We start from the raw sequence: 91,043 nt of genomic DNA on the forward strand, positions 1-91,043 counted from the left end.
GGCGTTGACTTTTGGCACGCTGTTGAGTTCTCAAGGAACGGACGCTTCCTTCGTACTCACCCTCTCGGGCTTTCCTCCGGGCGCTTCCCTTCGGTGTTTCCGACTCTATCAGATCTTCCCGATCCGATTTCCTCGGCGCTTTCCAGGTTCCCGCATCCGCGTTTCCCTTTCCGGCGACTCCGACTCTACCAGACCCTTTTCGGCCTGATCCCCAGTCAGCGGGGGCTGTCCTCAGGGCCGTTGAGCCCTTCCGACGCCTCAAACCCTAGCGCGTTGTCCCGGCGATTCCCAATCGGGCCGTGAGGCGCCGATCAGGGATCAGAGGGACCCGTTCGAATCGAATTCGGGGATGCCGAATGCAACCCGGCCGGGTGATCGTGCTGTGGTGTGAGGATGCCGCTCGTGCGGCAGACGGTCGCTGCGGGAGCACTACGACTCCGTGGCAACTCGAAGAACCTTACGGACGCGGCACGGCACTGTCAAGCACCTCGCGTCAAGATTTTTTAGTCGAGGTCGACCAGGCGCCCGCCGGCGTCCGGCTGCGCGTGCTCCACCCTGCGCAGGAGCCTGGCCAGCACCTCGCCGAGGGCCGTGCGCTCGTCCGGGGACAGGTCCTGAAGAAGGTCCGCCTCGAAGACCGTGGCCAGGCGCATCGCCTCCAGCCACTTCTGCCGGCCGTCGGGTGTCAGTTCGACGATGACCCGGACGCGGTTGTTCTCGTCCCGCTCGCGGGTGACCAGACCTTCGGTGACCATCCGGTCGATGCGATGGGTCATGGCCGCGGGGGTGAGGCCGAGCCGCTTGGCGAGGTCACTGGGCCCCAGGCGGTACGGGGCGCCCGCCAGGACGAGGGCCTTGAGGACCTCCCAGTCGGTGTTGCTGATGCCGAGGGCGGCGGTCTGGCGGCCGTAGGCGACGTTCATCCGGCGGTTCAGCCGGGACAGCGCCGACACGATCTTCTCGACCTGGGGGTCCAGGTCCTGGAACTCGCGCTGGTAGGCCGCGATCTGCGCTTCGAGTGACGGCTCACTGAGGCTGCCGGGGGTGTCGCCCATGTCCGCAGTATGGCACGGGCCCGGTTGGTATCGAAGTCCTTCTCTGTGTACTCTTTAGCTTCGAAATTTATCTTCGAAGTCTTCAGTTACTCAGTACTGAGTCGCTGCTTCTTCTCCTTCTTCATCCGATCCACCCACTCGAGAGAGGTGAACGTGACCAGGGCGATGGGCGCAGAGATGCGCCGGATCCACGTGGGCAACGCGCTCAGCGCGTTCGGGCTCGGCTTCACCGTCCCCTACCTGTACGTCTATGTGGCGCAGGTGCGGGATCTGGGAGCCACGACGGCGGGGCTCGTCCTTGCCGTGTTCGCCGTGGCCGCGCTGATCGTGCTGCCGTTCGCCGGCCGGGCGATCGTGCGGCGCGGCCCGCTGCCGGTCCTGCTCGCCGCCCTGGTCACCGCCGCGCTGGGTGCGCTGAGCCTCGGACTGGCGGGCGGTGCGGCGAGCGTGCTGCTGTCGGCTGCGGCGCTGGGTGCCGGGCAGGCCGTCATGCAGCCGGCGCTGGCGACGATGATCGTGGACTGCTCGACGGCGGACACCCGGGCGCGGGCGTTCGCGATGCAGTTCTTCCTGCAGAACCTCGGCCTGGGGGTGGGCGGTCTCATCGGCGGTCACCTCGTCGACACGGCCCGGGTCTCCTCCTTCACTCTGCTGTTCGCGATCGAGGCGGCCGTGTTCCTGCTGCTCGTCGCGGTGATGGCGACGGTACGCATGCCGCACTCGCCGCGTATCGAGGACGCGCCGGCGCGGCCCGTGAAGGGCGGCTGGAAGCAGTTGCTGGGCGACCGGGCGATGGTGCGGCTGTGCGTGCTCGGTTTCGTGCTGTTCTTCGCCTGCTACGGGCAGTTCGAGTCGGGGCTGAGCGCGTACGGCGTAGAGGCCGCCGGGATTTCGACGTCCGCGCTGGGGACGGCTCTGGCCGCCAACACGCTGATGATCGTGGTCGCGCAGTTCGCCGTGCTGAAGTTCGTCGAGCGGCGCCGGCGCTCCCGGGTGATCGCGGCCGTGGGGCTGGTGTGGGCCGTCGCGTGGGCCGCGGCCGGTTACGCCGGGCTCGGCCACGGCAGCCAGGCGATGGCGACGGCCGCCTTCGTGTCGACGTACGCGCTGTTCGGCCTGGGTGAGGCGATGCTGTCGCCGACGCTGGCGCCCTTGGTCGCGGATCTCGCGCCGGCCGGTAGGGCGGGTCAGTACAACTCGGCGTTCGCGCTGGTGAAGCAGCTCGCGCTGGCCGTGGGGCCGGCGGTGGGCGGCCCGTTGGCGGCCGCGCTGCACGGTCCGTACATCGTGACGTTCCTGCTGTTCTCGCTGGGCATCTCGGTCCTGGCCCTGCGGCTCGGGCGGCGGCTCACCGCCGTGCAGGACCACCCGTGGGCCGCGCGGAGCCGGGTCGTCGCCCGTGGCGCGGCGACCACGGAGCCGGCGGCCGCGGAGGCGTGAGCGCCTTCCCCGGCCTCGGGCAGGTCCGGGCGGCCGTCACCCAGGGGTGGCGGCCGCTTCGCCGTGCCGGCCGTGCCGTCAGCGGACAGCCGTGACCAGGACCGCGGTGAAGGGGAGCGTCGCCGAACCGTCGGCGGCGACGTGGTCGGCGAGGCGGTCCGCGAGGGTGCGGCCCGCTGCGGCCAGGGCCTGGACGCCCCGGGCCTCGGTGATCTGCCGGGCCCAGGGAAGGGCCGAGAGGTGGTCGCGGGCGAACTCGGCCAGCGGGGACAGGGTGATCCCGAACGCGGTGTCGTGCGCCTCGGTGTCGCGCAGTCCGGCGATGTGCAGGGCGGTGGTCAGGCGGTCGGCGGTGCAGGAGTGGAGGGACTCGTGGTCCGCGGCGGCCTCGGGTCCCGCGTACTCCTCGATGACGTCGTGGAGGGCGTCGAAGTACGGGGAGCGGGAACGGTCCGCCCAGACGGTCAGGGCGCAGCGGCCGCCGGGTCGGAGGACGCGGGCGACTTCCGTCATCGCCGCGTCCAGGTCGGGGAAGAACTGGGCGCCCTGCGCGCAGACGACTGCGTCGAAGGCGGCGTCGGAGTAGGGCAGGGCGTCGGCGGAGGCCGCGGTGAACTCGATGTCCGGATACAGGCGCGGGTGCCGGGCCCGGGCGACTTCGAGCATGCCCTCGTCGACGTCGGTGCCGAAAACGCGGCCGGAGGGCCCGACCTGGGGGGCCGCCGCGCGGGCGGTGACACCGGTGCCGCAGGCCAGATCGAGGACGGTCGCGCCGGGGTAGAGGTCCACGGCGTCCACGGCCGCGGTGACGAAGGGGGCGGTGAGCGGTGCGGCGTACTGTTCGTAGCGCTCGGGGGCGCTGCCTCTGAGGTGGAAGCCGGGTGTGTCTGCCATGGGGACCATGTAGCACCGTCCGACGGTCTCGCCCAGGTGCCGCGCGACGCCCGCCCGTCACTCGACTCGGTCGGCTCCCTTTCGACGTGGGTGCCTCGCACCGCGCGGCCTCTCGTCATCCGGGACGCCGGTGGTGGGGGCGGGTCACCCCGCCGCCCGTGGCAGCAGGAACTCGCACCAGACCGCCTTCCCGCCGCCCGGGGTCCGTCGGGAGCCCCAGCTGGAGGCGATCGTGGCGACGATGGCGATGCCGCGGCCCGACTCGTCGCCGGGCTCCGCGCGGCGACGGCGCGGCAGGTGGTCGTCGCCGTCGGTCACCTCGATGATCAGGCGGCGGTCGGTGCGGCGCAGCCGCAGCCGCATCGGCGGGGTGCCGTGCTGGAGGGAGTTGGCGACCAGTTCGCTGGCCGCGAGGACGCCGAGGTCGTGCACCTCGGACGGGAACCGCCAGCTGGTCAGCACGCCGGAGGCGAAGGCACGGGCGCGGGGCGCCGCCTCGACGCCGCCCAGCAGTTCCAGCGCCGCGTTGCGGAACAGCTCGTTCTCCGGGCCGGTGCGGGCGGGGTGCTGGAGCACCAGGACCGCCACGTCGTCGTCGTGGTCGGCGAGGACGCCCGCCGAGCGGACCAGGCGGTCGCAGACGACCTGGGGACTGCCGGTGGCACCGGCCAGAGCGCGCTCCAGGGCGGCGATTCCCTCGTCCAGGTCCTGGTCCCTCCGTTCCACCAGGCCGTCCGTGTAGAGGACCGCCGTGGAGCCGGGGCCCAGCGGTACCGAGCCGGAGGTGTGCACCCAGCCGCCCGTACCGAGCGGCGGGCCGGTCGGTTCGTCGGTGCGCAGGACGGTACCGCTGTCGTCGCGGACCAGGATGGGCAGGTGACCGGCGGAGGCGTACACCAGCCGGCCCTCGTTCGGGTCGTGGACGGCGTACGCGCAGGTGGCGATCTGGTTGGCGTCGATCTCCGTGGCGAGGCCGTCGAGGAGCTGGAGGACCTCGTGCGGGGGGAGGTCGAGGCGGGCGTAGGCGCGGACGGCCGTGCGCAGCTGGCCCATGACGGCGGCCGCCCGGACTCCCCGGCCCATCACGTCGCCGATCACCAGTGCGGTGCGGCCGCCGCCGAGGGTGATGACGTCGTACCAGTCGCCGCCGACGGCGGCCTCCGTGCCGCCGGGCTGGTAGGTCGCGGCGATGCGCAGGTCGTCGGGCTGCTCCAGCACCTGCGGCAGCAGGGAGCGCTGGAGGGTGACCGCGGTCTCGCGCTGCCGGCGCTCGCTGGCGCGCAGCCGTTCGGCGGCCTCGGCGTGGTCGGTGACGTCGGTGGCGAAGACGAGGACGCCCGGGCCGCCGCGGCCGTCGGTCTCGGCGACCGGGGTGCAGGTAAAGGTGTACGAGCGGCCGTCCGGCGCCTTGCGGGACTTGAGCGTGCGGGGTCTGCCGCTGCGCAGGACCTGGTCCAGGAGCGGCAGCAGGCCGAGTTCGCGCAGTTCGGGCAGCCCCTCCCGGGCGGGTGCGTCGGCGGGCCGGTCGCCGAACGCGGACACGTAGGCGTCGTTGACGTAGGCGATGCGGTGGTCGGTGCCGTGGACGAGGGCGACGAGGGCGGGTACGCGGTCGAGGACCTCCCGGGCGGGCAGCTCGTCGACGGCCGGCACGCGCGCCGTCGCGTTCCCGGGTGCGGGTCCCGCCCCGTCCGCCGGCTGCTGCCCGCGTGCGCCGCGGGCCTGGGGCACGGCGCCCTCGCCCCGCCGTTCCGCGGTGGCGACGTGATCGGTCCGCGCGGCGGCGCGGCGCTGTGTTCCGGGGAGCCGGGCGCTCCAGCGCGTGAAGTTCACGAATCCTTGCCTCGTGTCGTGGTCTCGGGCCGGCTCCGGGCCCGGCCGGGGATCTGTGGGGCCGCGCCGCGGTGACCGCTCATTCTTACTGCCCCCGGGTGCGGCACAGGAGAAAAAGCGTCAGGGACGAACGGGGGCGAACGGCTGCCCGCCCGCGGACGGGGACCAGTCTGGCAGGGTGGCCGGCCGCACCGGCATATGTCGGACGCGGGAACGTCCGGCGGAGTTCCTGGGTCCGGTCAGGACGACCCCTTCGGGTTGTGCGGCGGCTTGCCCCCGGCCGCCAGTTCGAACTCCGCCCGGGGGTGTTCCAGCGAGCCGAGGGAGACGATCTCCCGTTTGAACAGGCCGGCCAGCGTCCATTCCGCCAGTACGCGGGCCTTGCGGTTGACGGTGGGCACCCTGCTGAGGTGGTAGGCGCGGTGCATGAACCACGCGGGATAGCCCTTCAGCGTGCGTCCGTAGACCTGCGCGACGCCCTTGTGCAGTCCGAGCGAGGCCACCGACCCGGCGTACCGGTGCCCGTACGTCTCCAGCGGCTCGCCCCTCAGGGAGTGCGCGATGTTGTCGCCGAGGACCCGCGCCTGGCGGACCGCGTGCTGGGCGTTCGGGGCGGTGAGGCCGCCGGGCTCCCGCGCCGTGACGTCGGGGACGGCGGCGGCGTCCCCCGCGGCCCAGGCGTGGTCGACGCCCTCGACGGTCAGCCGGGCGGTGCACCTGAGGCGGCCGCGCCCGTTGAGCGGCAGGTCGGTGGCGGCGAGGAGGGGATGCGGTTTGACGCCGGCGGTCCACACGAGCGTGCGGGTGGGGAAGCGCTGCCCGTCGCTGAGGACGGCGACGCGGTCGGCGCACGACTCCAGGCGGGTGCCCAGGAGCACCTGGATGTTGCGGCGGCGCAGTTCGGAGACCGTGTAGCGGCCCATCTCCTCCCCGACCTCGGGCAGGATCCGGTCCGAGGCCTCGACGAGGATCCACTTCATGTCGTCGGGCTCGACGTTGTGGTAGTAGCGGGTGGCGTAGCGGGCCATGTCCTCCAGCTCGCCGAGCGCCTCCACGCCGGCGTACCCGCCGCCGACGAAGACGAAGGTGAGGGCCGCGTCGCGGACCGCGGGGTCGCGGGTGGAGGAGGCGATGTCCATCTGCTCCAGGACGTGGTTGCGCAGGCCGATGGCCTCCTCGACGGTCTTGAACCCGATGCCGTGCTCGGCGAGGCCCGGGATGGGCAGGGTGCGGGAGACCGAGCCGGGCGCGAGCACGAGTTCGTCGTACGCCACCTTCCCGGGGGGCGCGCCCTCCTCGGCGGCGAGGGTGACGAGGGTCGCGGTGCGGTGGGCGTGGTCGATGGACGTCGCCTCGCCGACGATGATGCGGCACTGCCCCAGCACGCGGCGCAGCGGGACGACGACGTGCCGGGGCGAGATCGCGCCGGCGGCGGCCTCCGGCAGGAACGGCTGGTACGTCATGTACGGGTCGGGCGTGACGACCGTGATCTCGGCCTCGCCCCGCCTGAGCTCCTGTCTCATCCTCCGCTGCAGACGCAGTGCCGTGTACATCCCGACGTAGCCGCCGCCGACAACGAGAATGCGCGCACGTTCCTTCACCCTCCCATGACGCACCCGGCGCTCTCGTTTGTCCACAGTCCCGGCAATGTGTGTGACGGTCGGACCGGACAGCGTGTGGTTGGCCGAATCACCGGCACGGGGAAAGGGCACGCAGGTCAGGAGGTGCGCTGCGGGGTCGGGGAGGGGTCGCAATCCGGACGTATGCGGGCCGTGCTCCGATCGGGGGGCGCTCCGTGCGGAACCTGCCCCTTCTGAATTGACCCCCTCTCAACTATGTTCGTGTGACGACGGGGTGCAGGGGATGTGGTCGAAGGAGTCCGCGAGGTTCCACCGGATCTCGGGGCGGGCTCGCTGGCGCACGAGATCCGTTTCCGCTCATCCCGCATTCAGTGGCGGGGAGCGTCTCCGGGGGGAGACGTCATTACCGGGGGATCACTATGCACACTCACGAGTCTCGTTGGACGACCGCGTCCGCCCTCGCACCGGGTGGCGCGGCGATGAGCGCGGCAGCCGACAGGCGCGGGGACGAGGCCCGGGCGGTCCGGACGGCTCCGCTGCGCGTGGACGCACAGCGCAATCTGGAGCACGTGCTGCGGGCGGCGCGGGAGGTCTTCGGCGAGCTGGGGTACGGGGCGCCGATGGAGGACGTGGCGCGGCGCGCGCGGGTCGGCGTGGGCACGGTGTACCGGCGCTTCCCCAGCAAGGACGTGCTGGTGCGGCGGATCGCCGCGGAGGAGACGTCCCGGCTGACCGATCAGGCGCGGGCGGCGCTCGGGCAGGAGGACGAGCCCTGGTCGGCGCTGTCCCGTTTCCTGCGTACGTCGGTGGCCTCCGGTGCCGGGCGGCTGCTGCCGCCGCAGGTGATGCGGGTCGGGGTCGCGGACGAGGCGGCGGAACCGGCCGGCGCGCGGGTGCCGCAGCAGCGGGCGCAGTCCCTCTCGGAGGAGCCGCGGCCGGGCCCGGCGGCAGCCGTGGAGGACGCCCCGGGAGCGGCGGCGCTGCTGGACGTCGTGGGACAGCTCGTGGAACGCGCGCGCACGGCGGGCGAGTTGCGGACGGACGTGTCGGTGTCGGACGTGCTGCTGGTCATCGCGACGGCGGCCCCCTCGCTGCCCGACGCGGCGCAGCAGGCGGCCGCCTCGGCCCGGCTGCTGGACATCCTGCTGGAGGGCCTGCGGTCGCGGCCGGCGTGAGCGGGCGGATGCGGGCGGGGCGCCTCGTGGGCGCGGATCTTGATCAGCGGTCGTGAGCGGTCGCGGGCGCGGGCGCGGGGGCTCCGGTCACGGCCGAGCCCGGCACGAAGTCACTCGGAAGAGTGGTTGCGGTGTCGGGTGCCGTGACGGGCGCCCAGCTCCCGTCTGCCCGTGAGCACGCGGGCCGCCCCCTCGACTCCCCTGTGTGTCCATGCAGTTGAGCCGTCCCGGTCCGGAAGGGTGTGAGTCGGGCGGCACCTCGGGTGTCCACCGGGAAGCGGACGCTCCGTACAGCCGCGTCCCGGTCGGACGGCCCTGTGGCACGCTGACGCGGTGATCGGGACGGCTGGGCAGGCGGGGGCTTTCCGCGATGGGCTTTGACGGGCGCGACGAGTCACTCGGTGACGGGGAGACGGACGCCGACGGCGCGGGCCCCGGCCAGGTCCCGGGCCAGGGCGCACGGCCCGGCGTGACGCGCGGGAGCGGTGCCGCTCAGGACGGGTCCCCGGCCCAGGACGAGGGTCCGGCCCGAGGGGGCTTGCCCGCCCAGGGCGGTCCGCCTGCCCGGGACGGCCGACCGGAAGAGGGGGTCGGACCGGCCGAAGGCGGCTCCCCGGCCCGGGACGAGGGCTCGCCCCGCGAAGGCCTGCCTGCCCACGGGGTCGTACCGGCCCAGGACGGATGCCGGGGCCGTGACGATCCGGAGGCTCGTCACGGCGCGGCGGCCGAGGGGTGGGTGCCGGCTCAGGGCGGTGTGCCGGCCGACGACGCCGTGGGAGCGCAGGGCGGTGTGCCCGCCCAGGGAGGTGCACCGCTCGACGACCACCCTCAGGCGTGGGGCGGCGGACCGGACCACAAGCACGTCCCGCACCCGGACGGCGTCCCCGCCCAGCGTGAGGGGCCGGGAGGCGGTGACCTGCCGTCCCCGGCGCGGGGCGGCGTTCTGCCGTCCTCTTCGGCGCCGCTGCCGCCGTCCGACGCGGAGCTGATCGGACGGGCGAGGAAGGGCGACGACACGGCGTACGGGGAGCTGTACCGGCGCCATGCCGACGCCGTGCGCCGGTATGCCGCCACCTGCTGCCGTGACGCCCACACGGCCGACGACCTGACCGCCGAGGTGTTCGCCGCCGTGCTCCAGGCGGTGCGCGGCGGCTCCGGTCCCGAGCACGCCGTTCGCGCGTATCTGCTCACCACCGTCCGCCGCGTCGCGGCCCAGTGGACGAGGACGGCCAGGCGCGAGCACCTGGTGGAGGACTTCGCGGTGTTCGCGGCCCAGGCCGCGCGCGTCCCGGAGGCGCTCGGCGGTCCCGCATCCCCCGGCCTCCCCGGAGGGCTCGAACCGGGCGCCGACGTACGGGCGATGCACGAGGCGGAGCAGTCCCTCGCCGTGCGCGCCTTCCGCTCGCTGCCCGAGCGGTGGCAGGCCGTGCTCTGGCACACCGAGGTCGAGGACGAACCGCCGAGCAGCATCGCACCGCTGTTCGGGCTGGACGCCAACGGCACGCGCGTGCTGGCCGGCCGGGCCCGTGAGGGACTGAAACGGGCCTACCTCCAGGCGCACGTCAGCACCGCGCTCGCACAGGGCACGGACTGCGCCCGCCACGCCGGCCGGCTCGGCGCCTACGCGCGCGGCCGGCTGCGCTCGCGTGCCGAGCGGGGCCTGCGCAAGCACCTGGAGGAGTGCGCCGGGTGCCGGCTGGCGGCGGGTCAGGTGCAGGAGGTCGCCGGCGCGCTCCCCGCCGTCGTACCGATCGCGGTCATCGGGTGGTTCGGCGCGGCCGGGTACGCCAAGGCCCTCGGGATCCTCGCCGGCGGGACGGGCGCCACGGGTGCGGCCGCCGCACTCGGCGGTGCTCCGTCCGGCGGGACGGGCACCGCGGGCGCGCCGGGTGCCGGAGGTGCGGGGGGCTCGTCCGGCGCGACGGAGGGCCCGGCCGGGTCCGAGCGGCTGGGCGCGTCGGTGACGGCCGGCGTCGCGGCCGGCGTCGCCGCCGTCGCCGCGACGGCCATCGCGCTGGCCGTGACCGCCCAGAACGGGCCGGCCGGGAAGCCGTCGCCCGCGACCCCGCCGTCCGCGTCCTCGCCGGTGGTCCGGCCCGCGCCGCCGTCGTCGTCCGCGCCGGCACGGACGCGGGGGCGCACCCCAAAGCCTCCGCCACCGGCCGCGGCGGTGAGCCCGGCCCCGGCACCCGCCGCCGCGTCCGTCGCGTCCCCGGCGCCGCCCGCGCCGTCGCCGACCCCCACGCCGGAGTCGTCGGCCCCCGTCACTCCGCCGCCGTCCGGCCCGGCCCCCGGCGGTGCGACGCCCTCACCCGCGCCGGTGCCGCCTCCCCCGGACGCTCCCGCGGTCCACCGGTGGAGCGAGCTCGACTACGACCTCACCGGGGACGGTACGAAGCCCGAGATGCGGCTCGGTGCGAGCAGCTGGGTCTGGCAGCGGTACGGCATGTCGGTCGAGGGCAGCCGGTTCGGGCACGGCGTGACCGTCCACGGCCGGTCCTCCGTCACCGTCGCGCTGAATGGCGCGTGCTCCGCCTTCGACGCCCGGGCGGGCGTCGACGACCTCACCGCCGGGTTCGGCAGGGTCTCCTTCGCGGTGTACGCCGACGGCGTGCGGCTGTGGCGTTCCCGGGTGGTCGCGGGCGGTGATCCGGCCGTCCCCGTCCATGTGGACCTCACCGGCCGCGGGACCGTGCGTCTCGTGGTCGAGCCGCACGGTCCCCACGGCGCCGGGGCGCTCGCGGACTGGGCGGAGTCGACGTTCACCTGCGACGCAGGCGCGGCCGGTGACCGGGTGGACGCAGGCCCGGACCCCGCACCGCGCGGGTGAGGGCGGGGGTGCGGGTCGCCGAGCGGCCCGGACGGGCCCGCCGCCCGTGACGCTCGGCCGTCTTCGACGTACGTCCCGCCGGGCCGGCAGTCACGTGTCCGCCGCCTCCGGCAACGTACCCCCGGGTCACCCGGCGCCAGCCACCGGAACAGGGCGCTCGGCGCCCGCCACCCGCATCACCGCGGGCCCCGCGCCACACCCCGGACGCCGGCGCCCCCGCTGCGGGGCGATCCCCCGCAACACCTGCGGCCACCCCGCATCACCGCGGGCCCCCGCGCTACGCCCCGGACGCCAGTGCCCCCCGCTGCGGGGCGATCCCCGCCGGAACCGCGCGGGCCCGCGCCGGTGTCCCGGTCCAGCACGTACCGCGCCGGGCCAGCAGACGCCCCAGCCACAGTTCGAGGGAGACCAGGTCCGCCAGCCCGTCCAGCGGCAGCGGCTCGCCCTCCGCCGCCGCCCGCAGTGCCTTGCGCACCACACGGGCCTCCACCAGCCCCGCCTCCGCGAGCAGCGGTGTGGCGAAGAGGTCGACCAGGGAGTTCACGGCCACCCGCAGCCCCGTCCGGGCCGCCGCGGCCGATGTGTGGGACGGTGCGCCCCAGCCGGGCGGCAGTTCCCGCACGCCGGCCCCCTCCAGCACCGTCCGCAGGATCGCCGCCCGCGCCCCCGGCTGCACGCGCAGCGCCTCCGGCAGGGCCCGGCACGCGCGCACGACCTGGTTGTCGAGGAACGGCATGTGCAGCCGCTGGGAGCGGATCTCGGCGGCCTGCTCCAGGACCCGCAGGTCCGCCGCCTGCCGGGCGAGCACGGCACGCGCCCGGTAGTCGCCGGGCCGCTGCCCCGGCCCCACCCCGGAACGGCTCGTCGCCCGCTGCAGACGAACCGATACTTCAGCCAGCGCCTCGCCGGTCAGCCAGCGCGCCGCCGGCCCGGGTCTGGCCCAGGTGAGCGCGGCGAGGGACGCTCCCACGGCGCCTCCGGGCTCGTCGAAGCGGCGCTGCCGCAGCCGCTCGGCGAGCGTCTCCAGACCCGCGTGGTAGGACGTCCGCGCCAGCCGCCGGGCCGCGCCGTACACACGCGCGGGAACCATCACCGACCCGTCGGCCCGGGTGAGCGCGGCGACGGGACGGACGAGGTGGCGCCGCTTGCGGTCCATCAGCAGATCGGCCAGGCGCGCCGGGTGCGCGTCCAGGACCTGGCGGGCGCCGTACCCGGTGAAGTGGTCCGCGCTGCCGGAGACGAGCCGCGCCCGGTGCCGGGCCGCCGCGACGAGGGAGGGTCCCGGCTCGTCCGTCAGCGGACCGTCCAGGTCGGCGTAGGGCAGCACCTCCTCGCCGCCCGTCACCACGACGTGGTGCAGACGGGGGCCGGCCGCGATCGTCCCGGCCCGCTCCAGTTCCGTCTCGCGCCCGCCGACGGCGAGGTCGTTGAAGGTGACGGCGAGCAGGCGCTCGCCGGCTCCCGTGCCGTGGCCCAGGAGCGTGCCCGGTCTGCCCGGCAGGCCGGCGGCGAGCAGGGCCAGGGTGCCGGAGGCCGGGCCCCCGGACAGGTCCGCGCCGATGCCCGGCACCGGCATCCCGCGGGCCGCGCGGCGCTCGGCGGGGCCCATGCCGGGCACGGGTCCGGGGTCGATGTCGGGGACGTGGCGGGGCGCGGAGAGGCGCACGCGCACGGCCTCCACGAGCGCGTCCCGCACCGCGTCGACGGCGCTGTCCGGGTCGGCCGGGGGTGCCGCGACGGCGAGCGAGGCGACGGGGTCGTACCCCGCCACCTCCCGCGACCCGGTGCGCAGGATCAGGGCGTGGCCGGGCGGGACCCGCCGCACGCCCTCGTACGGGGTCGAGTCGTGCAGGGCGGCCGGGACGTCGGGGGCGGCGAGCAGCGCGGCCAGGTGCGCGAAGTCGAGGTTGGCCTCGACGAGGTCGGCCAGCGGCAGCGCGGCCGTCGCGTAGGCGGTGCCGCCGGACCAGGGGGTGTGGAAGACCGGGCGCGCGCCCGCGAGGTCGCCGCAGACGGTGATGCGCCGGCCCACCTGGACGACGGCCGTGTAGCTGCCCGCCCAGGCGGTCAGGTGCCGCAGCGCCCCGCCGCGCGCGGCGAGCAGGCCGACCCTCAGTTCCTCGTCGGAGGCGCCGCAGATGCCGAGGACGGCGATGCGGGTCTGGGCGTCGACCGTCACCAGCCGGATCTCGTCGGGCCGCCAGTCGCCGACGGCCCACAGCGGGTCCGGGTCGCCCCACAGCAGTTGGGAGCCCACCGGCTGCACGGTCTCACCGTCGTGTCCGGTGGCGCCCGCGGAACCGATGCGGGCGGCCCCCGCGGCGGTGCTGCTCCATCCCACCAACCACCGCATCGCCGCCTCCACAGACCGTGGACCACCAGTGCACCGCACGAACAGGGCACCATGCTGCCACGAAGGAGGCGCACCGGAGCGGAGGCGGCGCCGCCCGCGCCGGACGGTGCACGCCCTCGCGCGCCTGCTCGAACGCGGGCCAACTCCCGCACCCGGCACTGCCGGTGAGACCTGAATGCGCCCCCGGATGCGCTCGTGGCGACACCCGGTGCGCCCTCAACTCCCCTGGCGGGGACGGAAATACCCGGCGGAAAGCAGGGTCGATTTTCGGCCGAATCACCGACGACGGGACAGGCGTGCGCACGCTCCGTACATGGATCCGCGCACCGGCGGACAACGCACAGTCCGGGAGGCGGAGTTCGCCTCCCGGACCGTTCCGCCGCCCGCGGGGATGGTGGCGGCGGTGTCCCCCAGCCCACTGGATCCAGTACAGCGGGCCGACCCACGCGCAACCATGGAACCGCTCCCCCGGTGGCCGGAGAAGAGCGCACGGACGGGCGCACGGCCACACGCCGGGAGCGCGCCGCAACCCTGCGTGCAGGGCCCGTACTTCCGTACGGGCCACAATCCCGCCATCCGGAAGAATGCCCCTTAACGCTTGGGATGCGGCGAACTACGCTGGGTTTACGAATGCCGCGTGCTTATGCCATCGCGGCAGCCGTCTGTGTCGAGGGGTGGCGCATGTCCAGGGAGCAACGCGGGCCGAACGAGAAACTCGGCGCCGTTCTCGCCCTCGCGGGAATCAGCAACGCGGGCCTCGCGCGACGCGTCAACGACCTCGGCGCCCAGCGGGGGTTGACCCTTCGCTACGACAAGACCTCGGTGGCGCGCTGGGTTTCCAAGGGCATGGTGCCGCAGGGCGCGGCGCCGCACCTCATCGCGGCCGCCATCGGGCAGAAGCTGGGCCGGCCGGTGCCGCTGCACGAGATCGGGCTGGCCGACGCAGACCCCGCACCCGAGGTGGGCCTCGCCTTCCCCAGGAACGTCGACCAGGCGGTCAGGTCGGCGACGGAGCTGTACCGGCTGGATCTCGCGGGCCGCAGGGCCGGCTCCGGCGGCATCTGGCAGTCCCTGGCCGGTTCCTTCGCGGTGAGCGCCTACGCGACGCCCGCCTCGCGGTGGCTGATAACCCCGGCCGACAGCTCGGTGGCGCGCGAGGCCGGTCCGGCGGAGGGCTCGGGCGCACCGATCAAAGTCGGCCACAGCGACGTGCAGAAGCTGCGGGAGGCCGCCGAGGACGCCAGGCGCTGGGACTCCAAGTACGGAGGCGGCGACTGGCGTTCGTCGATGGTGCCCGAGTGCCTGCGGGTGGAGGCCGCTCCGCTGCTGCTCGGGTCGTACTCCGACGAGGTCGGCCGGGCGCTGTTCGGCGCGGCCGCCGAACTGACCCGGCTGGCGGGCTGGATGGCCTTCGACACCGGCCAGCAGGAGGCCGCCCAGCGCTACTACATCCAGGCGCTGCGCCTGGCCCGTGCCGCCGCCGACGTCCCCCTCGGCGGCTACGTGCTGGCGTCCATGTCCCTCCAGGCGACCTACCGCGGCTTCGGCGACGAGGGCGTCGACCTGGCGCAGGCCGCCCTGGAGCGCAACCGGGGCCTGGCCACGGCCCGCACCATGAGCTTCTTCCGCCTCGTCGAGGCCCGCGCGCACGCGCGCGCCGGGGACGCGCAGGCGGCCGGCGCCGCGCTGAAGGCGGCGGAGGGCTGGCTGGAGCGTTCCCGCGACGGCGACGCCGACCCCTCCTGGCTCGGCTTCTACGGCTACGACCGGTTCGCCGCGGACGCCGCCGAGTGCTACCGCGACCTGAAGGCGCCGCGCCAGGTCCGCCGCTTCACCGAGCAGGCGCTGTCGAAGCCGACGGAGGAATTCGTGCGCTCGCACGGTCTGCGGCTGGTCGTCTCGGCGGTCGCCGAACTGGAGTCGGGGAACCTGGACGCGGCGTGCGAGCAGGGCGTGCGCGCCGTGGAGGTCGCCGGGCGCATCTCCTCCGCCCGGACCACCGAGTACGTCAAGGACCTGCTGCACCGGCTGGAGCCGTACGGCGACGAGCCGCGCGTGGTCGAGCTGCGCGAGCGCGCGCGTCCGCTGCTGATGACGCCGGCCTGACCACCCCGCCGACACGGCGCCGACACGCCGCGCGCTCACGGACGCCTCCAGGGTTTGAGGGCATTGTCAGTGGCGCAGTGCACTATCGGATGCCGGGAGGTGGCGCGGGTGCGACGGGAGATCGCGTACGACTGTGACGTGCTCGTGATCGGCGGCGGCATCGTCGGACTGTCGACGGCGTTCGCGATCACGCGTGCCGCGCCGGGCACACGGGTCACGGTCCTGGAGAAGGAGGCGGGTCCGGCCCGGCACCAGACCGGACGCAACAGCGGGGTCATCCACAGCGGGATCTACTACCGCCCGGGCTCGCTGAAGGCGCGGTACGCGGTGCGGGGCGCGGCCGAGATGGTCAAGTTCTGCGCCGAGTACGGCATCGCGCACGCGGTCACCGGCAAGCTGATCGTGGCCACCGGCCGTGAGGAGCTGCCCCGGCTGCACGCGCTCGTGCAGCGCGGCCGGGAGAACGGCATCCCGGTGCGGGAGCTGGGTCCCGCCCAGATCACCGAGTACGAGCCCGAGGTGCGCGGGACGGCCGCCATCCACGTCGGCACGACAGGGATCTGCGACTTCGCCGGGGTCGCCCGGCAGCTCGCCCGCGCGTCGGGCGCGGAGATCCGCTACGGCGCCCGGGTCGTACGGGTGGACCGGCGCCCGGAGCGGGGCGTGGCCGTCCGCACGGCGCGCGGTGACGTGGTCCGCGGCCGGGTGCTGGTCAACTGCGCCGGGCTGTACTGCGACGAGGTGGCGCGGCTGACCGGGGACGAGCCGGGGGTGCGGATCGTGCCGTTCCGCGGGGAGTACTACGAGCTGGCGCGGCCGGAGCTGGTGCGGGGGCTGGTGTATCCGGTGCCGGACCCGGCCTTCCCCTTCCTCGGGGTGCATCTGACCCGGGGGATCGACGGGGGCGTGCACGTCGGGCCCAACGCGGTGCCGGCGCTGGCGCGCGAGGGATACGGGTGGGGTGTCGTCCGGCCGCGCGAGCTGGCGTCCACGCTGACCTGGCCCGGCACCTGGCGCATCGCCCGCCGGCACTGGCGGTACGGGGCCGGGGAGCTGCGGCGCTCGGCGTCGAGGGCGGCGTTCACACGGGCCGTGCGCAGGCTGCTGCCGGCGGTGCGGGAGGACGACCTGGTGCCGTCGCCCGCGGGCGTGCGGGCGCAGGCGGTGCTCCGGGACGGGACGCTGGTGGACGACTTCCTGATCCGGGAGGGTGCCCGCGCGGTGCACGTGCTGAACGCCCCGTCCCCGGCGGCCACGGCGTCCCTGCCGATCGGGCGCGAAGTGGCGAGACGGGCGCTGACGGTGCTGGGGTCGGCGTGAGGGTGACCGCATGCGCCTCGCCGGCGGGCGCCGTGCCGTGCCGACGACGACGGACGGGCAGCGAACACGCCGCTGACGGGCGACGGGCGGAGCACCGCTCCGGCGTGGCGGGCGCCGTGCGGCAGGCACAGGTCGCCGTGCCCGACCAGCGCTACGGCGCCTGGCGGCAACCTCGCCGGCGGTCACGCGGCGGCGCCTGGCGGCCCTCGGGCGGCGAAGCGGGGCTCGGGCGGCCCGGCCGTGCCGCGTGGTAGCCGGGGTGGGCGCGGCGTCGGCTCCGGCTCAGTCGCCGGGCCGTCCGCTTTCCGCGCCGTCCCCGTAAAATCGGCTGCACTGTGTCGAACTTCCTGAACACCCCCGACGCCTCCCGGACCGCCCCCCGCGAGCAGCCCGGCCGCACCCCCGCCGTGCCCGTGCGGCAGAGCCGGGCCAAGGGGGAGCCGCGCTTCCCCGACGGGCCCCGGCCGGATCCGGCCGGGTCGCACTTCGAGCGGCGCATCCGCAGCTTCCAGCCGCGGCGCAGCCGCGTGACCGCGGGGCAGGGCGACGCGTTGCAGCGGCTGTGGCCCGTCTGGGGGCTGGACATCGACGGGCAGCGGGTGATCGACCTGGCCGAGCTGTTCGGGAACCCGAACCCCGTCGTGCTGGAGATCGGCTTCGGCATGGGCGAGGCCACCGCGCAGATGGCGGCCGCGGACCCCGGCACCAACATCCTCGCCGTCGACGTGCACACCCCCGGCCAGGGCAATCTGCTGGGCCTCGCCGAGCGAGGGGGGTCCCCCGGCCCCGGCGGGGCGGAGAGCGGGCGCGGGCTGTCGAACATCCGGGTCGGCAACGGCGACGCCATCATCCTGCTCCGTGAGCAGCTCGCGCCGGACGCGCTCGCCGGGCTGCGCGTCTATTTCCCCGACCCCTGGCCCAAGAAGCGGCACCACAAGCGGCGGCTGATCCAGCCCGAGTTCCTGACGCTTGCCGCGTCCCGGCTGCGCCCTGGCGCCCTGGTCCACCTCGCCACCGACTGGGAGCCGTACGCCGAGCAGATGCTCGAGGTGCTGTCCGCGCACCCGGCCTTCGAGAACACGCAGGCCGACGGCGGTTTCGCGCCCCGGCCCGGTTTCCGGCCGCTGACCCGTTTCGAGGCCCAGGGGCTCGAGAAGGGTCACGTGGTGCACGATCTCCTCTTCCGACGCGTACCGCACGGGACCCGGCAGCCTCCGGAGCACCCGTAGGACCAGCCCTCCACCCAGCGCCCTGACCGCGGCTGACCGGTCCTCGCCGTACGAGGCCCGGTCGCCGGGCGGCGCCCCGCCTCGTTAGGGTCGATGCCGTGGTCACCTGTCCCCCGTACCCGACGTTCCCCGGCGGCCCCGTCGGCGGTGCGCCGCGGCCCGCTCACTGGTGGCAGCGCCGGTGGGTGCGGTACGGCGCCCCGACCACCCTGCTCGCGCTGTCCGGACTGGTCATCCTCGCCCTCGTCCGTGAGCAGACCGGCACCGAGGGGTTCCTCGTCGGTCTGGGGCTCGCCGTCCTGCCCGTGCCGCTGCTCGTGGCCGCCTTCCGCTGGCTGGACCGGGTGGAGCCCGGCCCCTGGCGGAACCTGCTGTTCGCCTTCGCCTGGGGCGCCTGCGCGGCGGCGCTGATCGCGATCGTCGCCAACAGCTTCGCGACGCACTGGATCGCCACGGCGACCGCCGACCCGTCGGGCGCGGACACCCTGGGGGCGACCGTGATAGCGCCGGTCGTGGAGGAGTCCGCGAAGGCCACCGCCCTCCTGCTGGTCTTCCTCTTCCGCAGACGCGACTTCACCGGCATCGTCGACGGGGTGGTGATAGCCGGGGTCACCGCCACCGGCTTCGCGTTCACCGAGAACATCCTCTACCTCGGCACCGCCTTCGGCACCGACCAGCTCTCCGGCGGGCGGGGCCTGCCCTCCGTCACCGCGGCGACCTTCTTCGTACGGATCGTCATGTCGCCGTTCGCGCACCCGCTGTTCACCGTGCTGACCGGCATCGGCTTCGGCATGGCCGCCCTCCTCGGCCCCCACCAGCGGGTACGCCGGGCACTGCTGCCGCCGGCCGGGCTGCTGCTCGCGATGGGCATGCACGCGATGTGGAACGGCTCCGCGTCCTTGGGCGACTACGGCTTCCTCGCCGTGTACGCCGCCTTCATGCTGCCCGCCTTCGGGCTGCTGACCTGGCTGGTCGTGTGGACGCGGCAGCGGGAGCTGCGGACCGTGCGCGAGGAGCTGCCGGCCTACGCCGCCGCCGGATGGCTGTCGCCGGCCGAGCCCTTCGCCCTGGGCTCCATGCGGGCGCGCCGGCTGGCCCGGGACCACGCGCGGCGGCACGCCGGAAAGGCGGCGGCGCGGGCGGTCGCGCAGTACGAGGCGTACGCGACGTCGCTGGCCTTCCTGCGGCGCCGCGGGAGCCGGGGCCGGGCCGGCGCCGACTTCGTCCCCCGGGAGCAGGAGCTGCTGTACGAGCTGTGGAGGCGCCGGGACGTGGCCGGGCCGGCCCTGGACCACGCGGCGCGCAGGACGGCGCCGCCGGTGCCGGTGCTCGCGCCGCCGTGGCCACTGCACGGGGCGTACGGGCCGCCCTACCCGGTGTACCGGCAGCCGTCGGCCCACCGGCCGTACGGGCCGGCGGCGCCGTACCCGGGGCACAACCCGTACCGGCCCTGAGAGCCTGTGCGCTCGACCCGGAGCCGGCCGTCAGGGCCCGCCCCCTGCCGCGTCGGGCGGGCGCCCACAGGCAGTTCGGGACCGGTAGGCGACCCCTCGCTGCGTCGGACGGCCCCTGACGGACGGGTCCCAGCACGCAGGTGGCCCCCGCCGCGCCGGGGGCCGGCCCTGACCGGCGAGTCCGGAGCGGGACGGCGACCCCCGGCCGCGTCGGCCTGTCCCGGCGAGCGGGTCGAGTCCGCCGTCGGACGGACCCGGGCGCGCGGGTCACCGCGTCCGGGGACCGGCGGCCGCGCTCGTCCGGGCGGGGGTTCCTAGGCCGAGGCCTCGTCCAGCTTCGCGATCTCCTGGCCGGACAGCGTCAGCTCCGCCACTCCCAGCAGCGCCGGCAGCTGCTCCACGGTCCGCGCCGAGGCGATCGGGGCCGCCACCGTCGGCTGCGCGGCGAGCCAGGCCAGGGCGACCGTGGCGACGGGGGCGCCGTGCGCCTCGGCGATCTCGTCGAGCGCGGTGAGGACCTTCCGGCCCCGCTCGGTCTCCAGGTACTTGGCGGCGCCCTGGGCCCGCGGGCTGTCCACCGTCGCGCCGGGCCGGTACTTGCCGGTCAGGAAGCCGGAGGCCAGCGCGTAGTACGGGACGGCGGCCAGACCGGAGCGCTCGGCGAGGTCGCGGAGCGGTCCCTCGTAGGTGTCGCGCGAGACCAGGTTGTAGTGGGGCTGCAGCGCCACGTACCGGGCCAGGCCCTCGCGCTCGGAGAAGTCGAGGGACGCGCGCAGGCGCTCGGCGGAGATGTTGGAGGCGGCGATGTGGCGGACCTTGCCCGCCTTCACCAGTTCGTCGAGGGCGCCGACGATCTCCTCGACCGGCACCTCCGGCTTGTCGAAGTGGGTGTAGTACAGGTCGATGTGGTCGGTGCCCAGGCGCCGCAGGGAGGCGTCGGCCGCGGCCTTGATGTTGGCGGCGGAGAGCCCCTGGAAGTCGGGGTGCTGGCTGACCTTGGTGGCGATGACGACGTCGGAGCGGTTGCCGCGTTCCTTGAGCCACTTGCCGATGACGGTCTCCGACTCGCCGCCGCGGTTGCCCTCCACCCAGGACGAGTAGGAGTCGGCGGTGTCGATGAAGTTGCCGCCGGCGGCCGTGTAGGCGTCGAGGACGGCGAAGGACTGTGCCTCGTCGGCGGTCCAGCCGAAGACGTTGCCGCCGAGGGCGAGCGGGAAGACCTCGAGGTCGGACGAGCCGAGCTTGCGTAGAGAACTCATGCTCGGTGTCAACGCACATTACGGAGTGCCCAATTCCGGATCCGCCGCAAAAGGTGGGCAAACAACTAGGGGGCGGCCCCGACGTCGCGGGGACGTGGTCAGGACCGCCGGGTCCGGGAGGCGGCTGTCAGGGCGCGGCCGTCCGGGGCGAGGCTGTCAGGGGGTGAGGCCCTTGTCGCGCAGCCACGCCATCGGGTCGATGCCGGTGGCCTGGCCGCCGGGGTGGACCTCGAGGTGCAGGTGCGGTCCGGTGACGTTGCCCGTGGCGCCCACGCGGCCGATCACGTCGCCGGTGGCGACCTTCTGCCCGACGCTCGCGCTGATCGACGACTGGTGGCAGAACCACAGCTCGGTGCCGTCGTCGAGGGTGAGGATGGTGCGGTAGCCGTACGCGCCGGCCCAGCCGGCCTCGGTGATGGTGCCGCCGTGCACGGCCTTGATGAGCGTGCCCGTGGGCGCGGCGAAGTCCAGCCCGGTGTGGTAGCCGGAGGACCACATGGAGCCGGCCTGGCCGAAGGTCGAGGTGAGGGTGTACGAGGAGGTGGGGAGCGTGTACTGCGTGGCCAGCCGGGCCAGGCGCTCGGCCTCGGCCTTCTTCGCGGCCTCCTGCTCCGCCTCCTTCTTCGCGGCGGCGGCCTTGGCCTCGGCCTCCTTCACGGCCTTGGCGGCGGCCTCCTCCGCCTGCCGGGTGGCGACGGCGGCCGCGGCCTCCTGCGCCTCCGTGTCGACCTGGACCTGCTGCTGCTCGGCCTGGGCCATGATGCGGTTGCGCAGGGCCTCGCCCGCGTCGGAGGACCCCTGCGCCGAGTCGGCCGCACCGGTGGCGAGGCTGCTGAGGGCGGTGGCGGAACCCTGGGCCGCCGGCGCGGAGTCCTCGGCGAAGAGGGTGCCCACGGAGGGCAGGTCGGGCATGGAGATCGACACCGGCGGCTTGCCGGTCTGGGCGCTGGCCATGCCGCCGGCGCCGACGGCGGCGATGACGCCGACTCCGAGGACGGTGGAGCTGCGGGCGAGCCCGCCGCCGCGCTGCTTGGTGACGCGGTGCCGGCCGCGGACCGGACGAACGGAGTCCTCGGTGGGGTTCCACCCCTCCCACGGCCCCTCGTCGGGGCGGCGGCCGCCGTACGCGAAGGTGTCGGTGCCGTTCTCACTGGTGCGGAACGGGGCCTCGGGGGCAGGCGGGTTGGACGCCACGCGGGCGCGCTCCTTTCCTTCCGTTCGCCTACCGGGTTAGCTGACGGGTTCGGAGCGGGAAGGTCTCCTACGCGCGTATACCGACCGTTCGACACGGCGGACTACGCCCGATTCACCCCACATTGGTGGTTCCCCGGTTCCCTGACGGGATTCGGCGCGTGCGCACGGAGCCGCCTCGGGTGACGGCTGGGACGACCGCGCTGCGTTATCGAACGTTAATAGACCCGAGCCATGGATTCCAAGCCGTTCGGCTTGATCGTTAAACCCTCTTGGCGTGGAGATTCTGGCCAACAAAGGCCAAATGCGGGCGAGTCGACCAACATTCACGCTGCCCGCGTCGACTGACGGTGCGTCAGGCGTTGTACGTGGAGGGACGACACGCTCACCCTCGGTGAGGCCGGTCAGGACCGGCGTACGGCCAGCAGGGCCATGTCGTCCGCCAGGCCGTCCCCCGTGTGCCGGCGCACCTCTGCCGCGAGGGTGGCCAGCAGGGCGTCCGGGTCTCGGAAGACCCGCCCGGCCAGGCGCTGTTCGGGGTCGTAGAAACGGCCCCGTTCGTCGCGGGCCTCGGACAGGCCGTCGGTGTGCAGGAGCAGGGTCGCCCCGGCGGGGAAGCGGGTCTCCTCGGCGCGACAGGGCCGGCTGCCCAGATCCTCCAGGCCGAGCGGCAGTGCGGGCTCGTCGGCGAGCAGCGGACGCACGGTGCCGTCCGCGTGCAGCAGGAGCGGCGGCGGATGGCCGCGGTTGACGATCCTCACCATCGCGCGGTCGTGCGGGATCTCGGCCAGGACGGCCGTGGTGAAGTCCTCGCCCGTGTCGAGCCCGCCGCCCCGCGCTCCCTCGCGGGCCAGCGCCCGCTCCAGGCGCCCCGCCACCCCCTCCAGCGTGGCCTCCTGTTCGGCGGCCTCCCGGAACGCCCCGAGGACCACGGCCACGGCCGCCACCGCCCCCATCCCCTTGCCGCGCACATCGCCGACGACCAGCCGCACGCCGAACGGGGTCTCCTGCACGGCGTACAGATCCCCGCCGATGAACGCGTCCGCCTGCGCCGCCTCGTAGCAGGCCGCGACGTCCAGCCCGCCGATCCGCCCGGCCGGCTCGGGCAGCACCGCGCGCTGGGCCGCCTCGGCGATCTCGCGGGCGGAGGCCAGCCGCTCGTGGCCGCGGCGCACGAGGAGGTTGATGAGCACGGCCAGCACCGCGACCGTCGCCACGGTGACCAGCTCGGTGAACGCCCCGACGCGCCACACAGCACTGGTGCCGAGGTGCGCCGTGAGCACGACGCCGACGGCAGCGGCCCCCGTGAGCGCGGTGGCCCGCCGCGACAGCAGCGGCGCGGCGACCAGGGGCGCGGCCGTGAGGAGCGGGGCCGCGGTGACGTCGGTGGGCGCGAGCCAGTCGAAGACGGCGCCGACGGCGAGCAGCAACGCCGGGAGCAGCGGGGCGAGGGCACGGGGGTAGGGGGTCCGCCGCCGCACGCCCGCACCGGGCGGGGCGGCAGCGGCAGCGACAGCGGCAGCGGCAGCGGCAGCGGTGTCCCCGGTACCCGGGCGGGGGGCGAGGTCGCCGGGCGATCGGCCGCCGACTTCGGCGCGCGGGGCGCCGGCCTGGGTGCGCCGGGCCCCGGGAGAAGAACCGCGCGGGGTGGCGTGGGCGCCGACGGCGGGGGCGGTGGGATCCGGGCCGACCGCGAGGGTGCCGCGCGGGGCGGACCCGGAGGTGCCGTGCGCGGCGGCCCTGGAGGTGCCGCCTGGGGCGGACGCGGAAGCCCCGTGGGCGACGGCGTGGCCGTCAACGGGGCGCCGACGGCCGTGCCCGTTCCCGGGCTCGCCCATGTCCCAGGGTTCGAGGGCGTACGGCCGCTCGTCCTCCACCTCACCTGGCCGCACTACTCGTCTCCTGCCCCACACGCCGAACGCCGGTCTCGCCCGGTCCAGGTTTCCCGGAGCCGGTGCGGGGAGCGAGCTGGTGGGGGCCGACCGGATGAACCGGCTGATCCGAAGGTGACCCGGGACACGTACAGCCGCGGGAAACGGAGAACAGCCGCGCGGCAGCCCGCGCCCCCGGAAAGCACTCAGGGCCGGAATCCTGGAACGGATTCCGGCCCTGAGCCTTCAGTAGCGGGGACAGGATTTGAACCTGCGACCTCTGGGTTATGAGCCCAGCGAGCTACCGAGCTGCTCCACCCCGCGTCGTTGTGCTTTGAGTGTACGGCATGCGCAGGACAGATGGCCAATCGCTTCCCGCGCCGCGTGTCCGCCGCCGGGACCGGCGCCGGGGAAGCCCTCACCACCGGGCGTCCTCGCCACCGGGCGGCGCGGACGCCCTGGCCGGCACCGCCGGCCGACGGGAGGGTCCCGCTCAGCCGAGAAGGTGCCGGTTCGGCGCCTTGGCCCGCTCCTCGTACTCCGGCAGCACGACGGTCTCCGCACCCCCGGCCGCCAGCACCCCGGCCCCGTCGGCCGCCTCGACGAACGTGTCCGGCTCCCGCCAGGCCGTCACCACCCGCCGCACCCCCGCGTCGAGGATCAGCCGGGCGCAGGGACGGGGCCGGGAGGTCCGCCGCGCGCAGGGTTCCAGGCTGCTGTACACGGTGGCGCCGGGCAGGCGCGGATCGGCACCGTCCACCTTCGCCAGCGCGGCCTCCTCCGCGTGCACGACCGGGTCACCGCCCTCGCGGGAGTACCCGCGGGCCAGCTCCGTCCCGTCGGCGGCCACCACCAGCGCGCCCACGCTGAACGCGGTCCGCGACGGCGGGCACCGCTCCGCCAGCTCGCAGGCCCTGCGCAGCCAGTGCCGGTCCGCGGGCGAGGCGAGACCTCCGGTGCCGGGAGCCGTCGGCTCGTACCGCATGAGGACGACGTCCTCGATGGCCCGCGTCTCCACCAGCCGCAGCCGGCCGCCCTGGTAGGCGCCCGGCCCGAAGAGCCGCGGCGCCCCGGGATCACCCACGAACAGCGGGGCGAGGACGAGCTGCAGTTCGTCCGCGAGCTGCTGCTGGATCAGCTGGGTGTGGACGATCCCGCCGCCCTCGACCATCAGCCGCCGCACCCCGCGCTCGTCGTGGAGGTGCTCCAGCAGCCGCCGCCAGTCCACCTCCGGGCCCAGCGGCACGACGTCGGCGGCGATACCGGCCTCGCGTGCCCGGTCCGCGCCCGGGTCGGTGGTGTAGAGGACCTTCTCCCCTCCCGTGTGCCAGAACGGGGCCCGCGGGTCCAGATCGCCCGAGGTGCTGACCGTGACCTTCAGCGGGTACTCCGGCCGGCCGGCGGCTACCCGGGCGGCCCGCCGCCCGGGCGAGTTGACCAGCAGCCGCGGGTTGTCGGTGCGCAGGGTGCCGGCGCCGATCAGGATGGCGTCGACGGACGCCCGTACCTCGTCGACCCGGTCGAAGTCGGCGGGGCCGGAGAGCAGCAGCCGCTCGGGGCCGGTGTCGTCCAGATAGCCGTCGAGGGAGACGGCGGCGGACAGCAGGACGTACGGACGGGGCATCGACGCACTCTCTCTCGGAGCCGGACCGGCTGCTTGCACCGCTCCATCCTGTCCGTCCCCGCCGGGACACGGGCACGCCGGGCCGCGCGCCGCCCGGAGACCGGGCACGCGCCGCCGGACGGGCCGGCAGCGGGCCGACGTGTCCACTTGCCGACCGCCGGACTCCGGCCTGCCGCGCCGGCCCCGGAAACGACGGGACCCCCGGCCGACACAGGTCAGTGGGGGTCCCGGCCCCGAGGGGTCCGGTAGGCCCTGTGGGACTCGAACCCACAACCAATGGATTAAAAGTCCACTGCTCTGCCAATTGAGCTAAGGGCCCAGGCGATGTTGCTCGTCCGAGCATAACCGCAGGAGCCCGTCTTACCGATCGGGTATCGGGCAGCGGGGCCGGAAGTGCACCGTGCGGGTGCCGGCCCGGCTACGGATCGACCGGTTCGGGGGCGCCGGCGCGGGCCGCTTCGCGGGCCAGGGTGCGTTGGTGACGGGGGTTGAGGAACCAGTGCCGGGCCGAGGCCAGCCACCAGGTCGCGGCGAAGCCGAGGACGACCAGGACGGCGACCGGGGCGTAGTTGAACGTCTCCCAGGTCACCGGGGAGACCTGCGGGAGCATGAAGAGGACCGTGATCACGCCGACCCACGCCACCGCCACCACCCCGATCACCTGCGACCAGCGGCCCAGGTGCCAGGGCCCGCGCTCGAACGCCTCGCCCCTGCGCACCCGCAGCAGGGTCGGGACGACGTAGGCGATGTAGAGGCCGATCACCGCGATGGAGGTCACCGCCGCGTAGGCCGTGACGTTGATCAGATAGGGCAGGCCGAGCGCCAGCGCTCCGAGGGCCGCGAGCCACACCGCGGCGACCGGTGTCCGCGTGCGCGGGCTGACCGTGTGCCAAACGTGCGAGAAGGGCAGCGCGCCGTCGCGTGAAAAGGCATAGATCATGCGGCTGTTGGCCGTCACCGACGCCATGCCGCAGAACAGCTGCGCCCCGATGACCACCAGCAGCAGCGCCTTGCCCGCGGACGCGCCGAGGGCGTCCAGCAGGATCTGGGCGGGCGGTGCGCCGGTCGGTGACGCGAGCGCCCCGTCGTACGACTGGATCGCGAAGGTGAAGCCCAGCAGCAGGACGAAGCCGGCCAGCCAGGAGGTCCAGATGGAGCGGACGATGCCCTTCGGGCCCGCCGTGGACGCGTCGTGGGTCTCCTCGGTCATGTGGGCGGAGGCGTCGTAGCCCGTGAAGGTGTACTGCGCCATCAGCAGACCCAGCAGCACCACGTAGGGACCGCTGCCCCAGCCGGTGTTGTTCACGAACTCCGTGAACACGAACGACGCCGGCTGGTGCCGGTCCGGCACGAAGGCCAGCGCGCCGACGATCACTGCGACGCCCAGCACGTGCCACCACACGCTGACGCTGTTGAGGAAGGCGACGATGCGGACACCGAAGGTGTTCAGCAGTCCGTGCAGGACGAGGATCGCGGCGAAGAGCAGGATCGTGCGGCCCGGCGTCACGTGGAAGTCGAACTGGAGGTTGAGGTAGGCCCCCAGGAAGGAGGCGGCGCCGAAGTCGATGCCCGCCGTCACGGCCACCTGGCCCAGCACGTTGAACCAGCCCGTGAACCACGCCCAGGCCGCCGCCGAACGGGGCGGCGCCAGCCGGTGCGCCCAGAAGTACAGGCCGGCGGAGGTCGGGTACGCCGAGCAGATCTCGGCCATCGACAGCCCGACGAACAGCGTCATCAGCCCCACGGCGACCCAGCCCCAGGTGATCACTGCGGGCCCGCCGGTGTTCATCCCGAAGAGGTAGAGCGTGAGGCAGCCGGAGAGGACCGAGATGATCGTGAAGGACACCGCGTAGTTGGAGAACGCCGACATGCGGCGGGCGAGAACCTGCGTGTAACCGAGCTGGGCCAGCCGCTCTTCGTCCGACAGCCCACTGGTTCTGGCGTCATCTGTCATGTCCCCAGCGATTCCCTCGCGGGTGACGTGACATGCGTCACGCGGTGACGGAGCACGGCGGTGCGGAGGGGAAGGGGCGAGGACGACGCCCGTCCGCCCCTCGGCGCCGGAACGCGGAAGGGCCCGCACGACCTGAGTCGTACGGGCCCTTCCCCTGCTGCTCGGCTGCCTGCCGCAGACCGGCGCGCTCAGCCGTTGCGCTTCCAGCGCGGCTTGTCGTCGCGGCGGCCGAAGGAGCCGCCCCGGTGGTCGTCACGACGGCCGTACGGGCGGTCGTGGCCGCCGGTGCGGAAGCCCGGGCGATCAGCCTGACGGTCCCGGTTGAACGGGCGGTCGCTGCCACGGTGCCCGCCGCGCTCGTCACGCCGGGCGGGACGGTCGTCACGGCGGAAGCCGCCACGGTCGTCACGGCGCTCGAAGGAACGGGGGGCGCGGTCGCGGTCCCGGTCGAACGAGCGGCCGTCGCGGTCGTCACGGCGGAAGCCGCCACGGTCACCGCGGTCGTTGCGGTCGTTGCGGTCGTTGCGGTCGTCACGGCGGAAGCCGCCGCGGTCACCCCGGTCCTCCCGGCGCTCGAAACCGCGGTCGCGGTCGAAGCCACGGTCGCGGTCGAACGAGCGGCCACCGCGGTCGTCACGGCGGAAGCCGCCACGGTCACCCCGGTCGTCACGGCGCTCGAAGCCCCGGTCGCGCTGGAAGCCGCCGCGGTCACCGCGGTCACCGCGGTCGTCACGGCGCTCGAAGGAGCGGCCGCCACGGTCGCGGTCGCGGTCGCGGTCGCGCTGGAAGCCGCCGCGGTCGTCACGGCGCTCACGGCGCTCGTACGACGACGGGGCCGCCGTGCGCTCCTCGCGCTCGGCGCGCTCGGCACGGTCGACGTCCTCGGCCGCCGGCTGCTCGGGCACCGAGACCTCGGCCGCCTGCACGGCCGCCGCCTGCGCCTCGGCCACCGCCGCCTCGGGGTCCTCGCCCCGCTCGCGGGCGACCCGGGCGACCAGCCGGTCGGCCTCCTCCCGCAGTTCGGCGGCGCGCCGCTGCGCCCGCTCCAGCTGCTTGGTGAGGTGAGCGACCTCGCGCTCCGCCTGCTGCGCGGCGTTGCCCGCGGACTCCGCCTGCACCTCGGTCATGGACCGGGCGCCGGTGATCTCCGCGACCTCCGGGTCGAAGGCGGCGCCGCCCTGGATGATGTGGCGCGCGGCGTCGACACCGGCGTCCTCCATCAGCCGGAAGATCTGGCGGCGCTGGTGCGGCAGGGACAGGGAGACCACGGTGCCCGTGCGGCCGGCGCGCGCGGTGCGGCCCGCGCGGTGCAGGTAGTCCTTGTGGTCGCCGGCCGGGTCGACGTTCAGCACCAGGTCGATGCCGTCGACGTGGATGCCGCGCGCGGCGACGTCGGTGGCGACGAGGACGTTGACGTAGCCGTCCTTGAAGTCGGCCAGCGTGCGGGTGCGGGCGCCCTGGGTCATGCCGCCGTGCAGCGCGTCGGCCTTCACACCGGCGTCGCGCAGCTGCTCGGCGACGCGGTCGGCGCCGAGCTGGGTGCGCACGAAGATGATGGTGCGGCCCTTGCGGGAGGCGATGGCCGCGGTGACCGGCGCCTTGTCCTTCGGCTTCACGATCAGGATGTGGTGCGACATGGTCGTCACCGCGCCCTGCGCCGCGTCGACCTCGTGGCTGACCGCGTCGGTCAGGTAGCGGTCGACGAGGGTCTGGATCTCGTTCTCCATCGTCGCGGAGAAGAGCATGCGCTGACCGCCCGCCGGGACCTGGTCCAGCAGCTCGGTGACCTCGGGCAGGAAGCCCAGGTCGGACATCTGGTCGGCCTCGTCCAGGACGGCGATCCGCACGTCCTCCAGGGAGCAGGCGCCGCGGTTGATGATGTCCCGCAGGCGGCCCGGGGTGGCGACCAGGACGTCGACGCCCTTCTCCAGGGCGTAGATCTGGTTGCCCATGGAGGTGCCGCCGCAGACGACCTTCATCTTCAGGCCCAGCACGTCGCCGTAGGGCTGGAGCGCGTCGGCGACCTGCATCGCCAGCTCGCGCGTCGGGGTGAGGATGACGGCACGCGGCCGCTTCCTCTCGGTGCGGCCGCCGGCCAGCGTGGCCAGGGTGGGCAGGCCGAAGGAGAGGGTCTTGCCGGAGCCGGTGCGGCCACGGCCGAGGACGTCCTTCCCGGCCAGGGCGTCCGGGATGGTCGCGGCCTGGATCGGGAACGGGACCGTCACGCCGTTCTGCGCGAGCTTGCGGACGACGCCCTCGGGCAGTCCGAGATCCGCGAACGTGGTCCCGGGAGCCTCGTCCTGGGACTCGGCAGCGTCAAGGTGCTCGGGGTTCTCGGCGCCCTCGGGCACGACGACGTGATCAGTACTGGCAATGGACATGCGAATGCGAAACCTTCCGGAGTCTCGTCGGCACGCGCCCGTCAACTCCGTGATTCGCACAACGACCGCCTCGATGCGGTCCGCCACGGCAAAGGAGAGTACGCGCCACACGGCGCGCTCTTCAGGGGCGCCGGGCAAATGGGGTCAAACGATCTGCCACCATACGCACTCCTCCCCCGGGAAGGCAAACTGATCGGCATACCAGCAGGTCAGCCCTCAGGTTCACGGCCCCGCCGCCCCGGTCCGCTCCCGTCGCGCGTTCGGCGCGGACGGGCTGGGAGCACGCCCGCGGCACCTCCGGTCCCGCCGTCCCGCGCGCGGCACGCCCGGTCCCACGACACGCCCCGCCCGGACGCGTGACACGCCCCGTCCCAGCCCCTGCCGCCACCGCCGCGCCCCCTGCGCACATCGCGGACCCCCGGCCCGTGGGCCTCACGCCGGGGCACCGGCCGCCGGTACCGGCTCGCGCAGCATCATCTGCGGCCGCGGCTCCTCGTGCGCCGACGACGACGGCTCGGCGGCGGTCGGCTCGGGCGAGGCGGGCGGTGGCTCCGGTGAGGCCGGCGGCTGGGGGGCGGTGGTGGTGCGGGTCGGGGCCGGATCCGCCGCGGTCGGCGTCGGCTGTCCCGGCTTGGGCGGCACACCGGGCTGCGCCGGCGCCCCGGCCGACGCGCTCCCCGCGGCGGACGGCGACGCCGATCCGGACGGCGGCCGGCCGGCCTTCCCCTTGCCTCCGCGCCCGTGTCCGCCGTCGCCCCCGGCCACGCCGAACTCCCCACCGCCGGCGCCCCCCTGCCCTCCGCCCGGCGCCCCGCCGGCCCCCTGTCCCGCCGAGTGCGACGGCCGCGGCAGGCCGCCCGATCCCTCCCCCACGCTCATGCAGCCGGATGCGGCGGCGACGGCGAGCACCGCGGCCACGAGACGGACGGGTACGGACAAGGGGCGCACGGGCAGCCACCTCCGGAGGGAGAAGAAGTCGACGTGCCCAACTCCCGTCGCCCGCGGGAGGACACGCCGGCCGTCCCGCGACCCGGAGCCGGGGCCGTACCGCCGCGGCGGGGCTCAGCCGTAGCCGAGGGCGTGCAGGCGCGCGTCGTCGATCCCGAAGTGGTGGGCGATCTCGTGGACCACGGTCACCTCCGTCTCCGCGACGACGTCCTCCCGCGTCTCGCACATCCGCAGGGTCGGTCCCCGGTAGATCGTGATGCGGTCCGGCAGCACGCCGGCGTACCACTCGCCGCGTTCCGTCAGCGGGGTCCCCTCGTACAGCCCGAGCAGCCCGGGATCGTCGGCGGGCGGCTCGTCCTCGACGAACACCGCGACGTTGTCCATCAGCCGCGTCAGCTCCGGCGGGATCCGGTCGAGGGCCTCGGCGACCAGTTCCTCGAACTCCTCGCGCGTCATCTCCAGCACAGGGCCATTCTCCGGTACGGCACCCCCGAGCGAGAGGCCCTCGACCGGCGCGGCACACCAGGGCGGGCTCCGGCCCGGACGGGTCCTCCGGCCCCGCGAGCCCCCGCCCGCCCCCGCGAGCGCGCATATCCGGCCACGGGCCTGGGCATACGGCAGCAATGGCCCGCGCCCCCCTCGCAGACCTGAACCGCACACCCGGCCTCCGGCGGGTGGCTCGCGCCCTCTTCCGGCGCCGCCGCACGCGTCACCCGCGCCCCGTCCTCGAGCTCACCCGGACGCCCCGTCCGTGGGTCCGCGCCGCCGGTCTCGTCGCCGTGGTGGTGCTGGGTGCGTGGCTGGGCCTGCTGATCGTCGGCAACGTACGGGTCCCGGTCGGTCCCATGGACACGACGATGACCCTGCGCCCGTCCCTGACCGGCGGCACGAAGATCAACGTCTCCCCGCTGGGCGCGCTGCGGCTGGACAGCCACGCGGCGCCGGTCCGCCTCGACGTCAACGTCGACCAGCTCGACCCGGTCCGCTCCCAGGCCCTGGTCGACCATCCGGAGCGGCTCTCCGGTCTTCAGGACGAGGTGGTGCACGACGTCGAGCGCGGCACGTTCGACCTGGCCGTGCGCTCCTGTGTGGCGGTCGTCTCCGGTGCCACGGCCCTCGGTCTGGCGGTCTACCGCCGTCCGCGCCGCGCCCTGGCCGCCGGCGGCCTGGCCCTGGCGCTCCTGGCGGCCGGCGGCGCCACGGCCTACGCGACCTGGAATCCGAAGTCCGTCCTGGAGCCGAAGTTCTCGGGTCTGCTGTCCTCCGCGCCCTCCCTGGTCGGCAACGCCCGCAGCATCGTCAGCGAGTTCGACGTCTACCAGAGGGAGCTGGCGCGTCTGGTGACGAACGTGACGAAGCTCTACGACGTCACCTCCACGCTCCCGGTCTACTCCCCGGACCCCACGACCATCCGCGTGCTGCACGTCTCGGACATCCACCTGAACCCGGCGAGCTGGAAGATCATCGCCTCGCTGGTCCAGCAGTACAAGGTCGACGTGATCGTCGACTCGGGCGACACCATGGACCACGGCACCGCCGCGGAGAACGGCTTCCTGGACCCGATCGAGGATCTCGGCGCCCCCTACGTCTGGGTCCGCGGCAACCACGACTCCGCCGTCACGCAGCGCTACCTGCAGGGCCTGAAGAACGTGCACGTCCTGGACGACGGCCGCGCGGTGTCGCTGGCGGGGCTCCGCTTCGCCGGCACAGGTGATCCCCAGTTCACGCCCGACCGCTCGCTCGCGCTGGGCGGCGAGGCGACTCAGGAGCTGGCGGGCGCCCGCCTGGCCTCGGCACTGCGCGACCAGCGGGCGGCGGGCACCCCGGTGGACATCGCCGTCGCCCACGAGCCGTCCGCCGCCCGCGAGACGGACGGCACGGTGCCCCTGGTCCTGGCCGGCCACGTCCACCACGAGGACACGGAGGTCATGCGGTACGGGACGCGTCTGCGCATCGAGGGGTCCACGGGCGGCAGCGGACTGCGCGCCGTCGAGGGGAAGCATCCCGACCCGATCCAGGCGTCGATCCTCTACTTCGACCGGGACAGCCGCCGCCTCCAGGCCTGGGACGAGATCCGGCTGGGCGGCCTGGGCCGGACGACGGCGGAGGTCAGCCGTCACCTGCCGGAGGACAACCGGCCCGGCGCCACTCCCACCCCCTCGGCCCCTTCCCGGTCCGCGCCGTAAACGGTTTTGGCGATACTCCCCGCCATCCCATATGCTTCTCACGTCCCCGACGCGCTGAGAAGCGCCCAGGCGGGCCGATAGCCCTCATCGTCTAGCGGCCTAGGACGCCGCCCTTTCAAGGCGGTAGCACGGGTTCGAATCCCGTTGGGGGCACGCAGTACCGTGTGCGACACTTGGCTCGTCGGTTGCACACAACAGCAAGGTCCTGTGGAGCAGTTTGGAGTGCTCGCCACCCTGTCAAGGTGGAGGCCGCGGGTTCAAATCCCGTCAGGACCGCTGAGGTTCCACGTGAAACCTCGTGGCTGGGTAGCTCAGTTGGTACGAGCGTCCGCCTGAAAAGCGGAAGGTCGCCGGTTCGACCCCGGCCCCAGCCACAATCGCTGAACAGCGAAAAGACCCCCGTCGACATCATCGACGGGGGTCTTTCGTTGGCGTACTGACGGCAGTATGACGGCAGTGTGGCTCACTGGAACAGCTTGCTGAGCTGCGTCAACGCCTTCCGCTTCTCTTCCGCCGACGCGTGGGCGTACACGCCGAGCGTGACCTGAAGATCGCTGTGACCGGCTATCTCCCGCACGATGTGCGGCGCGGCGCCGAGGTCCAGGAGCAGCGAAACGAACGAGTGACGCAGATCATGGAAGCGATAGCTGCCCAGGCCGGTCCGCCGGCGTGTCGCGTACCTGCGGAGGGTGATCGTTCCTTCGCCGTTCAGGCGGCTTCGGCGGCCCATGCCCAGTCGTCTCCTTCTTCGTCGAGGTCGGTCAGTGCTTCGCGTGCGGTCTCGCGGTTGAGCTGGATGTCTCGGGCGATCGTGGCGGCGAGCCAGGATTCGCCGGGGGTGTGGCCCTGTCCGGCGTAGGTCCAGTGGGCGAGCACGAGCGTGGAGCCCTCCGTGTCGTCGAGGTCTTCGGAGAGTTCGCGTTCGTGGCGTTCCTGCCGGGCGCGGTAGTCGGCGCGGATCTGGCGGAGGGCGCCGAGGGTGGTGGAGTAGCGGCGGGACTTGGTGGAGAAGTGGCCGCGGAAGCCGAGCATGTGAGCCCAGCGGGCCAGCAGTCGTTCCGGGTAGACGTCGTCCAGGTCCCAGCAGGCTTCGATCAGGCGCCGGGTGTGCGCGGGCAGCGGCAGCTTGTCGAGTTCGGCCAGCTCCCCGATCCGATGGCCTACCGTGCCGGTCGTCTCGGCCGCTTTGGTGGCGTACTTGGCCACGTAGGAAGCCACAGCCTGTTCGGTCAGCTCCTCCTGGCCCAGGGCGCCGATCGGCTGCACGTCGACTTGTGACCCCCACCGCAGGGTGCGGGCCGGTTGAACAGCACCGCGCCCGTGTAGTCGTAGCGCTCCGGGTCCAGGGCCGTGCCCAAGGCCGGGTCATCCTCGGCGTGGGAGGTCCCGCAGCGGCCCCGTATTGCCCAATGCGCTCCTTTTTTCTGGGGCTGCGACGTAGCGGTTGCGATGAACCATGCGGCGACTAGCGTGGGTGAGCGAGAGGTCTGGCACGGCGGCATACGCGATCCGTCAGATTCTCTTCACAGGAAAGCGGCCGCAGCGCAGTCGGCGAGGCCCACGCTGCGGGGCTGCGGCAGGGAGATGTGCCCCACACGTACGCGGCCGATAGAAGACTGCGTTGCACACCTTCAGGGCGGTCGCGAACAGCCGCATGCGTCTGACCGCGTGCGGTCCGACCAAGACATAGGAAGTGTATCGATCATGCGAGCACGACGTCTGAAGCACCTCTTCGCCGTTTCGGCGGCAGGCGTTCTCGTGGCCGGCGGTGCCGCGATCGGCACGGCCGGGACTGCGGTCGCATCCGCTCCGGCTCACGCTCCTCAGGTTTCCGTCGGCTACCACAGCGACGGTGGCGGCGGCGACCACGGCGGCGGCGACCACGGCGGCGGCGACCACGGCGGCGGCGACCACGGCGGCGGCGACCACGGCGGCGGCGACTACGGAGACTGATCCGACCCCGACATCGACAGAGCGCGGCTTGCGGTAGAAGGAGCCGCAGGTCGCGCTCTCCACCCAGGCCTACGACGCCCACAAGAGTCTCTTGTGCCGGTTTCTTGTCGCAAGTGACGGCCCGCCGCAAGACCGCGCGTCGTGTGCGACGGGCGGCGTCAGAGCTACGCGCAGGCTCTGAGCGCGGTCGGACGGCCCGCGGTGTCCCCCGGAAAAGCAAACACCCTCCGGAAAGGGGTGCACCACGCGCGCGCGAACCGGCCTGTATGACCTTCGATGACCGATCCCTATAGAGCTACGGATCAGAAGGTGGCCGTGCCCCAACCGTGCCCGATCGAGCGGGGAACCACGGGGAACATGAGGCAGTCACGGCACCCGGACACAAGAGCGGCCCCCGACCGAGAACCCAGGTCAGGGGCCGTTCTCACTGCTCATCATGCGCGGTGCTACGACGCTGCGGTTGTCCGTCATGCCGGACAACCGCAAGGCAACCGCGCTCTATGAGCGGCACGGTTTCACGGACACGGGTGAGCCCGGCGATCTACTGCCCGATGGCATTGGGGGTGTTCTCGTGTCGGCCACGCGGAGTGGTACGCGACCGGCTCCTCATGTCGCGGGAGCGGTGGCCCTCCCGTCCCGCGCCTGCGGGCGTTCCCACTCGCTCCGGCGTCACGGCGTTACGGCGCCGCGTGAGCCGGGCGGCCGGCGGGCTTGGCGCGGCCCCAGATCAGGAACACCGCGCACGAGACGACCGCCCAGGCGGCCAGCACCAGGAACGGGAAGGGGTGCTGGTTGTGGGGGAAGTACACGGCGGTGTGCTGGGCGTTCACCGAGGCCCCGGGCGGCAGCCAGCGGCCGACGAGACCGAGCGGGGACGGCAGCAGCGGCCAGGAGACGGCCCCGCCCGAGGACGGGTTGCCGACCAGCACCATCAGCCCCCACGTCGGGAGCATGGCCCAGCGTCCGAACATGGTGTCGAACATCGTGAAGACCATGCCGGAGGCGAACATGGTCAGCGCCAGGATCAGCCACGACTCCCCGAACGGCAGGTCCAGGGCGCCCAGCAGCCAGTCCACCACCGCGGCGATCGTGAACCCACCGAGCACGGAGTAGGCCGCGGTGAAGCCGATGCGTTCCCAAGGTCTGAGGGCTCCCGCGTGCACCTTCAGCTGGATGGCCCCCACGAAGCCGACGATCACGGCGGCGAGGGAGATGTAGAAGATCGCCAGACCTCTCGGGTCGCCCCTCTGCAGCGGTTTGAGATCACGCACCGTGACGGGGATGCCGGTGGCCCTGCTCACCTTCGCCGCCGACATCCCCAGCACCTCCGCGACCGTCGCGCCGGACGCCCCCGACACCTCCAGCTTGATCGGCTTGCCACCGGCGGGCACGTCGATCACCGCGAACTCCTTCTGGTCGTCCACGGCCTCGACGGCCGCCGCGTGCGACTCGTACGGGTGCAGCTTCATCGAGGCGCCCAGCGCCTTCTCCATGCCGGCGATGAACCGGCGGCCCTGCTCCCCTTCGTAGGAGCCGACCACCGCGACCGGGATGGAGTGCGGGGTCGGATTGGCCATGGCGTACGTGTACGAACCGGCGAACATGCCGGCCGAGGCGGCGAGGATGAACGTCAGCACGGTCGCGGGCAGGAAGGGGGACTTCCGGAAGGCGGCCCACCGCTCCGCGCGGGTGGGCGGACGGCCATGGACACCTTGCGACACATCTGGCATACCGCCCACGCTAGATCATCCCGGCACGAATCCTCTCGCCGGGACGGCCGCCCCACCGAACCCGGCCTCCCCACCGGCGGCCCCGGCCCGGGCCGCCGGCCCCCTGCCCGGCGACGCCCGCCCCACCGCACCCGAGGACGCCCGCGCCACCCGCTCGCCCCGCCGGGCCACGCCCGGCCGCCGAAGCGGCCCGCCGGCCGCGCGGGCCCCGTCCCGACCCCGCCCGCCTGCTCTTCCGCGCTCCCGTCCGCCCCGCCCGGACCGCCCTCCCGCGCCGCCGGGCAAATGCGTTCGCGCGCGATTTCGTCGAGGTGCGATCCTTGAGGACGTATGTCTACGCATCCAGCCCCCGCCCTCGGCACCCTCGCCTCCCGCCTGACCGAGCTGTCGCTGCGCGACGCGCAGCGGCTGGGCCGCAGGCTCGAAGGCGCGCGCAAGATCCGCAAGCCGGAGGCCCGTGCCGCCGTCCTCTCCGAGATCGAGGCCGAGGTCGCCCGGGCCGAGGTGAGGATGGGCGAGCGGCGCGCCCGCGTGCCCGCCGTCACCTACCCCGAGCAGCTGCCGGTCAGCCAGAAGAAGGACCTGATCGCCGAGGCCGTCCGCGACCACCAGGTCGTGATCGTCGCCGGTGAGACCGGATCCGGCAAGACCACCCAGATCCCCAAGATCTGCCTGGAACTCGGCCGCGGCGTCCGCGGCATGATCGGCCACACCCAGCCCCGCCGGATCGCGGCGCGCACCGTCGCCGAGCGCGTCGCCGAGGAGCTGGACACCCCCCTCGGCGAGGCCGTCGGCTGGAAGGTGCGGTTCACCGACCAGGTCGACCAGGACGCCACCTTCGTCAAGCTGATGACGGACGGCATCCTGCTCGCGGAGATCCAGACCGACCGCGAGCTGCGCGCCTACGACACGATCATCATCGACGAGGCCCATGAGCGGTCCCTCAACATCGACTTCCTGCTCGGCTACCTCGCCCAGCTGCTGCCCAGGCGCCCCGACCTCAAGGTCGTCATCACCTCCGCGACCATCGACCCCGAGCGCTTCTCCCGGCACTTCGCCGACGCGCCGATCGTCGAGGTCAGCGGCCGCACCTACCCCGTCGAGGTCCGCTACCGGCCCCTCCTCGAGGAGGACTCCGACGACGCCGACCGCGACCAGATCACCGCGATCACCGACGCCGTGGACGAACTCATGGCCGAGGGACCCGGTGACATCCTCGTCTTCCTCTCCGGCGAGCGCGAGATCCGCGACACCGCGGACGCGCTGAACAAGAAGAAGTACCCGGGCGCCGGCGGAGCCGGCTGGCAGCGGACCGAGATCCTGCCCCTCTACGCCCGGCTCTCGCACGCCGAGCAGCACCGCGTCTTCCAGCAGCACACGGGACGCAGGATCGTGCTGGCCACCAATGTCGCGGAGACCTCCCTCACGGTCCCCGGCATCAAGTACGTCATCGACCCCGGCTTCGCCCGTATCTCCCGGTACAGCCACCGCACGAAGGTCCAGCGGCTGCCCATCGAGCCGGTCTCCCAGGCCAGCGCCAACCAGCGCAAGGGGCGCTGCGGCCGTACCTCCGACGGCATCTGCATCCGCCTCTACAGCGAGGAGGACTTCGACGCCCGGCCGGAGTTCACGGACGCCGAGATCCTGCGCACCAACCTGGCCTCCGTCATCCTGCAGATGACCGCGGCCGGCCTCGGCGACATCGAGAAGTTCCCCTTCATCGACCCGCCGGACCACCGCAACATCCGCGACGGCGTGCAGCTGCTGCAGGAGCTCGGCGCCCTCGACCCGGCCCAGAAGGACCCGCGCAAGCGCCTCACCCAGACCGGCCGCAAGCTCGCCCAGCTGCCCGTCGACCCGCGCCTGGCCCGCATGGTCCTGGAGGCCGACAGGAACGGCTGCGTCCGCGAGGTCATGGTGATCGCCGCCGCGCTGTCCATCCAGGACCCGCGGGAGCGTCCCGCCGACAAGCAGACCCAGGCCGACCAGAGCCACGCCCGGTTCAAGGACGAGACCAGCGACTTCCTCGCCTACCTCAACCTGTGGCGGTACATCCGCGAGCAGCAGAAGGAGCGCGGCTCGTCGTCCTTCCGCCGCATGTGCAAGCAGGAGTACCTCAACTTCCTCCGCATCCGCGAGTGGCAGGACATCTACACGCAACTGCGCACGGTCGCCAAGCAGATGGGCATCCACCTCAACGACCAGGACGCGCCCGCGGACCGCATCCACGTGTCCCTCCTGGCCGGCCTGCTCTCGCACATCGGCATGAAGGACGTGAAGGAGTCCAAGGACTCCGGCCCCGGCGCGCGCCGGGACGGCGGCCGCAACGAGTACCTGGGCGCCCGAAACGCCAAGTTCGCGATCTTCCCCGGCTCGGCCCTGTTCAGGAAGCCGCCGAGGTTCGTCATGTCGGCGGAGCTCGTCGAGACCTCGCGCCTGTGGGCGCGCGTCAACGCGAAGATCGAGCCGGAGTGGGTGGAGCCGCTCGCCGGTCACCTGCTGAAGCGGACGTACAGCGAGCCGCACTGGGAGAAGGACCAGGCGGCGGTGATGGCGTACGAGAAGGTGACGCTGTACGGCGTGCCGATCGTCGCGCAGCGCAAGGTCAACTACGGCCGCATCGACCCGGAGGCCAGCCGCGAGCTGTTCATCCGCAACGCCCTCGTCGAGGGCGACTGGCGCACGCACCACAAGTTCTTCGCCGACAACCGCCGTCTGCTCAGCGAGGTGGAGGAGCTGGAGCACCGCGCGCGGCGCCGGGACATCGTCGTCGACGACGAGACGCTGTTCGACTTCTACGACCAGCGGGTGCCCGCACACGTCGTCTCCGGGGCGCACTTCGACTCCTGGTGGAAGCGCAAGCGGCAGGAGCAGCCCGACCATCTCGACTTCGAGCGGGAGATGCTCATCCGGGAGTCGGCGGAGGCGGTCACCAAGGCCGACTACCCGGACTCCTGGCGCCAGGGCGACCTGACCTTCCGGGTGACCTACCAGTTCGAACCCGGCGCCGACGCGGACGGTGTGACCGTGCACATCCCGCTGCAGGTCCTCAACCAGGTCACGGACGAGGGCTTCGACTGGCAGATCCCGGGCCTGCGGGAGGAGCTGGTGACCGAGCTGATCCGCTCCCTGCCCAAGCCGATCCGCCGCAACTACGTCCCGGCGCCGAACTACGCCAGGGCGTTCCTGGAGAAGGCCTCGCCCCCGCAGTGGCGCGAGGGGACGCAGGCCGGGTGGGAGCCGCTCACCACGGCCATGGCCCGCGAGCTGAAGCGCATGGTCGGCGTCCCCTTCGAGCCGGACGACTTCGACTGGGCCAAGGTCCCCGAGCATCTGCGCGTCACCTTCAGGATCGTCGACGAGCGGCGCCGCAAGCTGGCCGAGGACAAGGACCTGCAGGCGCTGAAGCTCAGGCTGAAGCCGAAGGCCCGCAAGGCCCTGTCGCAGGCCGCCGCGGCCACCGCACAGCGGGAGGGCGGCGAATCGCTGGAGCGCAAGGGTCTGACCGACTGGACGATCGGGACGCTGACCCGCGTCTTCGAGACCCGGCGCGCCGGCCAGCCGGTGAAGGCCTACCCGGCGCTGGTCGACGACGGCGACACGGTGTCCGTACGTCTCTTCGACACCGAGGCCGAGCAGGCGGAGGCGATGTGGAAGGGGACGCGCCGGCTGATCCTGCGCAACATCCCGGTCAGTCCGGCGAAGTTCGCATCCGAGAAGCTGACGAACCAGCAGAAGCTCGGTCTGTCGGCGAATCCGCACGGGTCGATCCAGGCCCTGTTCGACGACTGCGCGATGGCGGCGGCCGACCGGCTGATCGCCGACTTCGGCGGACCGGCGTGGGACGAGGAGTCGTACCGCAAGCTGTACGACAAGGTGCGCGCCGAGATCGTCGACCTGACCGTGCGGACCGTGGGGCAGGTGCAGCAGGTGCTGGCCGCCTGGCAGGCGTGCGAGCGCCGGCTGAAGGCCGTACGGAGCCCCGCGCTGCTGCCGAACCTGACGGACGTACGGACGCAGCTGGACGCGCTGGTGAAGCCGGGCTTCGTGACGGAGACGGGGCTGCGCCGGCTGCCGGACCTGATGCGCTACCTCGTCGCCGCGGACCGGCGGCTGCAGCAGATGCCGACGAACGTCCAGCGGGACACCACGCGCATGGAGAAGGTCCGGGAGATGCAGGACGAGTACGCCTGGCTCCTGGAGCAGATGCCGCAGGGGCGGCCGGTTCCCGCGCCGGTCCTGGAGATCCGCTGGATGATCGAGGAACTCCGCGTCAGCTACTTCGCCCACGCGCTCGGCACCGCCTACCCGGTCTCCGACAAGCGGATCGTGAAGGCGATCGACGCCGCGGTGCCGTGACGACCCGCGTACAGGGGGTGAGTTCGACCAGTCGGCTCGCCTCCTGTACAGTCTCTTCTCGCAGCGCAACGCGAGAAGAAGCGCCGCGAAACCTGGTCCTGTGGAGCAGTTTGGAGTGCTCGCCACCCTGTCAAGGTGGAGGCCGCGGGTTCAAATCCCGTCAGGACCGCATCGAGAAGGCCCGCTTTCCGTCGAGGAAGCGGGCCTTTCGCATGCCTCCCCACCCGCCCGGCTCCCCACCCGGGTTGCCGCCCGCTCCCCCGATCCGGTCCGCGCCGGCCCCCCATGGCCGCTCCCGTAGTGCCGCATCCGGTCTCTTGACGGCACCAGGTCCGGCCGGTACCCAGACATAAGGGCCCGTCTTCCCGTACGGGCCGCCGGAGGGGGCGTATGACGGCATCGGCCAGGCACGAGACCCGGGCGCTGCTCCGCGCGCACCTCGCGGCCGCCTCGTCGTACCGCCATCTGACCCATCACTGCCCGGTCTGCCACCACCTGCTGCGCATGGCCATGGACAGCGCTCCCCGGTCCGCGGAGGCCATCGACGAGGTGCCCGAGGACGAGACCGCCACGCCCGCGTGAGTCCCGCCCCGCGAGTGCGCGCCGGCCTCCGCCCGGACCCCGCCTCGTGAGTGCACACCGACGCGCGCCACTCCTCGGCTCTCTCGACACGAACTCCCGTGCTTGCGCGAGGCGCTGTGACTTCCGTGCTCATTAGCGCAGGAGGCCGCGCCACAACAAGCGGTGTGCGGTGTGACGGGTGTCACCGCATAAGTTTTGGAGAGTGCGGTATTTACACCCCACCTACAACCGGTCGATTTAATATGTGCAATTGCACTGGCCCCAAGGGGACCTCGAGGTCGTCCCACGAACCCCTCCAGCCGCTCCCCGGGTACCGCCGGAGCCCCCCTGAGCCACCCTCACCAGGCGATCCCACAGGCCCACCCAGACTCCGACAAGGCAACCCACGGCCCCTCACGGGCCCCTGGGAGCGCTTCGGCGTCCCTCGCCGGGGCACAAAAAATCGCGCTGGACCCGGCGGAGTCCAGCGCGATCGACGACGCACCCTGTTTCACATGCCTGACGAACTCGGTTCGGCTTGGGCCTGGGGCCTGTTGGGGCAGGTCCCGCGTCGCTTGGAGCTGTGGTGCTGGACGTCTCGGCTGGTTGGGGACCCGCCGGTTCGTCCGGTTATGCGGGGCCTCAGGCCTCGCTGCGCTGCTGCGGAATGCCCGCCAGCAGGGCGCGGACCTCGGCCTCGCGGTAGCGGCGGTGCCCGCCGAGCGTGCGGATCGACGTGAGCTTGCCGGCCTTCGCCCAGCGCGTGACCGTCTTCGGGTCGACGCGGAACATGGTGGCGACCTCGGCGGGGGTCAGCAGCGGCTCGGCATCAGGGGTGCGAGCGGTCATGAGCGGCCTCCTCGGGAGAACCGAACCTTCTCGGTTCTTTCCTCTAAATTCTGCACCTTGACCCGCGTTGCCCGATATGGCGGACGCGAGTCGAGTCGGTTATAGGACGAACGGCTTGTCCTCGGCACTACAACTACACCATCTGTCCAGCCGCGTCGGCCAAACCGATGGAATTGCCCTCCCAGGTGTTCATCAGCGACGGAAGCCGATGGACCATGCCATAGCGGACAGTCACGCCACTGTGACGATCAGTCACAGGGCGATCAGGAGGCACCAGCCCCCCCAAAGCGTGCAATGCGGAGAATCCGCCCACAGTGGAGCACACAGGGCGGAAGAAGTCCTCCCCGGACTCCTTGTCCTATTTTGGCACGAGGAGGGGCAAGCGGCGCAAGGGCCGGTTACGTGCCGTCGATCACGCTTGGGGTGTACACCCGGATCGGCACCCACATCCCGCCGGTACCCCGAATTGTCCCGACCGTACGCTGCCGACGACCTCCCCGACCGTGACGCGCGTCACTCCCGCACCGGCATCCGGTACGACAGCGTCCGTCGCGGAGGCACCCGGTACGCCGGCGTCCGGTACGGCGACGTCCCCGTCGCATCGCGTCGGTCGCGGCGGCGTCCGAGGTCGCGCGGTGCGCGGCCGGGACCGCGGTCAGTTCGCCGAGCGGCGGTCGCGGACCGCCCGCCACCGCTCCACGAGCCGCCCGTACGCCTCCCCCGCGGCGGCGCCGTCGCCCTGCCGCAGCGCCTGGACACCCTCGGCCACGTCCGCCGCCGAGTGGTCCCCCTCGAGCTCGCCCGCCGGCAGGGCGTGCACCAGCCCGCCGTAGTCCAGCTCCACCAGCGAACGTGGATGGAACTCCTCCAGCCACCGCCCGACGTCCACCAGGCCGTCGATCAGCGGCCCCTCGTCGAGGGTCTCCCTGAGCGTCCGCAGCGACCGGGCCACCCGCCGCCGGGCCTGCACCATCTCCGTCCGGTACCGCAGCACCGGCGTCGTGCCGTCCCCGGAGCGTCCCGAGCCCTTGACGTACTCCCGCTCCGCGTCGGAGACCAGCACGAACCAGGTCAGCGGCACCTGCCAGGCCGCGGTGCGGATCCATGGGCGCGCGTCGGGGTTGCGGTCCAGCCAGCGCTCGTAGTCCTGGGCCGCCTGGCGCCGTACGACCGGGGGCAGCGCCGCGTCCAGGACGACCGCCGGGAGCTCCTCGGCGAGGTCCTCCAGGGCCTGCCAGCCGCGCAGCCGGGTGCACCAGGGGCAGACGCGGACCACCCCGTCGGTCTCCAGGACGAACGCGTCACCGCTCTCGTGCACCGGCACCGGCACCGGCGGGGTCGGCACCAGGTCGGCCAGGCAGCGGCGGAGCTCGTCCTGGTAGGTGGGGAGGTCGGTGCGGCGGGCGTAGCGGGCCCAGTGGCTGCGCTCCGGCTCGGGGAAGGCGGCCAGGGGTTCGTAGACGCGCAGGTAGGCCGCGTACGGGACGACCACCGAGGACACCTTGGGCACGCCTGCTCCCTCCCCGCCGGCTCCGGCGCGAAACCCGTCCGGCCGCAGCCCGGACGGATGGAAAACCAAGGCAAATCGTCCCACGTCCGGGTGCGGACGTACTCCGAGGGAGGGTGATCCCGACCATGACGCCCGTCGGGAGCGGGGTCAGGCTCTACGCTCATGCCGAGCGGCCCATCGGCCACTCTGGGCTCCCTACGCTCCCCTCTCGCCACAAGCGCCGGGGGGTGCCTCACGGACGCCCGTCCCCACTCGCCGCTACTCACCCGGGAGTCACCACCGTGACCGACCTGACCAACGGCGTCCTGCACACCCTGTTCCACTCGGAGCAGGGGGGCCATGAGCAAGTCGTGCTCTGTCAGGACCGCGCCAGCGGCCTCAAGGCCGTCATCGCCATCCACTCCACCGCCCTCGGCCCGGCCCTCGGCGGTACCCGCTTCTTCCCGTACGCCACCGAGGAGGAGGCCCTCGCCGACGCGCTGAACCTCGCGCGCGGCATGTCGTACAAGAACGCCATGGCCGGCCTCGACCACGGCGGCGGCAAGGCCGTGATCATCGGGAACCCCGAGCGCGACAAGACCGAGGAGCTGCTGCTCGCCTACGGGCGCATGGTGGCCTCGCTCGGCGGGCGTTACGTCACCGCCTGCGACGTCGGCACGTACGTCGCCGACATGGACGTGGTGGCGCGCGAGTGCCGCTGGACGACCGGCCGCTCCCCCGAGAACGGCGGCGCCGGCGACTCCTCCGTCCTGACCGCCTTCGGCGTCTACCAGGGCATGCGGGCCTCCGCCCAGCACCTGTGGGGCGACCCCTGCCTGCGCGGCCGCAAGGTCGGCGTCGCGGGCGTGGGCAAGGTCGGGCACCACCTCGTACGGCACCTGCTGGACGAGGGCGCCGAGGTCGTCGTCACAGACGTGCGGCAGGACGCCGTGCGCCGGGTCACCGACGCCCACCCGTCCGTCGCCGTGGCCGCCGACACCGACGCCCTGATCCGGTCCGAGGGGCTCGACATCTACGCCCCCTGCGCGCTGGGCGGCGCCCTGAACGACGCCACCGTGCCGGTGCTGACCGCCCGGGTGGTGTGCGGCGCGGCAAACAACCAGCTCGCCCACCCGGGCGTCGAGAAGGACATCGCCGACCGCGGGATCCTCTACGCCCCGGACTACGTGGTGAACGCGGGCGGTGTCATCCAGGTCGCCGACGAGCTCCACGGCTTCGACTTCGACCGATGCAGGGCGAAGGCGGCGAAGATCTTCGACACCACGCTGGCCATATTCGCACGTGCGAAGAAGGATGGGATTCCGCCGGCTGCCGCGGCCGACCGGATCGCCGAGCAGCGGATGTCGGAGGCACGGAACGCGACGGTGCGGTGACACGTCGCACACCCCGCGTCTGACCGGTACCTGCCGGTGGCCGGTTGGAGAGAACTCTCACTTCCACCGGCGGGTCGTCCGCGGATAAGTGGTTAAAATCGCCATTGACCAGCGAGGACGGGGCGCCTCGAAGGTTCTGCGCACACGCGCGTCCCACGGGCGACGTACCGTATGGGCGTGGGCTCAGGTACCGTGGAAGCCCTACGGACCGGTCTCTCCACGGAGAGCCCGTTCCGGACCATGAACGCGTGTCAAGACTCTGGGGCCGTCGAGCCCCGTCGTTGAGGGGGTCGAGCCATGGGGCGCGGCCGGGCCAAGGCCAAGCAGACGAAGGTCGCCCGCCAGCTGAAGTACAACAGCGGTGGGACGGACCTCTCACGCCTGGCCGAGGAGCTGGGCGCATCGACGTCGAACACGTCGCCGAACGGCGACCGGTTCGAGGACGATGAGCATGACGACGACCTGTACGCACGGTACGCCGACCTGTACGAGGACGACGACGAGGACGAGGACGACACCTCCTCGCACCAGCGTCGCCGCGGCGCTTGACCCTGCACTGACCACAGCCCGGTCCGTGGATGCCACGGACCGGGTTCTGTGCTGCCCGGGGGTTTCTCAGCCCGCGTAGTCTCCGACGAGGGCGGCTCCGGTGGTGTGCTCGCCGCGTTCGGTGATCTCGCCGGCCACCCACGCCTCGAGCCCGCGGTCGGCCAGGGTGGTGAGGGCCACGTCCGCCGACTCCTGCGGCACGACCGCGATCATGCCGACGCCCATGTTGAGGGTCTTCTCCAGCTCCAGCCGCTCGACGTCGCCGGTCTTGCCGACCAGGTCGAAGACGGGGGCCGGGGTCCAGGTCGAACGGTCGACCACGGCATGCAGCCCGTCCGGGATCACCCGGGCCAGGTTGGCGGCCAGTCCGCCACCGGTGACGTGGCTGAAGGCGTGCACCTCGGTGGTGCGGGTCAGCGCCAGGCAGTCCAGCGAGTAGATCTTCGTCGGCTCGAGCAGTTCCTCGCCCAGGGTGCGGCCGAGCTCCTCGATCCGCGCGTCCAGCGACAGGCCTGCCCGGTCCAGCAGGACGTGCCGGACGAGCGAGTACCCGTTCGAGTGAAGACCGGAGGCCGCCATGGCGATCACCGCGTCACCCGTACGGATGCGATCCGCGCCGAGCAGCCGGTCGGCCTCCACCACACCCGTGCCGGCGCCGGCGACGTCGAAGTCGTCCGCGCCGAGCAGTCCGGGGTGTTCCGCCGTCTCGCCGCCCACCAGGGCGCAGCCGGCCAGCACACAGCCCTCCGCGATGCCCTTCACGAGGGCGGCGACCCGCTCGGGGTGCACCTTGCCGACGCAGATGTAGTCGGTCATGAACAGCGGCTCGGCACCGCACACCACGATGTCGTCCATGACCATGGCGACCAGGTCGTGGCCGATGGTGTCGTAGACGCCCATCCGGCGGGCGATGTCGACCTTGGTGCCGACGCCGTCCGTGGCGGAGGCGAGCAGGGGACGCTCGTAGCCCTTGAGGGCGGAGGCGTCGAAGAGGCCGGCGAAACCGCCGAGGCCGCCGAGAACCTCGGGCCGCTGCGTCTTCTTCACCCACTCCTTCATCAGCTCGACGGCGCGGTCGCCCGCTTCGATGTCGACGCCGGCGGCCGCGTAGGAAGCACCGGTGACAGGACCCGTCGACGAAGTCGACTTGTCGGACGCAGCAGACATTGCCTGGGATCTTTCGGGTTGGTTTCTACGGGACCTACGGGCGACGGATCGCGTCGGCCGCAGCCGTGGCTGCCGGACCGGCCGCCAGTTCGGTCTCCAGGAGCTGCTTGCCGAGCAGCTCGGGGTCCGGGAGTTCCATCGGGTACTCGCCGTCGAAGCAGGCGCGGCACAGGTTCGGCTTGGCGATCGTGGTCGCCTCGATCATGCCGTCGATGGAGATGTACGCCAGTGAGTCGGCCCCGAGGGAGGTGCCGATCTCGTCGATGGTCATGCCGTTGGCGATCAGCTCGGCGCGGGTGGCGAAGTCGATGCCGAAGAAGCAGGGCCACTTCACGGGCGGGGAGGAGATCCGGATGTGGACCTCGGCGGCGCCCGCCTCGCGCAGCATGCGGACCAGGGCCCGCTGGGTGTTGCCGCGGACGATCGAGTCGTCCACGACGACCAGGCGCTTGCCCTTGATGACTTCCTTCAGCGGGTTCAGCTTGAGCCGGATGCCGAGCTGGCGGATGGTCTGCGAGGGCTGGATGAACGTGCGGCCCACGTAGGCGTTCTTCACCAGGCCGTTGCCGAAGGGGATGCCGGACGCCTCCGCGTAGCCGATGGCGGCCGGAGTGCCCGACTCGGGTGTCGGTATCACCAGGTCGGCCTCGACCGGGGCCTCCGCGGCCAGGCGGCGCCCCATCTCGACGCGGGACAGGTAGACGTTCCGGCCGGCGATGTCGGTGTCGGGGCGGGCCAGGTAGACGTACTCGAAGACGCAGCCCTTGGGCTTCGCATCCGCGAATCGGGCGGTGCGCAGACCGTTCTCGTCGATGGCGACGAACTCGCCCGGCTCGATCTCCCGCACGAAGCTCGCGCCGGTGATGTCGAGGGCGGCGGTCTCGGAGGCGACGACCCAGCCGCGCTCCAGGCGGCCCAGGACGAGCGGGCGGATGCCCTGCGGGTCGCGGGCGGCGTACAGGGTGTGCTCGTTCATGAAGACGAGGCTGAAGGCACCCTTGACCTTCGGCAGGACCGCGTGGGCGGCCTGCTCGACGGTGAGCGGCTTGCCGTCGGCGTCGACCTGGGCCGCCAGGAGGGCGGTGAGCAGGTCGGTGTCGTTGGTGGCCGCGACCCGGGGGGAACGGCCGCCGGTGTCCTTCGGCAGCTCGGCGACCATCTCGGCGAGCTGCGCGGTGTTGACCAGGTTGCCGTTGTGGCCGAGCGCGATGGAGCCCTGCGCGGTGGCGCGGAACGTCGGCTGGGCGTTCTCCCACACGGAGGCGCCGGTGGTCGAGTAGCGGGCGTGACCCACCGCGATGTGACCCTGGAGCGAACCGAGCGAGGTCTCGTCGAAGACCTGGGAGACCAGGCCCATGTCCTTGAAGACGAGGATCTGGGAGCCGTTGCTGACCGCGATTCCCGCGGATTCCTGGCCCCGATGCTGGAGGGCGTAGAGCCCGAAGTACGTGAGCTTTGCGACCTCTTCGCCCGGAGCCCAGACACCGAAGACGCCGCAGGCGTCCTGAGGGCCCTTCTCACCGGGGAGAAGATCGTGATTGAGTCGACCGTCACCACGTGGCACGGGTCCGAGTGTAGGCGAGGTCGACCACTGGTCCGAATGCGGGATGACCGGCGGTTGGGCACCGCTCTCCGGCCGCTGTGGCCGCACCCTTTCCGTTCCCGCAGGTCAGAGCGGTCCTTTCGCGGGGACGGCGGTGGCATCCCGCGCCGCCGGAGGGCCGGATCGGGGCGTTCGGCGGGCGCACGAGTGAGGTGACGCACACCGTTCGGGGCGCCGCGGGGGCGTCCGGGGCGCGATCCGGCGACGAGCGGAGACGGACGGCCGGCGCGTCCCCGGCACCGGGTCCGCTTCCACGGAGGCCGGAAGGACCCGTTCCACCACGGTTCCGGCCCCGTGCCGGGACGGCTCACGCCAGCAGCGGCAGCAGCCCCGAGAGGTCCGCGCGCTCCCCGCTCGCGCTCACCCTGGCCTGCGCGACCGCGTCCTGCCATGCGATCCGCCCGGTCGCCAGGCGGATCCACGTCAGCGGGTCGGTCTCGACGACGTTCGGCGGGGTGCCGCGGGTATGCCGGGGGCCCTCGACGCACTGGACCACGGCGTACGGCGGGATGCGCACCTCGGTGGAGCCGCCGGGGGCGCGGGCGGCGAGGGTGTCGGCCAGCAGCCGCGTGCACGCGGCGAGGGCCTTGCGCTCCAGCGGTACGTCGAGTCCGGGCACGGCGTCGTTCAGGTCGTCGGTGTGGACGACGAGTTCGACGGTGCGGGTGACCAGGTAGTCGGCGAGGGTCATGCCGCCGGCGCGGGTGGCGACGAGCCGGCCGGGAGGGACGGCGGCGAGGTCGGCGGCGAACCGCTCGGCGGTGCGGACGTACAGGGCGCCGAGGTCGGGGTGCGCCTCGGCGAGGGCGTGACTGCCTTCGGCGATGGCGTCCGCGAACCCGGCGGTGGCCGAGCCGTAGTCCAGCGGACCGAGGTCGGCGGCCTTGGGCTCCTCGCGCTCCAGGGCGGTACTGACGCTCCCGACGGCCATGGTCAGGTGTGCGGCGAGGTCCCGCACCGTCCAGTCGCCCAGCCGGGTGGGCAGCGCGAGCTGCCCGGGGGTGAGGGCGGTGACGGCGTCGCGTACGTGCCCGAACTGCGTGAGCACCGCGGTGCGGGTCGTGGCGGGGTCGTAGGTCCGGGTGCGCTTCCTGGCCGGGGGCATGGCGGTGAGCCTAGGGCCTGTCCGACGATTCGCGTCGTCGCCCGCAGGGCGGCCGCGCGGCGTCAGGTGCGCGCTCTGGGCGTGCCGGCCCCGGACCCGCGGCCCGGACCACAGGGCACCGTCAGGCAGGAGGCCCCGCCCGGCGAACCGGGCGGGGCCTCCGCCGCGTCGTACGACCGCCGCCGGTCAGGCCAGCAGCGACGGGATCGTGCCCTCGTGCGCCTCGCGCAGCTCGGCCAGGGTCAGCTCGAACTCGCCCTGGACCTCCACGGTGTCGCCGTCCACGACACCGACGCGGGTGGCGGGCAGACCGCGCGCCCCGCACATGTCGTTGAAGCGGACCTCCTCCGAGCGCGGCACGGCGACGACCGCGCGCCCCGCCGACTCGGAGAAGAGGAAGGTGAACGCGTCGAGACCGTCCGGCACGATCAGCCGGGCGCCCTTGCCGCCGAGCAGCGCCGACTCGACCACGGCCTGGACCAGTCCGCCGTCGGACAGGTCGTGCGCGGAGTCGATCATGCCGTCGCGGGAGGCGGAGATCAGGATCTCCGCGAGCAGCCGCTCGCGCTCCAGGTCGACCTTCGGCGGGAGGCCGCCGAGGTGGTCGTGGACGACCTGGGACCAGGCCGAGCCGCCGAACTCCTCGCGGGTGTCGCCGAGGAGGTAGATCAGCTGGCCCTCCTCCTGGAAGGCGACCGGGGTGCGCCGGGCCACGTCGTCGATGACGCCGAGGACGGCGACCACCGGCGTCGGGTGGATGGCGGCCTCACCCGTCTGGTTGTAGAGCGAGACGTTGCCGCCGGTCACCGGGGTGCCGAGCTGCCGGCAGCCGTCGGCGAGGCCGCGCACGGCCTCCGCGAACTGCCACATCACGGCCGGGTCCTCGGGCGAACCGAAGTTGAGGCAGTCGGAGACGGCGAGCGGCTTGGCACCGGTCGTCGCCACGTTCCGGTAGGCCTCGGCGAGGGCCAGCTGCGCACCCGTGTACGGGTCGAGCTTGGCGTACCGGCCGTTGCCGTCGGTCGCGATGGCGACGCCGAGACCGGTCTCCTCGTCGATGCGGATCATGCCGGAGTCCTCGGGCTGGGCGAGGACGGTGTTGCCCTGCACGAAGTGGTCGTACTGCGAGGTGATCCACTTCTTGGAGGCCTGGTTGGGGGAGGCCACCAGCTTCAGGACCTGGTCCTTCAGCTCCTCGCCCGAGGACGGCCGGGGCAGCTTGCCCGCGTCGTCGGCCTGCAGGGCGTCCTGCCACTCGGGGCGGGCGTACGGGCGCTCGTAGACCGGGCCCTCGTGCGCCACCGTGCGCGGGTCGACGTCGACGATCTTGCCGCCGTGCCAGTAGATCTCCAGGCGGTCGCCGTCGGTCACCTCACCGATGACGGTGGCGATGACGTCCCACTTCTCGCAGATCTGGAGGAAGCGGCCGACCTTGTCGGGCTCGACGACCGCGCACATGCGTTCCTGCGACTCGCTCATGAGGATCTCCTCGGGCGAGAGCGTGGAGTCGCGCAGGGGTACGTCGTCCAGCGTCACGCGCATGCCGCCGGAGCCGTTGGAGGCGAGTTCGGAGGTGGCGCAGGACAGACCGGCCGCGCCCAGGTCCTGGATGCCGACGACCAGCTTCTCCCGGAACGCCTCCAGGGTGCACTCGATGAGGAGCTTCTCCTGGAAGGGGTCGCCGACCTGCACGGCCGGGCGCTTCGACGGCTTGGCGTCGTCGAAGGTCTCCGAGGCGAGGATGGAGGCGCCGCCGATGCCGTCGCCGCCGGTCCGGGCCCCGTACAGGATGACCTTGTTGCCCGCGCCGGACGCCTTGGCCAGGTGGATGTCCTCGTGCCGCATCACGCCGATCGCACCCGCGTTGACCAGCGGGTTGCCCTGGTAGCAGGCGTCGAAGACGACCTCGCCGCCGATGTTGGGCAGGCCCAGGCAGTTGCCGTAGCCGCCGATGCCGGCGACGACGCCGGGCAGGACGCGCTTGGTGTCGGGGTGGTCGGCGGCGCCGAAGCGCAGCGGGTCCACGACCGCGACCGGGCGCGCCCCCATCGCGATGATGTCGCGCACGATGCCGCCGACACCGGTCGCCGCGCCCTGGTAGGGCTCGACGTACGAGGGGTGGTTGTGCGACTCCACCTTGAAGGTGACCGCGTAGCCCTGGCCGACGTCCACCACGCCGGCGTTCTCGCCGATGCCGACGAGGAGCGCGTCGCTCTCGGGGGCCTTCTCGCCGAACTGGCGCAGGTGGACCTTGGAGGACTTGTACGAGCAGTGCTCGGACCACATGACCGAGTACATGGCGAGCTCGGCGCCGGTGGGGCGGCGGCCCAGGATCTCGACGACCCGCTCGTACTCGTCCTTCTTCAGGCCGAGTTCGGCCCAGGGCAGCTCGACGTCGGGGGTCGCGGCCGCGTGCTCGACCGTGTCCAGCACACGGGGGGCGGCCCGAAAGGCCTCGTTCGAGGGTGGTGGTGCGAGACGGGAGGGCGTCCGGCTCATGCGTTGACCAGCTTCTTGAGGATCGAGGTGAAGAACGGGAGGCCGTCGGTACGACCGGTACCGATCAGCGGCTCGACGGCGTGCTCGGGGTGCGGCATGAGGCCCACGACGTTGCCGGCCTCGTTGGTGACGCCGGCGATGTCGCGGAGCGAGCCGTTGGGGTTGAGGTCCAGGTAGCGGAAGGCGACCCGGCCCTCGGCCTCCAGCTCGTCGAGCGTGTACGCGTCGGCGACGTACCGGCCGTCCATGTTCTTCAGCGGGATGTCGATCTCCTGTCCGGCGGTGTAGTCGCTGGTCCAGGCGGTCTCCGCGTTCTCCACCCGCAGCTTCTGGTCGCGGCAGATGAAGTGGAGGTGGTCGTTGCCGAGCATCGCGCCCGGGAGGAGGTGGGCCTCGGTGAGGATCTGGAAGCCGTTGCAGATGCCGAGGACCGGCAGCCCGGCCCTCGCCTGCTCGATGAGGGGCTCCATCACGGGCGAGAACCGGGCGATGGCACCGGCCCGCAGGTAGTCGCCGTAGGAGAAACCGCCGCACAGGACGACGGCGTCGACCTGCTTGAGGTCCTTGTCCTTGTGCCACAGGGCGACGGGTTCGGCACCCGCCAGACGGATCGCGCGCTGCGTGTCGCGGTCGTCGAGGCTGCCCGGAAAAGTGACGACGCCAATACGAGCGGTCACTTCACGGCCTCCGCGACTTCCTCCACCTTGACGGTGAAGTCCTCGATCACGGTGTTGGCGAGGAAGGACTCGGCAAGATCATGAATGCGGGCGAGCGCGGCCTCGTCGAGGGGCCCGTCCACTTCCAGTTCGAACCGCTTTCCCTGACGTACGTCGGAGATGCCTTCGAAACCCAGCCGCGGCAGTGCGCGCTGCACCGCCTGGCCCTGGGGGTCGAGGATCTCCGGCTTGAGCATGACGTCGACTACGACGCGTGCCACTGGCACTCCCGGTGTGTGGTGCTGAGCAGGTTCCTTCAGACTACCCGTACAAAATTTCTACGCGAGTAGATTCGGAGGAAACTACGTGACGCCCGTCACGATCCGGTATCGACCCGGGCCCTTCGCGAAAAACCTGCGAAAGTTCCACCTGGCTCCGCATCCCGTTTTGCCGAGGACACGCGGATGGATTTAGCCGGGCTTCACTTCACAATGCTCGGCACTGTACAAATGAATTGGCGACAGCCGATACTTTTCCCGCAACCGGCGGACAGTCGACATCTCCGAACGTCTTCGCATCATGGCGGAGCGCGTGGTCGCAGGTGTCGCACGAAGGGACCGATATTCGTGGCGCAGCGTGTCGTGGTCACTCTCTTTGACGACATCGACGGCTCGGAAGCGACGGAAACGATCGCCTTCGGACTCGACGGCAGGTTCTACGAGATCGACCTCAATCCCGCCAATGCCGAGGAACTGCGCAAGGCGCTCGAGCCGTACGTGGAGGCCGGCCGCAAGCGGTCGAAGTCGGGCCGGGCGTACCGGCAGACGGAGGTCGCGCCCGATCCCGCCGCCGTCCGGGCCTGGGCGCAGGCCAACCGGATGGAGGTGCCGGCGCGCGGCCGGATCCCCAAGAAGGTCTACGAGGCGTTCGCCGCGGCCCGCTGACGGGGGCGACCCCGGACGGCCCCGGGACGCGGCTCCGGGAGGGGCCGGGGTGCACTCGCGCGTCGACTCAGGGCCCGTCACCGGGCCCTGCGGTCAACCGACTTGCGCACCCCCCCTGCTGATCAGCTAATGTCTGGAGCACGCCGAGGGGCAAGGCCGAAAGGCAGGTTCCCACGGAGTACACGCGGGTGTAGTTCAGTAGTAGAACATCCCCCTTCCAGGGGGAAGGCGCAGTGTGCGATCCCTGTCACCCGCTCTGCACCGCCGGTCCTGACCCGGATGGGGTCTCCCCGCTCGAGCCTGTCGAGAGCTCGCGCGAGGATCAGGTAGGCTGGTGCTCGCGCCGATCGGTGGGAGCCGGTCGGAGGCAATGCGGACGTAGCTCAGTTGGTAGAGCGCAACCTTGCCAAGGTTGAGGTCGCGAGTTCGAGCCTCGTCGTCCGCTCCAGTGAGAACCCCGGTCATGCGACCGGGGTTTTCTCGTTCTCCGGACCACGCCCTCGCCCCTCCGCGGTGCCCTCGCCAGCTCCCCGGCCGAGGTGACGGCCGGCCAGGCGTCCTGCGACGCCTCGCCGTTCGGCAGCGGTCCTCCGACCGGGGAGACGGACCTCCAGGACATGGGGCTCACAGCCTGGGCCGCTCATTGCTCAGGAGCGTCGATACACGGCGAACGGAGGCTAGAAGCCGATGGCAGCGGGCCTCTGCTCGCAGGCGACGGGCGGCTCGTCCGGGCGCGCTCGCCGCGCTCCTTTCACTCAAGGCCTCCTCCTCGTCGTCGCCGGGGCGGCGAGCGGGCCGGAGGTACCGGCCAGGACGCGGGCGCGCCGGCCCGACATCGCCGTGCCGGGGCTCCGGACGCCGGCGCGGACGGTGTGAAGGTCGCCACACTCCCGCGGCCCGGGCTGCCCCGAGCCAGGCGTTGACCGCGACCCGTCATGGGTATCCGGAGTTCCCGACGCGGGCACTCCGGGCGGGCCGCCGCAGGGGCGTCCCCAAGGTCGCCGGCGCCCGGCGGCTCCCGGAGATCATCCGCACCCTGTGCACGGGAAACCGCCATGTGACCCGGAGTTGGCCGCCGACTCCGTGTCGCCGGGGCTCGCCGCTGACCGCGCGCGGCCGCTGCGCCGGAACCGGCCGCGGACGGGGCGCCCCGTCCCGGAGATCGCCGAGCGGGCCGCGCCGGCGCCGGGAACGGTGCGGAACCACCTGCCGTCGGCCGTGACGAAGCCCGGGGCGGAGAACCGGCCTGCGGCAGTGCGTCTCGCCCGCGAGCGAGGTTGGTATAGTTGGCCTCGCGCCACGGCGCAGTGCGGACGTAGCTCAGTTGGTAGAGCGCAACCTTGCCAAGGTTGAGGTCGCGAGTTCGAGCCTCGTCGTCCGCTCAGAGAGTGAAGGCCCCGGTCCACCGACCGGGGCCTTCGACGTTCCTGACCAGGGGTTTCCGGTCACCGGACCCGGGGGCCCGGTGCGCCGTCTCCCGTCAGGACCAGCTCAGGCCCGTCAGCCGCTCGTACGCCTCCACGTACTTCGCACGGGTCGCCTCCACGACGTGCTGCGGCAGCGCCGGCGGGGGCTGCTCGCTCCCGCGGTCCCAGCCGGACTCGGCGGAGGTCAGCCAGTCGCGCACGTACTGCTTGTCGTACGACGGCTGCGCCCGGCCCGGCTGCCACTGGTCGGCCGGCCAGAAGCGGGAGGAGTCCGGGGTGAGCACCTCGTCGGCGAGGACGAGATCGTCGCCGTCGAAGCCGAACTCGAACTTCGTGTCGGCCAGGATGATGCCCCGGTCGCGGGCGATGTCCCGGGCGCGGCCGTAGACGGCGAGGGTCGCCTGGCGCAGCTGGGCGGCGGTGTCCGCGCCGACCTGGCGGGCGACCTCCTCGTAGGAGACGTTCTCGTCGTGCTCGCCGACCTCTGCCTTGGTGGCCGGGGTGAAGATCGGTCCGGGGAGTTCCGAGCCGTCGACGAGGCCCTCGGGCAGGGCGAGGCCGCAGACCGTGCGGGACTCGGCGTACTCGGCCAGGCCCGAGCCGGTGAGATAGCCGCGGGCCACGCACTCGACGGGCACCATCCGCAGCGACTTGCAGACCAGGGTGCGGCCCGCCCAGTCGGCGGGGGCGCCCTCGGGCACGTCCGTGCTCAGGACGTGGTTCGGGACCAGGTCGGCGAGCAGGTCGAACCACCACAGGGAGAGCTGGGTGAGGATGCGGCCCTTGTCGGGGATCTCCGTGGGCAGCACCCAGTCGTAGGCGGAGAGGCGGTCGCTGGCGACCATCACGAGGTCGCCCGCCTCGTTCCGGTACAGCTCGCGCACCTTCCCGGTGTGCAGGTGCACCAGCCCCGGAACCTCGATCGGCTCGGGCTTTTCGACGAATCCGGACACGGTTCCTCCCCGTGGTGGAAGACGGACGGGTCCCCGTCGGGCCCGCACGGAGGGGGTGGCGGGCGACGGGTGGTCCCAGTGGCTCGATTCTCCCGTACGAGCGGGGCCGGCCTCGGGCTGGGGTGCGGGCCGGGCGGGCCGGCCGCGGGCGTGCCACGGACGTTCAGTCGCGTTTGCAGATGCGGTCCAGGAGGTTGGCGGTGGCCCGCTGGATCCGCGCGTCGACGTGGCCGGGGCGGTCGAGGGCAGGAGACCAGGCGAAGGTCCCGGACGCGAAGACCCAGGCCCCCGAGGGCGCGCGGTGGAGGGAGGTCTCCTGGTGGCGCAGGACGCCCTCGCCGTCGGTGTACGGGGAGTGGGCGAGCAGGACGCGGTGGTCGTGCTCGGGCAGCGGGGTGCGCGGGAAGTATCGGTCCGCCTCGCCCGCGACCAGTCCCTCGATCCCGTCGCCCTCGTGCGTCCCGGTCGCCTCCCACAGCCAGTGGCCGGCGTTGCGGACGATCAGCGGGTGCGGCTCGGGGACGCTGCCCGCGTACTGGATGCCGATCAGCAGCTGCTCCGGCCGGTCGACCTCCCGCCACAGCACCGGTCGGCCCGGCCCCTTGCGCTTGCGGCAGGTCAGCAGGCGGTCGGGCACACCGGACGGGGAGGGGGCCAGCTCCACCTGCCAGTACATGGTGTTGGCGGAGAGGAAGACCAGGGACGTGCCGTGGTCGCGGGCCCGTTCGACGGTGCGGCGCATGGGGGTCGACCAGTACTCGTCGTGGCCCGGGAAGAGCAGGCCGCGGTAGCGGGTCGGGTCGACCCGGCCGGCGTGCAGGTCGCGGGCGTCGGCGTAGGAGAGGTCGTAGCCGTAGCGCTCGGCCCAGCGGATGACGTCGTAGGCGTGGCCGACGTGCAGCGGCAGGCCCGCGCCCGCGTAGGGGCGGTCGAAGGAGACGGTCGTCGCGGCGTCGGCCTCGCCGAGCAGGCGGCCGTCCTCGTCCCAGGCGTGGTACAGGCTGGCGCCGGTGCGGCCGTCCTCCGGGTAGAGGTTGTAGGCCTGCCAGGTGATGTCGGGCAGGACCATGAGCAGGTCCGCCGGGCGGTCGTCGCGGACGGTGAAGGGGACGTGGGAGCGGTAGCCGTCGGCCGTGGTCAGCACGGCGACATAGGCGCCGACGCTCCAGTACGAGGGGACCTGCAGACGCCACGACAGCCACCAGTGGTGACAGGAGACCGTGCGGTCGGCGGTCAGCGGCGGGGGCTGCACGATGCCGGACAGACGGGGGCTGGTGGTGATCTTGGCGGCGCCGTCGCCGCCGTAGTGGCCGATGCGGTAGACGTCGACGCCGAACTGCTGCGGCGGGTCGACCGTGACGTGGAAGTCGATCGCCTCACCGGGAGCTACGGCGCCGGTGTCGGTGAAGCCCTTGATCTGACGGCGGACGTCGTCGGCCGAGCGGGGCCCGCCGGAGGAGCGCGGGGCCGGAACGCGGGGGACCCCGGCGGCGGGCCGCGGGGGCGTTTCGACGTACCAGGGCACCACGTGGCCGGTGTCGTCGAAGTACGCCTCGGTCCCGCGGAGCCAGGGGAGGGGCCCCTGTCCGAACGGATCCGTCACGGCGTGCGCGAGTGCTCCCGACTCCCAGCGGCGGATGTGGTCCGATCCCATGGCCGTCCCCTCCCTCGTGCCCCCGTGTGGTCCGCGGTGGTCCTGGTGCCCGGCGGGTACGCGGTTCGTGGCGCGTACCGGAGTCCTGCCGCGTACGCGGGGTGTGGTGCGTACGCGCGCGTGTGCCTGTCGTATGTCGCGCGCTCTTGCCAGATGCGCGGTCGGTCCCAGCACATCACATGTGGCGCGCAGTCTGTCACTATTGGTTGCCGATTGACCGAAAGTGGAGTCGGGTGGTCCGGTAACTTCCCGGTGAGCGTCCGCCGCCCCTCCGGCCGGCCCGGCGGGGCGCTCGGCCGCCGTCAGCCGGGCACGCGCGGGACTGCCGGTCCTGCGGCCCCGGCTCCCGCCGCCGTCCCGCGGGCCCTGGTCCCCGCGGCCTGCCCGTCACACCAGCCGTACCGGTTTCTCCGGGCGTATCCCCAGGTCGGCCAGCCAGTTCCGCAGCGGGGCCGGGTCGCCGTCCTCGACGAGCGCGAGCACCCTGGGGCCCAGGTCCGCGGTCCTCTCCCCGTTGATCAGCAGGGACGGGCCGTCGAGCCAGTCGAGTCCCGGGGCGGCGCCGACGGTGTCCATCGCCGCGCAGCACACCATGGCGGTGACATGGTCGGCGAGGAGTTCGCGGCCGGTGCGCGGCGGCTGGAGCGGCAGCAGCGGCAGCGAGCCGTCGTCCCACAGGGCCGAGGCGGGGATCTGGGCGGCGGTTTCCGCCGAGGCGTCCCGCGCCGGCGGTGCCGCCGCCTCCTCGCGCGCCACCTCGGCGCTGAGCCCGGCGGCGAGCGCGGCGCTCCGCTCGTTGGCGAGACCGTCCCCCACCTCCTGGCCGTCCTCCGCCGGCCGGCCGCCACGGCCGGGGCCCGCGGGCGGCACGGGGCGGTGGTCGCCGACGGGCGGCGTCCCCAGGTGGTCCAGGACACGGGCCAGGGTCGGGCCGTGCGGGTCGGTGGCCGGCGGCTGCGGGGAGCGGCGGACACCCAGGGCGTCGAGGACCCGGTGGAGGCGGGCGGCGTCCGTGCGCCACTTCCGGTCGACGACCTCCTCCGGGTACTGCTGCCAGTCCACCGGGGACCAGTCCGGGCCGCGCCCGGCCGGCCCGCCGTGGAAGAGGCGGGCGGCCAGCAGCGAGGCGGCCTCGTCGACCAGGCCGGGCTCTTCGAGCAGGTCGCAGGCGGGGCGCTCGCCGAGGCGCGAGGCGAAGCCCTCGGCCAGGCGGTCCCGGCGGGACAGCTCGGTCAGCGCCGAGACGACGCCCGCGTCCAGCCGGGACGGCCAGCGGCCCATCCGCCAGGCGGGGAGCGCGACCCGGGTCAGCAGCCGGTCCCAACCCGCGTAGGCCAGCCCCACCTGCTCCTGGGCCACGATCCGGAGGCCGTAGTCCACCGCCTGGGCCCGCTCGGCGGCCGCGGCCGCCACCCCCCGCTCCATCTGGACGGCGTGCTCGCGGCAGCCCCGCAGCAGCAGACCGGCCACCCATCCCAGTCCCGCCCACACCGACCGGGCCGGTGGGCGGCGTCCGGACGTCGAGGCCACGGCCACGGCCGCGTCCAGCCCCCGGACGAAGCGGCGGGCCGCGGCTATGTCGGGCTGCGCGGACGGCCCCGTACCGGCGACGACCGGGGCGAGGACCGCCCGCAGCTCGCCGACGCGCATCCACCACAGGAACGGGGAGCCGATGACGAGGACCGGCGCGGCCGCACGCCCGGACCGGACGGAGGCGTGTCCGGGTGTGCCGCCCGCGTCGCCGCGGTGCCCGGCGGGAGGGCCGTGGGCCGGGTGGGTGCGGTCCTCCAGCCAGCTGTCGCAGTCCGGGGTGAGCGCTATGGCGGACGGGGCCGGCACCTCGAGGCGGTCGGCGAGGTCGCGCACCAGGCGGTACAGGTCCGGGGCCGACTCCTCGGGGATCGGGACCGTCGGCGTCGTGGCCGGGCGGGCACGGGCGACGACCAGGCCGATGCCGGCGGCGACGAGCAGGACGAGCACCGCCGCCACGCCCGCGATCCAGCGGACGGCGTCCCAGCCCTGGCCCGTCAGGTGCCCGGTGGAGCCCCCGGCCAGGAGGACGACGGCCACGGCGGCGGGCAGCAGAGCGAGGGCCAGCGCCCTGCCGCGGACACGCAGCACGGCGACGGCGCGGGAGCGCGCGGCCTGCGCGCCGACCTCCACACCCATACCGGTCACGACCGGACGTCACCCCCTCCCGACGGTCCTGGTGTTGCTCACTCCCCCACTGTGGCACCGCGCACCGACATCGCAATGCCGGTGGGCCAAGTGCCGGAACGCTTGCGCCGCACCCTAGTTGGGGCTTCGGCCCCCGTCAGCCGTAACCATGATTGGTCACTCGATGGAATGGCTTTGGTCAGAGGTGGATGACGTACAGCAAAGATCAGGCCCCGGATCTTCGTCCGGGGCCTGCGGCGTGCGTGGGGGATGTAGCTGCCGGGGCCGGTGAGCCGCCGGAGCGATGGCCGGAAAACGGCTACGCCTCCGCGGCCGCCTTCGCCGCGATGTCCGTCCGGTGGTGCGAACCGTCGAGGTTGACGCGGGCGACGGCCGTGTAGGCGCGGTCCCTGGCCTCGGTCAGGTCCCTGCCCGTGGCCGTGACCGACAGCACGCGGCCACCCGCGCTCACCACGGTGTCGCCCTCGCGCCGGGTGCCGGCGTGCAGGACGTACGCGTGCGGGGCGTCCTGACGGGCCACCTCGTCGAGCCCGGTGACGGGGTCGCCGGTGCGCGGGGTGCCGGGGTAGTTGTGCGAGGCGACGACCACGGTGACGGCGGCCTCCTCGCTCCAGCGCAGCGGCTCCACGTGGGCCAGGGCGCCCGTGGCCGCGGCCAGCAGCAGCCCGGCCAGCGGCGTCCGCAGCCGGGCCAGCACGACCTGCGTCTCGGGGTCGCCGAAGCGGGCGTTGAACTCGATCACGCGGACACCGCGGCCGGTGATCGCCAGGCCGGCGTAGAGCAGGCCGGAGAACGGCGTGCCCCGGCGGCGCATCTCGTCCACGGTCGGCTGCAGCACGGACTGCAGCACGTCGTCGACCAGCTTGGGATCGGCCCAGGGCAGCGGGGAGTAGGCGCCCATGCCGCCGGTGTTCGGGCCCTCGTCGTTGTTCAGGGCGCGCTTGAAGTCCTGCGCGGGCTGCAGCGGGACCACCGTCACGCCGTCGGTGACGGCGAAGAGGGAGACCTCCGGCCCGTCGAGGTACTCCTCGACGACGACGCGGTCGCAGGCGGCGGCGTGGGCCTTCGCCGCCTCGACGTCGTCGGTGACGACGACGCCCTTGCCGGCGGCGAGACCGTCGTCCTTCACCACGTACGGGGCGCCGAAGGCGTCGAGGGCGGCGGCGACCTCCTCCGCCGTCGTGCAGACGTACGACCGGGCCGTGGGAACGCCGGCGGTGGCCATCACGTCCTTGGCGAAGGCCTTGGAGCCCTCGAGCCGGGCCGCCCGGGCGGACGGACCGAAGACCGGGACGCCCGCCTCGCGCACGGCGTCGGCGACACCGGCCACCAGCGGGGCCTCCGGACCGACGACCACGAGGTCGGCGCCGAGCCGACCCGCCAGCGCGGAGACGGCGGCGCCGTCGAGGGCGTCCACCTGGTGCAGCTCGGCGACCTCCGCGATGCCGGCGTTGCCGGGAGCGCAGTGCAGCGCCGTGACGTCGGGGTCGAGGGACAGGGAACGGCACAGGGCGTGCTCGCGGGCGCCGCTTCCGATGACGAGGACCTTCACGGGGTCAGCCTAACGGCAGCGGGCCGAGGCGGTTTGTGCGGGCTTCCGAAGGGTGGGGGGCAGGGGACTCGTGCGTTCGTCCAAGGCCCGCGGCCGGGAAGGCAGCACACGGCGGGCGCCGCCGACCGCGCAGGAACGTTCCGGTGACGACGAACGGCAGACCACGGGGCCGCCGGGGAGCGTCCCGGCCGTCAGTGGAGCATCCGGCCGTCACCGGGACAGGCGCCGGCGCCGGACCCGGATCGCCCTCTGGCGCCCGCGTGGCGGGTGCGGTCGTCGGTGTCGCCGCCGGTCAGGCACCACGCGACACGCGACCGCGGGTCGGGCGCCTGCGGGCGCGAGGCGGCGCCGTCCGTCACTCCGTGGTGTACTCCTCCACCACCGTGGCCCCGAGCTCGCGCACGATCAGCTCGTGGCCGGACAGGGCCGACTCGTCGAGGTCGGGGTCGTCGTCCTCCGGGATGTCGTCCTCGGGGGCGACGGGCGCCGGGGCGGGCGCGGACGGCCGTGGCGGGGCGGAGGAGGGCACCGCGGCCGACGCCGTCCGGGCCGTCGACGCGGTCGGTGCGGGCGCCGCGGCCACGGACTGCGGAGCTGCCGCCGTTCGCTGGGCGGTCGCGGTCCCGCCGCCGTAGCCGCCGCCACCGCCGCCACCGAACCCGTAGCCGCCGCCACCGCCGAACCCTCCGGGCGGCGGCGGTGCCGATCCACCGCCCGCGGGATCGACGATCGCCTCGATCTTCCACTGGACGTTGAACAGCTCGGCCAGCGCCTGGCGCAGCACGTCCTCACTGCCGCTGCTCGCGAAGTTGTCGCGGGCGCCCGCGTTGACGAATCCGAGCTGGAGCGTGGTGCCGTCGAAGCCGGTCACCTGGGCGTTCTGACTGAGCAGGATCCAGGTGAAGCGGCGCCGGTTCTTGACCGCTTCGAGGATGTTCGGCCACAGGGAGCGCGGGTCGAGGCCGCCCGCCGGGGCCGGCGCGGAGGGGCCGGCCGGGGAGGCGGGAGAGGCAGCGGGGGCGGACGGTGTCGCGGCCGCCCGCGCCGGTGCCTGGCCTCCCGGCGCGGCCGCGGGCTGTCCGCCGCCCGGAGCCGCCGCCGTGGGCCAGCCACCGGGACGCCGGCCGCCGCCCGCCGCGGCCGCGGTGGGCCAGGCACCGGGCGCGGACGGAGCGGAGGCCGCCGCTGAGGGTGCGGCCTGCGCGGCGGCCGGAGCCGCGGCGGCGGGGGCGGGTGCCTCCTGGAAACGGTCACCGGCGGCAGGCCCCGGCGGGGTGGACGGCGCGGAGGGCGCAGGACCACCGGGTGCCTGGCCCAAGGAGGGGCCGGGTCCCTGGCCCGAGGAGGGGCCGGCCGGTCCATGGGCGCCCGACGGTCCCGGAGCTCTCGCAGCCGCCGCGGTCCCCGCACCGGCGGGAGCGCCGGAAGCGCGGACCGCCGCGCGGGCCGCCGCGACACTGCCTACCGGCGGAACCGGGGCGCCCGCGGGACCACCGCCGGGGGGAGCCGCGAGTGCGGGCCCCGCGGGAGCCGCCGCCCCGTGGGCCTCCGGACCGGGCACGTATCCCATGGCGGGTGCCCCGGCGCCCGCGGAGAAGCTCACACCGCGCTCGATCCGGTCGAGGCGGGCCATCACGGACCGCTCGTCGCCGTACGCCGCGGGCAGCAGGACACGGGCGCAGATCAGCTCGAGCTGGAGGCGCGGCGACGTGGCACCCCGCATCTCGGTCAGCCCCTCGTTGACGAGGTCGGCGGCGCGGCTCAGCTCGGCTGCGCCGAAGGAGTGGGCCTGGGCCTGCATCCGCTCCAGCACGTCGGCGGGGGCGTCGATGAGTCCCTTCTCCGCCGCGTCCGGGACCGCGGCGAGGATCACCAGGTCCCGCAGTCGCTCCAGCAGGTCGGCGACGAAGCGGCGCGGGTCGTTGCCGCCCTCGATGACGCGGTCGACGACCTCGAAGGCCGCCGCGCCGTCCCCGGTGGCGAACGCCTCCACCACGGAGTCGAGCAGCGAGCCGTCGGTGTAGCCGAGCAGGGCGGTGGCCATGGTGTAGGTCACACCCTCGTCCCCCGCGCCGGCGAGCAGCTGGTCCATGACGGACATGGAGTCACGCACGGATCCGGCGCCGGCCCGTACGACCAGCGGCAGGACGCCCTCCTCGACGGGGATGTCCTCCTTCTGGCACACCTCGGCGAGGTAGTCGCGCAGGGTGCCCGGCGGGACGAGCCGGAAGGGGTAGTGGTGGGTCCGGGACCGGATGGTGCCGATGACCTTCTCGGGCTCGGTCGTCGCGAAGATGAACTTCAGGTGCTCCGGCGGCTCCTCGACCACCTTGAGCAGCGCGTTGAAGCCGGCCGACGTGACCATGTGGGCCTCGTCGATGATGTAGATCTTGTACCGGCTGCGCGCGGGTCCGAAGAAGGCCTTCTCCCGCAGGTCACGGGCGTCGTCCACACCACCGTGCGAGGCTGCGTCGATCTCGATGACGTCGATGGACCCCGGGCCGTTCCTGGCCAGGTCGCGGCACGACTCGCAGACGCCGCAGGGCGTGGGCGTCGGCCCCTCCTCGCAGTTCAGGCAGCGGGCGAGGATGCGCGCGCTGGTCGTCTTGCCACAGCCGCGCGGACCGCTGAACAGGTACGCGTGGTTGACCCGGTTGTTCCGCAGCGCCTGCTGCAGCGGGTCGGTGACATGCGCCTGCCCGATGACCTCGACGAAGGACTCCGGGCGGTAGCGGCGGTACAGAGCGAGAGACGACACGCATACGAGGTTATAGGCGCCCACCGACAACCGGGCCGGCCCGGTGAACGCGAGCGCCCCCCACGCACCCGCTAGAGCCGACTTACCCTTGCTGCCTTCCGGCCCTGGGGGAGTTCAGTCAGATAGCGCCGCGTGGGGGGCTGCGCACAGCGTACCCGATGCGGACCGGGCGGAACGAGTTCGCGAGCACACCTCCGGGTCATGTAATGTTTCCGGCGGAGGATTCGCCTAGAGGCCTAGGGCGCACGCTTGGAAAGCGTGTTGGGGGCAACCCCTCACGAGTTCGAATCTCGTATCCTCCGCCAGTGCCTCACCGGGCACGATGTCGAAGGGCCCCACCGTTCGCGGTGGGGCCCTTCGACGTTGTCCGTCTCAGTTTCCGTCTCAGTCGGTCTTTTCCTCGGCGCCGGGTGGCGTCCGGAGCGCGTCACCCACCTGCTGGGCGACCTTGCGGAGCATGACTCCCGTCACATGCACGTACCGCGCCCGCTTCCGGGCAACTCTCCCCCGGGGCTCCCGGCCCATGACCGAGTCGATCAGGACGTCCGGGACGCCGGGGATCTGGGGCCCGTCGGCCGAAGCGGTCGTGGGGCCGCTGAATCCGGCCGACATCGGCGAGATGCCCGGGCTCGAGCCGGCGGCCGCCTTCGGCGCGGCCCTGGTCACGGGGGGTCTCTCGCTGATCTGCGCGGGGTGGCGGCCCGGAGCGGACGTCTGGGAGTTCCTCGGCGACTCGCTGGACAACCCGCTCTCGGCGCTGCTGGTCTCCGCCGAGCGGTCGCCGGCCGCGGAGGTCCCGCCGCGGACGATGAGCGGGGAAGTACGAACGCCCCGGCCGTGCGCGGCGGTCGGGGCGTCGTCGTCGTGTGGGTGGAGCCTCAGGAGGGCTGGGCGGGCTGGGCGGGCTTGGGTGCGGATGCGGCCTTTCCGGCGTCCGCGGAGGCGTCCGGCTGCGGGTTGCGGTGCACTCGGTGGCGCGGAGTCGTCCGGCGGGGCGGGCGGGTCAGCGTGATCTGGCGGACGAGTTGCTGGAAGCACGCCAGGGAGGCGAGGCCCGGCAGCGCGGCCGCCGCGACGTCGACGACCGTCCTGGGCGCCTGCACCACGCACAGCAGCATCGCGATGGCCGAGAAGAGCAGGACGACGCACCAGGAGTGGACCGCGCGTCGCTGGTGCAGAGCGGCCCGCAGGACGGACAGCGACGCCACCAGCCAGGGCCCGTACACCAGCATGGGCCACCAGGAGGCGAGTCCCGTCTCCAGGCGGGCCATGGCCACCAGGCGCAGCGGGTCGTAGGCGACCATCCCGCTGAAGAAGCTCACCGAGGAGGCGGTCACCGCGGCCAGGGCCGCGGTGACGTGGCTGGCCGTGCGCACGCCGTCGAACTGCCTGCGCCGCCGGACCTTGCGGTGGCCGCGCTGGGCCTCCCTCAGCGGGCCTAGTTCCGCCGTGATGTCCTGCAGGTTCTCCAGGGGGCTGCCGGAAGTCCGCGTGGGCTCCGGGGGCTCGTCCTCGGACGGGGGAGCCGCGGTCCGCTGCTCCTCCATCGCCTCCTGGAGCATGAACGCCAGTTCCTCGGCCGGGTCCCAGGCGGAGTCGGGGGGCACCAGGGGCGCCGAGGAGAATTCGGCCGGACCTCGGTGCCGACCGGTGCCGGCTGCCACGAATCCGCCCGGGTGATCGGCGGGATTTCCCGTACGTTGGTCGATTCGTTCGTCATACATGACGCGGTCCGGCTATTCCACTCCCGTAAAAACGGACTGGGCATCCGAACGGACCCACCGCCGGGCGAGGTCGGCCTCCAGCACGCTCATCTCATCCAGGAAATTCCGCAGCAGGGGCTCGGTCACCTTCACCGCCACCGACGGTCCGCCTCTGGTCAGGATTCCGCCGGCCGCGGCGACGGCCGACGCGGCCGACGCCCGGGCCGGGGCGGGGTCGTGGGTGGAGGGACCCGGCGCCACCCCGCGACCGGCCGTCGCGCCCGCCCGCCCCTGGCTCACAAGCAGGCGGATGCGCCCTTCCCTGGTTGCCTCAGTCATACCGCGATTAACGCCGTACGGGTGCGCCGGATGCGCGGCAAACGGGTGAAGGAATTCCCCTGACAAGCCCTATATATGCGGTGAGAGCGGCGCCCGCCCGGCCGGCGGGACGGCGGCCGACACGGGGAAAATCCGCCTCGGGCCCGCGGTTTTCGGCAGCTGACGCGCCGTCTAGCGCGCACGTGTCGCGTCGCGGCACGCCCACCTTACGTCGTCAACACCGTAATACGGCGACATCGACGCGCCGCGACCGGCATTGCCGAGGTGTCCGAAAAGAAATCGCACTCCGGGCAGAAATACAGACGATCGGTGTTCACGGAGCGGCATGCCGCATATGCCGGTGGGGGTGAACACATCCGACCCTCCTCATGCCGGTCCCATTCCCGGGCTCGCCGCGTGTCAACGGACGGCCACCTCGGGGTAACCGCCCGCCATGGCAGAGATCCTGGTTGGCGCGTGCTCGTGGACGGACCCGATGCTGGTGCGCAGCGGCTGGTACCCGGTGGGATCCCGGAGTGCGGAGGGCCGGCTGCGCCACTACGCCACGCGGTTGCCGATCGTGGAGGTCGACTCCAGCTACTACGCCCTCCCCAGCGAGCGCAACAGCCGGCTGTGGGTCGAGCGGACCCCGGACGGCTTCGTCTTCGACGTGAAGGCGTTCTCCCTGCTCACCGGACACCCCACCCGGTCCGCCCTGCTGCCGGAGGGCGTGCGGGGCGACCCGCGGGATCCTGCGGTGCTCGACGAGGTGTGGGACCGGTTCGCCGGGGCGGTGGAGCCGCTGCGGCGGGCGGGACGGCTGGGCAGCGTGCTGTTCCAGTTCCCGCCGTGGTTCCGCCCGGGGGCGCGGGCCGAGGAGTTCCTCGAACAGTGCGCCGGACGGACGGACAAGTGGCCGGTGGCCGTCGAATTCCGGCATCCGGCGTGGTGGCGGGAGGAACAGGCCGACGCCACGTCCGCTCTGCTGCGCCGGTACGGCTTCGCCGCCGTCGCCGTCGACATGGCGCAGGGGCTGCCCTCGTCCATCCCTCCCGTCGCGCCCGTCACCTCCTCGCGGCTGTCCGTCGTCCGCTTCCATGGGCGCAGCGCCGCCTGGGGCACCGGCAGCAAGGAGGACCGGTTCCGGCACGACTACACCGACGGCGAACTCGCGGAGTGGGTGCCGCGGCTGTCGTCCCTCGCCGGGCGGGTGGAACAGCTGCATGTCCTGTTCAACAACTGCTGCGGCGACGCGGCGGTCCGCGCCGCCGAGCGGATGCGGGAGCTGCTCGACGGGCGGCAGCGCGCGGAGGGCTGAGCGCGGGCTGTTCCCGGGAGGTGGGGAGGCTGGGCTCCGGGCTGGGCGTCGTCCGTTACCGCAGGATCCGTATCGTCCTCGACGCGCTCGTCTGGTCCAGCTCCGAGATCCGTACCGTCGCCTTCGCCGTCCAGGTGCCGGCGATCGGGAGGTTGAGGTCGTCGGTGCCCCAGTAACCGCCCTTGTCGGTGAGCCGGGCGTCGATCGGGCCGATCCGCTTGGCCGGAAGCGACAGGGACAGGCGCAGTTCGGGGACGACGGCCAGGCCGCCGTCGGCACCGAAGACCACCGCCTCCACGGCGTTCTGCCCGACCCGGCCGGGCTCCAGGGTGATCTGCACGGTGCCGTGGCCGCCCGGGGTGCCGAGGTCGAACGGGATCGTCGTGACGGAGGCGGTCCGGCCGCCGGCCACGGGTGCCGCGTCGGCCGCTTCGGCGGCGGCCCGGCCCGGCAGGGTGCCGGTCAGTGTCGTCGTGATGCCCAGCACCACCACGCTCACCGCGACTTCCGCCAGGACGGAGCGGCGCAGGCCTCGGCGCCACGCCTCACGGACGGAGGAAGACGCGGACGCCTCCTTCGGAGTGCCGGCGGCCTTCGGCGTATCGGCGGTCTCCTTCGAGGTACCGGCGGGCGTGGCCTTATCGGGCTCGGCTGCGGACACGCCGGGCGCACCGGGCGCCGAGGAGCGCACGGCTGCGTTCGGCGATGTGGAGGAGAAGGAGGAGGAGGAGGAGGGCGCTGCCGCGCGCGACACGGAAGGGGCCGTGGCCGCGCTCGGCTCCCGCTCCGGCTCCCGGGACCGGTCGGGGTCGCCCGGCCTCCTGGGCACCGCCGGCGCCGACCACCTCGCCGTCCAGCGACGCGAACGGCCCGCGGCGGCGAGCAGCACGATGACGACCGCCACCTTGGCGAGCAGGAGCCGCCCGTACGCCGTGCCGGTGAGCGCGGTCCACGAGCCGAGGCCGCGCCAGGACTGGTAGACGCCGGTGACCAGCAGGACGGTCACGGCGGCGAGGGCGAGGCGGGAGAAGCGGGCCACCGTCGCGGTCAGTGCGGTGACACCGTCCGCCTCCGCCGCGGTATCCCGCCCCCCGGTGGCCTCCCGTCCGCCCGCATCGCCCGCAGCAGCCTCTCGCCCCACCGTGTCCCCCGCCGCGCCCCCCGGTGCCCGGCGCAGCGTCGTGAGCAGGGCCGTCAGACCGCCGAGCCAGACCGCCATGGCCAGCAGGTGCAGCACGGAGGACGTCATCGCCACGGGGACCTGGATCCCGGCCGACGCGTGCTCGGCCGCCGCCCAGGTAAGAGCCAGGGCGAGGGCCAGGGCGGTGCCCCCCGCGAGCATCGGGCGTGAGGGGCCCCGCCCGCGGCGCCGAAGCAGCCGTACGAGGACGACGGCGGTCGGCGGAAGCAGCGCGAGCCGGGTGACCAGGGCTAGGCCGGGGCGGCTCGTCAGCGTGCGGCCCAGGGACTCGGCGTCGAAGGCCGAGGCCGGACCCGCGCCCGTCTCGTAGGGGGCCCGCAGCAGCACCAGGACGACCGTCGAGGCGAGCAGGACCCACCAGCCGGCCGCCAGCGGCCGGCGCAGCGCGCCCGGATCGGGCGGACGGCAGGCCAGGACGAACGTCGCCGTGCCGATGAGCAGGGCCAGGGCCGCGTACGCCGCGTAGCGCGCGAGAGCGTGGAGAGCGCCGGTCACCGGGTCCTCCACCGGGCCCGCGGCGACCGCCGCCGTCGGGGACGGCTTGCCGACGGAGAAGGTGAAGGCCCCGGAGACCGGATGGCTGTCCGCCGACACCACGCGCCACGCAACGGTGAACGTGCCCTGCCCCAGCCCGGACGGCAACGGCACGCGCGCGGTGTCGCCCCGGCCGGACGCGTGTTCCGCCTCGCCCGTGCGCACGCGCCGCCCGTCGGGGTCGAACAGGCGGAAGGAGTCGTCGAGCAGGCCGACGGACTCGGTGAAGGTCAGCGTGACGGCGCGGGGGGCCGTCCTGACGACGCTGCCGTCGGCCGGGTCGGCCGCGCGGAGGGCGGCGTGCGCCGAGGCGGTTCCGGCTCCGCCGAGGAGGAGCAGGACCAGGAGCGCGCCGAGCAGCACCGCCCCCGGAAGCCGCCGGCCGCCCCGGAGCCCCTGATGGTCTCGACGCTCTGCGTGTCCCCGGCATCCTCGGCGTTCTCGCCGTCCCTGCCGTCCGCAGCGCGCACTGCCGTCACATCCCTCGCTCCGCCGTCGGGCCACGTCACTTCTCCGTTGTGGGACTTGGGCTTCTGAACAGGTACGGACCGGGCCCGGACATCACTCACCCCGGGGCCCGCCCGCAGGGGCCGGCCGGGCCCCGCCGTGGGCCGGCAGACCGCCCCCGGCTGCGACGGAGACGGCGCGGGGTGATCATCGTGACATGGACGTCACGCTGCACCTCGCCCAGGACCCCGAGGCCGACGCGCTGCTCGGGCGCAGCCCGCTCGCCGCACTGATCGGGATGCTGCTGGACCAGCAGATTCCCATGGAGTGGGCGTTCAAGGGCCCGGCGACCATCGCCCGGCGGATGGGCACCGACGACCTGGACGCGCACGAGATCGTGGCGTTCGAGCCGGAGACCTTCGCCCGGCTGCTGTCGGACAAACCGGCCGTGCACCGCTATCCCGGGTCGATGGCCAAGCGGATCCAGCAGTTGTGCCGGCACCTCGTCGAGCACTACGACGGCGACCCCGAGGCCCTGTGGAGGGACGTCGGCAGCGGGCGCGAGCTGCTGGAACGGCTCCAGGGGCTGCCCGGGTTCGGCAAGCAGAAGGCGCAGATCTTCCTCGCCCTGCTCGGCAAACAGCTCGGCGTGCGGCCCGAGGGGTGGCGCGAGGCCGCGGGCTCCTACGGCGACCCGGGCTCCTTCCGGTCCGTCGCCGACATCACCGGGCCCGAGTCGCTGGCCGAGGTGCGGGCGTACAAGCAGGAGACGAAGGCGGCGGCCAAGTCGGCCAGGGCGCCCGAGGACTGAGGGCGCGGGCAGGGACCCGGTACCGGAGCGCGCCGGTCCGCAGAGGGGGATCCCCCAGCCGTGCGGACCCGGCGCGAAACCAGGCGCCGGCCGTTCCGGCGACCGTTCAGGTGCCGGCGTCAGCCGACCGGCCCGCCCCCACTGGCCGGACACGTCCGCCCGGTCCCAGCATGGGGCATGAGCGAGCCACCGAGCGGCTCCCCGTGGGGCCAGGAGTACGACGACCGCCGCGTGCACGCGGCACGCGCCCCGCACGCCCCGCCGCTGTACGACGAACGGCCGCTGGAGGGCCCCCTGCACACCCTCTCGCGCGCGGCCTGGCGGGCCGTCCTCGCCGCCGGAGTGGCGGCTCTGGTCCTGGGCGTCCTGATGCTGGTCTGGCCGGGGCCCTCCCTGCTGGCCGCCGCGATCCTGCTGGGTCTGTACCTCCTCGTCAGCGGCGTGCTCCAGCTGGCGGCCGCGTTCGGCACGCACAGGACGGCCTCGCTGCGCGTGCTGGCGTTCGTCAGCGGGGCGCTGTCCATCCTGCTGGGCCTGTTCTGCTTCCGCGGCACCCTCCAGTCGATCCTGCTGCTCGCCCTGTGGATCGGCATCGGGTGGGTGATCCGCGGGATCACGCAGACGCTGGCCGCCGTGCACGACCGGACGGCACCCGCGCGCGGCTGGCAGATCTGCCTGGGCCTGCTCACCTTCGCCGCCGGCGCCGTCCTGATCGTCTCGCCGCTGGAGTCGGTCGCCGTGCTGGTCCTGGTGGCCGGCTGGTGGCTGGTGGTCGTCGGGATCGTCGAGATCGCGACGGCGCTCCGGATCCGCGGCCACGCCGCACGCGTCCCACGCACCGTGTGAACACCCCACCCGGGGGCGGCCGTACGCCGTGCGGGCGAACACCAAGAGCGAAGGGGAACGCGGCGCATCCGCGCAGGAGCGGGCTCGGCGCGGGAAGGGCGGCGGACTCGAAGGGGTCCCGCACCCCTCCGTCCGGACCCGACGGAGGCTCAGTGCGCCCCGAGCCACTCCCCGTTATCCACAGGCTGTGGACAACTGTGCGCCGACGCCGGACGGGGCGACACGGGTGCCGCCGCGGGGCGGCCGGCGAGCCGGTACGCGAGCAGGCAAGTCCCCACCGGTGTGGGCGAGTCGGCCACCGGCGGACGCGTCCCGCAGACCGCGACGGCGCCCTCGCGCGGTCACGCCGCGAACTCCCGCCGGACGGGGAGCGGTCGCCACGGCGCGTTCCGCCACCGCTGACCCGACGTGACATGATGCCGCTTTGCCCGGGTTCTCCACGACATTTCCCACGTCGCACTCCGTCGCCATGGCTGCGCCCGGAACGCCGGGGCCGGTAGGCTTTCCGTGTGATCTTCAAGCGCATCGGAAACGGCCGGCCGTACCCCGACCACGGCCGGGAAAGCACCCGGCAGTGGGCGGACGTCGCGCCGCGCCCGGTCCGCCTCGATCAGCTGGTGACCACCAAGCAGCAACTCGACCTGGAGACGCTGCTCGCCGAGGACTCCACCTTCTACGGCGACCTCTTCGCCCATGTCGTGAAGTGGCAGGGCGACCTGTATCTGGAGGACGGCCTGCACCGCGCGGTGCGGGCGGCGCTCCAGCAGCGCCAGGTGCTGCACGCACGCGTGCTCGAGCTGGACTGAGCGCGGACGGACCGCCGGAGCGCGTCCCCGCGCACCGCCCCGCCCATCCCCCGCGGACCGCCAAAGCGCGTCCCCGCGCAGACCCTGAGCCGTCCCCGCACATGGCCGGCCCGCGCCCCTGGCGCACGGCCGGAACGCGCACCCCGTCAACCAGCGGGCGCGTCCCCGCGGATCGCCCGGCTCATTCCCCGCGCACCGCCCGGACCATCCCCCGCGCACCGCCCGGACCATCCCCCGCGCACCGCCGAACCCGGTCCCCCACACCGCCATTCGGTTCCGGTGTGGACCTTTCGGGTTCTGCTGGGCCCCGTCCAATGATCATCTAGTAGGAATCACCGCCCGCGCGCACTACGCTGCGCTCATGAGCATGCTGACTCCCCCCGGCATGGGCGGGCAGTACCGGATCACGGGGAACAAATACCCGCGAATGCGCAGGCCCCGGCGGCGCGGCAGGCTCGTGATGCTGTCCGTGGCCTCCGTCGTCGCGCTCGGCGTGCTCGGCTGGGGCACGCTGCAGCTCGTCGACGTCTTCAGCGGTGGCGGCAGGGCCGAGGCGGGCGGCGCCGGGACGGACTGCGCGGCCACGCTGTCCGCGTCGGCCCGGAAGGGTTCCTCGCCCACGGCCCCGCCCCGGGTGCTGCCCAAGCCGGCCGGGATCACGGTGAACGTCTTCAACGCCACGCCCCGCAGCGGCCTGGCCAAGCAGACCGCGGACGAGCTGAAGAAGCGCGGCTTCCGCATCGGTCAGGTGGGCAACGCCACCCAGCAGTTCGACAAGAAGGTCAAGGGCAGCGGGCTCCTCCTGGGCCCCGCCTCGTCCCTCAACACCTCGCTGCCCGTGCTCGCCACCCAGCTGACCACCGCCGAGCGCCGCACGGACGCCCGCAAGGGCGCCGACGTCGACCTGATCATCGGGGACGGCTTCCAGGCGCTGACGCCGCGCGCGGACGCCGACAAGGCGCTGACGGCCCTGGCCGCGCCGACGCCGGCGGCGCCCACCCCGAAGAAGGGCTGCTGAGCCGCCGTATCCCCTGGTGACCGGGCGGCCCCGGCACAGGCGGCCGGGCGGCGCCCCCCGGAACGGGGGCCAGGGGGCTGTCCGGCGGAGCAGGCCGGAGGAGACCGCACTTCGCAGCCCGGATGAGCGGGGTACGGTGCGTGCGGCTGCACGGTGGAAAGCGGCGTCGACGCGGGGCGTCGGCAACCGACGGCAACGCCGCGGACGGGCGTGCCGTACCCCGCGTCTCCGGCATGAGCCGCCGGACAGCCCCTGATTACTCGGCGGCCCCGTACATCCGGTCGCCCGCGTCCCCGAGGCCGGGCACGATGTAGCCGTGCTCGTTGAGGCGCTCGTCCACCGAGGCCGTCACGACCGTCACCGGGGTGCCGGCCAGCTCCCGCTCCATGACCTCGACGCCCTCGGGCGCGGCCAGCAGGACCACCGCGGTCACGTCGTCGGCACCGCGCCTGATCAGCTCCTTGATCGCGGCGACCAGTGTGCCGCCGGTGGCGAGCATCGGGTCGAGGACGTAGACCTGGCGGCCGGAGAGGTCCTCCGGCATGCGCGTCGCGTACGTGGAGGCCTGCAGCGTCTCCTCGTTGCGGATCATGCCGAGGAAGCCCACCTCGGCCGTCGGCAGCAGCCGCACCATGCCGTCCAGCATGCCGAGGCCGGCCCGCAGGATCGGCACCACCAGCGGACGCGGGTGGGAGAGCTTGACGCCGGTGGTGCGGGCCACCGGGGTGTCGAGGTCGACCTGTTCGGTGCGCACGTCCCGCGTGGCCTCGTAGGCCAGCAGGGTGACCAGTTCGTCGGCGAGCCGGCGGAAGGTCGCGGAGTCGGTGCGGCGGTCGCGCAGGGTGGTGAGTTTGTGGGCGACCAGGGGGTGGTCGACGACGTGGAGACGCATGGGCCTAACAGTAACCGGGCCCCGTGACCGCCCGCCCGCCCGCTATCGCCGCCCCGGACCGCACCGGCCCCGGCCCCCCGTCCAGCGCTTTACCGGCATCAAACCGGCCGCCGTGGGGAACGTGGGGAGACGGACTGGGGTGGTGAACCAATGCCTGACCGGCAATTCCGCGAGCATCCGACGTCACACCGGGAGAGCCCGGCACCGGACACGCCGGACACGCCCGGCCTGCCCGAGACGGACGCCGAGCGCCGGCGGCGCCGCGCCCGGTTCCTGCGCGAGCTCGCCGAGGCGCGCGCGCTGCGCGACCGCGTCCAGCCGCGCCGCGCCAAGGCCGCCCGACTGCGACACGCGATGCGGATGCGTACGTTCCGCTGGTGAACATCCGGAAACGGGCAGGTCGCGGTGGTCGGCATACGCCGGCCGGACCCCGCACTGAGACCGGAGGCGCTCCGCACCGACACCGGCCGCGGCACCGGACGGGCCACCGGCGGACACCGGACGGGCTACCCGTGGAAGCCTGCCGGGTTACCGGCGGAAGCCTGCGGCCAGCCCGCCGGGAAGATCCACGACGGGTCCGGCGTTGCGCCGGTGGGCATGCTTGGACGCCCGGAAAAGCCGCGTACGATCCGCAGAAGGCGGCAACGAGCGTGCTGGTGAGTCCGTCTCGGAACTGCGGTCGAAAGTGCCGGACACAGGGGGCCGAAGACATCCCCTGAGCGCCTGGTTTCTGCCACGATTCCGAGTGGGTGGGGCTCGGAGCCCAGCTCTCTCCGCCCAGAACCTCCGCCGGGGGGATTCCCAACCGGCACCCTATGACCAGTGGGAGAGTCACGGTGTACTTCGCCGCACTGCTCGCGCGCACCGAAGACGGGTGGGAAGCGAGCGACACGGAGCTCGACGATGTGGAGACGCTGGCCGACCTGGCCGACCTGGCCCGGGACGCCTCGACCGAGGACGACACGGTGCTCGTCCTCATCGAGCAGGAGGACTCGTGGTTCGGCGTCGTCCGCGTGGACGGCGAGGACGACCCTCGTATCTACGTCTCGGACGCCGCCGCCGCGGCCCGCAGCTCGTACGGCGAGATCCTGCTCACCGACGAACTGCTCGGCCGGGAGCCCGGCGACGACGTCCCCGACCTCGACGCCCTGGACCTCGACGGCACCGAGGACGGTGAGCCCGCGTCCGCCGAGGACGAGGACGAGGACGAGCCCGGCTCCGCCGAGACCATCACGCACGGCCCCCTCGGCGACGGCGAGATCCTCGACGACCTCGGCGTCGGCGAGAAGGAGCTGCGCGCCCTGGACGCGGACGACGCGCTGAGCGCGATCGCCGAGGCCCTGGGCGCCTCGGAGGTGCTGGAGACCGTCCGCTGACCGTGCAGGATCCGGATACGACACCGCAACCGGCCCCGGACGGCTCCCCGGACCCGGAGGGGCCCCCGTCCGGTGCCCCGGGGCCGCACGGCACGCCCGCCGGCGGCGACGCGCCGCCCCCGGGCCGTACGCCTCCGCCGGTCCGCGTGCCCGACCCGGTGCGCGAGCCCTGGCGGCCGGCGATGGGACTCGCTCTGGACGAGGCCCGGCGGGCCGTCCGGGGCGGGGACGTGCCGGTCGGCGCCGTGGTGCTGGCCGCCGACGGCACGACCGTGCTCGCCGCCGGGCACAACGAGCGCGAGGCCACCGGCGATCCGACCGCGCACGCGGAGGTACTGGCCATCAGGCGCGCCGCCGCCGCGGTCGGACAGTGGCGGCTGTCCGGATGCACCCTCGTGGTGACACTGGAGCCGTGCACCATGTGCGCGGGCGCCATCGTGCTCTCCCGGGTGGACCGCGTGGTGTACGGCGCGCGCGACGAGAAGGCGGGTGCCGCGGGCTCCCTGTGGGACGTCGTACGGGACCGCCGGCTCAACCACCGCCCCGAGGTGATCGAGGGCGTGCTGGCGCAGGAGTGCGCCCAGGTCCTCACCGACTTCTTCCGCACCCGCTGACCCGCCCGGTCCCGGGGGTTCCGGCGCTGCCCCCGGCGTCCGCAGGTGTCCACCGCTTCCACCGAGATGCACCGCGTCCGCCGAGCTCCGCCGGTGCCCGCCGGGAAGGGACCGGCTCCTGGCAGAACCCCCGGGAACGGATTTCAAACCTCGGGGCACCTTGCTGTAAGGTCTCCCTCGGTAGCGTGTCCGAGCGGCCGAAGGAGCTCGCCTCGAAAGCGAGTGTGGCGCAAGTCACCGAGGGTTCAAATCCCTCCGCTACCGCCGGAGAAGGGCCCCGCCACACGGCGGGGCCCTTCGTGCGATCATCAACAGCGCTCCGGGCAACCAGCGACAGGGGGAGGCCGCGATGGCCGTGAACGCCAAGAAGATCGCCGTCTACGTCCTCGTGGTCTTCGCGCTCTACGTGATCATCACGGATCCGGCCAAGGCCGCGGACTACGTGCAGATAGGATTCGAGGGCATATCGGACGCCGCCAAGGCCCTAGGCGACTTCATGAGCTGGGCCGCTCACGGAGGTAGCTCATGATCCGCCACCTGGTCCTCTTCAAGCTGAACGACGGCGTCGAGCGAGACGACCCGCGCGTCGTGGCGGGCGCCGAGGCCTTCCGCGCCCTCGGCGGGCAGATCGGCGACCTGCGCTTCTGGGAGTGCGGCTGGAACATCAGCGACCGGCCCATCGCCTACGACTTCGCGATCAACTCGGCCGTCGAGGACGCGGGCGCCCTCCAGCGGTACCTGGACCATCCGGCACACCGGGCGGGCGTCGCGCTGTGGCGCGAGTTCGCCACCTGGGTGATGGCGGACTACGAGTTCTGAGCCCCGCGGCCGCACCAGCTCACGACGGCCGGCCCCGCACCCTCCCGGTGCGGGGCTGTTCCGCTTCTCACGGCCTTCTTCCTCCCTCAACACGTGGTTATGCGGTGCTTGAACACGGTGCACCTGTCTTGTGATGCTATGACCGCTTTTGACGGATGAGTTGATCGACGAAGAGGTGGCGTTGACCGTGCCGGCCAGTACTGCGCCGCCCCAGGAAGAGGCTTCCGCTCAGGCACCGGCCAAACGCCGCGGCGCCGACACGCGGGCACTGACCCAGGTGCTCTTCGCCCAGCTGAAGGAGCTCGAACCCGGAACGCCGGAGCACACCCGCGTGCGCGGCGCGCTCATCGAGGCCAATCTCCCGCTCGTGCGCTACGCGGCGGGCCGTTTCCGCTCCCGCAACGAACCGATGGAGGACGTCGTCCAGGTCGGCACCATCGGGCTCATCAACGCCATCGACCGCTTCGACCCCGACCGGGGTGTGCAGTTCCCGACGTTCGCGATGCCGACGGTGGTCGGCGAGATCAAGCGGTACTTCCGCGACAACGTCCGCACCGTTCACGTGCCGCGCCGGCTGCACGAGCTGTGGGTGCAGGTCAACGGCGCCACCGAGGACCTGACGACCGCCTTCGGACGCTCCCCGACGACCGCCGAGATCGCCGAGCGGCTGCGGATCACCGAGGAGGAGGTGCTGTCCTGCATCGAGGCGGGGCGGTCGTACCACGCGACGTCCCTGGAGGCCGCCCAGGAGGGCGACGGGCTGCCCGGCCTGCTGGACCGGCTCGGCTACGAGGATCCGGCCCTGGACGGAGTGGAGCACCGCGACCTGGTGCGCCACCTGCTCGTCCAGCTGCCCGAGCGGGAGCAGCGGATCCTGCTGCTGCGTTACTACAGCAATCTGACCCAGTCGCAGATCAGCGCCGAACTCGGCGTCTCGCAGATGCACGTCTCCCGGCTGCTGGCACGTAGCTTCCAGCGCCTGCGGTCCGCCAACCGGATCGAGGCGTAACCCGTAAGGCGGAATGCCCTCATCAGCGCGGATACCGACACCCGCGCCCCGACAGACCGTCAGGCCCCGTGTGGACAGCGCCGATTGCCGTTCCAGATGTCGACATGTCACTACGGCGCGTTGCCGACATGTGACATTCTGCGGGAAGCGCGTTTGCCGCGGCTTCGGCTCCGGTATTCAGGTGAAGGCTGCGTTCTCCTCCCCGAGGAGGCCGGCCGCGACCGTCCCGCGACCCAGAGGGGGTGGCATGTCCGCAGATCAGGGCAGCTCCAAGGTGCTCACGCTCACGAAGAGCGAGGGCGCGCCCGAGGCGCTCGACGCCCTCGACGCTCTCGACGACGGAGTGGCCCTGGCGGCCACCCCGGCCCCGGCCCTTCCGACCGCCCCCACGCCGGCCCCGCCGGCCCCGGAGGACATCGACACCCGCACGCTGTCCCGCTCCCTGTTCCTGCGGCTCGCCGCGCTCGACGAGAACAGTCCCGAACGCGCCTACGTCCGGGACACCCTGATCGAGTTGAACCTCCCGCTGGTCCGTTACGCGGCCGCCCGGTTCCGCTCGCGCAACGAGCCGATGGAGGACATCGTCCAGGTCGGCACGATCGGCCTGATCAAGGCGATCGACCGGTTCGACTGCGAGCGGGGCGTGGAGTTCCCGACATTCGCCATGCCCACCGTCGTGGGCGAGATCAAGCGGTTCTTCCGCGACACCTCGTGGTCGGTCCGCGTCCCGCGCCGCCTGCAGGAGCTGCGGCTGGCCCTGACGAAGGCCAGCGACGAGCTCTCCCAGAAGCTCGACCGGTCCCCGACCGTCGGCGAACTCGCCGCCGTGCTGGGCGTGTCGGAGGAGGACGTCGTCGACGGCCTGGCGGTCGGCAACGCCTACACCGCCTCGTCACTGGACTCCCCGGCACCCGAGGACGACGGCGGCGAGGGCTCGCTGGCGGACCGCCTCGGCTACGAGGACCAGGCCCTGGAGGGCGTCGAGTACCGCGAGTCGCTCAAGCCCCTGCTGGCCAAGCTGCCGCCCCGGGAGCGGCAGATCATCATGCTGCGCTTCTTCGCCAACATGACGCAGTCGCAGATCGGCGAGCAGGTCGGCATCTCCCAGATGCACGTCTCCCGGCTGCTGACCCGCACCCTGGCGCAACTGCGGGAAGGTCTGATCTCGGACTGAGTCCCCCGAGTCCCCGCGGGTCCCGGGACATCTTCCCGGGCTGCGGGGGACGCCGGCCCATGGCCGCCGAGGCGCCCTCACGGTCGCATCGGCGGCCGTCGTCGGTCCGCCCCCGGTCGACGCACACTGCCGGAGGCCACATCGCGGATTCACCGCCGGATGCGCACCGTGGAACGGGCGGCCGCCCGTCGTCCGAGGAGCGCGGCCGTGGGCAGTGGCGGCGCGTTCTACTTGAGCGCCAGCCAGGCCACCGCGGCGACGATCACGACGGCGACGACGATCCCGGCGATCAGACCGACCCGCGGACCCGACTGGGTCTGCTGCGGACTGGCCTGGGGGGCCGCCTCGTCGACGAACGCGCGGAACATCTGGGTGCTGCCGGCGGGGTCGTAGTTGCCCTGGGGGCCCTGGGTGTTAGCCATGGCCCGAGACCCTAGCGAATACGCGTGAACGGCCCAAGCCCGGGTGGAGTTGAGGGTCCGGAGGGGTCCACGAGAGCCAGCCGATCCGCCCGGATCCTCCGGGTACGGTCCGCCGGCGGGCGAGGCTCCCCACCCACCGCTGCCCCACGGGGCGCCCAGGCCGCGGCGGACCTGGCGGACCCTGCGGGGCCGGTTGCCACGGCACAGCCCGGTGGGACCGGCACGGAGTCCCACACAGCCCCGCAAGACCGGCCCGGACTCCCGGACAGCCCGGCGGACCGGGCCCGGACTCGGGCGCTGCCCGGTGAGCCGCCCCACGCCGGCGGTCGTGCCCCCCGGCGGCCCGCACGGCGTTCCGGCACCGCCGCGCGTCCCCGGCCAGGTCGCTCGCGGCCGCCGTCATCCCCGTTGAGCTGGGTGTTCGCACCAGCAATACGCGCCTTTACCAAGTCTTTGCGACGCTCACCCGCTACTTGTTTGCCTGCAGCAACCAACAGCTTCTATGGTTGCCCTAAGCAACGAATACGGGAGATGTGATGGCCGAGCGCGCCCAGTACGAAGAGCTGGCGCGTCAGCTCAGCGCCGTCGGCGCCGTGAAACGGGGCATGGGACGCATCCTGCCGTCCGACTGCCCGGCCGGCTCCGCCGCCGTGCTGACACTGCTCGGCCGCCACGGGGACATGCGCATGAGCAGGCTCGCGGAGCTGCTCGCCGTGGACATGTCGGTCACCAGCCGGCATGTCGCGCACGTCGCCGAGCGCGGCTGGATCGAACGGCTCCCCGACCCGGCGGACAGGCGCTCACGCATCCTGCGCCTGACGACGGAGGGCCGGCACCGGCTCGACGATCTGTCCGAGTGGACCGCTCACCTGCTCGCCGACCGGCTGAGTGACTGGACCGACGAGGAGGTCGGCCAGCTCATCCGGCTGATGACGCGCCTGCGCGCGAGCTTCGGCGACTGCCGGTCCGCCCCGCCCCGGATCCCCGCACCCGTAGTCGAACAGACCACCCGTACACCCGCAAGCACGTAAGAAAAGGAAGCCCATGGCTACGACCACACCAGCCGGTGTGCGGGCTCACGCCAAGCACGGGGGAGGCCCCTCCGGCGGCGTTGCGATGACGCACCGGCAGATCATGGAGGCGCTTTCCGGGCTGCTGCTCGGAATGTTCGTGGCGATCCTGTCGTCCACGATCGTCTCCAACGCGCTGCCGGAGATCATCAGCGACCTCGGAGGCGGCCAGTCCGCCTACACCTGGGTGGTCACCGCCGCCCTGCTGTCGATGACCGCCTCCACTCCCCTGTGGGGCAAGCTCGCCGACCTGTACAGCAAGAAGGCGCTCGTCCAGATAGCGCTCGTGATCTTCGTCGTCGCCTCGGCGGCGGCGGGCCTGTCGCAGAACCCCGGCATGCTGATCGCCTGCCGTGTGGTGCAGGGAATCGGCACCGGCGGCCTGTCGGCCCTGGCGCAGATCGTCATGGCCGCGATGATCTCCCCGCGTGAGCGCGGCCGGTACTCCGGCTACCTCGGCGCCACGTTCGCCGTCGCCACCGTCGGCGGCCCGCTGCTCGGCGGTGTCATCACCGACACCTCCTGGCTGGGCTGGCGCTGGTGCTTCTACGTCGGCGTGCCCTTCGCCGTGATCGCGCTGTTCGTGCTGCAGAAGACCCTGCACCTGCCGGTGATCAAGCGGGAGGTCAAGGTCGACTGGGGCGGCGCCGCGCTCATCTCGGCCGCCGTCTCGCTGCTGCTGATCTGGGTCACCTTCGCCGGTGACAAGTACGACTGGGTGTCGTGGCAGACGTACACGATGGTCGCCGGCGCGATCGTCCTGGGCGCGCTGTTCGTCCTCGTCGAATCCAAGGCGCGCGAGCCGATCATCCCGCTGCGCCTGTTCCGCAACCGCACCATCTCGCTCGCGTCGCTGGCCTCGCTCTTCGTCGGCATCGCGATGTTCAGCGGCACCGTCTTCTTCAGCCAGTACTTCCAGCTGGCCCGCGACAAGTCCCCGACGATGTCGGGTGTCATGACGATCCCGATGATCGGCGGTCTGTTCGTCTCCTCGACCGTCTCCGGCCAGCTCATCACCCGTACCGGCCGCTGGAAGGCGTGGCTGGTCAGCGGTGGCGTCCTGGTGACGGCCGGGCTGGGTCTGCTGGGCACCATCCGGTACGACACGGACTACTGGAAGATCGGCGTCTTCATGGCCCTGCTGGGTCTCGGCCTCGGCATGATGATGCAGAACCTCGTGCTGTGCACGCAGAACCAGGTGGCCCCCGGCGACCTCGGTTCGGCCAGCTCCACGGTCACCTTCTTCCGCAGCCTCGGCGGTGCGGTCGGCGTCTCCGCGCTCGGCGCGGTGATGGCCCACCGGATCACCGACTACGTCAAGGACGGCCTGGCGACCATCGACCCGAAGTACGCCGCCGCGATGGCCGGGTCCGGTTCCGCCAACAGCAGCATCCCGCACATGGACGCGCTGCCCGCGCCGCTGCGCACGGTCATGGAGAGCGCCTACGGCCACGGCATCGCCGACGTCTTCCTGATCGCCGCCGCGCTGGCCGCCCTCGCCTTCCTGATCAGCCTGTTCATCAAGGAGGTCCCGCTGCGGACGAAGGGCGCCCTGGCGCAGGCCGCCGAGGGCGAGGGCGTACCGGTGGACCCGGCCGCCGGCCCCACCGTCGCGGAGGCCCAGGCCCCCGCCGAGTCCGGCGCCCCGGCCGCCGAGCAGGTGCCCGACCGGTTCGTGGCCGCCTCCACCGCCGATGCCGGCCCCGAGGGCACGCAGCGGCTCGCGGCCGCGACGCCCGCCGGAACCGCCTCCGGTGACGGCAGCGGTGTCCCGGTGCGCGGCTTCGTCCGCGGCGCCGAGAGCGCCCCGGTGCCGCAGGCCGCCGTGACGCTGATCTCGCTGACGGGCCGCCAGCTGGGCCGTTCGGTCGCCCAGGCCGACGGCGGCTACGCGGTGGACGCGCCGGGCGCGGGCTCGTACGTCCTGATCGCGGCCGCCGACGGCCACCAGCCGCAGGCGTCCACGATCGTGGTGGGCGGCGAGCCGGTGTCCTACGACATCCTGCTCAGCGGCACCAGCGGCCTGACCGGTCTGGTGCGGGCCACCGAGAACGGGCTGCCGGTCCAGGACGCGATGGTGATCGTCACCGACGTGCGCGGGGATCTGCTGGCCACCGGGACCACCGGTGAGCAGGGCGAGTTCTCCTTCGCCGAGCTGGTGCCCGGCGCGGTGACCGTCGCCGTGAACGCCGACGGGTACCGGCCGCGGGCGCTGCCGGTCGATGTGGGCGGCACCGGGGTCACCCGGGTCGAGATAGACCTTGACGCCGGCGCCCAGGTGCAGGGCGTCGTGCGCGCCCCGCACGGTCCCCTCGCGGACGCCCGGGTGACGCTGGTGGACGCGGCGGGCAACGTGGTCGGCACGGCCACCACCGGTGCGGACGGGGCGTACGCCTTCGCCGACCTGAGCAGCGGCGAGTACACGGTCATCGCGACGGGCTACCCGCCGGTGGCGACGGCCCTGTCGGTCAGCGGCCGCGGCGTCGACGACCACGACATCGAACTGGCCCACCCGGGCGAGTAGGCACCACCCGGCCCGTGCGAGGGCGCGCTCCGAGCGGAGGTGCGCCCCGCGCGGGCCGGTTTTTTACGACCGGTTTGCAATGATGTGCAGGGAGAAAACGGGATGGGACTGACCGCGAGGATCCGCACCCGGGACGGATGGGCCGTGTCGCACGCGGTCGTCACGGTGACCGACATGAGGGGCACGCAGGTGCTCCGCGCCGAGGCCGACCAGGAAGGCACGGTCCGGGACACCACCGCCCTGGCGCCGGGGGCGTACACGGTCATCGTCACGGCGGTCGGCTACGCGCCCGCCGCCTCCAGCGCGATCGTCACCGCGAGCGGCCGGGCGGAGATCGGCACGGTGACCCTGGCCCGGCAGGGCGGCACCGAGCTCCCGCCGCCGGGACCGTGGACCATCGACCCGGCGCACTCCTCGGTGGCCGCGGTCGCCCAGCACCTGGGCATCTCCAGCGTGCACGGCCGCTTCACCGAGTTCTCCGGCACCATCGAGATCGCGCCGGACGACGTCACCAAGTCCCGGGTCGAGGCGGTGATCCGCGCGGACTCCATCGACACGGGCAACCGTATGCGGGACGGGCACCTGAGGTCCCCGGACTTCCTCGACGTCGAGGCCTACCCGCGGATCACCTACCGCTCCACGGGCGTGACGGAGGCGGGCTCCGACCGCTGGACCGTCCACGGCGAGCTGGGCATGCACGGCGTCGTCCGTTCGGTCGACCTGGAGCTGGCCTACCTCGGCACCGGCGCCGACCCCTGGGGCGGCACCCGGGCCGCCTTCCGCGCGACCACGGAGCTGCACCGCGAGGACTTCGCCATGAACTACAACCAGGTGCTCCAGGCGGGCATCGCCGCCGTCGGGACCACGCTGAGGGTGGAACTCGACATCCAGGCGGTCCAGGGCGAGTCGCTGCCCTCCGCGTGACGGCGGGCGGACGCCGTCCGCCTCCCGCGCCACCCGCCGCCCCGTCGGGCGACTCCACGGCCCGCGCCATCACGGCGCGGGCCCGCCGTCGCCGGACGGAGACCCCGGAACGTCACCCCGGCCTGTTCGCGTCCACCACACGGCGGGCCAGGTCGCGCAGCTTGACGTTCTCCCGCTGCGAGGCGCGGATCAGACTGTCGAAGGCCTCCGCCGCGTCGATGTCGAGCCGCTCCATGAGGATGCCGGTCGCCTGACCGATGAGGTCCCGGGTGCGCATCGCCTCGGTGAGCTGCTCCCGCACGGTCGCCGACTCCAGGGCGAGGCTGACGTGCGCGGTGAACAGCCGTCCGATCCGCGTCGCCGTCTCGTCGAAGGCGCGCGGCTCACGCGCGTAGAGCGTGAGCACGGTCAGCCGCCGCTTGTCGGCGCGCAGCCGCAGCGCGAGCGCCGAGCGCAGGCCGAGGTCCGCCAGGAAGCCGCCGCCGTCCTCGGTCTCACTGTCCGCCAGCCGCACGACGGGTGTCTGCCACAGGTGGTCCCAGTACGAGGGCTCGCCGCTCTGCCCGTCCAGCCCCTCGGCCTTGCGCACGACCTCGTCGGTCCAGGCGACGGCGCGGCGGAGGTCGCCGCGTTCCCGCACCGAGATGCCGGCGTGGTCGGCGCCCGGCAGGATGCGCACGGCCAGCCGGACGGCGGTCTGGATCGTGCTGTCGGGAGTGCCGGACGCGTGCAGCTGCCGAGCCGCCGCCGCCAGGGTCTCGGCCAGCTCGAAGTCCCCGGGAGAACCGGGCAATTCAGGAAAGTCAGACGCAGGCACCACGAACCTCTTCGGCATGCACGACCGTACGGCCATGCGCAGGAGAGCTCCGCAGCACATTCCCGACTGCGAGCACAGGACGAACAGAACCTTATCCCGTCCTTGCGGGGGGACTTCCGCCCGGTTCAACTCCGCCCCCGCGCCTACGCCCGCCCGGCTCCGGCCCGTCCGACACGCCCGGCCGCCGTCCCCCGTCGGACGCCGGTACCCGCAGCTTTCGGCCCCGGTACCCGTCCTCTCCGGGCCCCTGGGACCCGTCCCCACCGGCGCCGGGTCCCGCGTCCCCCTCCGTGCGCTCGCCCTCACCCTTACGGGCGGTTGTCCGCCACCCTCTGGAACCGGGGGTCCGGCGATGGTGGAATGGAGCCCACAGGTCAGGAAGCGGCCTCCCGGAACCCGGATGGACGTCTCTCTTCTGCAGGTGAGTGCCGTGACCTTCTTCCCGAGTCCGTGCCGGGTGCGCGACCTTCCCGGCCGCACCCTGCTCGTGCTGCCGCCAGAGATCGACCTGTCCAATGCCTCCGAGCTGTGCGCGGGCATCCTCTCCTTCGCCGGCACCCGCACCGGCCGGCTGCACGTGCTCGTCCTGGACCTGACGAGGACGGTCTTCATGGACACCCAGGGCGCCCGCCTCGTCGAGGACGTACGGGACCGGCTGGATTCCCGCGTGCGGCTGAGGGTGGCTGCGGAAGCCGACAGCATCCCGAGCCGGGTCCTGGAGCTGACCGGCGTACGGCGGGACGTACCCGTGTACGACGACCTGTCCCAAGCACTCGCTCCCGGCTGAACCGGGTGGTCACAGCCCCTGTGCCCTGTCACCGAACTCCCGTCCGCCCCACGACGCCTCGCACGCAGGGCCGCCCTTCGGGCGACGACGCGAGTCCGACGGCAGCCCTTAGGCTGCGGGCATGGCACCGAACATCGCGACGAACACCCGCGTATCGCGGGAAGAGCTGCTGGACTTTGTACGGCCCCGGCACCGCGCCCTGCTGCTGACCCGGCGGGCCGGAGGGGACCCGCAGGCCTCGCCGCTGACCTGCGGGGTCGACGACTCGGGCCGGATCGTGGTCTCCACGTACCCGGAGCGGGCCAAGACCCGCAACGCCCGGCGCGACGCGCGCGTGAGCCTCGTCGTGCTGAGCGACGACTGGAACGGCCCCTGGGTGCAGATCGACGGGACGGCCGAGGTCGTCGACGCGCCGGACTCCGTGGAACCGCTGGTGGAGTACTACCGGAACATCGCCGGGGAGCACCCGGACTGGGACGAGTACCGCGCGGCCATGGTGAAGCAGGGCAAGTCGATCATCAGGATCACGCCCGAGCGGTGGGGTCCGGTGGCGACGGGCGGCTTCCCGGCCCGGCTGGTCGAGGACCGGCAGGGCTGATCCACCGGACGGGGGCGGGCGAACCGTGCCGGGAGCCGGGAAGGGCACGGGGTGCTGACGGCCGCCCGGACGGGACGCACCTCTGAGGGCCGACGCGGCAGGACGAGCCGTGGGGGGCCGACGCGACGGGACGCAGCGCTGACGGCCGCCCCGACGGGACGGTCCGCTGCGGTCCGGCCGGTGACTGCCGTCCCCGGCGGCCCGGGAGCGAACGGGCCGCCGGCGGCCGCTCGGCCGCTCACGACGGGGCGGACCGCTCCTCGCCCGCCCGCCGCACCATCGCCTCGATGCCCGCCACCAGCAGCTCAAGGGCGAAGGAGAGGTCCCGCTCCAGCATCTCCCCGACCGTGTCTCCGCCGCGGTCCGCCATGAGGCTCGCGGACTCCCGCAGCACGCCGGCGGCGTCGGGGGACTGCGTCGCCGCGTCCACGGCATGCCGGAAGTAGTCGTCCGGGGCCATCCCCGCGTCCGTGCAGCGGGCCCTGAAGTGGCCCTCGATCGTGCCGTAGCCGTAGACGAACTGGAAGACGGCGGAGATCGCACCGGTCAGGCCGTGCTCGGGCAGCCCGGTCCGGCGCACGACGCGCTGCACCGTGCCCGAGAAGGCGAGCGAGTTGGGGCCGATGTTGAGGAAGGTCCCGGCGAGCGGCGACAACCAGGGATGGCGCACCAGCAGGGCCCGGTACTCGGTGGCCAGGCCGCGCAGCTGGTCACGCCAGTCCTCGTCGGTCTCCGGGTCGGGCAGCCGCAGCTCCCCGAAGGCGGCGTCCAGGGCGAGTTCGAGGAGGTCGTCCTTGGTGTCGACGTACCAGTAGACGGACATCGCCGTCACGTTGAGCTCGGCGGCCAGCCGGCGCATGGAGAACTTCGCCAGGCCCTCGGCGTCCAGCAGGCGGACGGTGACGTCGGTGATCCGGTCGCGGTCCAGCCCGGACGGCTGCCCGCCGCCGCGGCCGCGGCGGCGCGCCTTGCCCTCCAGCCAGACACTGGTCCGCCCCGCGCCCCCGGGCTGCTGGACTGCCCTCGTCATGCGTACCTTCCTCAGTTCTCCGGCGCCGGTTGCGAAGGGCGCCCCCCGAGGGGCGCGGAGGGGGCCGCGCGCGGCCACGCACGGCCCGCGCCGGGTGGCCCCCGTGTCACCCGAGGCCGCGGGTGGTCCCCTTCACCGAGTCTGCCCGCTCGGACCGCTGCCACAACGCCGCGACCGGCGACGCACAGCGGCCCGGCCGAGCGCCCCCACCGGCCACCGGTCTCCGGGCCGGCGGTGAACACGCCAAAGAACGCGTGCGGTCACTTCCTCGTGAGGTACAAGGTGGCCGAACCCGTAGTGACCCTCCGGAAGTTCTCCTCGACCCACGAGGTGATCCGCGAGGCGGTGCCGCTGCCGCCCGTGCCGCCACCGCCCAAGCCGCCGGCGGCCGTCGGGCGGCCCGAAGACGCCCGCCGCACGCGCCGCGCCCTCGCCGAGCCAGCCGTCGAGCTGCTCGTAGAGGTGCGGGCGCAGCGCGAGCGTGGCCCCAGTGCCGATGACGGCGCAGACGACGGCGATCAGCACCACCGAGGCGAGGACGAGCGGGGTCCGCAGGCTGCACGGCTGCCCCGCCCGTCGCCTGCGCGGACGCGGCGGCCGGCGCCCGCTCACGACGTCGCGGGCCTGATCAGGTAGCCGGCGCCGCGGCGGGTGTGGATCATCGGCTCGCGGCCGGCGTCGATCTTCCGTCGCAGGTAGGAGATGTACAGCTCGACGACGTTGGCCTGCCCGCCGAAGTCGTAGGACCAGACCCGGTCGAGTATCTGCGCCTTGCTGAGCACTCGCCGCGGATTGCGCATGAGGAAGCGCAGCAGCTCGAACTCGGTGGCGGTCAGGTGGATGCTCTCCCCGCCCCGCGACACCTCGTGGCTGTCCTCGTCCAGAAGAAGGTCGCCGACGACGAGCACGGCGTCCGGGCGCCGGTCGGCGGCACCTGAGCGGCGGATGAGCCCGCGCAGCCGCGCCACGACCTCCTCCAGGCTGAACGGCTTGGTGACGTAGTCGTCCCCGCCCGCGGTGAGACCGGCGATCCGGTCCTCGACGGCGTCCTTGGCGGTGAGGAGGAGAACGGGCACGCCGGGGAGGTCGCGGCGCAACCGCCCCAGGACGGACAGGCCGTCCGTGTCGGGCAGCACCATGTCCAGGACGACGGCGTCCGGGCGGAACTCGCGCGCGGTCCGGAGCGCGCCCTGCCCGTCACCCGCGCTGCGGATCCGCCAGCCCTCGTACCGCAGGGCCAGGGAGAGCAGTTCGGTGATCGGCGACTCGTCGTCCACCACCAGCACCCGGACGGGGCTCCCGTCCGGCCTGAGCGGATCGGTGCGCCCCTGGGGCGAAGTCGTCGTCATGGTGGACACCTTGTCGGCATCCTGTGAGAGGGCTCTTCCGCCCGTCTGTGATTTCCCTGAGAACGACACCGGCGCCGTCCGGGGCACACCTCGAACGGCACTGCGTGGCCCGCGCGCTCACCGGCCGTCAGGGGCCGGCGGGCAGGCCGAACAGCCGCGCCGCGTTGTCGTGGCACACCGCGCGCAGCCAGTCGTCACCGAGTCCGAGGCCCCACAGGGCGTCCAGCTGGTGGGCGTACGGGTAGGGGATGTTGGGGAAGTCGGAGCCGAGCAGGACGCGGTCGCCGAGGCCGGCCAGCCGGGGCAGGGCGCGCCGGGGGAACGGGGCGAGCTGCTCGCTGAAGTCGGTGAACGCCATCGTCGTGTCCAGCCGGACCTCGTCGTACCGCTCGGCGAGATCGAGGAAGTCCTCGTACTCCGGCATGCCGAGGTGGGCGACCACCAGCCGCAGCCGGGGGTGCCGGGCGAGCACCCGGCCCACCGGACCGGGTCCGGTGTGCCGGCCGGGCGCCGGCCCCGAACCGCAGTGGATCACGACCGGGATCCCCGCCTCGGCGAGCAGGCCCCAGGCCTCGTCGAGGAGTGCGTCGGCCGGGTCGTAGGCGCCCACCTGGACGTGCGCCTTGAAGACGCGGGCGCCCGCCTCGACCGCTTCCCGTACGTACGACTCGACTCCCTCCTCGGGGAAGAGGGTGCAGGTGTGCAGGCAGTCGGGCGTCCGGCGGGCGAAGTCGGCCGCCCAGCCGTTCAGCCACCGGGCCATGCCCGGCTTGTGCGGGTAGAGCATCGCGGTGAAGGCGCGGACCCCGAACTCCCGCAGCAGCGCGACCCGGCGGCTCTCCTCCGCCCGGTAGGCGATGGGCCACTCGATGCCGCCGGTGAGCGGACCGAGCCCGTCGAAGTAGTCCCACACCTTGCGCAGTACACGCTCGGGCATGAAGTGGGTGTGGACGTCGACGAGTCCGGGCACGCCGAGCCGGCGCCAGAACCGCCGCACCTCGGCCGGCTCGGTCCCGGTGACCTCCTGCCCGGAACACCCGGAACTCTCAGAAGAGTCCGTCCTGTACACCTGCCGCCTCCCTTGCCTCGCACACCGGAACGCTCAGACCACCGCCCACCGTAGGCCGCAGCTCCCACCCGGTCATCAGGCGGGTGTCCAGCACGACGATGCCGCCGCCGGTCGCCAGGTGCAGGTCCGGCCCGGCGGCGGCGACCAGCTCACCGCTCACGGCGCCGCCCGGGACGAGTTCGCTCACCTGGCCGACGGCGGCGGGCAGCCCGGCCAGACCGAACACCTCCGCGTGGTCGACGGGGCGGAAGGGCTCCCGCTCCAGCGACTCCGGCCAGCCGCCGAGCGCCACGGCCCGTGCGTGCAGGTCCCCGATCTCGGCCGCCCGGGCGGCCGCCGTCTCCGGCAGCGCGGACCGCACGGCCCGCTTCTCGGCGTAGGGGATCCGGTCGGGCACCCCGAGCGCGGCGCGCAGCAGTTCCTCGGCGCGCCGGGCGGCCATCAGCGGCCCGGCACCGAGCCAGCTGAAGCAGACGGCGCCCTGTTCGAGCAGCCGCGCCGGGCCCCGCTCCAGCGCGGTGATCCCGACCTTGGTCATCCCGGGACCGAACCAGGCCAGATAGACGCGGTACGGCCGCGGGTCGTCCGCCAAGGTGTCGGCGGCCACGGAGTGCGCCCGGTCGAGGCGCGCACACTCCTCGCACCGCGCTCCCGTGCCGCGTCCCGGCACGACCGCCCGCACCGGGCACGTGTGCCCCCGCGCTCCCCGGCACGTCCGTTTCCCCCCGTCCGCGACCTCGAACGCCACCCGCTTCCCGCGGGGCAGCGCGCTCCTGCGCCCGCCGTGCCACTCCAGCTCGGGACCGGCCGGCGCCCACCGCAGCCCCGCACACCTCCACGCCTGTGTCATCGCCCGCACTGTAGAGGCCCCCACTGACATCGCGGCTCCAGCACCCACTTCCCACGTGCGCGAGCTCTCGGTGATTCCTCGGCCATATGGCGCATGATCGAAATGCGGACCCCAACGTGCGCCTCGACGATGGCGATGAAGGGCGGAGCGCGAGGATTGTCAGAGCCGAGCACTCCGCATGAGTCATGCGTCAAAGAAAGAGGGAAACATGACGGCAACGACGGAGACTCCCACCCGGGAAAAGGCCGAGGTAGGCCAGGAACAGTTCGGCGAGGAACCCGCCTTCGGCCCGCTCCTGCTGGCAGCGATGCTGGCCCGTCGTGAGGAGCGCGGTGAGGAGCCGGTCATCGGGCATCCGCTTCTGCTCGCCGCGCTCATGCGCCGTCGTGAGGAGCACGGCGAATCGCTGATCCAGCACCCCCTTCTCCTCGCCGCGCTCATGCGCCGTCGCGAGGAGCACGGCGACGGGTCCATCATCGAGAACCCGCTCATGCTCGCCGCGCTCATGCGCCGACGTGGGGAGCGCGGCGAAGGGTCGGGCATCGAGAACCCGCTCATGCTCGCCGCGCTCATGCACCGGCGTGGGGAGCGCGGCGAAGGGTCGGGCATCGAGAACCCGCTCAGAAGTACATCGCGACCTCTATGCGATCGACG

72 protein-coding genes, 11 tRNA genes, 1 other RNA gene, 4 pseudogenes and 1 riboswitch are annotated in these 91,043 nt (G+C 73.2%); of the genes and pseudogenes, 43 read left to right on the forward strand and 45 right to left on the reverse strand.

The annotated features are described in order from the left end of the window. Positions 1–503: 503 nt before the first annotated feature. Positions 504–1,055 carry a MarR family winged helix-turn-helix transcriptional regulator gene (locus tag ACWDNY_RS11865; protein WP_451645593.1) on the reverse strand — a complete coding sequence of 184 codons (552 nt, stop codon included), beginning with the start codon at positions 1,053–1,055 and terminating at the stop codon, positions 504–506. A 177-nt stretch (positions 1,056–1,232) separates the two neighbouring features. On the opposite strand from ACWDNY_RS11865, the gene ACWDNY_RS11870 reads away from it, so the two are divergent. Then, positions 1,233–2,495: an MFS transporter gene (locus ACWDNY_RS11870; RefSeq protein ID WP_451645655.1), complete on the forward strand. Its 1,263-nt coding sequence runs from the start codon at positions 1,233–1,235 to the stop codon at positions 2,493–2,495. A 78-nt stretch (positions 2,496–2,573) separates the two neighbouring features. On the opposite strand, the gene ACWDNY_RS11875 is transcribed toward ACWDNY_RS11870, so the two are convergent. The 3 genes from ACWDNY_RS11875 to ACWDNY_RS11885 all read right to left on the reverse strand — a co-directional run bounded on the left by ACWDNY_RS11875 (position 2,574) and on the right by ACWDNY_RS11885 (position 6,823). Then, on the reverse strand, positions 2,574–3,389 hold the full coding sequence (locus ACWDNY_RS11875) for a class I SAM-dependent methyltransferase (protein WP_451645594.1): 816 nt from the start codon (positions 3,387–3,389) through the stop codon (positions 2,574–2,576). 144 nt (positions 3,390–3,533) lie between these two features. Next, a complete protein-coding gene (locus tag ACWDNY_RS11880) occupies positions 3,534–5,222 on the reverse strand; it encodes an ATP-binding SpoIIE family protein phosphatase (RefSeq protein WP_451645595.1) in 1,689 nt (562 codons plus the stop codon). A 239-nt stretch (positions 5,223–5,461) separates the two neighbouring features. Next, a complete protein-coding gene (locus tag ACWDNY_RS11885; RefSeq protein ID WP_451645596.1) occupies positions 5,462–6,823 on the reverse strand; it encodes an NAD(P)/FAD-dependent oxidoreductase in 1,362 nt (453 codons plus the stop codon). 398 nt (positions 6,824–7,221) lie between these two features. Here ACWDNY_RS11885 and ACWDNY_RS11890 point away from each other — a divergent pair, with 398 nt between their 5' ends. After that, positions 7,222–7,977 carry a TetR/AcrR family transcriptional regulator gene (locus tag ACWDNY_RS11890; RefSeq protein ID WP_451645597.1) on the forward strand — a complete coding sequence of 252 codons (756 nt, stop codon included), beginning with the start codon at positions 7,222–7,224 and terminating at the stop codon, positions 7,975–7,977. Positions 7,978–8,371: 394 nt separating this feature from the next. Here the strand turns inward: ACWDNY_RS11890 and ACWDNY_RS11895 are convergent, their stop codons facing one another. After that, entirely contained in the window at positions 8,372–8,692 is a 321-nt protein-coding gene (locus ACWDNY_RS11895; RefSeq protein ID WP_451645598.1) for a hypothetical protein, read from the reverse strand. 21 nt (positions 8,693–8,713) lie between these two features. Between ACWDNY_RS11895 and ACWDNY_RS11900 the strand changes: the two genes are divergently transcribed. Next, positions 8,714–10,807 (forward strand): sigma-70 family RNA polymerase sigma factor, encoded by a 2,094-nt coding sequence (locus ACWDNY_RS11900; protein WP_451645599.1) that lies wholly within the window; start codon positions 8,714–8,716, stop codon positions 10,805–10,807. A 277-nt stretch (positions 10,808–11,084) separates the two neighbouring features. Here ACWDNY_RS11900 and ACWDNY_RS11905 read toward each other — a convergent pair whose 3' ends face one another. After that, the gene (locus ACWDNY_RS11905; protein WP_451645600.1) at positions 11,085–13,160 is read right to left on the reverse strand and encodes an asparagine synthase-related protein; all 2,076 of its coding nucleotides are present in this window, start codon (positions 13,158–13,160) and stop codon (positions 11,085–11,087) included. A gap of 681 nt (positions 13,161–13,841) precedes the next feature. Between ACWDNY_RS11905 and ACWDNY_RS11910 the strand changes: the two genes are divergently transcribed. From ACWDNY_RS11910 to ACWDNY_RS11925, 4 genes are all read left to right on the forward strand, one after another. Then, positions 13,842–15,266 (forward strand): MFS transporter, encoded by a 1,425-nt coding sequence (locus tag ACWDNY_RS11910; protein ID WP_451645601.1) that lies wholly within the window; start codon positions 13,842–13,844, stop codon positions 15,264–15,266. A 108-nt stretch (positions 15,267–15,374) separates the two neighbouring features. Beyond that, positions 15,375–16,586 carry an L-2-hydroxyglutarate oxidase gene (lhgO, locus tag ACWDNY_RS11915; RefSeq protein ID WP_451645602.1) on the forward strand — a complete coding sequence of 404 codons (1,212 nt, stop codon included), beginning with the start codon at positions 15,375–15,377 and terminating at the stop codon, positions 16,584–16,586. Between the two features lie 335 nt (positions 16,587–16,921). Continuing rightward, positions 16,922–17,815 (forward strand): tRNA (guanosine(46)-N7)-methyltransferase TrmB, encoded by an 894-nt coding sequence (trmB, locus tag ACWDNY_RS11920; RefSeq protein WP_451645603.1) that lies wholly within the window; start codon positions 16,922–16,924, stop codon positions 17,813–17,815. Between the two features lie 98 nt (positions 17,816–17,913). Then, positions 17,914–19,269: a PrsW family intramembrane metalloprotease gene (locus ACWDNY_RS11925; RefSeq protein WP_451645604.1), complete on the forward strand. Its 1,356-nt coding sequence runs from the start codon at positions 17,914–17,916 to the stop codon at positions 19,267–19,269. Positions 19,270–19,583: 314 nt separating this feature from the next. On the opposite strand, the gene ACWDNY_RS11930 is transcribed toward ACWDNY_RS11925, so the two are convergent. From ACWDNY_RS11930 to ACWDNY_RS11970, 9 genes are all read right to left on the reverse strand, one after another. Beyond that, the gene (locus ACWDNY_RS11930; protein WP_451645605.1) at positions 19,584–20,528 is read right to left on the reverse strand and encodes an aldo/keto reductase; all 945 of its coding nucleotides are present in this window, start codon (positions 20,526–20,528) and stop codon (positions 19,584–19,586) included. A gap of 156 nt (positions 20,529–20,684) precedes the next feature. After that, positions 20,685–21,722, reverse strand: coding sequence for a M23 family metallopeptidase (locus ACWDNY_RS11935; RefSeq protein ID WP_451645606.1), 1,038 nt, complete (start codon positions 21,720–21,722; stop codon positions 20,685–20,687). A 10-nt stretch (positions 21,723–21,732) separates the two neighbouring features. After that, a riboswitch (cyclic di-AMP (ydaO/yuaA leader) is annotated at positions 21,733–21,889 on the reverse strand. A 234-nt stretch (positions 21,890–22,123) separates the two neighbouring features. After that, positions 22,124–23,611, reverse strand: coding sequence for a PP2C family protein-serine/threonine phosphatase (locus ACWDNY_RS11940; RefSeq protein WP_451645607.1), 1,488 nt, complete (start codon positions 23,609–23,611; stop codon positions 22,124–22,126). A gap of 229 nt (positions 23,612–23,840) precedes the next feature. Continuing rightward, a tRNA-Met gene (locus ACWDNY_RS11945) sits at positions 23,841–23,914 on the reverse strand. Positions 23,915–24,083: 169 nt separating this feature from the next. Then, positions 24,084–25,214 (reverse strand): dihydrofolate reductase family protein, encoded by a 1,131-nt coding sequence (locus tag ACWDNY_RS11950; protein ID WP_451645608.1) that lies wholly within the window; start codon positions 25,212–25,214, stop codon positions 24,084–24,086. A 246-nt stretch (positions 25,215–25,460) separates the two neighbouring features. Then, a tRNA-Lys gene (locus ACWDNY_RS11955) sits at positions 25,461–25,533 on the reverse strand. Between the two features lie 99 nt (positions 25,534–25,632). Then, positions 25,633–27,168: an amino acid permease gene (locus ACWDNY_RS11960; protein ID WP_451645609.1), complete on the reverse strand. Its 1,536-nt coding sequence runs from the start codon at positions 27,166–27,168 to the stop codon at positions 25,633–25,635. Positions 27,169–27,356: 188 nt separating this feature from the next. Further along, on the reverse strand, positions 27,357–29,549 hold the full coding sequence (locus ACWDNY_RS11965) for a DEAD/DEAH box helicase (RefSeq protein ID WP_451645610.1): 2,193 nt from the start codon (positions 29,547–29,549) through the stop codon (positions 27,357–27,359). A gap of 1,062 nt (positions 29,550–30,611) precedes the next feature. Next, on the reverse strand, positions 30,612–30,962 hold the full coding sequence (locus ACWDNY_RS11970; protein ID WP_451645611.1) for a metallopeptidase family protein: 351 nt from the start codon (positions 30,960–30,962) through the stop codon (positions 30,612–30,614). Positions 30,963–31,120: 158 nt separating this feature from the next. Here ACWDNY_RS11970 and ACWDNY_RS11975 point away from each other — a divergent pair, with 158 nt between their 5' ends. The 4 genes from ACWDNY_RS11975 (at position 31,121) to ACWDNY_RS11990 (ending at position 33,057) form a co-directional block, all read left to right on the forward strand. Further along, on the forward strand, positions 31,121–32,683 hold the full coding sequence (locus tag ACWDNY_RS11975) for a metallophosphoesterase family protein (protein ID WP_451645612.1): 1,563 nt from the start codon (positions 31,121–31,123) through the stop codon (positions 32,681–32,683). A gap of 80 nt (positions 32,684–32,763) precedes the next feature. Next, a tRNA-Glu gene (locus ACWDNY_RS11980) sits at positions 32,764–32,836 on the forward strand. Between the two features lie 48 nt (positions 32,837–32,884). Continuing rightward, positions 32,885–32,959: transfer RNA gene (locus tag ACWDNY_RS11985), tRNA-Asp, on the forward strand. A gap of 24 nt (positions 32,960–32,983) precedes the next feature. After that, positions 32,984–33,057: transfer RNA gene (locus tag ACWDNY_RS11990), tRNA-Phe, on the forward strand. An 89-nt stretch (positions 33,058–33,146) separates the two neighbouring features. Here ACWDNY_RS11990 and ACWDNY_RS11995 read toward each other — a convergent pair. The 3 genes and pseudogenes from ACWDNY_RS11995 to ACWDNY_RS12005 form a co-directional block, all read right to left on the reverse strand. After that, complete coding sequence (locus ACWDNY_RS11995) at positions 33,147–33,413, reverse strand: tyrosine-type recombinase/integrase (protein ID WP_451645613.1); 267 nt, start codon at positions 33,411–33,413, stop codon at positions 33,147–33,149. After that, positions 33,392–33,988: pseudogene (locus ACWDNY_RS12000) on the reverse strand (replication initiator); the annotation flags it as partial. The pseudogene ACWDNY_RS12000 and the gene ACWDNY_RS11995, both read right to left, overlap by 22 nt. Continuing rightward, positions 33,913–34,185 (reverse strand): replication initiator, encoded by a 273-nt coding sequence (locus ACWDNY_RS12005; RefSeq protein WP_451645614.1) that lies wholly within the window; start codon positions 34,183–34,185, stop codon positions 33,913–33,915. The pseudogene ACWDNY_RS12000 and the gene ACWDNY_RS12005, both read right to left, overlap by 76 nt. A gap of 202 nt (positions 34,186–34,387) precedes the next feature. On the opposite strand from ACWDNY_RS12005, the gene ACWDNY_RS12010 reads away from it, so the two are divergent. Next, complete coding sequence (locus ACWDNY_RS12010) at positions 34,388–34,636, forward strand: hypothetical protein (RefSeq protein ID WP_451645615.1); 249 nt, start codon at positions 34,388–34,390, stop codon at positions 34,634–34,636. A 677-nt stretch (positions 34,637–35,313) separates the two neighbouring features. On the opposite strand, the gene ACWDNY_RS12015 is transcribed toward ACWDNY_RS12010, so the two are convergent. Beyond that, positions 35,314–36,366 (reverse strand): ABC transporter permease, encoded by a 1,053-nt coding sequence (locus ACWDNY_RS12015; RefSeq protein WP_451645616.1) that lies wholly within the window; start codon positions 36,364–36,366, stop codon positions 35,314–35,316. A gap of 330 nt (positions 36,367–36,696) precedes the next feature. Between ACWDNY_RS12015 and hrpA the strand changes: the two genes are divergently transcribed. The 3 genes from hrpA to ACWDNY_RS12030 all read left to right on the forward strand — a co-directional run bounded on the left by hrpA (position 36,697) and on the right by ACWDNY_RS12030 (position 41,307). Then, on the forward strand, positions 36,697–40,725 hold the full coding sequence (gene hrpA / locus ACWDNY_RS12020) for an ATP-dependent RNA helicase HrpA (RefSeq protein WP_451645617.1): 4,029 nt from the start codon (positions 36,697–36,699) through the stop codon (positions 40,723–40,725). A 94-nt stretch (positions 40,726–40,819) separates the two neighbouring features. Beyond that, positions 40,820–40,894 (forward strand) — tRNA-Asp (locus tag ACWDNY_RS12025). A gap of 221 nt (positions 40,895–41,115) precedes the next feature. Beyond that, the gene (locus ACWDNY_RS12030; protein ID WP_451645618.1) at positions 41,116–41,307 is read left to right on the forward strand and encodes a DUF6274 family protein; all 192 of its coding nucleotides are present in this window, start codon (positions 41,116–41,118) and stop codon (positions 41,305–41,307) included. A 621-nt stretch (positions 41,308–41,928) separates the two neighbouring features. Here the strand turns inward: ACWDNY_RS12030 and bldC are convergent. Both bldC and ACWDNY_RS12040 read right to left on the reverse strand, forming a co-directional pair. Beyond that, on the reverse strand, positions 41,929–42,135 hold the full coding sequence (gene bldC, locus ACWDNY_RS12035) for a developmental transcriptional regulator BldC (RefSeq protein ID WP_003949541.1): 207 nt from the start codon (positions 42,133–42,135) through the stop codon (positions 41,929–41,931). A gap of 655 nt (positions 42,136–42,790) precedes the next feature. After that, positions 42,791–43,645, reverse strand: a complete 855-nt coding sequence (locus ACWDNY_RS12040) for a hypothetical protein (protein ID WP_451645619.1) — start codon at positions 43,643–43,645, stop codon at positions 42,791–42,793. A 281-nt stretch (positions 43,646–43,926) separates the two neighbouring features. On the opposite strand from ACWDNY_RS12040, the gene ACWDNY_RS12045 reads away from it, so the two are divergent. Both ACWDNY_RS12045 and ACWDNY_RS12050 read left to right on the forward strand, forming a co-directional pair. Continuing rightward, positions 43,927–45,018 carry a Leu/Phe/Val dehydrogenase gene (locus tag ACWDNY_RS12045; protein ID WP_451645620.1) on the forward strand — a complete coding sequence of 364 codons (1,092 nt, stop codon included), beginning with the start codon at positions 43,927–43,929 and terminating at the stop codon, positions 45,016–45,018. A gap of 297 nt (positions 45,019–45,315) precedes the next feature. After that, positions 45,316–45,567, forward strand: a complete 252-nt coding sequence (locus tag ACWDNY_RS12050; RefSeq protein WP_451645621.1) for a DUF3073 domain-containing protein — start codon at positions 45,316–45,318, stop codon at positions 45,565–45,567. Positions 45,568–45,633: 66 nt separating this feature from the next. Here ACWDNY_RS12050 and purM read toward each other — a convergent pair whose 3' ends face one another. From purM to purS, 6 genes are all read right to left on the reverse strand, one after another. Beyond that, positions 45,634–46,734 carry a phosphoribosylformylglycinamidine cyclo-ligase gene (gene purM / locus ACWDNY_RS12055; protein ID WP_451645622.1) on the reverse strand — a complete coding sequence of 367 codons (1,101 nt, stop codon included), beginning with the start codon at positions 46,732–46,734 and terminating at the stop codon, positions 45,634–45,636. A 34-nt stretch (positions 46,735–46,768) separates the two neighbouring features. Beyond that, complete coding sequence (gene purF, locus ACWDNY_RS12060; RefSeq protein WP_451645623.1) at positions 46,769–48,298, reverse strand: amidophosphoribosyltransferase; 1,530 nt, start codon at positions 48,296–48,298, stop codon at positions 46,769–46,771. Between the two features lie 346 nt (positions 48,299–48,644). Then, positions 48,645–49,442, reverse strand: a complete 798-nt coding sequence (locus tag ACWDNY_RS12065) for a sterol carrier family protein (RefSeq protein WP_451645624.1) — start codon at positions 49,440–49,442, stop codon at positions 48,645–48,647. Between the two features lie 186 nt (positions 49,443–49,628). Next, positions 49,629–51,941, reverse strand: a complete 2,313-nt coding sequence (gene purL / locus ACWDNY_RS12070; protein WP_451645625.1) for a phosphoribosylformylglycinamidine synthase subunit PurL — start codon at positions 51,939–51,941, stop codon at positions 49,629–49,631. Then, the gene (gene purQ / locus ACWDNY_RS12075; protein ID WP_451645626.1) at positions 51,938–52,618 is read right to left on the reverse strand and encodes a phosphoribosylformylglycinamidine synthase subunit PurQ; all 681 of its coding nucleotides are present in this window, start codon (positions 52,616–52,618) and stop codon (positions 51,938–51,940) included. Before purQ ends, purL begins: the two co-directional genes overlap by 4 nt. Then, on the reverse strand, positions 52,615–52,878 hold the full coding sequence (gene purS, locus ACWDNY_RS12080; RefSeq protein ID WP_451645627.1) for a phosphoribosylformylglycinamidine synthase subunit PurS: 264 nt from the start codon (positions 52,876–52,878) through the stop codon (positions 52,615–52,617). Before purS ends, purQ begins: the two co-directional genes overlap by 4 nt. 345 nt (positions 52,879–53,223) lie before the next feature. Here purS and ACWDNY_RS12085 point away from each other — a divergent pair, with 345 nt between their 5' ends. The 5 genes and pseudogenes from ACWDNY_RS12085 to ACWDNY_RS12105 all read left to right on the forward strand — a co-directional run bounded on the left by ACWDNY_RS12085 (position 53,224) and on the right by ACWDNY_RS12105 (position 54,923). After that, positions 53,224–53,541, forward strand: coding sequence for a histone-like nucleoid-structuring protein Lsr2 (locus tag ACWDNY_RS12085; protein WP_451645628.1), 318 nt, complete (start codon positions 53,224–53,226; stop codon positions 53,539–53,541). A 184-nt stretch (positions 53,542–53,725) separates the two neighbouring features. Beyond that, positions 53,726–53,797, forward strand: a tRNA-Gly gene (locus ACWDNY_RS12090). A gap of 116 nt (positions 53,798–53,913) precedes the next feature. Then, positions 53,914–53,989: transfer RNA gene (locus tag ACWDNY_RS12095), tRNA-Gly, on the forward strand. 282 nt (positions 53,990–54,271) lie between these two features. Next, a pseudogene (locus ACWDNY_RS12100) lies at positions 54,272–54,822 on the forward strand (DNA-binding response regulator); the annotation flags it as partial. A gap of 28 nt (positions 54,823–54,850) precedes the next feature. Continuing rightward, positions 54,851–54,923, forward strand: a tRNA-Gly gene (locus tag ACWDNY_RS12105). A gap of 98 nt (positions 54,924–55,021) precedes the next feature. Here ACWDNY_RS12105 and ACWDNY_RS12110 read toward each other — a convergent pair. The 6 genes from ACWDNY_RS12110 to ffs form a co-directional block, all read right to left on the reverse strand. Further along, positions 55,022–55,921, reverse strand: a complete 900-nt coding sequence (locus ACWDNY_RS12110; RefSeq protein ID WP_451645629.1) for a phosphoribosylaminoimidazolesuccinocarboxamide synthase — start codon at positions 55,919–55,921, stop codon at positions 55,022–55,024. A 163-nt stretch (positions 55,922–56,084) separates the two neighbouring features. Beyond that, positions 56,085–57,575 (reverse strand): N,N-dimethylformamidase beta subunit family domain-containing protein, encoded by a 1,491-nt coding sequence (locus tag ACWDNY_RS12115; RefSeq protein ID WP_451645630.1) that lies wholly within the window; start codon positions 57,573–57,575, stop codon positions 56,085–56,087. Between the two features lie 387 nt (positions 57,576–57,962). Then, entirely contained in the window at positions 57,963–59,744 is a 1,782-nt protein-coding gene (locus ACWDNY_RS12120) for a hypothetical protein (RefSeq protein ID WP_451645656.1), read from the reverse strand. Positions 59,745–60,051: 307 nt separating this feature from the next. Continuing rightward, on the reverse strand, positions 60,052–61,305 hold the full coding sequence (purD, locus tag ACWDNY_RS12125) for a phosphoribosylamine--glycine ligase (protein WP_451645631.1): 1,254 nt from the start codon (positions 61,303–61,305) through the stop codon (positions 60,052–60,054). Positions 61,306–61,660: 355 nt separating this feature from the next. Next, the gene (locus ACWDNY_RS12130; protein ID WP_451645632.1) at positions 61,661–64,063 is read right to left on the reverse strand and encodes a DNA polymerase III subunit gamma and tau; all 2,403 of its coding nucleotides are present in this window, start codon (positions 64,061–64,063) and stop codon (positions 61,661–61,663) included. Between the two features lie 46 nt (positions 64,064–64,109). Continuing rightward, positions 64,110–64,208, reverse strand: an RNA gene (gene ffs / locus ACWDNY_RS12135) — signal recognition particle sRNA small type. 72 nt (positions 64,209–64,280) lie between these two features. Between ffs and ACWDNY_RS12140 the strand changes: the two genes are divergently transcribed. Continuing rightward, positions 64,281–64,368: transfer RNA gene (locus ACWDNY_RS12140), tRNA-Ser, on the forward strand. A gap of 79 nt (positions 64,369–64,447) precedes the next feature. On the opposite strand, the gene ACWDNY_RS12145 is transcribed toward ACWDNY_RS12140, so the two are convergent. Continuing rightward, entirely contained in the window at positions 64,448–64,729 is a 282-nt protein-coding gene (locus ACWDNY_RS12145; protein ID WP_451645662.1) for a hypothetical protein, read from the reverse strand. Between ACWDNY_RS12145 and ACWDNY_RS12150 the strand changes: the two are divergent. After that, a pseudogene (locus ACWDNY_RS12150) lies at positions 64,641–64,886 on the forward strand (ATP-binding protein); the annotation flags it as partial. The gene ACWDNY_RS12145 and the pseudogene ACWDNY_RS12150 overlap by 89 nt on opposite strands. Positions 64,887–64,941: 55 nt before the next feature. Here ACWDNY_RS12150 and ACWDNY_RS12155 read toward each other — a convergent pair. Continuing rightward, positions 64,942–65,670, reverse strand: a complete 729-nt coding sequence (locus ACWDNY_RS12155; RefSeq protein ID WP_451645633.1) for a DUF2637 domain-containing protein — start codon at positions 65,668–65,670, stop codon at positions 64,942–64,944. Between the two features lie 129 nt (positions 65,671–65,799). Continuing rightward, positions 65,800–66,105 (reverse strand): hypothetical protein, encoded by a 306-nt coding sequence (locus ACWDNY_RS12160; RefSeq protein ID WP_451645634.1) that lies wholly within the window; start codon positions 66,103–66,105, stop codon positions 65,800–65,802. Between the two features lie 433 nt (positions 66,106–66,538). Between ACWDNY_RS12160 and ACWDNY_RS12165 the strand changes: the two genes are divergently transcribed. Next, on the forward strand, positions 66,539–67,402 hold the full coding sequence (locus ACWDNY_RS12165) for a DUF72 domain-containing protein (RefSeq protein WP_451645635.1): 864 nt from the start codon (positions 66,539–66,541) through the stop codon (positions 67,400–67,402). 55 nt (positions 67,403–67,457) lie between these two features. On the opposite strand, the gene ACWDNY_RS12170 is transcribed toward ACWDNY_RS12165, so the two are convergent. Continuing rightward, positions 67,458–69,500: a copper resistance protein CopC gene (locus ACWDNY_RS12170; protein ID WP_451645636.1), complete on the reverse strand. Its 2,043-nt coding sequence runs from the start codon at positions 69,498–69,500 to the stop codon at positions 67,458–67,460. A gap of 301 nt (positions 69,501–69,801) precedes the next feature. Here ACWDNY_RS12170 and ACWDNY_RS12175 point away from each other — a divergent pair, with 301 nt between their 5' ends. From ACWDNY_RS12175 to ACWDNY_RS12190, 4 genes are all read left to right on the forward strand, one after another. Next, positions 69,802–70,395, forward strand: coding sequence for an HhH-GPD-type base excision DNA repair protein (locus tag ACWDNY_RS12175; protein WP_451645637.1), 594 nt, complete (start codon positions 69,802–69,804; stop codon positions 70,393–70,395). Between the two features lie 177 nt (positions 70,396–70,572). Continuing rightward, a complete protein-coding gene (locus ACWDNY_RS12180; protein ID WP_451645638.1) occupies positions 70,573–71,241 on the forward strand; it encodes an HdeD family acid-resistance protein in 669 nt (222 codons plus the stop codon). 509 nt (positions 71,242–71,750) lie between these two features. Beyond that, the gene (locus ACWDNY_RS12185) at positions 71,751–72,047 is read left to right on the forward strand and encodes a type II toxin-antitoxin system VapB family antitoxin (RefSeq protein WP_004943146.1); all 297 of its coding nucleotides are present in this window, start codon (positions 71,751–71,753) and stop codon (positions 72,045–72,047) included. Between the two features lie 385 nt (positions 72,048–72,432). After that, a complete protein-coding gene (locus ACWDNY_RS12190; RefSeq protein WP_451645657.1) occupies positions 72,433–73,065 on the forward strand; it encodes a LytR C-terminal domain-containing protein in 633 nt (210 codons plus the stop codon). 256 nt (positions 73,066–73,321) lie between these two features. Here ACWDNY_RS12190 and upp read toward each other — a convergent pair whose 3' ends face one another. Then, entirely contained in the window at positions 73,322–73,957 is a 636-nt protein-coding gene (gene upp / locus ACWDNY_RS12195; RefSeq protein ID WP_451645639.1) for a uracil phosphoribosyltransferase, read from the reverse strand. A 150-nt stretch (positions 73,958–74,107) separates the two neighbouring features. On the opposite strand from upp, the gene ACWDNY_RS12200 reads away from it, so the two are divergent. From ACWDNY_RS12200 to ACWDNY_RS12235, 8 genes are all read left to right on the forward strand, one after another. Next, entirely contained in the window at positions 74,108–74,338 is a 231-nt protein-coding gene (locus tag ACWDNY_RS12200; RefSeq protein ID WP_451645640.1) for a hypothetical protein, read from the forward strand. 455 nt (positions 74,339–74,793) lie between these two features. Continuing rightward, positions 74,794–75,333 carry a tRNA adenosine deaminase-associated protein gene (locus tag ACWDNY_RS12205; protein ID WP_451645658.1) on the forward strand — a complete coding sequence of 180 codons (540 nt, stop codon included), beginning with the start codon at positions 74,794–74,796 and terminating at the stop codon, positions 75,331–75,333. Positions 75,334–75,515: 182 nt separating this feature from the next. Further along, positions 75,516–75,947 (forward strand): tRNA adenosine(34) deaminase TadA, encoded by a 432-nt coding sequence (gene tadA, locus ACWDNY_RS12210; RefSeq protein WP_451645659.1) that lies wholly within the window; start codon positions 75,516–75,518, stop codon positions 75,945–75,947. 179 nt (positions 75,948–76,126) lie between these two features. Next, positions 76,127–76,211 (forward strand) — tRNA-Ser (locus tag ACWDNY_RS12215). An 85-nt stretch (positions 76,212–76,296) separates the two neighbouring features. Then, positions 76,297–76,476, forward strand: a complete 180-nt coding sequence (locus ACWDNY_RS12220) for a hypothetical protein (protein ID WP_451645641.1) — start codon at positions 76,297–76,299, stop codon at positions 76,474–76,476. Beyond that, on the forward strand, positions 76,473–76,766 hold the full coding sequence (locus ACWDNY_RS12225) for a Dabb family protein (RefSeq protein WP_451645642.1): 294 nt from the start codon (positions 76,473–76,475) through the stop codon (positions 76,764–76,766). The genes ACWDNY_RS12220 and ACWDNY_RS12225 overlap by 4 nt, the downstream gene beginning before the upstream one ends. Positions 76,767–76,947: 181 nt before the next feature. Further along, positions 76,948–77,775, forward strand: coding sequence for an RNA polymerase sigma factor SigF (locus ACWDNY_RS12230; RefSeq protein WP_451645660.1), 828 nt, complete (start codon positions 76,948–76,950; stop codon positions 77,773–77,775). Between the two features lie 247 nt (positions 77,776–78,022). Beyond that, the gene (locus ACWDNY_RS12235) at positions 78,023–78,949 is read left to right on the forward strand and encodes an RNA polymerase sigma factor SigF (protein WP_451645643.1); all 927 of its coding nucleotides are present in this window, start codon (positions 78,023–78,025) and stop codon (positions 78,947–78,949) included. Between the two features lie 227 nt (positions 78,950–79,176). Here the strand turns inward: ACWDNY_RS12235 and ACWDNY_RS12240 are convergent, their stop codons facing one another. Continuing rightward, positions 79,177–79,371 (reverse strand): hypothetical protein, encoded by a 195-nt coding sequence (locus ACWDNY_RS12240; RefSeq protein WP_451645644.1) that lies wholly within the window; start codon positions 79,369–79,371, stop codon positions 79,177–79,179. Positions 79,372–79,907: 536 nt separating this feature from the next. On the opposite strand from ACWDNY_RS12240, the gene ACWDNY_RS12245 reads away from it, so the two are divergent. The 3 genes from ACWDNY_RS12245 (at position 79,908) to ACWDNY_RS12255 (ending at position 83,889) form a co-directional block, all read left to right on the forward strand. Further along, complete coding sequence (locus ACWDNY_RS12245; RefSeq protein ID WP_451645645.1) at positions 79,908–80,402, forward strand: MarR family winged helix-turn-helix transcriptional regulator; 495 nt, start codon at positions 79,908–79,910, stop codon at positions 80,400–80,402. A 13-nt stretch (positions 80,403–80,415) separates the two neighbouring features. Beyond that, positions 80,416–82,965, forward strand: coding sequence for an MFS transporter (locus ACWDNY_RS12250; RefSeq protein ID WP_451645646.1), 2,550 nt, complete (start codon positions 80,416–80,418; stop codon positions 82,963–82,965). 102 nt (positions 82,966–83,067) lie between these two features. Then, positions 83,068–83,889, forward strand: a complete 822-nt coding sequence (locus ACWDNY_RS12255) for a YceI family protein (protein WP_451645647.1) — start codon at positions 83,068–83,070, stop codon at positions 83,887–83,889. Positions 83,890–84,001: 112 nt separating this feature from the next. Here the strand turns inward: ACWDNY_RS12255 and ACWDNY_RS12260 are convergent, their stop codons facing one another. Beyond that, complete coding sequence (locus ACWDNY_RS12260; RefSeq protein ID WP_451645661.1) at positions 84,002–84,724, reverse strand: ANTAR domain-containing protein; 723 nt, start codon at positions 84,722–84,724, stop codon at positions 84,002–84,004. Positions 84,725–85,106: 382 nt separating this feature from the next. Here ACWDNY_RS12260 and ACWDNY_RS12265 point away from each other — a divergent pair, with 382 nt between their 5' ends. Together ACWDNY_RS12265 and ACWDNY_RS12270 are read left to right on the forward strand one after the other, a co-directional pair. Continuing rightward, the gene (locus ACWDNY_RS12265; protein ID WP_451645648.1) at positions 85,107–85,493 is read left to right on the forward strand and encodes an STAS domain-containing protein; all 387 of its coding nucleotides are present in this window, start codon (positions 85,107–85,109) and stop codon (positions 85,491–85,493) included. Positions 85,494–85,614: 121 nt separating this feature from the next. Then, positions 85,615–86,091 (forward strand): PPOX class F420-dependent oxidoreductase, encoded by a 477-nt coding sequence (locus ACWDNY_RS12270; RefSeq protein WP_451645649.1) that lies wholly within the window; start codon positions 85,615–85,617, stop codon positions 86,089–86,091. Between the two features lie 238 nt (positions 86,092–86,329). Here the strand turns inward: ACWDNY_RS12270 and ACWDNY_RS12275 are convergent, their stop codons facing one another. The 5 genes and pseudogenes from ACWDNY_RS12275 to ACWDNY_RS12295 form a co-directional block, all read right to left on the reverse strand. Next, positions 86,330–87,121: a TetR/AcrR family transcriptional regulator gene (locus ACWDNY_RS12275; protein ID WP_451645650.1), complete on the reverse strand. Its 792-nt coding sequence runs from the start codon at positions 87,119–87,121 to the stop codon at positions 86,330–86,332. A gap of 387 nt (positions 87,122–87,508) precedes the next feature. Next, positions 87,509–87,733: pseudogene (locus tag ACWDNY_RS12280) on the reverse strand (two-component sensor histidine kinase); the annotation flags it as partial. Further along, positions 87,730–88,470, reverse strand: a complete 741-nt coding sequence (locus tag ACWDNY_RS12285) for a response regulator transcription factor (protein ID WP_451645651.1) — start codon at positions 88,468–88,470, stop codon at positions 87,730–87,732. The gene ACWDNY_RS12285 and the pseudogene ACWDNY_RS12280, both read right to left, overlap by 4 nt. Before the next feature lie 127 nt (positions 88,471–88,597). After that, complete coding sequence (locus ACWDNY_RS12290) at positions 88,598–89,539, reverse strand: amidohydrolase family protein (protein WP_451645652.1); 942 nt, start codon at positions 89,537–89,539, stop codon at positions 88,598–88,600. After that, the gene (locus ACWDNY_RS12295) at positions 89,517–90,389 is read right to left on the reverse strand and encodes a DUF2797 domain-containing protein (RefSeq protein ID WP_451645653.1); all 873 of its coding nucleotides are present in this window, start codon (positions 90,387–90,389) and stop codon (positions 89,517–89,519) included. The genes ACWDNY_RS12290 and ACWDNY_RS12295 overlap by 23 nt, the downstream gene beginning before the upstream one ends. Before the next feature lie 208 nt (positions 90,390–90,597). On the opposite strand from ACWDNY_RS12295, the gene ACWDNY_RS12300 reads away from it, so the two are divergent. Next, a partial coding sequence (locus ACWDNY_RS12300; protein ID WP_451645654.1) for a hypothetical protein occupies positions 90,598–91,043 on the forward strand: 446 nt, incomplete at its 3' end.

Source organism: Streptomyces sp. NPDC003697 (genome assembly GCF_053587115.1).

Excerpts from the sequence above, each read along its gene's own strand:
- ACWDNY_RS11865 (WP_451645593.1), bottom strand. The coding sequence starts at position 1,055 with ATGGGCGACACCCCCGGCAGCCTCAGTGAGCCGTCACTCGAAGCGCAG.
- ACWDNY_RS11870 (WP_451645655.1), top strand. The coding sequence starts at position 1,233 with ATGCGCCGGATCCACGTGGGCAACGCGCTCAGCGCGTTCGGGCTCGGC.
- ACWDNY_RS11875 (WP_451645594.1), bottom strand. The coding sequence starts at position 3,389 with ATGGCAGACACACCCGGCTTCCACCTCAGAGGCAGCGCCCCCGAGCGC.
- ACWDNY_RS11890 (WP_451645597.1), top strand. The coding sequence starts at position 7,222 with ATGCACACTCACGAGTCTCGTTGGACGACCGCGTCCGCCCTCGCACCG.
- ACWDNY_RS11905 (WP_451645600.1), bottom strand. The coding sequence starts at position 13,160 with ATGCGGTGGTTGGTGGGATGGAGCAGCACCGCCGCGGGGGCCGCCCGC.
- ACWDNY_RS11910 (WP_451645601.1), top strand. The coding sequence starts at position 13,842 with ATGTCCAGGGAGCAACGCGGGCCGAACGAGAAACTCGGCGCCGTTCTC.
- ACWDNY_RS11930 (WP_451645605.1), bottom strand. The coding sequence starts at position 20,528 with ATGAGTTCTCTACGCAAGCTCGGCTCGTCCGACCTCGAGGTCTTCCCG.
- ACWDNY_RS11950 (WP_451645608.1), bottom strand. The coding sequence starts at position 25,214 with ATGCCCCGTCCGTACGTCCTGCTGTCCGCCGCCGTCTCCCTCGACGGC.
- ACWDNY_RS11960 (WP_451645609.1), bottom strand. The coding sequence starts at position 27,168 with ATGACAGATGACGCCAGAACCAGTGGGCTGTCGGACGAAGAGCGGCTG.
- ACWDNY_RS11965 (WP_451645610.1), bottom strand. The coding sequence starts at position 29,549 with ATGTCCATTGCCAGTACTGATCACGTCGTCGTGCCCGAGGGCGCCGAG.
- ACWDNY_RS11975 (WP_451645612.1), top strand. The coding sequence starts at position 31,121 with ATGGCCCGCGCCCCCCTCGCAGACCTGAACCGCACACCCGGCCTCCGG.
- ACWDNY_RS11995 (WP_451645613.1), bottom strand. The coding sequence starts at position 33,413 with ATGGGCCGCCGAAGCCGCCTGAACGGCGAAGGAACGATCACCCTCCGC.
- ACWDNY_RS12005 (WP_451645614.1), bottom strand. The coding sequence starts at position 34,185 with ATGCCGCCGTGCCAGACCTCTCGCTCACCCACGCTAGTCGCCGCATGG.
- ACWDNY_RS12010 (WP_451645615.1), top strand. The coding sequence starts at position 34,388 with ATGCGAGCACGACGTCTGAAGCACCTCTTCGCCGTTTCGGCGGCAGGC.
- ACWDNY_RS12015 (WP_451645616.1), bottom strand. The coding sequence starts at position 36,366 with ATGCCAGATGTGTCGCAAGGTGTCCATGGCCGTCCGCCCACCCGCGCG.
- hrpA (WP_451645617.1), top strand. The coding sequence starts at position 36,697 with ATGTCTACGCATCCAGCCCCCGCCCTCGGCACCCTCGCCTCCCGCCTG.
- ACWDNY_RS12030 (WP_451645618.1), top strand. The coding sequence starts at position 41,116 with ATGACGGCATCGGCCAGGCACGAGACCCGGGCGCTGCTCCGCGCGCAC.
- bldC (WP_003949541.1), bottom strand. The coding sequence starts at position 42,135 with ATGACCGCTCGCACCCCTGATGCCGAGCCGCTGCTGACCCCCGCCGAG.
- ACWDNY_RS12050 (WP_451645621.1), top strand. The coding sequence starts at position 45,316 with ATGGGGCGCGGCCGGGCCAAGGCCAAGCAGACGAAGGTCGCCCGCCAG.
- purM (WP_451645622.1), bottom strand. The coding sequence starts at position 46,734 with ATGTCTGCTGCGTCCGACAAGTCGACTTCGTCGACGGGTCCTGTCACC.
- ACWDNY_RS12065 (WP_451645624.1), bottom strand. The coding sequence starts at position 49,442 with ATGCCCCCGGCCAGGAAGCGCACCCGGACCTACGACCCCGCCACGACC.
- purL (WP_451645625.1), bottom strand. The coding sequence starts at position 51,941 with ATGAGCCGGACGCCCTCCCGTCTCGCACCACCACCCTCGAACGAGGCC.
- ACWDNY_RS12115 (WP_451645630.1), bottom strand. The coding sequence starts at position 57,575 with ATGGGATCGGACCACATCCGCCGCTGGGAGTCGGGAGCACTCGCGCAC.
- ACWDNY_RS12120 (WP_451645656.1), bottom strand. The coding sequence starts at position 59,744 with ATGGGTGTGGAGGTCGGCGCGCAGGCCGCGCGCTCCCGCGCCGTCGCC.
- ACWDNY_RS12160 (WP_451645634.1), bottom strand. The coding sequence starts at position 66,105 with ATGACTGAGGCAACCAGGGAAGGGCGCATCCGCCTGCTTGTGAGCCAG.
- ACWDNY_RS12165 (WP_451645635.1), top strand. The coding sequence starts at position 66,539 with ATGGCAGAGATCCTGGTTGGCGCGTGCTCGTGGACGGACCCGATGCTG.
- ACWDNY_RS12175 (WP_451645637.1), top strand. The coding sequence starts at position 69,802 with ATGGACGTCACGCTGCACCTCGCCCAGGACCCCGAGGCCGACGCGCTG.
- ACWDNY_RS12180 (WP_451645638.1), top strand. The coding sequence starts at position 70,573 with ATGAGCGAGCCACCGAGCGGCTCCCCGTGGGGCCAGGAGTACGACGAC.
- ACWDNY_RS12190 (WP_451645657.1), top strand. The coding sequence starts at position 72,433 with ATGGGCGGGCAGTACCGGATCACGGGGAACAAATACCCGCGAATGCGC.
- upp (WP_451645639.1), bottom strand. The coding sequence starts at position 73,957 with ATGCGTCTCCACGTCGTCGACCACCCCCTGGTCGCCCACAAACTCACC.
- ACWDNY_RS12200 (WP_451645640.1), top strand. The coding sequence starts at position 74,108 with ATGCCTGACCGGCAATTCCGCGAGCATCCGACGTCACACCGGGAGAGC.
- tadA (WP_451645659.1), top strand. The coding sequence starts at position 75,516 with ATGGGACTCGCTCTGGACGAGGCCCGGCGGGCCGTCCGGGGCGGGGAC.
- ACWDNY_RS12220 (WP_451645641.1), top strand. The coding sequence starts at position 76,297 with ATGGCCGTGAACGCCAAGAAGATCGCCGTCTACGTCCTCGTGGTCTTC.
- ACWDNY_RS12225 (WP_451645642.1), top strand. The coding sequence starts at position 76,473 with ATGATCCGCCACCTGGTCCTCTTCAAGCTGAACGACGGCGTCGAGCGA.
- ACWDNY_RS12235 (WP_451645643.1), top strand. The coding sequence starts at position 78,023 with ATGTCCGCAGATCAGGGCAGCTCCAAGGTGCTCACGCTCACGAAGAGC.
- ACWDNY_RS12240 (WP_451645644.1), bottom strand. The coding sequence starts at position 79,371 with ATGGCTAACACCCAGGGCCCCCAGGGCAACTACGACCCCGCCGGCAGC.
- ACWDNY_RS12245 (WP_451645645.1), top strand. The coding sequence starts at position 79,908 with ATGGCCGAGCGCGCCCAGTACGAAGAGCTGGCGCGTCAGCTCAGCGCC.
- ACWDNY_RS12250 (WP_451645646.1), top strand. The coding sequence starts at position 80,416 with ATGGCTACGACCACACCAGCCGGTGTGCGGGCTCACGCCAAGCACGGG.
- ACWDNY_RS12255 (WP_451645647.1), top strand. The coding sequence starts at position 83,068 with ATGGGACTGACCGCGAGGATCCGCACCCGGGACGGATGGGCCGTGTCG.
- ACWDNY_RS12260 (WP_451645661.1), bottom strand. The coding sequence starts at position 84,724 with ATGCCGAAGAGGTTCGTGGTGCCTGCGTCTGACTTTCCTGAATTGCCC.
- ACWDNY_RS12265 (WP_451645648.1), top strand. The coding sequence starts at position 85,107 with ATGGACGTCTCTCTTCTGCAGGTGAGTGCCGTGACCTTCTTCCCGAGT.
- ACWDNY_RS12270 (WP_451645649.1), top strand. The coding sequence starts at position 85,615 with ATGGCACCGAACATCGCGACGAACACCCGCGTATCGCGGGAAGAGCTG.
- ACWDNY_RS12275 (WP_451645650.1), bottom strand. The coding sequence starts at position 87,121 with ATGACGAGGGCAGTCCAGCAGCCCGGGGGCGCGGGGCGGACCAGTGTC.
- ACWDNY_RS12285 (WP_451645651.1), bottom strand. The coding sequence starts at position 88,470 with ATGACGACGACTTCGCCCCAGGGGCGCACCGATCCGCTCAGGCCGGAC.
- ACWDNY_RS12295 (WP_451645653.1), bottom strand. The coding sequence starts at position 90,389 with ATGACACAGGCGTGGAGGTGTGCGGGGCTGCGGTGGGCGCCGGCCGGT.